Genomic DNA, 108,048 nt, shown 5'->3' on the forward strand with positions numbered 1-108,048 from the left:
TGCGCGACGAGTTCGAGAACGCCCGCCAGGCCGAGATCCGCGCCCACCATGTGGACCAGGAGCTGCAGACCGGCCACTGGGAGGTGGACGCCAGCGTCGTCGAGCGCCATGCGCGCATGGCCGCCCAGGTGCACGAGCAGGACAGCCAGCTCAGCGACCGCCGCGCCAGCAACGAGATGGCGCGCATCGCCGCCTTCAACGCCCGCGAGCGCTACATCGACGTGCTGCGCGCCACCGTGCGCCGCTACAAGAAGAACGTGGCCGAGCTGGGCGAGCTGGCGGGCACCACCGCCGAGGCCGTGCTGCCGCACCTGGACAACGACGACACCGTGCTGGCCCAGGCCGGCCTGCAGGTCAAGTTCAACTTCGACGGCAAGGGCGAGGTGGGCCTGAACGACGGCGAGGCCTCCGGCGGCCAGCAGGTGCTCAAGAGCCTGATCCTGCTCGTGGGCCTGATGAAGGACGACGAGACGCCCGGCGGCTTCGTCTTCATCGACGAGCCCTTTGCCCACCTGGACGTGCGCAACATCCAGCTGGTGGGCCACTTCCTGCGCAGCACCCGCGCGCAGTACCTGCTGACCACGCCGATCACGCACAACGTCGAGGTGTTCGAGCCCAGCGAGATCACGCTGGTGACCAGCAAGAAGCCGCGCGGCGAACGCTGGGCGCCGCCGATCGCCGTGCTGGCAAGGCGGCCGGAAGTCTCCGTGTATGAATGACTGGGACCACCCGTCGCCGTTCACGCTGGCGCTGACGCCGGCGGCCGAGCACATCGACGGGCTGGGCCACACCAACAACGCCGTCTATGTGCAGTGGTGCGAGCAGGCGGGCTGGGCGCACTCCGAAGCGCTGGGCCTCACGCTGGCCGACTACCGACGGCTGGACCGCGCGATGGCCATCCGCGAGGGGCACTACGACTACCTGCTGCCGTCGTTCGCGGGCGAGGCGCTGGTGCTGGGCACCTGGCTGACGGCCAGCGACGGCCGGCTGGCGATGGAGCGGCGCTTCCAGCTGCGCCGGGCCGGCGACGGCGCGACGCTGCTGCGCGGGCGCTGGGCGCTGGTCTGCATCGAGATCAGCAGTGGCCGCCCACGGCGCATGCCGGCGGAGTTCCTGTCCGCGTACGAGGCTGCGGTCATCGCTGACATCGATTGAAAATTTCACAGCGCGATCAGTTCTAGCAGTTCGGCGGTGCGCAGCGCCCGGCGGGCCCGCTGCACACTGGCGCGGTGACTGCCCTCCACCCCATCCCCCGGCACTGCCGCGCCTGGCGGGCCCGCTTCGCCGCAACCCTGGCCGCTTTGCTGGCCTGCGCCGCGGCGCAAGCCGGCCGGCCCCTGGTGACCGAGGACGCCGCCGTGCTGGGCGACGGGGAGTGCACGGTCGAGACCTACTGGGGGCGCTTTGCCGCCGACGCAGCAGCCACCACTCGCCTGCTGTCGTCGCAGTTCGCCTGCGACGTGGGCCACCGGACACAGCTGGCCATCGCCGCGGCCCGCGTGCGCGACAGTGACGGGCATGGCGACGCGCTCACCGCGGCGGGCAAGACCGTGTTCGCGGGCGGGCAGGGCGGCGCGGCCGAATGGAGCCTCGCCTACGGCGCCGTGGCCCGGCGCACGCGCGGGCTGCGCATGGAGATGGACCAGCTCTACGCGACGCTGGTCACCACGGTGGCGCTGGGCCGCGCCACGTCCGCCCACCTCAACCTCGGCTGGGCCGGCGGCCGCCACCCGCGGGACGACAGCACGCGCTGGGCGGTGGCCGTGGAGACGGCCGTCAGCGATGAGCTGCACCTGATGGCCGAGACGTTCGCCGACGACCGCAACCCGGCCCCCTGGCTGCAGGCCGGCTTCTGGGTCACGCTCAGCCCGCGGCTGTCGTTCAACGCCAGCTACGGTCGCAAGACCGGCAGCGGCGCAGCAAGTGGCGTGACGCTGGGCCTCACGGCCAGCTTCTGACCCGCCGCCGCCGGCTGGCCGGCCACCTGCCCGTGCTGCGGCCGGGTTTATATGGTTTGTATATGAATCGTATATAGTGCCGGCATGGGAATCGTCAAAATCTCCGATCCGCTGCATGAGAGCCTGCGCGTTGCCAGCCAGGCCTTGTCGCGCTCCATCAACGCCCAGGCCGAGCACTGGATGCGCATCGGCCTGCTGGCCGAGCTGCACCCGCAGCTCAACCACAGCGAGCTGTGCCAGTTGCTGATCCGCGCCGAGCAGGAAGGCGGGCTGGACCTGGCCCGCGTCGCCGGCTGGGTTCAGCCCGCCAAGGCCAAGGGAGCCCGCGCATGAAGAGCCTCAAGCTGCGCAGCCCCGAGGAAGTCGCCAAGGCCCGCACGGCCGGCCACCTCATCGCCGAGGTGCTGGCCATGCTCAAGCCCCACGTCGTGCCGGGCGTGACGACCGAGGAACTGGACGCCCTCTGCCACGACTACATCGTCGGCACGCTGAAATGCACGCCGTCCAACGTCGGCTACCACGGCTACCCCAAGACGGCCTGCATCTCGCCCAACCACGTCGTCTGCCACGGCATCCCGAGCAAGGACAAGAAGCTCAAGAAGGGTGACATCGTCAACGTGGACGTCACGCTGACCAAGGACGGCTGGTTCGGCGACAGCAGCCGCATGTTCATCGTCGGCGAGGCCAACGTGCTGGCGCGCCGGCTGGTGATGACCACGTACGAGGCACTGCGCGCCGGCATCCGCCAGGTGCGCCCCGGCGCGACGCTGGGCGATGTGGGCCACGCCATCCAGAAGGTGGCCCACGCGGCCGGCTTCAGCGTCGTGCGCGAGTACGGCGGGCATGGCATCGGCGACGTTTATCACGACGAGCCGCACGTCAACCACTTCGGCCGCCCGGGCGAAGGCCTGAAGCTGCAGGAAGGCATGATCTTCACGATCGAGCCCATGATCAACGCCGGCGGCGCCGCCATCCGCGAGCTGAACGACGGCTGGACGGTGGTGACGCGCGACCACTCGCTGTCGGCGCAATGGGAGCACATGGTGGCTGTCACCAAGGACGGCTTTGAGATCCTGACGCCGTGGCCGGATGGGTTGGGGGAGTATCCGGCGATTGATTGAGCGATCCGACTCGTGGAGAGGCGGCCTCAGCGTTCCCGGTAAGCGGACCGGCCAGCGTAGCTGGCCCAGGACCGCTTGACCAACCGGCTAGACATGCCTGTTCCGCGTCTGCGAGAGCCAATTGCCTGCAATCATGAGCACGCGCGCGAGGCTTTCCAGAAGCAGCCACGCCACAAGGAGCGGCCCCGCGGCATATCCAATGATCAGCAGAACTTGTGGCTGAGCCAGGCAGGCACTGAACGCCGCCACGCATAGCGCCGGAAAACCAATCCGTCCAACAATGGCTACAAACTTTCCGAATAAGAAGAGGGTTTGACCAACGCCCCCGCCGGTGTTCGACCAGTCGGTCACGAGGAAGAAAGTAGAAAGGCAGCGAGGCATTTGGCTGTCTTGACGGTGGAGTTCAGCCGACCAGCCAGCGCATCAGGCGCCGGTCGGCTGCAATGACAGGTGATGTCTCACGCCTTACGGAAGTGAGTCAACGAAATTGATGCCACGTTCCATCAACCTGCGCATCAGTCGAATTGTCACCTCTTCAGGTGGGCCGTCAAACTCACCCGGCCGCTCAACCAAATCCGTGCAATCACGCCCGGCATGAAGGTGCACCGCCCGTTCAATCTCATTTATTGAACGAACCTCGACGGCGCCCTGCTCATGAGGAAGCAGGACATAAATGCAATCGTGATAGAGCTCGTTCTGCAATCCCGCCGACTTTAAGGCTGCAGAGAGTTCATATAGGCCGTCATCGTGCGACATAACGTTTGACGTAACCGGCCGCAGCAGCGCGCAGCGATGCGGAGGTCCGGTTGACGGAATGGTTGGGCAATAGCGGCATCATTTTTGAATCGTCCAATCGTGAACACAGAATCCACAAACGAACTGTTCGGGATCATCTTCAAGTGAACAACTCGAAGACCCGGCGAATGCAATCCCAGGAACGCTGTTCTCTTCGTCGTCGGCGATGTAACACATTTCATCCCCATCATCGTATAGAAGTGGATGCAATCGCTGAACCGAAGACATAGGGCTTCCAATCGAAACCGCTTCCATGTAGCTGCCGCTATAACCTTCAAACAGGAATATACAAAAGAGCTTTCCGGCAGCATTGAAACTGAGTCGAACTTGATCGTCCCCGAAAAACACTGCCCGGATATGCCCGTCCAGGTCTCGTTTCGCGATAACGCCTCGGTTCTGCCGCAAGGCTGCGACAGGTACTTGCTGATCAAGAACGGTCGCGCCGCGAATGATTTCAGCAATTTCTGAGATATCCATGCCGATCTCGAATCCAGCAGCGGAATGCCTTGGAATAATTTCTGCTTGAAGATCTAGCGTTCTCATCGGTTTGGAGCCCAACGTGTTTTAGAGAGACAGCCGACGCCGCCAAAGCAGGCGCGCTGCGCCCTAAAACGGGCTGCGTCATCGTAGGCAAGTGCTTGAATTGACACAGAAAATCTCCCGTTCTGCTGCATTTCATACAGCATTAAATTTCCGGCAAAAGCGGCGCGCCGTTACAAGTTCTTGGTGGACTTCTTTTGGGAATGCCGGTCCGCGCAATGATGCCAGCCGGATCGCCTCCCACGCTTCAGGGAAAGCAACCGTCCAGCACCGCTCGTCTATCTCAGCTGGCTTGGAGCGCATCAGCCGACGCGCGCTTCCTCCCGCCGCAATTCCCTCGCCGCTGCCACCATCCTCGCGAGCGCCGCTTCAGTCTCCACCCACCCCCGCGTCTTCAGCCCGCAGTCCGGGTTGACCCACAGCAGCGCCGGCGGAATGACTTCGGCGGCCTTCTTCAGCAGCCGCAGCATCTCCGCCGTGTCCGGCACGCGGGGCGAGTGGATGTCGTAGACGCCGGGGCCGATCTCGTTGGGGTAGCGGAAGTCCCCGAAACCGCGCAGCAGTTCCATGTCCGACCGGCTCGTCTCGATGGTGATGACGTCGGCGTCCATCGCGGCGATGTCGGGGAGGATGTCGTTGAACTCCGAGTAGCACATGTGGGTGTGAATCTGCGTGTCGTCGCGCACCGGGCTGGCGGCCACGCGGAAGGCGCGGGTGGCCCAGGCGAGGTAGTCGCTCCACGCGGCACGGCGCAGCGGCAGGCCTTCGCGGATGGCGGGCTCGTCGATCTGGATGACGGCGATGCCGGCGGCTTCCAGGTCGGCCACCTCGTCGCGGATGGCCAGCGCGATCTGCAGCGCCGTGTCGGCGCGCGGCTGGTCGTCGCGGACGAAGGACCATTGCAGGATGGTGATGGGGCCGGTCAGCATGCCCTTCATGGGCTTGGGCGTGAGGCTCTGCGCGAAGACGGTCCAGTCCACCGTCATGGCCTTCGGGCGGGACACGTCGCCGAACAGCACCGGCGGCTTCACGCAGCGGGACCCGTAGCTCTGCACCCAGCCGTTGGCCGTGAAGGCGAAGCCGGCGAGCTGTTCGCCGAAGTACTCCACCATGTCGTTGCGCTCGGCCTCGCCGTGCACCAGCACGTCCAGGCCGAGGGCCTCCTGTTTGCGCACGGCGAGTTCGATCTCGCGGTGCATCGCGTCGCGGTAGACGACCTCGGACAGCTCGCCGCGCTTGAACGCGGCGCGGGCCGCGCGGATCTCGGGCGTCTGCGGGAAGGAGCCGATGGTGGTCGTCGGGAACGTGGGCAGGCGCAGCCGCTGGCGCTGCGCGGCCTGGCGGCTGGGGAAGGGCGAGCGGCGCTGGTCGGCGTCTGCGGGCAGTGCCCTCAACCGCGCGGCGACGGCCGCGTTGCGCACGCGGCGGCTGCTGATGCGCGTGGCGCGGGCGACGCGTGCTTCGGCCAGCTCGCGGCTGACGCCGGCTTCATCGCCCCACAGCGCGCGCTTGAGCACGCGCAGTTCGTCCAGTTTCTCGACGGCACCGGCCAGCCAGGACTGCAGCTCGGTGTCCACCGCCGCGTCGTGCCGCAGGCTGAACGGTACGTGCAGCAGCGAGCACGACGGCGCCACCCACAGCCGCCCGCCGCGCAGCTGCTGCACCTGGCGCAGCGTGGCCAGCGCGGCGTCCAGGTCGCTGCGCCAGATGTTGCGGCCGTCCAGGATGCCCACGGACAGCTCGCGGTCCCGCGGCAGGCGCTGCGCCACCGGCAGCAGCTCGGCCGGCGCGCGCACGGCGTCCACATGCAGGCCGGCCACGGGCAGCTCGCAGGCGAGGTCGAGGTTGTCGGCCAGCGGCGAGAAGTAGGTGGCCAGCAGCAGCGGCTGGCCGACGACGCCCAGCCGCGCGTAGGCCTGGCGCAGCGCGTCCTGCCACGGCGGGCTGAGGTCCAGCCCGAGGATGGGTTCGTCCAGCTGCACCCAGGTCACGCCGCGGGCGGCCAGGCGGGTCAGCAGCTGTTCGTAGGCGGGCAGCAGGCGCTTGAGCAACGCCAGGCGGTCGAAGCCGTCCTGCTTGCTCTTGCCGAGAAACAGGAAGCTCACCGGCCCCAGCAGCGCGACCTTGGGGCTGGCGGGCAGCGCGATGGCTTCGTCCACCTCGGCCAGCAGCCGGTCGGCGTGCAGGCTGAACTCGGTGGCGGCGTCGAACTCGGGCACGAGGTAGTGGTAGTTGGTGTCGAACCACTTGGTCATCTCCAGCGCGGGTACGCCGTCGCCGTGCGGGCTGCCGCAGCTGCACGGCGCGTCGTGGGCCGCCGCGCCGCGGGCCATCGTGAAGTAGCGCTGCAGCGCTGTCTCCTGGCCGGTGAAGCCGAAGCGGGCGGGCTCGCAGCCGAACAGCTGGATCAACTGGGCGACGTGGTCGTACAGCGCGAAGTCGCCCACGGTGACGTGGTCCAGCCCGGCGTCGCGCTGCAGCGCCCAGTGGCGGGCGCGCAGTGCGGCGGCCTGGGCTTCCAGCGCGGCGGCCGGCAGCTCGCCGCGCCAGTGGCGTTCCAGCGCCGTCTTCAGTTCGCGGTGCTGGCCCATGCGGGGGAAGCCGAGGATATGAGTCTTGATCATGTTGAATCGAGTGATGCTGAATTCGATTCGTGATGATCCGCAGTCGGGCACAATGAATCAAACGAAACGTTTTCGGGTTCATCAACAGTTCCGCTCATGCAAACACCGCTCGAACTGCGCCATCTGCGCACGCTGGCCGCGCTGCGCGAGGCCGGCAATCTGTCCCGCGCGGCGCAACTGCTGAACCTGACGCAGTCGGCGCTGTCCCACCAGCTCAAGGGCCTGGAGGAGCACTACGGCGCCGAGCTGTTCGCGCGCAAGAGCAACCCGCTGGTGTTCGGCGTCGTCGGCCAGCGGCTGCTGAAGCTGGCGGACGCCGTGCTGCCGCAGGTGGACGAGGCCGACCGCGACGTGCGCCGGCTGGTGGACGGCTCGGCTGGCCAGCTGCGCATCGCCGTGGAATGCCACACCTGCTTCGACTGGCTGATGCCGGCGATGGATGCCTTTCGCGAGCGTTGGCCGGAGGTGGAGCTGGACATCGTGTCCGGCTTCCAGGCCGACCCCGTGGGCCTGCTGCACCAGGACCGCGCCGAGCTGGCCATCGTGTCGGACGTGGATGCCGACGAGACCGGCGTCGTCGTGCACCCGCTGTTCAGCTTCGAGATCGTCGCGCTGCTGCCCAAGGGTCATGCGCTGCTCGGCAAGCCGTGGCTGGACGCGGCGGACTTCGCCGGCCAGACGCTGATCACCTACCCGGTGCCCGACGACATGCTGGACCTGGTGCGCCGCGTGCTGCAGCCCGCCGGCATCACGCCGCCGCGGCGCACCAGCGAGCTAACGGTGGCCATGCTGCAGCTGGTGGCCAGCGGCCGGGGCATCGCGGCGCTACCGCTGTGGGCGGTGGAGGGCTACCTGGCGCGCGGGTATGTCGCGCGGCAGCGCATCGGCGAGGGCGGGCTGACGGGGCGGCTGTACGCGGTCAGCACGCCGGGCCTGGCCGCCAAGCCCTTCCTGGCCGACTTCGTGCGGCTGATGCGCGAGACCTCGCTGCTGAACCTGGCCGGCGTGAGCCTGCTCTGAGGCCGTCTCAGTTGCGGGCGTGCGAGACGCGGTAGCCCGCCAGCCCGGGCAGCTCGGGCAGCCGGCTCGCGAAGCGCGACAGCGTGTCGCGGCCGTAGTTCTGCCGCGCCGTGCAGACGAAGCGCCATTCCTGCTGCCCGTCGTGGCATTCGATGCTGACCGAGCCCGGCGCGAAGTCGTAGCCCAGGCTGGCCGCAAAGGTCACGAGCTCGGCCTGCGCGAACGTGCGGCCGGGCTCGCCGCGCAGGTGCACGGCGATGGCGGGGTGCGAGGGCAGCGCCGCCTCCAGCCGGGCGCCCCACATCATCAGCGACGCGCACAGCAGCGTCAGCGTGATGGCGGCGAAGTAGAACCCCATGCCGACCACGATGCCGATGGCCGATGCGGCCCAGAGTGACGCGGCCGTCGTCAGGCCGGAGATGTTCATGCCCTCGCGCATGATGACGCCTGCGCACAGGAAGCCGATGCCGGTGACGACGCCCTGGATGACGCGGGTCGGGTCCATCAGCGCGGGGAGCGTGGCGCCCGCGCTGCCGCCGAACCACTGGTGGGGCAGCCCCAGCAGCACGATGACGGCGGTGGAGGCCATGCAGACCAGCGCGTAGGTGCGCATGCCGGCCGCGCGGCCGTGGAAGGCGCGCTCGTAGCCCAGCACCAGGCCCAGCAGGCCAGCGCCAGCGAGGTGCAGCAGCACGAGCAGGTTGGCCTGCCATTGGGACAGGGTCCAGTAACGCAGCAGCTGGTCGGTTTCGAGCATGAGGGCGGGCTTGAAGTGTCGGTGCCACCGTAGCCCAGTTTTGCGCGCCGCGCCACCTGGCCGAGCGCCGGGCGGGGCGCCGATCAGCCTCTCGCGTCGAAACGGGTCACCGCGTCGGCCATGCCGTCCAGCGGCAGCACCTCGTCGACCGCGCCCAGCTTGATGGCCTCCATGGGCATGCCGAACACCACGCAGCTGGCCTCGTCCTGCGCCAGCGTGCGCACGCCCAGGTCGTGCAGCTGCTTCATGCCGCGGGCGCCGTCGTCGCCCATGCCGGTGAGCATGATGGCCAGCGCGTCGCCGTTGGTGTGCTCGGCCAGGCTGCGGAACAGCACATCCACCGACGGCTTGTGGCGGTTCACCGGCGGGCCGTCCAGCACCACGGCGTAGTACTGACCGGCGTTCTTGCGCAGCTTCATGTGCTTGCCGCCCGGCGCGATGAGCACGACGCCGCGCTCCAGCCGGTCGCCGTCGCGGGCCTCCCGCACAGACATGTTGCACAGGCCGTCCAGCCGCTGTGCGTACATGGCGGTGAAGCGCTCGGGCATGTGCTGCACGATGGCGATCCCGGGGGCGTCCGCCGGCAGGGACCGCAGGATGTGTTCGATGGCCTGCGTGCCGCCGGTGGAGCTGCCGATGACGACGGGCTTGTTGACCGACAGTGCGTGCAGCCCCGGCGCGGCGGCGGGCAGGCGCGGCGCGGCGCTTCCCGCGGGGGCGGCCGGCAGGCGCACCATGCGCGGGCGCGAGCGCGCGGCTGCCTTGAGCGTGGCGATGAGCTCGCGGCGCGAGTCCTCCAGGAACTGGCGCAGCCCCAGGCGAGGCTTGGCCACCACGGCGACCGCGCCTGCCGCGAGTGCGTCCACCGCGATGCGGCTCCCTTCCGTGCTCAGCGAGGAGCAGATGACCGTCGGGATGGGCGCCTCGGCCATCTGCTGGCGCAGGAAGGTGAGGCCGTCCATGCCGGGCATCTCGATGTCCAGCAGCAGCACGTCGGGGCGCCGCTTGCGGATCAGTGGTGCGGCCAGGAGCGGGTTGGGCGCGCTGCCGCTGGCCTCGATGTCCGGGTCGCCCTGCAGCAGGGCCGCCATGGTCTGGCGCACGACGGCGGAATCGTCGATGACGAAAACTTTGATCATGGGGTGCTCGCTTTCGGGCCAGGGGGCAAAGCCATGTGCACGGCCTCCACCTCGGGCGCCTCGGGGCCGACGGTCCAGCGCAGCTTGCGGTAGGCGTGGCCGCCGACCGAGGCCCCCAGCACGTGCACGCCGGCACGCTGCAGGGCCTCCAGCGCCCAGGTCATGTTGGCGGCACCGACGTTGCCCTGGGCCGCCGTGTCGCCGACCTGGCCCGGGAACATGTTGCCGCCGCCGTAGACCCAGGCCTGGCATTGCCGGGCGTCGATGCCGCGGCTGCGCAGCTGGCGCGCCATCTCGGCCAGCGCGCCGTCGCCATAGGCGGTGTTGCAACCGCCGGTGGGAGCGCCGGCATGCACCACATGGCACATCGCACCGACGGTGCGGCGCGGGTCGGTCAGCACGATGGCCACGCACGACCCGAGCAGCGTCTCCAGCCGGCCGCCGCGGTCCACGCAGGCCACGTCGCCCGGGTGCAGCGTCACGTGCGCGGGCGTCATGGACGGGTCTCCTTGCGGAACGCGCCGGGGGCCAGCACCGTGAGCGGCGTCTTGCAGGGCACGCGGCCTTCGGCGGTGCCCAGGAAGAACAGCCCGCCCGGGCGCAGCTGCGCGAGCACGCGGTCGACGACGGCGCTCTTGGTCTTGGCGTCGAAGTACAGCAGCACGTTGCGCAGGAAGACGACGTCGAACGGCCCGAGCGGCTCGATGGCGGCGCACAGGTTGAGCTGGCCGAAGCGCACGCGCTCGCGCAGCGTCTCCCGCATCTGTACCAGGCCTTCGCTGTCCCCTTCACCGCGCAGGCAGTGGCGCTTGAGGCGCTGGGGCGTGACGTCGCGCAGCCGGTCGGCCGGATAGATGCCCTGCACGGCGCTCTGCAGCACGCGCTCGCTGATGTCGGTGCCCAGCACCGACCAGTCCGGGCCGATGCAGCCCATCATTTCCAGGTCGGCCAGCAGCATGGCGGTGCTGTAGGCCTCGTCGCCGAAGGAGGACGCCGCGCTCCAGACCGCGAGCTGCTGGGGCCGCGTGCGCTGGAGTTCGGCCTGCAGCAGCGCGAAGTGGGCAGGCTCGCGGAAGAAGTAGGTCTCGTTGGTGGTGAGCAGGTCCACGGCCATCTGGAACTCGCCGCCGTCGTCGGCGCTTTCCAGCAGGTCGACGTAGTCGTCGAAGCCGCGCAGCCCGAGTCGCTGCAGGCGTCCGGCCAGGCGCGAATGCATCAGCGACTTCTTGTTGGGCCCATAGGACAGCCCGACGCTGCCGTGCATCAGGCGGGCGATGCGGCTGAAGCTGCGGTCGGACAGGGGAATGGTGGCCATCGGCAACCTCAGGCAGCCAGTGCGAGCTGGCCGCTCTCGCACAGCGCGGCCATCTCGTCGATGTCCAGCGCGCGGTCGGGGTCCAGCAGCACGATGAAGCGGTCGCCGCGCTTGCCCATGCCGGCGATGAAGTCACGACGGGTGGTGCCGCCGAACGGCGGGGCGGGTTCGATCTGGGCGGGCTCCAGCGAGATGACCTCGCAGACCGCGTCCACCATCAGCCCCAGCTCGACCCGCTCGCCGTCGCGCAGCGCGTCGAAGATGACGATGCAGGTCTTCTTGCCCACGCTGGCGGCGCCGCGGCCGAAGCGGGCCTGCAGGTCGATGACGGGCACCACGGCGCCGCGCAGGTTGATGACGCCGCGCACGAACTCGGGCATCAGCGGTACCGGCGTCATGGCGCCGTGCTGGATGATTTCGCGCACGGTGCGGATGTCCAGGGCGAACAGCTCCGCGCCCAGCGTGAAGCTGAGGAACTGGCGCGCCTGGCTTGCGGCCTCGGCGGCTGCATCGACGGTGTGATTCATGCCGACCTCCGGATGTCAGAACGGGCGGAAGTTGCCGTGCGTGCCGGTGGCCTGCAGGCGTGTCGGGCCGGTGTTGCGCGGCGCGTTGCCCCGCATCGGCGAGTTGGGTGCGCGACGTTCGACGAAGGGCTGCGCGTCGTGGCGGCCGGGCGCCTGGCCGGCGCTGCCGTCGCCGCGGGTGCTGAAGAACGCCACCGTCTGCTGCAGCTGCTCGGCCTGGCCGGAGAGTTCTTCCGACGTGGCGGCCAGTTCCTCGGACGCGCTGGCGTTCTGCTGCGTGGCCTTGCTGAGCTGACCCATCGCGCCGCCGATCTGCGTGACGGACTGGCTCTGCTCCTGCGAGGCGGCGGCGATCTCCTGCACCAGCTCGCTGGTCTTCTGGATGCTGGGGACGATCTCGTCGAGCAGCTTGCCGGCGCGCTCCGCGGTGCTGACGCTGTTGCCGGCGAGGTCGCCGATCTCCTTGGCAGCCTCCTGGCTGCGCTCGGCGAGCTTGCGCACCTCGGCGGCCACCACGGCGAAGCCCTTGCCGTGCTCGCCGGCGCGGGCGGCCTCGATGGCGGCGTTCAGCGCCAGCAGGTTGGTCTGGTAGGCGATGTCGTCGACGATGCTGATCTTCTGCGCGATCTGCTTCATCGCGGTCACGGTCTGCGTGACGGCGACGCCGCCGTCGGCGGCCTCGCGGCTGGCCTTGGTGGCCATGCCGTCGGTCACGCGGGCGTTGTCGCTGTTCTGGCCGATGCTGGCCGACATCATGTCGATGGACGCGGTGGTCTGCTCCACCGACGAGGCCTGCTCGCTGGCCGACTGCGACAGGCTCTGCGCGGTAGCGCTGACCTGGCCGGCGGCGCCGGTGAGCGCGTCGGCGGCACTGCGCACTTCCTCGATGACGTTGGCGAGCTTCTCGCAGGTGCTGTTGGCGTCGTTCTTGACCTGCTCGTAGGCGCCGTCCACCTCGGCGGTGATGCGCTGCGTGAGGTCGCCGGCCGCCAGGCCGCCGAAGACGCGGCCCACGTCGGCGATGACGGCCGCGAGTTTCTCGGACGTGGCATTGGCGTCGTCCTTGAGGCTGCCGAAGACGCCGCTGTAGTCCGCCGTGATGCGCTGCGACAGGTCGCCGGTGGACAACGCGGCGAACACGCGGCCCACGTCGCCCAGGATCACCGCCGTGGTCTCGATCAGTGCGTTCATGCCCTCGCACAGCGAGGCGACCTGGCCGGTCTTGCCGTCCATCGGGATGCGCCGCGAGAGGTCGCCGCCGCGCGCGGCGCTGGTCACCTGCTGGGCCTGGGCCACGGCCTCGTCGAGCATGCGCGCGGCGCGCATCTGGGCGGTCACGTCGGTGGCGATCTTGACGACCTTCACGACGCGGCCCATCTCGTCCTTCACCGGCGCGTAGACCGCCTGGATCCACACGTCCTGGCCGGCCTTGTTGATGCGGTGGAACACGTCGTTCTGCGGCTTGCCGGCGTTCAGGTCGCGCCAGAACTGGGCGTACGCCGGGCTGGCGGCAAGCGCGCTGTCGCAGAACATGCGGTGGTGGCGGCCCTTGACCTCGTCCAGGCTGTAGCCCATGACGGCGAGCAGGTTTTCGTTGGCCGTCAGCACCTGGCCGTCGAGGTCGAACTCGATGTAGGCGTAGCTGCGGTCGATGGCAGCCAGGATGCCGCGCGAGTTCTGGCGCTCGATCTCCTGCTCGGTGATGTCATAGCGCACGCCGAGGTATTTCATCGGCTTGCCGTTGTCGCCCAGGATGGGGGCGATGACGGCGTCGACGTAGTACGGCGTGCCGTCCTTGGCGCGGTTTTTCACCATGCCGCGGAAGATCTCGCCGCGGCCGATCGTGGCCCACATCTGCTTGAACACCTCCTTGGGCATGTCCGGGTGGCGGGTGGTGTTGTGGCCGTGGCCGATCAGTTCCCCGCGGCCGTACTTGGAGACCTGCAGGAACTTGTCGTTGATGGACAGGATGTCGCCCTTCTTGTCGGCCTCCGAGACGATGCTGGTGACATTCATGATGTCGGTGCGCACCTTGAGCTCCGCCTCGGCGAGCTTCAGTCGCGCCTGCAGGTCGTCGCGCTCGGCCTGCAGGTCGTCGCGGCTGCGCTCGGCGGCGGCGCGGGCGATCTCGGCGGCGCTGCGGGCCTCGTCGGCGGCGGCACGGGCCTGCTCGGCCGCATCGATGCGATCGCCGGCCAGAACGCGGGTCAGCCAGGGGGTGGTAGCAGCAGTCATGGGTTGCCTCTTGGTGCAGTTCAGAACGGGCGGAAGTTGCCGTGGGTGCCAGTGGCCTGCACGGCGCTGATCGGGGGGCGCGGGCCGGCCTGGGCGCGCATGGGGGAGTTGGGAGCGCGGCGCTCGACGAAGGGCGCGGCACCCGGGCGGCTCGATGGCCTGGTGCTGCCCTGCGCCTGGGTGGTGAAGAAGGCGACGGACTGCTGCAGCTGCTCGGCCTGGCTGGACAGTTCCTCGGACGTGGCGGCCAGCTCTTCGGACGCGCTGGCGTTCTGCTGCGTGGCCTTGCTGAGCTGGCCCATCGCGTCGCCAATCTGCGAGACGGACTGGCTCTGCTCCTGCGAGGCGGCGGCGATCTCCTGCACCAGCTCGCTGGTCTTCTGGATGCTGGGGACGATCTCGTCGAGCAGCTTGCCGGCGCGCTCAGCGGTGCTGACGCTGTTGCCGGCGAGGTCGCCGATCTCCTTGGCGGCTTCCTGGCTGCGCTCGGCGAGCTTGCGCACCTCGGCGGCCACCACGGCGAAGCCCTTGCCGTGCTCGCCGGCGCGGGCGGCCTCGATGGCGGCGTTCAGCGCCAGCAGGTTGGTCTGGTAGGCGATGTCGTCGACGATGCTGATCTTCTGCGCGATCTGCTTCATCGCGGTCACGGTCTGCGTGACGGCGACGCCGCCGTCGGCGGCCTCGCGGCTGGCCTTGGTGGCCATGCCGTCGGTCACGCGGGCGTTGTCGCTGTTCTGGCTGATGCTGGCCGAGATCATCTCGACGGAGGCGGTCGTCTGCTCCGCGGACGCCGCCTGCTCGCTGGCCGACTGAGACAGGCTCTGCGCGGTGGCGCTGACCTGGCCGGCGGCGCCGGTGAGCGCGTCGGCGGCGCTGCGCACCTCGTCGATGACGGCGGCGAGCTTCTCGCCGGTGCCGTTGGCATCGTCCCGCACCTTGGCAAACACGCCGGCGTAGGCGCGGGTGATGCGCTGCGAGAGGTCGCCTTCGGCCAGCGCGCCGAAGACCCGGCCCACGTCGTCGAAGATGACCGCCGTGGTCTCCATCAGCGCGTTGACGCCCTCGCAGAGCGTCCGCACGGCGCCCGACTTGCCGTCCATCGGAATGCGTTGCGCCAGGTCGCCTTCACGGGCGGCGCTGGTCACCTGCTCCGCCTGGGCGACTGCCTCGTTGAGCATGCGGGTGGCGAGCATCTGCTCCGTCACGTCGGTGGCGATCTTGACGACCTTCACGACGCGGCCCATCTCGTCCTTCACCGGGGCGTAGACCGCCTGGATCCACACCTCCTGGCCCGACTTCGCGATGCGGCGGAAGACGTTGTTCTGCGGGCGCCCGGCATTGAGGTCCTGCCAGAACTGCGCGTACTCCGCGCTGGCGGCGAACGGCGCGTCGCAGAACATGCGGTGGTGCCGGCCCTTGACCTCGTCCAGGCTGTAGCCCAGGGTCTTCAGGAAGTTGTCGTTGGCGTGCAGGACGTGGCCCGTCAGGTCGAACTCGATGAAGGCGTAGCTCTGGTCGATGGCAGCCAGGATGCCGCGCGAGTTCTGGCGCTCGATCTCCTGCTCGGTGATGTCGTAGCGCACGCCGAGGTATTTCATCGGCTTGCCGTTGTCGCCCAGGATGGGGGCGATGACGGCGTCGACGTAGTACGGCGTGCCGTCCTTGGCGCGGTTCTTCACCATGCCGCGGAAGATCTCGCCGCGACCGATCGTGGACCACATCTGCTTGAACACCTCCTTGGGCATGTCCGGGTGGCGCGTCGTGTTGTGGCCGTGGCCGATCAGTTCGCTGCGGCTGTACTTCGAGATTTCGAGGAACTTCTCGTTGATGGACAGGATGTCGCCCTTCTTGTCCGCCTCCGACACGATGCTGGTGATGTTCATGATGTCGGTGCGTACCTGCAGCTCGCTTTGCGCGAGCCGGAGGCGGCTTTCGGCGTCGTCGCGCGCCGCCTCGGCGGCCAGTCGGGCGCTGTCGGCAGCGTCGAGTTCCTTGCCGGCCAGCAGTCGGGCGATCCAGGAGGGGGAGGTCATGTTGGTGTCCTTTCGTGCGGTGGCGGGTGCCGGATCAGGAAGAGGTGCGTTCGGCGACGGCGTCGCCAGCAAGCCTTTGGCAGCGGGGCTCGGCGGCCAGCTGCCCGAGCGACGGCACATCGAAGATCAGCGCGACTTCGCCGTTGCCCAGGATGGAGGAACCGGACACGCCGCGCAGGCTGCGGAACAGCCGGCCCAGCGGCTTGATGACCGTCTGGTGCTGGCCCAGCAGTGCATCCACGAGCACGCCGTAGCGGGCGTGGCCCGACTTCAGCACGACGATGCTGCCGCGTGCGGCAACAGGCCCGTCGATGGCGTACAGCGTGCGCAGGCTGACGACCGGCAGCACCTGCCCGCGCAGCTCGACGACGCCGCGCCCGCGGGCGTCGAGGGTGGCGTCGCCCGCCCGGCCCTCGATGACCTCCATGACGGCATCCAGCGGAAAGATGAAGCGCGCATCGCCGACGGAGATCAGGAAGCCGTCGATGATGGCCAGCGTCAGCGGCAGCCGGATCTCGATGGTGGACCCCCGGCCCTCCGTGCTGTCCAGCAGCACGCTGCCGCGCAGCGCTTCGATGTTGCTGCGCACGACGTCCATGCCCACGCCGCGGCCGCTGAGGTTGGTGACCTTCTCGGCCGTGGAGAAGCCCGGCTCGAAGATGAGACGCAGGATCGCCTCGTCGTCCGGCACGACACCGGCTTCCACCAGTCCGCGCGACCAGGCGCGCTCCAGCACCTTGCGACGCTGGATGCCGCGGCCGTCGTCGGTGATGCGGATGACGATGCTGCCGGCCTCGTGCCGGGCGGACAGCATCAGCCGGCCCTGCGCCGGTTTGCCGGTCGCCTCGCGCTGCTCGGGAGTCTCCAGCCCGTGGTCCAGTGCGTTGCGGACCAGGTGCATCAGCGGGTCGGCGATGCGTTCCACGACGCTCTTGTCCAGCTCGGTCTCGCCGCCCTGGATCTCCAGCTGCACGTCCTTGCCCAGCTCGGCGGCGGTGTCGCGCACCACGCGGCGAAAGCGCGCGAAGGTCTCGCCGATGGGCACCATGCGCAACTGCAGCGTGCCGTTGCGGATCTCCTCGATGAGCCGGCTGATCTGCTCGTTGGCTTCCATCAGCTGGCGCTGCTGCGTCTCGCGAGCCAGCAGCGCGGCACCGGCGCCGGCGATCACCAGCTCGCCCAGCAGGTTGATGACGGCGTCCAGCCGGTTGGCCTGCACGCGGATGAAGCGGTGGTCGTCGCCCGCGGCGGGGGCCGGCGTGTCGGTGCGCTGCCGGCGCTGCTTGCGCAGCGCGGCATCCACCACCTGCGTGGCCAGGCCGGTCTGTTCGGTCAGCAGCTGGCCCAGCAGCGCCGTTTCGCCCTGCGCGGCGGCCGCCTGCTGGCTGCGCAGGCCCTGCTGCAGCTGCGCCGGGCTGATGGCGCCGACCGCCACCAGGATCTCGCCCAGCCGCGGGTTGCCCGGCATCGCGTCGATCAGGTCGGCGAACTGGGCCGGCGTGGCGCCGGGGGTGATGACGTGCAGCTGGCAGTCCTCGCGCACGAAGCTGAAGGCGTCCTCGATCTGCTCGCGGCTGGCCTCCGTGGCCAGGCCGAACAGGAAGCCCAGGTGGCAGCTCTCGGGGTCCAGCGCGTCCAGCGGCGGCACCCCCCCGACGTCGCAAACGATGTGGGTGATCTCGCCCAGGCCGCGCACGTAGTTCAGCACGGCAAGCGGGTCCATGCCGTTGCGGAACACGTCGCTGCCAAACGCCACGGACACATGCCACGGCCGGCGGCTGAGCGCGGGTGCCGCGCCGGTGGGTTCGGCAGCCGCGGGCGGCGTCACGCCGGCGGCGGCCTGCAGCCGCGCCACCAGGGCCTCCCGCTGTGCGACGGCGTCGGCGTCCTGCGCCGCGCCGCCGGCCTCGGCCACCAGCGTGCGGATCTGGTCATTGCATCGCAGCAGCAGCGTGCTGAGCTCGGGGGTCAGCGCCACCTGGCCCTCGCGGACGCGCTGCAGCAGCGTCTCGACATGGTGGGTGAACCCCACCACGGCATCCAGCCCGAACAGGCCCGCCGACCCTTTGACGGTGTGGGCGCAGCGAAACAGCGCATTGAGCAGCTCGATGTCGCCGGGGCAGCTTTCCAGCTGCAACAGCAGCGCCTCCAGGCTCTGGACCTGCTCCTCGGCCTCGCTGAGGAAGGCGGGCAGCGCTTCGGCAACGAAGTCGGCGTCCTGGGTCATGCGGCCTCCGGGGTGGGTTGTGGCGCAGCGTGGGCCAGCCAGCCGGCCAGACCGAGGGCCGTGCAGGCCTCGCGCAGCGGCCGGCTCGGGTTGCGCAGCCGCAGCGCCACGCCGCGCGCAGCCAGGCCGCGCTCGAGCGCCACCAGCAGTTGCACGCCGGCGCCGTCCACCTGGTCGACGGCGGTGGCGTCTGCCGTCGCCTCGTGGCCGGTGTGCTGCGCCGCCCAGGCCAGCCACTGCGGGTGCAGCTCGGCGGCCGTGTAGATGCTCAGTTCGGCAGGGAGCAGCAGGTCCATGGGGCCTCCGGTGCTCACGGCAGCACCAGCTTGGACACGGCGTCCAGCAGCTGCGGCGGGTTGAAGGGCTTCACCATCCAGGCCTTGGCGCCGGCCTGGCGGCCCCGGTTCTTGGCGTCCTCCTCGCCCTCGGTGGTCAGCATGACCACCGGGATGAAGCGGTGGCGCGGGTGGGCCTTGAGCCGTGTGACGAACGTGATGCCGTCCATGTTGGGCATGTTCACGTCGCAGACGATGAGGTGCACCTTGGGCGCCTGGTTCAGCGCCTCCAGCCCGGCGATGCCGTCGCCGGCCTCCAGCACGTCGTAGCCGGCGCGCGTCATGGCCAGGCGCACGACGGTGCGCAGCGAACTGGAGTCGTCGACGATGAGAATGGTCTTGACCATGCGTGCTCCTCAGAAGAAGGTGGTTTCGATGTTTCGGGCCGGCGTCGCCTGCACGGGCTGGCCGTGCGAGACGGCGCGCTGCTCGGCCGTCGTGTAGCCGGCGGCCAGCAGCCGGCGCCAGTGATCGGCGTCGGGCGCCTGGTCGGCGGCGGCGGCGTCCTGCAGGGCGACGCTGGCCTGGGCCATGGAGTCGCGCAGCTGGTCCAGGATCTGGTGCACGCGGTCCTGGAACTGGAAGGCCGTCAGCAACTGCTCGACCTGCGCCCTGACCAGCTCGCCCTGCGCGCTCTGCTCGGCGCTGCGCTGCTGCAGGGCGGCCACCGTGGCGTTGACCTGGGCCACCACCTCGCCCACGGTTTGCTCCGACGCCTGGATGGCCTGCGTGTCCTGGGCGGCTTGGCTGGTGGCCTGCTGCAGTGCCTGTTGCATGCGATCGTTGAAGTCGGTGAGCTGGCCGCCGATGCGCCGTCCCGTGTCGCCCGACTCGGCGGACAACCGCCGCACCTCGCCGGCCACGACGGCGAAGCCGCGCCCGGAGGGGCCGGCGCGTGCCGCCTCGATGGCGGCGTTGATCGACAGCAGGTTGGTCTGGCGTGCCAGGCTGGACACGTCTTCGGCCAGCGTGTGCAGCCGGCCCGAGGCCTCGCCCAGCGTGCGCACGATGCCCAGCGTCTCATCGCGCGACCGCACAAAGCCGTCGAAGTTGCGCAGCAGGCCGCGCAGTTGATCGTCGCAATGCGCCAGCAGCGCCAGGCGGCCCTCGTCACCGGCATCCGCGGGGCTCGCGAGCCCGTCCAGTTGCTGGAGGATGTCGCCGAACGACGCCAGCATCTGCTCGATGGCATCGCGCAGCTGCGTCTGCGCCGTGCCGACGTGGGTGGCCCAGGTGCTGGCGGCTTCTTCCAGCCGGGCGCTCAGCTGGCGCTGCCGCTGGGCGTTGTCGCCGTCCGCCGCGCTGGCCCGTTGCGCCAGGTGGCCCTGGAGTGCCAGCAATGCCGCCGCGGCGCTCCACAGCACCCAGGGTGCCACGGCGACTCCGGTGGCCAGCGCAGCGCCGGTTGCCAGCCATGCCACGGTGATCCAGTGCAGCCGAGCGCGCCCGGTGCCCCGCTTCAGCAAGATGTCGGTCAGTCGCGAAAATGCTGTTTTGATCATTTTGCTGCGATGCCTGCTCGGCGTCGCTCCCGGGAAGTCGGCGCGTCCCACCCGCCAGGTGGGAATTGAATCAATCATTGATATCAATTTTGCCGAATTGACCGGACGAAAGCCAGCCACGCCACCGCCGCTGGAGCGCGAATCGGGCGTTTCCGGAACTATTTGGCGGTGCTGGCCCTGGGCCGCAGGCGTCGTCCCGACGCGAGCGAAACCGTGTCGCCGGACTTCTGCGGCGCTACACGGGGGCCGCCGACCTGCTGGCGGCGGGGGGGGCAGCCGCTGCGCGGTGCAGCGGGGTGGCGTCAGGCCAGCGCGGTCATCCGCTCCACGAGCACGCAGCGCACCCACTTGCGGGCGGTGATCTGTGCCGTCTGCGTGCGCAGGAACTCCTCGGCCTGCGAGTGCGCCGACTCGAACTCGAAGCCGCACAGCTGCACGATGCGGCTCAGCGGCCGGCTCCACACCCGGCGCACCGACGCGCTGAACAGCGGCACGCCGTCGTCCTCGCCCAGCAGCAGGCGCAGTTCATAGTGCTGGGCGTCCAGCACCGGCTCGGCAGCGGCCAGGATCTGCAGACCTTCCTCGCTGAGGTTGACGACCACGCCGCCGCGTGCTTCGGCCAGGCTCTGGGGCTTGATGACCCAGACCGGCAGCTGCTCGTGCTCCTCGGGGACGAGGAAGAACTCGACGCGCGGGGAACGGCGTTGGTCGGTCACGGACATGGCGGGGTGCTCCATTCAAGTGGCGGGCAGATGATGCAAACGACACGCAGAAGACCAGCCTCCCATGACATCGTGGTGAAGTCGCTCGTTACCATGCGGCGCAAGAGGGACAGCACGGCAGAAAGCGCATTCATGACGCGGGCTGAAGGGATTTGGGGGCGTTTGCGGCGAACTTTCGAGCTGTATGTTGACAGCGATGTGGAGTCCGCGCGCATCCGGGCAGAACATCTTGACCAGTTGGTGCGGCTGACGCCGGCCCTCATGGCGGCCAATCTGCTCGCCGGCGGCCTGGTGTGCCTGGCCGTGGGCCGCGCCGGTGGCGCCTGGCTGACGGGCTGGCTGGGCCTGTTGGTCCTGCTGCTGGGCGCCGGCCTGTACGGCTGGTGGACGCGGCGGGGCCGCGAACCCGGCACCGTGTCGGCCAAGGGCTACTACCGCGGCAGCTGGCACGCGGCGCTGCTGGGGCTGTGCTGGGGGCTGGCGGCGGCCTGGTGGTTCGCGCCGGCCGCACCGGCGGAGCGCGTGCTGATCGCCACGCTGGTGACCGGCATGCTGGGTGCCGGCGCCTTCGCGCTGGCCATGCTGCCGCTGGCCAGCCTGGCCTATACCTGGCTCATCGTGGCCGGCTCGCTGGTGGCGCTGTGGCGGGCCCAGGAGCCCATCTTCCTCGCCGTGGGGGCGTTGCTGCTGGCCTATGCCACCGTCGTATCGCTGGCCGCCATGGCGCTGGCGCGGCAGTCCACGGCGCTGTTGCGCGCGCGCTTCTCGCATGCGCGCCAGCAGCAGGTGGTGTCGTTGCTGTTGCGGGACTTCGAGGAGAACGCCAGCGACGCGCTATGGGAAACCGACGCCGCCGGGCGGCTGGTGCACCGCTCGGCGCGGCTGGCCACGCTGCTCGGGGTGCCGGAGGAGCGCCTGGGCGAGGTGCGGCTGCCGCAGTGGTTCGCCGCGCGCGCGCAGCAGTCCGGGCCGCTGCTGGCCGCCTGGGCGCTGGGCCGGCCGTTCCGCGACCTCAAGCTGCAACTGGGCCGCGGCGAGCAGGCGCGCTGGTGGGCGCTGAGTGCCAAGCCCATCGCGAGCGCCGACGGCGCGGCTGGCGGCGGCTGGCGCGGCGTCATCGCCGACATCACCGAGGCGCAGCGCTTCGAGAATCAGTTGCGGGTGCAGGCCGAGCAGGACGCGCTGACCGGGCTGGCCAACCGGCGCAACCTGATGAACGCCGCGCAGGCCGCCATGGAACTGGGCCAGCCGGGCTGGCTGCTGTCCATCGACCTGGATCATTTCAAGGTCATCAACGACAGCTCGGGGCACACCACCGGCGACGAGGTGCTGCGCGTCGTCGCGGGCCGGCTGCTGTCGCTGGTGGAGGAGGGCGACCTCGTCGGCCGGCTGGGGGGCGACGAGTTCGCGATGCTGCGCCTGGGGACGTCGCCGCGACGCGCGCCGCAGGCGATGGCGGCACTCATCATCGACAAGCTCAGCGAGCCCATCGAGGTGGGGCCTAAGCGCCTGCACGTGGGCGCCAGCGTGGGCCTGGCGCGGCTGGACCCGGGCATCGCCAACGTCGAAGACCTGATGGTCAATGCCGACCTCGCGCTGTACGACGCCAAGCGCTCCGGCCGGGGCCGCAGCGTTGTCTACGCCAGCGCACTGGGGGCCGCGAGCCGGCGCATGCACACCGTGGAGCAGGCCTTGCGCGAGGGCCTGGGGCAGGGGCAGTTCGAGCTGCACTTCCAGCCCAAGGTCGATTCGCAGACGCTGCAGGCGCTGGGTGTCGAGGCGCTGATGCGCTGGGAACACCCGACGCTCGGCTCCATCTCGCCGGGCGAGTTCATTCCCGCGGCCGAGCGTTGCGGCCTCATCCACGAGCTGGGTGCGCTGGCGCTGAAGCAGGCCTGCCTGGCCGCGCGCGACCTGCCGGGCCTGAACGTGGCCGTCAACGTGTCGCCACTGCAGCTGATGGAGCCGGGCTTCGTCGAGAGCGTCGAGCGCCTGCTGGTGCGTGCCGGCGTGGGGCCATCGACGCTGCACCTGGAGGTCACCGAGTCGCTGATGCTGGAGGACGCGCAGGCCGCGCTGCGCCGGCTGCATGCGCTGCGCGAGCTGGGCGTGCAGGTGGCGCTGGACGATTTCGGCACCGGCTTCTCGTCGCTGGCCTACCTGCGCGCGTTCCCGTTCCACACGCTGAAGATCGACCGCTCCTTCGTGCGCTCGCTGACCGAGCACGCCGATGCGCGCGCCATCGTCAACACCATCGTGCGCATGGCCGGCGTGCTGGGCATGCGCACGGTGGCCGAGGGCGTGGAAACCGATCGCGAGCTGGCCATCATCCGCACCATCCGCTGCGACGAGGTACAGGGTTATCTCGTCGCGCGCCCCATGCCACTGCCCAAGCTCCAGGACTGGCTGGCCGGCCGGCCGCTCACGGGCCCGGTCGACGAGGTGGACTCCCGCATCCTGCCGTGGCGGCTGACGCAGTACTCACCGCCGACGACGATGTTCAGCACCGAGCTGTAGCCGGCAGCCGAGCACTCCTCGGGCCGGGCGCCGGGCCTGCCTTGGGCCTCTGGCCCAAGGCGTTCCGTAGGCACAGGCAGTCCGCAGGGACTGCCTGTGTCCGACTCCACCCCCAAGCCGGCCCGTCTGGCGATGTGCGAGCGGGGTCACCCCCGCGAGCATCGCCGCCCCCCTCGGGGGGCCGGCCAAGGTAGTCCTTGGCCGGGGGGCTCTACTTACACCGACAGCAGATCCACCTCGAACAGCAGCGTCGCATTCGGCGGAATCACGCCACCGGCACCATAGGCGCCGTAGCCCAGCTCAGGCGGCAGCACCAGCATGCGCGTGCCGCCCACCTTCATGCCCTGCACGCCCTCGTCCCAGCCGGCGATGACCTCGCCGCCGCCCAGGCGGAACTTGAAGGGCTGGCCGCGGTCCTTGCTGGAATCGAACTTCTTGCCCTTCATGCCGTCCTTGTAGAGCCAGCCGGTGTAGTGCACCGACACGCGCTGGCCCTTGGCAGCCTCGGCCCCGTCGCCGACCGTGCGGTCCTCGTACTGCAGGCCGCTGGAGGTGGTGTGCAGGTTCAGCTCCACGGCCTCGGGGCCGCCGGCCACGCCCAGCAGCTCCACGTCGAAGCACAGCGTCGCGTTGGGCGGGATCACGCCGCCGGCGCCGCGCGCGCCGTAGCCCAGGTCCGCGGGGATGATCAGCGTGCGCTTGCCGCCGATCTTCATGCCCTGCACGCCTTCGTCCCAGCCACGGATGACCATGCCGGCGCCCAGCTCGAACTCGAACGGGTCGTTGCGGTCCTTGCTGGAGTCGAACTTGGCGGCCTTGGCGCCGTCGACCCACAGCCAGCCGGTGTAGTGGACGGTGACGTCCTGGCCGGCCACGGCCGTCTTGCCGTCACCCTCGACGGTGTCTTCGAACTGCAGGCCGCTGGGCGTGGTGTTCATGGGGAAATCCTTGCGTTGGGGAAACGGGCGATTGTCGCCTCATGCCTATAGAGTCCGGCCGTCGCGGCTTCAGGCAAGGACGGGTCATGTCGGGCGGGAACTGGAAGGAGATGTACCAGGCGGGTTGCGAGGGCGACCTGGCGCTGGTCGAGTACCACGTCAAGGCGGGCGTGGATGTCAACTACGCGCACCCGGAGTTCCTGTCCACGCCGCTGGTGGCCGCCATCCTCGCGGGCCAGGAGGCGGTGGCGCTGTACCTGCTGGAGAACGGCGCGATGCCGGACCTGGCTTCCGAGTTCGATGCAGCCACGCCCATGCAGGCGGCCCGACGCACCGGGCTGGCCGCGGTGGAGGAGCGGCTGCACGCGCTGGGCGTGCCCCGGCCGGCCCCCGCCGCTCGCCCGGGCTGGCTGGCGCGGCTGCTGGGCCGCAGCACTACATTGGCTTGAAGCGCGACTGAAAGCTCTGGCTGACCGGCAGCCGCGTGTCGCTGCCCTTGAGCAGCACCTCCATGCCGGTGAGCCGCCGCTCGACGCGGGCCACGTGCGCGAGGTTGATGACGACGGCCCGGTGGATCTGCCAGAACTGACCCGGGTCCAGCTGCGCCAGCAGCTCGCGCAGCGACAGCCGCAGCAGGAACTCGCCCTCCGCCGTCACGGCGCAGGTGTACTTGTTGTCGCTGCGGAAGTGGCTCACGTCGGCCACCATCACGAGGTGCAGCCGCTCGCCCTGCGAGGCCTGCAGCCAGCGCAGCGGGGCCGCGGCTGGCGCTGCAGCGGCCTCCAGCGCGGGCGGCGCCCACTGCTGCAGCCAGTGCGCCAGTTGCGCCGGCGGCCACTGCAGGCGCTGCTGCAGCCGCTGCACGGTCTCGCGCAGGCGGGCTTCGGCCAGCGGCTTGAGCAGGTAGTCGATGGCGCCGTGCTCGAAGGCCTGCACCGCGTGCGCGTCGTAGGCGGTCACGAACACGATGTGGGCCAGGCCCTTCAGGCGGCGGGCCAGCGACAGGCCGTCCAGCCCGGGCAGGCGGATGTCGACGAACACGATGTCGGGGCGCAGGTCCAGCGCCAGCGCCAGGCCCTGGTCGCCGTCCTCGGCCTCGGCCAACACCTGCAGCTGCGGCCACAGCTGGGCCAGCCCGTCGCGCAGCCGCTGGCGCGGCAGGGCTTCGTCTTCGATGATCAGCGCGGTGGGGGTGTTCATGCGGCGGCGGTCCAGGGCAGGGTGATGCGGGCCAGCACGCCGCCACCGTCGGCCTGCTGGATGCTCAAGTGTGCGGCGGGGCCGTAGAGGCTGGCGAGGCGGTCGCGCACATTGGCCAGCCCCAGGCCCTGCGACGCGCCGGGGGCGGGCGGGGCCGGTTGCAGGCCGGCGCCGGTGTCGGCCACCTCCACCACCAGCCGGTCGCCGTCACGGCGCGCGCCGACGCGGATGCGGCCGCCGGCCGCCAGCGGCTCGATGCCGTGGCGCACCGCGTTCTCCACCAGCGTCAGCAGCATCAGCGGCGGCATGGCGTGGGCGGCGCAGTCGGCGTCGGCCTGCACGTGGAAGTGCAGCCGCGCGCCCAGCCGCGTGGCCATCACCGTCAGGTAGGCGCGGGTCAGCTCGAACTCCTTGCCGACCGTGGACAGCGGCTCGCGCAGCGACGGCAGCGCCAGGCGCAGGTAGTCGTGCAGCTCGCCCAGGAAGCGCTCGGCCGTGGCAGGCTGCTGGCGGATCAGCTGCTGCAAACTGGCCAGCGCGTTGAACAGGAAATGCGGCTCAACCTGGGCCTGCAGCGCCTTCAGCTCGGCCACGCTGACCTGGCGGGCCAGGTCGGCCATCGCGGCCTGCTGCTCGGCCTGGGCCACGCGCAGCCGCACGGCCTGCTCCTCGCGCCAGCGCCACCAGCGCAGCGGCAGCTGCACCAGCACGGCAAAGCCCCAGGCCGGCAGGGCCAGCCGTGCCACCTCCCAGGACTGGCCCCAAGGTACGGCGCGCGGGCCTGGCACCAGCGCCAGGCCCAGCAGCGCGCCGGCCGCCGCGGCCACCGGCACACCCACGGGCCACCAGCGCCAGCGCAGCACCAGCGCCGCGGCGCTGTACGCCAGCCACAGCTGGGCCGACAGCACCACCCAGCGCGCGCCGGGCCATTGCAGCGCGGCCAGCGCCCAGGCGGCCCAGAAGATCAGGCCGGGCAGCAGCGTGGCCAGCAGCCGGGTGGGCGGGCGCTCAGTCAAGGCGGGCATTGGCGAGGGGTTGCGGCGGCAGCTGCGCCATCACGCGGCGGCTCTCGGCGAAGCTCTGGCGGGCGCGGGCCCAGTCGATGTTCAGCGTGGTGGCCGTCACGGGCACGTCGCGGCCCACGACGTCGAAGCGCAGCTGGCGCGCCCACAGCTGGCCTTCGCCCACCAGCGCCAGGCCGACGCTGATCAGCGGTGCATCGGCCGGCACGTCCATGACCACGCTGACCGGCTGCCAGTCGCCACCGGGCTGCACGGGGCTGCCGGGCGGCAGGCGGTGCTCCACGCCGAGGGCACCCTCGGCCATGCGGTTGAGCATGCCGCCGTCGCCGGGCGTGAGGTAGACGCCGGCCCACGGCGCGGTGCCCTCGGCTCTCATCTCGGCGCTGAAGCGCACGCGCTGGCCGGCGTAGCCGTAGGCCGGCTGCGTCAGCGCGCCGACGTTGGGGCCCAGCGGCAACTGGGGGCGCGTCGAGCGGATCGTCAGCGTGGGTGTGCCGGCGGCGTCGCCGACCGGGGTGAGTCCGATCTCGAAGCCGTTGCTGGTATCGGGCTTGTCGCTGTGCGAGATGGCGAAGACATGCCAGCCGTCCGGCACGCGCGGCGCGGCGGCGCTGACGCTGAGCACGAAGGCGGCCAGGGGAACGAGGGCCAGGGCGCGGTAGTCCATGAGGGTCTCCTGATTCGGGGTGTTGGGGGCTCAGCGCAGTGCCAGGTTGCCGGGCGGCGTGGGCTGGCCAGCCTGGGCGCGCTGGTTGCGCCCGATCAGCTCGCGCAGCGCGGCGGTCTGTGCGGCGGCGAAGCGGTGCGTCGTCAGCGGCGTGTCGGTGCCGACGACCTCCAGCCTGAAGCCGCGCGCCCACACCTGCCCGTTGCCCAACAGCGCCAGGCCCACGGTGGCGGCGCCCATGCCGTCGGCCGGGATGTCGGCGACGACGCTGACCTCGCACCAGTCCGCGCAGGCCGCGGCACCGGCCTGCGCGGCGGGCTCGGGTTCGTCGGCGCTCGTGGGCAGCAGGTACAGCGGCAGAAAGCCGTCGCGCACCACCAGCCCGGCCCAGCCGTCGGCGCCGGTGGCCTTGACCTCGGCCGTGAAGCGCACCCGCTTGCCGGTGTAGCCGACGACGCTCTGCCAGACCGCGCCCAGTTCGGTGGGCTGGCGCCGGCCCAGCGATTGCACGGTCAGCGCGCGCGAGGCCTGTTGCTCGGTGTCGGGCGCCACGCCGTAGGCATAGGTGGGGCCCGCCGGCCAGGTGAGGCTGGCGCCGCCCTGCCAGCCGGTCGGCAGGCGCAGGGGCTCGGCGCTGCTGGCGCTGAGCGCCAGCACGGCGATGGGAATGACGAGAAGGCTGCGGTAGTCCATGGGTTGTACCGGGGGAGTGGCTGACGGGGCGCAGTGTCTGCAGCGTCCGCCGGGGTGCCCAGCGCGCTGCGACGAGCGCCCGCCGCGGGCGACGAGGGCGAGCCGGTGGCGACGAGGGCCCGTCGGCGTTTCAGCGCGCCGGGCCGTACCGCGCCGCCCAGGCCTGCTGCGCGGCGGCCAGCGTGTCGGCCAGGCCCAGGTGCGCCGCCGGTGCCGGCAGCCCCAGCCGCTCGGCCGCCTCGCGCTGCCGCGCGGGCGGGTCGGCCAGGTCGATGGCCGCCGCGCCGTTCTGCTTGGACAGCTTGTGCCCGTCCGCGGCCAGCACCAGCGGCGTGTGCAGATAGCGCGGCATTGGCAGGCCCAGCGCGCGTTGCAGCGCGATCTGGCGGGGCGTGTTGTCGGCCAGGTCCTCGCCGCGGACGACGTCGGTGATGCCTTGCTCGGCGTCATCGACGACGACCGCCAGCTGGTAGGCCCACAGGCCGTCGGCGCGCTTCAGCACGAAGTCGCCCACCTCCGCGTCCAGGTCCTGCGACTGCGCGCCGAGCTGCCGGTCCTGCCAGTCGATGTGGCCCGCCACCCGGAAGCGCCAGGCGCGTGCCGGCCGGCCGCGGGTGCCGCCGCGCTCGGGCCGACAGGTGCCGGGGTAGATCAGCTCGCCGTGCTTGGCCCGCGGGCCCATCGCCGCGGCGATCTCGGCCCGCGTGCAGGCGCAGCCGTAGGCCTGGCCGGCAGCGATGAGCCGGTCCAGCGCCGCCTGGTACAGCTCGCCCCTGCGGGACTGCCAGGTGGGCGGCTCGTCCGGCACCAAGCCGAGCGCCGCGAGCTGGCCGAGGATGACCGCGTCCGTGCCCGGCGGGCAGCGCGGGCCGTCCACGTCCTCGATGCGCACCAGCCACTGTCCGCCGTGGGTGCGGGCGTCCAGCCAGCTGGCCAGCGCGGCCACCAGCGAGCCGGCGTGCAGCGGGCCGGTGGGCGAGGGGGCGAAGCGTCCCCGGTACATCAGAGGAGCAGGCCTTCGTGCTGTTCCAGCAGCGCCTTGCGCGTGGCGTCGCTGCGCAGCTTGTCCAGCCACCAGGCCAGCGCCTTGCCGGGCGCCTGGCCGGTGTCGCGCCAGGCGTAGTGCATGACGCCCGCACGGCGGCCTTCGTAGGTGGCCTTGCGCACGAGGCGGCCGGCCTCCAGGTGGCGGCGCACGATGCTGACCGGCAGCGAGCCGCAGCCCAGGCCGCGCAGCAGCGCCTCCAGCTTGGTGGCCATGGAGGGCATGGTCAGCACGTCCTGCCCCGGCAGCAGGCCCACGGTGATGGGCCGCAGCGTGCGGGCGCTGTCGGCCACGGCGATGATGCGGTGCTCGGCGATGGCGGCGGCCGTCAGCGGCTCCGGGAGCTGTGCCAGCGGGTGGTGCGGGGCGACGCAGAAAGCGAACTCCAGCTCGCCGGCCGGCTCGCAGTGGATGGTGCTGCTGGCCGACTGGGCCGGCACGCCCAGCGCGAGGTCGGCCTGGCCGTGCAGTAGCGCCTCCCAGGTGCCGGCCAGCACCTCCACGCGCAGCTTCAGCCGCGTGGGCGGCGGCGTGCCGTCGTCCAGCCGCTGCGCGTAGAAGGCCTCCATCAGGTCGAACACGGCGCGGCGGGCCACGGCGTCGTCCATCACCAGCGTCAGCTCGCTCTCCCAGCCGGTGGCGATGCGGCGCACGCGGTTGGCCACCGCGTCCAGCTCCTGCAGCAGCCGCCGGCCCTCCACCAGCAGCTCCTGGCCGGCCGAGGTCAGCACGGCCTGGCGCGAGCTGCGGTCGAACAGCAGCACGTCCAGCGCGTCCTCCAGCTGGCGCACGGAGTAGGTCAGCGCCGACGGCACCCGGCCCATCTCGCGGGCGGCGGCGGCAAAACTGCCGGTTCGGGCGATGGTGTCCATCATGGACAGGGCTTCGGGCGTCAGCGCGCGGCGCTTGTCGAGTGTGTGTGGCATGCGTTCAGTCTATTTGAACGGTGTCCTCAAGCCGCGCTGGTCGATGGGCGACAGACCGGCTCCTACATTGACTCCATCGCCAACAAGCAAGGAGCCTGAGATGACCACCCAACTGATCAAGTCCAGCGACCGCGGCTATGCCGATCATGGCTGGCTGAAGTCCTTCCACAGCTTCTCGTTCGCCGACTATTACGACCCGGCCCGCATGGGCTTCGGTGCGCTGCGCGTCATCAACGAGGACCGCGTCGCCCCGGGCCGCGGCTTCGGCACGCACGGCCACCGCGACATGGAGATCATCAGCTACGTGCTGTCGGGCGAGCTGGCGCACAAGGACAGCATGGGCAACGGCGAGAGCGGGGCGGCGCAGAACGGCAAGGAAGCGGGCGTCATCCGCCCCGGCGACGTGCAGCGCATGAGCGCCGGCACCGGCGTGATGCACAGCGAGTTCAACCACGCCAAGGACGAGACGACGCACTTCCTGCAGATCTGGATCATGCCGGACCGGCGCGGCATTGCCCCGAGCTACGAGCAGAAGCACTTCGACCCGGCCTCCAAGCGCGGCAAGCTGCGCCTGGTGGCGGCCAACGACGGCGCGGATGGCGCCGTGACCATCCATGCCGACGCGAAGCTGTACGCGGGCCTGTTCGACGGTGCCGAAGCCGCAGAGCTGACCCTTGCGCCCGGCCGCCTGGCCTACATCCACCTGGTTCGCGGATCGCTTAACGTCAACGGGCAAGACCTGACGGCGGGTGATGCCTTGCAAGTCCGTGAAGCATCTCGCCTCACGCTGTCCGCCGGCAAGGACGCCGAAGTCCTCGTCTTTGACCTCGCAGCCTGAATCTCGTCAACCGCAGGAGAAAGTCCACCATGAGCAAGATCGTCGTCCTCTACCACTCCGGCTACGGCCACACCAAGAAGGTCGCCGAGGCCGTGGCCGGCGCGGCCGGTGCGCAGCTGATCGCCATCGACGCCGAAGGCAACATCACCGAGGCCGACTGGGCCGCGCTGGCCGCGGCCGACGGCATCGTCTTCGGCACGCCCACCTACATGGGCGGCCCGAGCTGGCAGTTCAAGAAGTTCGCCGACGCCAGCAGCAAGCCCTGGTATGCCCAGGTCTGGAAGGACAAGATCGCCGCCGGCTTCACCAACAGCGCCACGCTGAACGGCGACAAGCAGGGCACCATCCAGTACCTGCACACGCTGAGCCAGCAGCACGGCATGATCTGGGTGGGCATGGGCCTGAAGGCGCCCAACCACAAGGCCGCCACGCGCGACGACATCAACAACCTGGGCGGCTACGCCGGCCTCATCACGCAGACGCCCAGCGACGCGTCGGCCGAGGAGATGGTGCCGGGCGACATCGCCACGGCCAAGGCCTTCGGCGAGCGCGTGAAGGCGGTCGTGGCGCGCTGGACTAAATAAGGCCCAGGTCGCGCGGGCTGGCGCCAGGGAAGACCTGCGCCAGCTGCGCGTCGTTCAGGCCGTACAGGCGCCTGAACAAGCCGCCCAGCGTCGCCCGGTACTCGTTGAGCACCGGGTAGTCACGCATCTGATGCAGCGTGGCGGCCTTGACCTCCACCTGTTCGCCGGCAACGCGCCCACCCTTGACGCCGCCGCCCAGCACCCACCAGGCGCTGCCGTGGCCATGGTCGGTGCCGCGGTTGCCGTTCTCGCGGAAGGTGCGGCCGAATTCGCTGACCACCACCACCACGGTGTTGCGCCACTGCGGGCCCATCTCGTCGGCAAACAGCGCCAGGCCGCGGCCCAGCTCACCCAGCCGCGTGGCAAGCTGGCCGGTCGCGCCGCCTTCGGCGACGTGGGTGTCCCAGCCGCCCACGTCGATGAAGCCCAGCGTGACGCGCTCGCGCATCAGCCGCGCGACGCGCCGGGCCTCCAGCGCGAAGCCCTTGGCAGCGATGGCCCCGCGGCTGGCGGCCTCCATCTCGCCGGCCATCTCGCGCGACACCTCCTCCCGCACCTCGAAGCCGCCGCTGACCGCGCCGTGCAGCCGCGTGCCGGCGTACATGCCGGCAATCACCTGCGCCTGGCTCGCGTTGATGGCCGGCTTGCCCAGCTCGCGCAGCGCCTGGTTGGCCACGGGGCGGTCGCCGCGCAGGATCAGCGGCACCTGGTCGGTGAAGGCCATGGCCTCCAGGCGTGAGCTGGCCGGCGCGCCCGCGCCCAGCACGCCGGCCAGCCGGTTCATGAAGCCGCTGCGGAAGTCGCGCGCTCCGCCATCGGCCTGGCCCAGCTCGATGTGGTCCTGCGTCTCGAAGTGGCTGCGCGACGTGTCGTGCGTGCCGGCGAACGGCACGAAGGCGGCTTGGCCGTTGGCCCACAGCGGGTGGAGGCTGTCGGCCATGGCGGGGGCGAGGCCCCAATCGGCGTCGAGTGGCAGCGCAGCCGTCCTCGCGATGGCGATGTTGGGGCGGGCCTCGTAGTAGAAGCTGGACGATGTGGGCACCAGCAGGTTGGCCGCGTCGTAGGCGCCGCGCAGGAACACGACGAGCAGGCGCGGCGGGGGGGCCGAAGCCCCGGGCGGGGCGGCCCACAGGCGCGTGGGCAGCGCCGCGCCAAGGCCGAACTGCAGCAGTGAGCGTCGGTCCATCGTCATCACCTGTGCATGAAGTCGGGGGAGGCCAGCAGGTAGGTGTTCCATTCCTGCGGCGATGTGGCTTGCGCGAGCGCCTGCTGCGTGGCCGCGGCAAGGCGTGGCGCGATGCCGTCGTAGTACAGCGGGTTCGCGAGCTGCGGGAAGGCCGGCCGTTCCCTGGCCTCGCCGTCCACCCTGAACAGGCCCGCGCTGCCGCTGCCGATGGCGCGGGCGATCTCGAAGCGCGTGGTCATCTGCCCGGGGCCCGCCCAGGCGTTCTCATCCAGCGGGTAGCCGTCGGGCGTCTGGCGGTTGTAGGGTGCCTGGCCCAGCCGGTACAGCCAGCCGATCATGGGGCCGGTGTTCAGTACCACCTTGTCGGCGTAGGCCAGCCGCACGGCGGAGACGACGTAATGCGTCGGGTCCTTGAACTTGCGGCCCAGCGAGGCCTCGAACTCGGGCGAGGCCACCATCGTGCGCAGCACGTCGGCGATGCGGCCGTCGCCCTGCAGCCAGCGCTGCGCCATGCGCTCCACCAGCGCGGGCGGCGGCTCGTCGGCAACGAAGTACCGGGCCAGCTTGGCGCTCACGAAGCGGGCCGTGCTCGGATGCCGGGCCAGCAAGTCCAGCACCTGTTCCAGCTCGGCCTCGCCGCTGCCCTTGACGGTGATGCCCAGCAGCTGCTTGTCGCCGAAGTCGTGCCGTGCCGGGTTGAACTCCATCAGCCCGTCGCGCCGGTACTGCGCTTCCTGCGCGGGCTTCAGTTTGGGCTTCGTGTCCGTCAGGTTCACGCCCAGGCCCGTCAGCACGCGGGCCAGCTCCTGAACATCGCGCTGAGAGTAGCCGCCGCCCACGCCCAGCGTGTGCAGCTCCAGCAGCTCGCGCGCGTAGTTCTCGTTGATGCGGTTGGCGGCGTTCTGCTCGTTGTCGAGGTAGCGCAGCATGGCCGGGTGGTGGGCCGTGTAGCCCAGCAGGTCGCGAAAGCGGCCCAGCGCCCGCTCGCGCAGGCCCTGCTCGTAGTCGCCCACCATGACGCGCAGGTTGCTCTTGAACTGGTGCACGTTGAAGTGGTTGAACCAGAACCACGCCAACTGCTCCTGCAACTGCCGGGGCGAGTACAGCGCGTTCAGCAGTTGCCGGGCCGAGGCCTCGCGCGCCAGCTGGGTCATTGCCTGCTGGTAGGCCTTCTGCGCGTCGGCCTTGGCGGCGTCGTCGGTCAGCGCATCGGCCGCCTTGCGCTGCGCCTCCAGGCGCTGCACCAGCGGCAGCAGCTCGGTCTGCGTGATGGACAGCGCCTGGATCTGCGCCTGCGCGGCGCCGGGCAGCGGAGCCGGCGCGAGGGGTTCGAGCTGGGCCTCCAGCCAGGCGCTGCGGCCCTGGCTGCGCACGGTGGCCAGGTCGGCGCTAGTGGCGCCCCAGCTCAGGCGGTCCAGCCACAGCGCATCGCTGGCGGTGGACCTCGCGGCGGGTGCCGGAGGCTGCGCCGCGCAGCCGGCCAGCAGGGCGGCTGCGCTCAGCACAAGACGGGTCAGGTGTTTCATCGGGCCGGGCCTTGGAGCGGGAGCCCGGGCCCAACGGCGGCCCAGGTCCGGAGGTTGACGGTGTCAGGCTAGCAGAGACCCTGAACGCGCCCGTGTCCGGAGGTTGCTGCGGGGGGCGTCTTTGTGTCGGGCTGGAAACATGCCGCAGACATGCGCGAAACCCGGTCCCGCGACAGTGAGGGCCGACAGCGATGAGCGCCGAGCACCTTTCCCATGACAAACCAATTCGCTTTACCGGCACAAGCCGGCCCCGAGATCCCTTCCCGCCGTGGCGTGCTGGGAGCCGCGCTGGGTGGCGCGGCACTGGCGGGTTGTGCCGCCACCGGCCGCCCCGCTGTGCCAGATGCCGCCGCCGAGGCCGGCCTCGCCCGGCTCGTGGCCGGCGCTCCCCGCTGCAGCCTGGCGCCCACGGAGACCGAAGGCCCGTTCCCGCTGCGCGCGATGCTGGCTGGCGACGCGCTGCTGCGCGCCGACATCACCGAGGGCCGCCCCGGCGTGCCGCTGGCGCTGCGCATCAAGCTGGTGGACGTCACCCGCGGCTGCCGGGCGCTTGCCGGTGCCTGGGTCTATGTGTGGCACTGCGACCGCGACGGCAAGTACTCGGGCTACGACGACATGGCCGGCGCTAGCCCGTCGCCGACGACGTTCCTGCGCGGCATCCAGAAGACCGACGCCGACGGCTGCGTGACGTTCAGCACCGTCTACCCCGGCTGGTACGAGGGGCGCATCACGCACATCCACTGCATGGTGTTCCTGGCCGGCGCATCTCTGACCAGCGCCAGCCCGTCGCAGGCGACGACGCAGTTCGCCTTCCCGGCGGACGCGACGGCCGCCGTCTACGCCAGCCGGCTGTACGGCAAGGGGCCCAACATGTCGGTGCTGCGGCTGGAGGACGACAACGTGTTCGGCGACGGCGCCGTCAGCGAGATGCTGACGCTGACCGGCAGCGTGGATGCAGGCTTCGCCGCGGGCATCGTCGTGGGGGTGGACCCGAGCGTGTCCAACCCCGTCATGGCCGACGGCCCATCCGGTGGCATGCCGCCCCCTGGCGGACTGCCGCGCCCGCCGCGCATGGGCTTTGGTGCGCCACCGCGCGGCGCGCTGCCGCGTGGCCGGGGTGGGCCGCCGTGAAGAAGAGGCGGCAACTGGCGGTCATGGTCGCGGCCGTGCTGCTGGCCTGGGGCGGGCGGCTGGCCGCGACCGCGGAGGGCTCCCGTGTTGCGCTGTATCTGGCCGACGCCGCCGCAGCGCGGCCGTGAATGAGAGAAGGCCAGCGCCCTTGCGGACGTTGGCCTTCAGAGGGTCATCAATGCGGGGTCTTACTTGCCGGGGGCGTAGATCCTGTCGAACGTGCCGCCGTCGTCGAAGTGGGTCTTCTGCACCTGGCGCCAGTTGCCGAACAGCTCGTCGATGGTGAACAGCTCGACCGGGCCGAAGGTCTTCGCGTACTTGGCCGCGACCTTGGCGTCGCGCGGGCGGTAGTAGTTCTGCGCCGCGATCTCCTGGCCTTCCGGGCTGTAAAGATAGTTCAGGTAGGCCTCGGCCTGCTTGCGCGTGCCGCGCTTGTCAACGACCTTGTCGACAATGGCCACGGGCGGCTCGGCCAGGATGGAGATGCTGGGCGTGACGATCTCGAACTTCTCCGGCCCCAGTTCCTTGACGGCCAGGTAGGCCTCGTTCTCCCAGGCAATCAGCACGTCGCCGATGCCGCGTTCAACGAAGGTCGTCGTGGAGCCGCGGGCGCCTGAGTCCAGCACCTTGGTGTTGGCATAGATCTTCTTGACGAAGTCCTGCGCCTGGGCCGGCGTGCCGCCGCTCTTCAACGAGTACCCCCAGGCGGCCAGGTAGTTCCAGCGCGCGCCGCCGCTGGTCTTGGGGTTGGGCGTGATGACCGCGACGCCGTTGCGCACGAGGTCCGGCCAGTCCTTGATCGCCTTGGGGTTGCCCTTTCGCACCAGGAACACGATGGTGGACGTGTAGGGTGTGGCGTTCTGCGGCAGCTTCTTCTGCCAGTCCAGCGCCAGCAGCTTGTGGTCGGCCAGCGCGTCGATGTCATAGGCCAGTGCCAGCGTCACGACGTCGGCCTCCAGTCCGTCGATGACCGAGCGGGCCTGCTTGCCCGAGCCGCCGTGCGAGGCCTTGATGCTGACGGCCTCGCCGGTCTTGGCTTTCCACTGGGCGGCGAAGGCCTTGTTGAAGTCCTGGTACAGCTCGCGCGTCGGGTCGTAGGACACGTTCAGCAGCGAGGCTTGGGCGAGGGCGCCGGTGGCGGCGACGGCGAGGGAGAGTGCGGTGAGGATGCGGCGCATGGTGTTGGCGTTAGGAGGCAGGGCCTCACTCTAGGCAGGCACTGGTACGCCGTGAACGACGAAGAACGCGCTAGCTCATGCGGCTTTCGACCAAGCCAGCACCGGCTCGGCGGCAGGTGCGTCATGGCGGGCGGCGTCGACGACGTCGCGCGTCAGCGGCGACGCGAAGGTCCGGATGAACTCGTAGGCGTAGTCGCGCAGGTAGGCGCTGCGGCGCACGGCCAGGCGCGTCATGTTGTCGGCGAACAGGTGGCGGGCATCGAGGGCGCGCAGGTGGCGGTCGCGCTCCTCGTCGAACGCGATGGCCGCGACGATGCCCACGCCCAGGCCCAGCTCGACGTAGGTCTTGATGACGTCGGCGTCCATCGCGGACAGCACGATGTGCGGCGTGAGCTGCGCGGCGGCAAACGCGTCGTCGATGTGGGAGCGGCCGGTGTAGCCGGGCTCGTAGGTGACGATGGGGAACTGCGCCAGGCGCGCCAGCGTCAACGGGCCGTCCAGCAGCGGGTGTTCGGGCGGCACGACGACCGAGTGCGTCCAGCGGTAGCAGGGCAGCGCCATCAGCTCGGGGTACTGCGCCAGCGCCTCGGTGGCGATGCCCACGTCGGCCTCGCCATCGAGCAGCAGCCGCGCGATCTGCTGCGGAGAGCCTTGCTGCAGGTGCAGGCTGACGTCGGGGTGGTGGGCGCGAAAGTCGCGCACGGCCGGCGGCAGCGCGTAGCGTGCCTGGCTGTGCGTGGCAGCGATGCGCAGGCGGCCGCTGCCGGCCTGCGCGAAGTCGTCGGCAGCGCGCTTGAGGTTCTCGGCCTCCTGCAGCAGGCGCTCGATGACGGGCAGCACCTGCTCGCCCGGTTCGGTCAGGCCGGTGAGCCGCTTGCCCACGCGCACGAACAGCTCGATGCCCAGTTCCTCTTCCAGCTCGCGGATCTGCCGGCTGACGCCGGGCTGCGAGGTGTGCAGCGCCTGCGCGACCTCGGTCAGATTGAAGCCGCGGCGCTGGGCCTCGCGGACGGAGCGGAGTTGCTGGAAGTTCATGCGGCGGGATTCTGGAGAGGGCCGCTCATGCTGTCGCCGACGTTTTTTCAATATCGTTATTCACATCTGCGCTGATGCATCATGCGGCGCGATGAATGCGTTCACCCAGGCTTACCGCTATCCGCGCGAATCCTTCCTCAGCGACGAGGCCCAGCCCCGGCTGACCCTGGCCACGGCACTGGCGCAAGAAGGCGGCGCGGCACCGCATTTCTTCGAAGGCCGCTTGCTGCAGCCGCGCCGCACGACCGAGCTGCTGACGGCCCTGCACCTCGTCGTCGGCGCACGCTTCTTCACGCCGGCCAACAGCGTTGCCCGCGCCATCGCCCTGGCCGACCCGGTTGTCACCTCGGGTGGCGGCCTGCTGCGCTTCGAGGGTTTCTCGTCCTGCTGCAGCACTTATGCCCGGGTGGACCTGCTGCCTGCGGCCTACGACGGCAGCGTAGTGGGCAAGGGCACGACCAACGTCGACTTCAACGCCGGCATGCGCGCGGCCCTGGCCCTCGTACGCGACGACGCCGGCCTGGCCCTGTCCGTCGGTGCCGATGCGCTGACCCTGCGTTCGGGCGGCGCCGAGGTCGTCGAGCGCAAGGTGGATCTGCCCACGCGCTGGCTGCGCGGCATGGTGGAGGTGCAGTCCTGCCAGGCCGCCATGCAGCGGCGCTTCGAAGTTTCCGGCCTGGAGGCTCTGCGCTTCCTGCGCACGCTGCCCAAGGCCTCGACCAGCCGCACGCCGCTGTGGGTGGGGCCGGGGCCGCGCGGGCTGTTCACGTCGACGCGGCCCGGGCCGGGCGCGGTGCGCGTCACCGACGTGCGGCGCCTGGCGACGCTGAACGGGCTGCTGCCAACCGCGCGGTCCCTCGCCGTCTACGCCGACGACGGCCACCAGGCTAGTGCCTGGGTCGTGAACCTGGGCAGCGCCCGCTTCACGCTGGCCCTGAGCGCGGAGCCCTGGCGTGGCTTCTCCGGTGAAGGCCAGGCGCTGCGGGCGCTGCTGCAGGCCGGCCTGCGCGGCGCGCCAATGCTGGCCTGCGTGCGTGCGGCGCTGAACTGGCAGGCCAACCTGGACGCGGCCCAGCTGGCCGCCGAACTGTCGCTTTCGGTCGACGAGGTGGCCGATGCGCTGCGCGCACTCGGCGCCAGCGGCCTGGTCGGCTACGACGTCGCCGAAGGCCGCTACTTCCACCGCGTGCTGCCGCTGGACCTGTCCGGCATCGAGGACATGCATCCCCGCCTGGCCGATGCCCAGCGCCTGCTGGAGGCCGATGCCGTCGCCGTGCTGAAACGCCAGCCCTTCGAGGCCACCGTGCGCAGCGGCGAGCTCGACCACCGCGTGCGTGAGGTGGACGAAGAGCTGCGCTGCACCTGCCCGTGGTTTGCCGCGCATCAGGGCCGGCGCGGGCCCTGCAAGCATGTGCTGGCGGCCGAAACCCAACGAACCCCGACGACATGATCCTTTCCGCGCTGAAATCCGCTCTCCAGGCCGGTGACGCGGCCGCGACCCTGGGGGTGCTACGCGCGATGCCGGCCGCCGACCGCGAGAGGCAGCGCGACGCCGTCATGGCATTCGCGAAGCACCCACCGGCGCAGCGCCAGGCGCTGGACACGGCCATCATCCTCTGTGGCACCGCGCGTGACGTCGTGAATGCCGGCGTCGTCGACAAGGTATTGCTGATCGCACTGTGCCGTGAGTTTCGGCCCCGCAGCGCCGACTGGACGGCCCTCGTCGAGGCTATGCGCGAGCATGAAACCTGGGCTCGGGAGATGTGGCTGCTGGTGCGCACCGGCCTGCTGCTGCCCACCGACGATGAAGGCCATGTGCTGCGCCTCATCGGGCTGCCCCATGCTGTCTTGCGGCGCGACAAGCTGGACGAGCTGTTCGCCGCCGACCCCGGTCTGCGGCCGTCGCTGCTGCGCGTGTTCGAGATCGAGGGCACGGCGGAGACGTCGCTGGCGTCCAGCGACAAATACTGCAAGGACCCGAAGCTCGCTTGGGGGCCGCTGCTGCTGTCGCTGGTGGATGACGGCATCGCCACGCGCGCCCAGCTGCTGGACCTCACCCTCGGCGCGCTGGAGAAGGACTGGCCGCAGTACCGCGCCAGCTGGTTCTCGCGCTTCCACGGCGATCTTGCGCCCACGTCGGGCGAGATGCAGCCGCACCTGTCGCGCTACCTGGCCTTGTGCGCCAGCCGCATCCCGCCGACGGTGACGATGGCGCTGGAAGCCCTGAAGGTGCTGGACGGGGCCGTGCCGCTTGCCGGCGACAGCCTGCTGGCCGCGCTGGCGCCGGTGATGATGGCCACGGTCAAGGCGCAGGTTGACGCCGCGCTGAAGTTGCTCGATGGCGTCGTGAAGCGCGAGCCCGCACTCGCACGTCGCGCCGCGGAGACCCTCGTCCCCGCCCTGCTGCACGAAGCAACCCCCGTCCAGGCCGGTGTGCTCAAGCGCCTGGAGGCCTGGGGGCTGACGCCGCAGGCGCGCGAACGGCTCCCCGCCTTCGTCGCCACGGTGGCCGCCATCCACCAGCCGCGGCTGCAGAAGCTGCTGGGTGAGATGGCTGTGGCTGCGTCGGAGCCTGCTCCCGCGCCGGCCGCCGCAGCGGCGCGGCAAGCCCGGCCGCTGGACGAGGACCGCCGCCTGCCCGCCTTGGCCGATGCGCAGGAACTGGTCGAATGCATCGCTCACGTCTTCGAGCACGCCGACGACGTCGACACCTTCGAGCGCGCCGTCCTGGGGCTGGCCCTGGCCGCACCGCTGACGGGCGAGGACCGCAAGCGCTTTGCGCCGGTGGCCAAGCGGGCCTTGAAGATGCGCAAGCCGCTGCCGGCGGAGCTGGCACGGCTGCTGTGTTTTGCGGTCGACGGCACCCGGCTGCCGCGACACACCGATCCTGAGCTTGGCAACCCGCTGGCGCTGGCTGCGCTGGGCGAGCGCATCGACGCGGTGGCGGCGCTGATCGCCGCCGGCCAGGGCTTGGCACCGCTGTCCTGTGCCACGCACCGTGGCGGCTTCATCGCGCCGCAGGCGCTGGCCGAGCGCATCGCCGCCCACGCCGCAGCCGGTGTGAAGGTCGCCGAGATCGAGCAGGTGCAGGCCCTGCTGCGCCTTGCACCCGGCACCACGTCACCGTCCATCGCGGCGGCCTTGCCGGACACGCCCCTGGTCCGCGCCTTCCGCTACGCGCTGGGTGACGACATCGAGCCCGGTCCGGAGGTCACGCTGTTCGCCGCCGCCGCGCGCATCCGTCACCCGCGCGCCGATGACCCGGCGCTGGACCGCCGCCACCCCGGCCTCGGCCCTGACGGCGCCCGGGTGGCGACCTATGCCTGGCACACCAGCCCCAGGACCTGGGAGGTGGACGGCAAGACCTACACGCACCATGACTTCCATATCAGCTCGCCGCCCGCGCCGCGTGACACGCCGTTGACGCACCTCGCTGTTGCGCGGCATGTGCCGGAAGGCTGGCCCGAGGACAGCTGGCGCGGCTGGGCCTTCGGAGGGCGGGAGGCGGGGTTGTTGCGCTATGCCGCGTCGACGCTGCCGTCCGACCTCGAAGCCTGGTGCGCCCAGGGCGCCTGGGCCTTCGGCAACAACCTCGACTGGTGGGAGGCGGAGTGGCACAACCGCGCCTACCTCGATGTGCTGCTCGACGCGGCCATGCCGCTGACGCCCATGCCCCGGCTGCTGCTGATGCTGGCCTTGTGCGGCAAGGAAGCCGGCCAGGTCGCTACCGCCGTGGACCTGCTGGTGCAGGCTCACGCCCAGGGGCGGCTGGCCGGAGGGCCCGAACTCGACGGCCTTACCCGCGCGCTGTTCGTCACACCCCTGCCCAAGGCGGCGCGCCTGCACAAGAGCCTGCAGGCGGCGCTGCGCATCGATCCGCAGGTGCACGGCCTGGCCTTCGCCTTGCTGTGCGCCGTGGTGCAGGCCCGGCCGGATGATCCGCCACGCGATATCGGCCTCGTGCTGGATCTGCTGCTGGAGCTCAAGACCCGCCACGGGCTTGCGCTGCCGTCGGACGCCCGCAGCGCTTTGTCCGACATGAAGACGAGCGGCAACACGCGCAAACTCCAGGCCTCCCTGCTCGCCTGATTTTCGAAGGAGTTCGCATGACCCGCGATGACATCCCGCCCCAGGCCTGGCCGCTGTTCGACCGCTACGTGCACGGCGAGCTGAGCCGCCGCGGCTTTCTGGACCAGGCGGCGCGCTTTGCCGGCGGCCCGGCCGGTGCCGCCGCGCTGCTGGCGGCGCTGAGCCCCAACTTCGCCGCTGCGCAACAGGTCAGACCCGATGACGCGCGCCTTGTCACGCGCCGCCAGGCCTTTGCGTCACCGGACGGCAATGGCGAAGTGAAGGGCTATCTGGCCAAGCCGGCGGGGGCGACGGGCAAGCTGCCGGCCGTGCTGGTGATCCACGAGAACCGCGGCCTGAACCCGCACATCGAGGACATCACGCGCCGCGTGGCATTGGCGGGTTATGTGGCCTATGCGCCCGACGCGTTGACGCCGCTGGGCGGCTACCCGGGCAACGAGGACGACGCCCGCGCGCTGTTCCAGAAACTGGACCCGGCCAAAGCCCGCGCCGACGTCGTGGCCGGCGGGCGTGGGCTGCTGACGCTGGCAGACGCCAACGGCAAGGTCGGCGTCGTGGGCTTCTGCTACGGCGGCACGCTGGCCAACCACATCGCCACGCAGTTGCCCGAGGTCGCCGTGGCGGTGCCGTTCTACGGCGGCGCCCCGGCGCTGGAGGACGTGCCGCGCATCAAGGCGCGGCTGCTGATCCACCACGCGGCCAGCGACGAGCGCATCAACGCCGCGTGGCCGGCCTACGAGGCGGCGCTGAAGGCGGCTGGCGTGCGCTACGAGCAGCACAGCTATGCCGGCACGCAGCACGGCTTCCACAACGACACGACGCCGCGCTACGACGCAGCGGCGGCGGCGCTGGCGTGGGAGCGGACGCTGGCGGTGTTCAAGTCAGCGCTGGGCTGACGAAAAAGAGCCGCTTCAAGCGGCTCCCGGGCCCTTGTTCTGCGTCAGATCGCGAACGCCCACTCGCGGAATTCGGCGTGCCGGGGCCGCTGCTCTGCCGCATGGCGTGCCCGCGCTGCGTCGACCCAGCTCTTGGCCACCGGCAAGGGCCCGAAGCCGGCCTCCGCGTTGATGTGGCCCACAGGGCCGAGGTTGCTGTAGCTGGCGCCCCAGCGGTACGCCCATCGGGCCGCGCTGGCGGCGCTCATCCACGGGTCGTTGCTGCTGGCCAGCAGTCGCGAGCGGCGCGGCAGGCGGTGGTGGGGCAGGGCTTCGGCGAGGCCGAACTTGTCCGGCTCGGCCGGCGCGACGAACAGCGCTTCGCGGATGGGCGAGCCGGGGTGGTCGGCCAAGTGCTTGGCCAGCGCCAGCGAGCCGAAGCTGTGCGCCACGGCCAGCCATTCGCCCGGGCCCGCGACCTCCAGCGTGCGCTGGATGCGCTCCGCCCAGCGCTCCAGTTCGGGGCGGCTGGGATCGCGCTGCGTGACGCGGCGGGCGTCGCGGTACTGGCCCTGCAGCCAGGTCTGCCAGTGCGCTGGGCCGCTGTCGTGCAGGCCCGGGATGATGAGGACGCGAGGGGCGCTGTAGGGCATGGCCGTCTCCGGTTCAGAGCGTGGCGATGGACACCTCGGTGGACTTGACCAGGGCGACGACCTCGCGGCCCACCTCCAGGCCCAGGTCCTTCACCGAGCGCGTCGTGATGACGGAGGTGACGACATCGCCGCCGCGGGTCAGCACGTCGACTTCGGAGACCACCGGGCCCTCGATGATCTCCTTGATGGTGCCGCGGAACTGGTTGCGGACGTTGATGGCGGTGATGGTCATGCTCAGACTCCTGGATAGGGAGTCTTCAGTGTGCGCAGCGCCGTCAGGTCAGGGAACGAATCAATTCGCAGCGTGCATGCGGGGAGCGACTAAGCGCGTTGGAACGCGTCGCCGTAAAAAAGAAAGGCAGCCCGCCCGGGCTGCCTGTCGTGGCGCAGCAAGGTGCGCTTCAGATGCCGGCGCCCGCCTCGAACAGGCTCAGCCTGGCCGCGCTGAGCTTCACGCGCTGGCCGCCCTGCAGGCGCAGTGCCTCCGCCTCGTCGCGCGTCAGCTCCGCTTCCAGCGGCTGCCCGTCCGGCCCGATCAGCTCGACGCGCGCGCTGGCGCCGAACGACAGCACGCGCTCGACCGTCGCAGACAACCCGTGCGCCGACTCGTCCGTCAGGATCTGCAGCTCATGCGGCCGCGCATAGGCCTGCACCTCGCCCTCGCCATGCGCGCCGGCATGCGGCAGCTGGTGCTCGCCGATGTGCAGCACGCCGCCGCGCGAGTGGCCGACGAAGCGGTTCACCGCGCCGAGGAAGCCGTAGACGAAGGGCGTGGCCGGGCGCTCGTAGACCTCCTGCGGCGTGCCGACCTGCTCCACGCGGCCGTGGTCCATCAGCACGATGCGGTCGGCCACTTCCAGGGCCTCGTCCTGGTCGTGCGTGACGAAGATGCTGGTGATGTGCAGCTCGTCATGCAGCCGGCGCAGCCAGCGGCGCAGCTCCTTGCGGACCTTGGCGTCCAGCGCACCGAAGGGTTCGTCCAGCAGCAGCACGCGCGGCTCCACGGCCAGCGCGCGGGCCAGGGCGATGCGCTGACGCTGGCCGCCGGAGAGTTGCGGTGGGAAGCGGTCGCCCAGCCAGTCCAGCTGCACGAGCTTGAGCAGTTCGGTCACGCGCTTCTTGATCTCTGCTTCGGGCAGGCGCTGCTTGCGGGGCTTCACGCGCAGGCCGAACGCGACGTTGTCGAACACCGTCATGTGGCGGAACAGCGCGTAGTGCTGGAACACGAAGCCGACCTGGCGCTCGCGCACGTGGGTGTCGGAGGCATCCTGGCCGTCCAGCAGCACGCGGCCCGTGTCGGCCTGCTCCAGGCCGGCAATGATGCGCAGCAGCGTCGTCTTGCCGCAGCCCGACGGGCCCAGCAGCGCGACCAGTTCGCCGCGCGGGAAGTCCAGGCTGACGTCACCGAGGGCGGTGAAGTTGCCGAAGCGCTTGTGGATGTTTTGAACCTGGATGCCCATCACTCTTCCTTGGCCGACTGGCTCGCGCGCCACTCGACGAATTGCTTGATCACCAGCGTCACCAGCGCGAGCAGCGCCAGCAGCGAGGCCACGGCGAAGGCGGCGGCGAACTGGTATTCGTTGTAGAGGATCTCGACGTGCAGCGGCAGCGTGTTGGTCAGGCCGCGGATGTGGCCCGACACCACCGACACCGCGCCGAACTCGCCCATGGCGCGCGCGTTGCACAGGATCACGCCGTACAGCAGGCCCCACTTGATGTTGGGCAGCGTGACGCGGCGGAAGGTCTGCCAGCCGCTGGCGCCCAGCACCGTGGCGGCTTCCTCCTCGTCCTTGCCCTGGGCCTGCATCAGAGGAATGAGCTCGCGGGCGACGAAGGGGAAGGTCACGAACACGGTGGCCAGCACGATGCCGGGCACGGCGAAGATGATCTTCACGTCGTGTTCCTGCAGCCAGGGGCCGAACCAGCCGTTGGCGCCGAACACCAGCACGTACATCAGGCCCGCCACGACGGGCGACACCGAGAACGGCAGGTCGATCAGCGTGATCAGGAACTGCTTGCCCGGGAACTCATGCTTGGCGATCAGCCATGCCGCGCTGACGCCGAACGCGAGGTTCAGCGGCACGGCGATGGCCGCCGCCGTCAGCGTGAGCTTGATGGCCGACAGCGTTTCGGCGTCGGCCAGCGACGAGAAGTAGAGCTCCCAGCCCTTGCGCAGCGCCTCGGTGAACACGGCCACCAGCGGCAGCAGCAGGAAGATGGCGAAGAAGCCCAATGCCAGCGTCAGCAGCGTGAACCGCACCAGCGGCGATTCGCGCGTGGCGGGGTTGTCCTGATACTTGGCGCGGGCACGGGCCGGCGCGAGATGGAGGGTCGTGGTCATCGGGCCTCCCGCCGGGCCGCCCCAAGGGAGGCCAGCCCCCTCGGGGGGCAGTGAACGAAGTGAACGTGGGGGCTCATCGGGCACCTCGCTTCGATGTCCAGGCCTGCAGCCCGTTGATGATGAGCAGCAGCACGAAGCTGACGATCAGCATGACGGCCGCAATGGCGGTGGCGCCGACGTAGTCGTACTGCTCCAGCTTGGAGATGATCATCAGCGGCGTGATCTCGCTGACCATGGGGATGTTGCCGGCGATGAAGATCACCGAGCCGTACTCGCCGACGGCGCGCGCGAAGGCCAGCGCGAAGCCGGTCAGCAGCGCCGGCAGCAGCGTGGGCAGCACGACAAAGCGGAAGGTCGTCCAGCGCTGCGCGCCCAGCGATGCGGCGGCTTCTTCCAGCTCGGTCTCCATGTCCTCCAGCACCGGCTGCACGGTGCGCACGATGAAGGGCAGGCCGATGAAGATCAGCGCCAGCAGCACACCCAGCGGCGTGAAGGCGATCTTGAGGCCCTCGGGGCCGAACAGAAAGGCCAGCGCACCGCCCGGGGCGAACAGCGAGCCGACCCAGCCGTTGGGCGCGTACAGCGCCGTAAGCGCGATGCCGGCGACGGCAGTGGGCAGCGCGAAGGGCAGGTCGATGAGGGCATCGACCAGCTTCTTGCCCGGGAACTCGTAGCGCACGATGCACCAGGCCAGCATCAGCCCGAACACGAGGTTGATGAGCGCGGCGATCAGCGACGCGCCGAAGCTGAGCTTGTACGACGCGACGACACGCGGCGACGTGGCCGCGGCCCAGAAGGCGTCGAAACCGTGGCCCGACGACTTCAGGAACACCGCGGCCAGCGGGATCAGCACGATCAGCGACAGGTAGAACAGCGTGAAGCCCAGCGTCGGCGCAAAGCCGGGGAGCACGCGGCGTCTACCCAGGGAGAAGGAAGCCATGTTGTTGTGTTTGGTTTTGCATTTGCGGGCCGAGCGCCGGGCCGCCCCAAGCCGGCCCGCGTGGGCGATGTGCGAGCGGCTTAACGCCGCGAGCATCGCCATCCCCTCGGGGGCTGAGGCTGGACACATGGAGCCCAGTGGGCTCGATGTGCCTGCGGAAGCGCTGCGGCGCAAGCCGCGGCGTGGTCCCAGACCGGCTTGCCCGCGTTCAGCGCGGCAAGCTGGGCGAGGGGCCAACAGTCTCTACCGTTTGATGCCCGCCATCACCTGGTCAAACGAGCCGCCGTCCGCAAAGTGCTGCTTGCTGACCTTGGCCCAGCCGCCCAGCGTCTGGTCCACCGTGAACAGTTTGATGTTGGCGAAGCGCTGCGCATGCTTCTTGAAGATGGCCGGGTCGCGCGGGCGGAAGTTGTTCCTGGCGATGATTTCCTGCGCTTCCGGGCTCCAGTGGAAGTCCAGGTAGGCCTTGGCCAGCGCGGCCGTGCCCTTCTTGGCGGCGACCTTGTCGACGATGGCCACGGGCGCATCGGTCTCGATGGAGATGCTGGGGTTGACCTGCTCGAACTGGCCCTTGCCGAATTCGTTCTCGATCAGTTCCACCTCGGCCTCGAAGGTGACGAGCACGTCGCCGATGCCGCGCTGCGTGAAGGTGGTCGTCGCGCCGCGGCCGCCGCCGTCCAGCACGGGCACGTTGGTCAGCACCTTGGTGACCAGCTCGCGCGCCTGGGCCTCGGTGCCGCCATTGGCGATGACGCTGCCCCAGATGGCCAGGTAGCTGTAGCGGCCGTTGCCCGTCACCTTGGGGTTGGGCAGGATGACCTGCACGCCGGGGCGGGCCAGGTCGGCCCAGTCCTTGATGCCCTTGGGGTTGCCCTTGCGCACCAGGAAGGTCATGGTCGACGAGTAGGGCGCAGCGGCGTTGGGGAAGCGGCTGCGCCAGTCGGCGGGCGTGAGGCCGCTGGTGGCGAGCTGGTCCACGTCGGTGGCCTGGTTCATCGTCACCACGTCGGCTTCCAGGCCGCCGATGACGGCGCCGATCTGCTTGCTGGAGCCGCCGTGGCTCTGGTTCACGGCGACGGTCACGCCCTTGGCCTTCTGGGCGGCGATGAAGGCCGGATTGATCTGCTTGTACAGCTCGCGGGCCACGTCGTAGGAGACGTTCAGCAGCGTCGGGTCGGCGGCCAGCGCTGGCAGCGAGGCGGAGGCCGTCAGCAGGGCCAAGGCGGTGCGGCGGGTCAGCAGGGAGAGGGACATGTCGTGACCATCGGTGGAAGCAAAGCCGAGAGGGTGCCCCAAGTCCCTTATTCGCCAAACGACAGTTTGCTTATTTCCTTATTCGGAATGCACCAATCGGTGGCACGCCGCTTGCTGGCTGCATGACCATGCCTTCGCCCGTGCTGCCCACGCTGACCGACCCGCCGCTGGCGGCTGAAGCGGCCCATCGCCGCCTGACGCTGCTGCTGGAAAGCACCGGCGAGGGCATCTTTGGCATCGACATGGCCGGCCGTTGCACCTTCGTGAACCGCGCCGCCTGCGATCAGCTGGGCTGGCGCACCGACGAGGTGCTGGGGCGCAACATGCACCAGCTCATCCACCACTCGCGCGAAAGCGGCGCGCACTACCCCGAGTGCGCCTGCCCCATCTTCAACGCCTTCCGCCGCGGCGAGCCCTGCCGCATCGCCGACGAGGTGCTGTGGCGGGCCGACGGCAGCGCCTTCCCGGCGGAGTATTCGAGCTACCCGGTCATCGAGCATGGCCAGGTGCAGGGCGCCGTCGTCACCTTCGTCGACATCTCCGCCCGCCGCCAGGCCGAGGCCGCGCTGCGCGCCAGTCATGACGAGCTGGAGCAGCGCGTGGCACAGCGCACCGCCCAGCTGCGCGAGCTGGCCCACCACCTGGAGGCCGCCCGCGAGGCCGAGCGCAAGCGCATCGCCCGCGAGGTGCACGACGAACTGGGCTCGCTGCTCGTGGCGCTGAAGATGGACGTGGACTGGCTGGCCCGCCGCGTCGGTGACCCCGGCCAGCGCGAGCCCATGGTGGCCAAGTGCCAGCGCATGGGCGACCTGGTGGACACGGCGGTCGATTCGGTGGGCCGCATCATCACGGACCTGCGCCCGAGCATCCTCGACCACCAGGGCCTGTGGGCCGCGCTGGAGTGGCAGGCACAGGAGTTCCAGCAAGCCGGCAGCGACGAGCGCGAGGTCGACTTCAAGATGCATGTTGCCGCCGGCGTCGCGCCGCCCGAAGGGGGCCTGGCCATTGCCGTGTTCCGCATCTTCCAGGAGGTGCTGTCCAACGTGGCCCGGCATGCGCGGGCGCGCCGGGTCGCCATCCGCATCGACGTGGACGCGCCGCCCGCGCCGGTGCTGTACCTGCAGGTGCGTGACGACGGCGTGGGCGCGGTGCCCGAGGCGCTGGACGATCCGCGCAGCTACGGCGTGCTGGGCATGCGCGAGCGGGCCGCGCACTTCGGCGGGCGCCTCGGCATCGAGAGCTATCCGGGGTGCGGAACCACCGTGCGACTGGTCATGCCCTTGGAGACGGCACCGTGATTCGAGTTCTGATCTGCGACGACCACCTCATCGTGCGCCAGGGCATCAAGCAGGTGCTGGCCGAGGCCGCGGACATCCGCGTGGTCGGCGAGGCGGCCAACGGGCCCGAGGCCATCCAGCAGGTGAGGGCTGCGCCGCCGGACGTCGTGCTGCTGGACATCGCCATGCCGCAGCGCGACGGGCTGGACGTCCTGAAGGCGCTGAAGTCCGAGTTCCCCCGGCTGCCGGTGCTGATGCTGTCCACCTACCCCGACCGCCAGTACGCCGTGCGCAGCTTGAAGCTGGGCGCCGCCGGCTACCTGAACAAGAGCGCCGACAGCGAGCAGATGATCGACGCCGTGCGCAGCGTGGCGCGCGGCAAGCTGTTCATCACGCCCAGCGTGGCCGAGCAGCTGGCCGGCGCCATCGGCGCGGGCGGGCGCACGCCGCAGCACGAGCAGCCGCTGCACGAGACGCTGTCGCACCGCGAGCATCAGGTCTTCCAGCTGCTGGCCGCCGGCCGCAGCGTCGGCGAGATCGCCGGGCAGCTGGTGCTGTCGCCCAACACGGTGTCCACCTACCGGGCCCGCGTGCTGGAGAAGCTCGGCGTGCGCAACGACGTGGAGCTGGCACTGTTCGCCGTGCGCCGGGAGCAGGCGGGATAGGCCTGCTTTCAAAAAAGTAAAACCGCGTTCCGTTTTTGCGCGTTACATTGCCGGCCGCATGCAACACCGCGCCGGCTGGCGCACAGAAAGAGTTCCATGAGCGCCACCCAAGCCATCGCCGAAGCCTTCACCACCGCCCGCGCCGCCGGCCGTTCCCTTGACGCCTACCCCGGCACGCCGCCCGCCACGCTGGCCGAGGCCTACGCCATTCAGGCCGCCGCCATCGCCCGCTGGCCCGACGCCGTCAAGGGCTGGAAGGTGGCCCGCGTGAACCCGGCGTTCGCCACGCAGTTCCCCGAGGAACGCCTAATCGGCCCGGCCTTCGCGCCCAACGTCCACCATGTCGAGGCCGGCGGCACGGCCGCCTGCCCGGTGTTCGAGGGCGGCTTCGCGGCCGTCGAGGCCGAGGTGGTCATCGTCGTTGCGCAGGACGGTCCGGCCGGCAAGGCCGACTGGACGGCCGACACCGTCGCGCCCTTCGTCAAGTCCATGCACATCGGCGTGGAAGTGGCCAGCAGCCCGCTGGCCACGCTGAACGACGTCGGCCCCGGCGCGGTGATCTCCGACTTCGGCAACAACTGGGGCGTCGTCGTCGGCGCCGAGATTGCCAACTGGCGCGAGCTGGAAACGATCGACGTCGAGACTTTCATCGATGGCGCCTCGGTCGGCACCGGCAAGGTCAACATCAAGGCCGGCCCGCTGGGCGCGCTCGCCTTCACGCTGAACAAGCGGGCGCAGCAGGGCACGGTGCTGAAGGCGGGCGACGTGATCTCCACCGGCATGATCACCGGCGTGCACGACATCCGCATCGGCCAGCAGTCGCGCCATGTGTTTGCCGGCGCGGGCGAGGTCAGCGTGCGCATCACGAAGGCCGTGGGCCGATGAGCCGCTGAGCGGCCGAGCCGAGGGGCTCAGGCCTCCTGCGGCGGGAACCGGTCGGTGCGGCCGTCCGCGTGCCGCGCGAAGCGGTCGGCGCTGTCGCCGTGCACCGGCGCCGGGTCGGGCCAGGGCCAGCCGCCGAACTGCGTGCGGCGGTAGTCCTCGAAGGCCTGGCGCAGCTCCTGCTCCGTGTTCATGACGAACGGGCCGTATTGCGCGACCGGCTCGCCGATGGGTCGGCCCTGCAGCATCAGCAGCTCCGCGGCGTCGGCGCCTTCGTTGACGAGCGTGACCGCGGCACCGGCCCGCAATTCCATCGAATGCCGCACGGCCACGGGCTGGCCGTCCACGGCGAGGCGCGAGCCGGCGAAGAAATAGAGCTTGCGGCGCGTGCCGTCGCCCATCGCGGCGGGCAGCACCCAGCGTGCGCCGGGAGCCAGGCGCAGCGTCCAGATGGCCAGGTCCGCGTGCAGCCGCGAGGCCCACGAATCCGGCGGCGGCGACAGCGGGGACAGGACGCCGTCGGGGACGGGCAGGGCGCCCGCGATGCAGACCACGTCCGTCGCGCGCCCGGCCTCATCGACGAAGCGGTGCCGCGGGATGTCCTGCGACCAGAACATCGTGAAGTGCGGCGCCACCATCTTGCTGTCCGCCGGCAGGTTCAGCCAGATCTGGAACAGCTCCAGCGGGTTGGGCTGGTCGGTGCGCAGCAGCGGGAACATCTCCGCATGCACGATGCCCCGGCCGGCCGTCAGCCACTGCACGTCGCCCCCGCCGAAGCGCGCGGCGGCGCCCAGCGAGTCGGCATGGTCGATGCGACCCTGCCGCACGATGGTCACCGTCTCGAAGCCGCGGTGCGGATGGGCCGGAAAGCCCGGCACCTGCTGGCCGTGGTACATGCTCCAGCCCGCTTTGCCCGAGAAATCCGAGCCGATCTGGCGGCCCTTCAACAACGCGGCATCCGGCCCGTAGCGGCCGTTGCCGGGCGGGTAGGCGTCGTCGTGATGCACGCAGAACAGGAAGGGATCGAGCGTGTCCCAGGGCATGCCCAGCGGGGCGACGGAGAGCAGGGTGTCGGGGTAGGGCATGTGATGTGACGGGCGCTTGCGCCGCCGAGTGCGGTGTGCCGAAGTCCGGGGGAAGCCGGCCATGATGCCAGTGCCGGGCTGGCGCTTCACGGGGCGGGTGCGGGCGGTGCGTCCGCGGGATGCAGCCCGCCTGGATGGCCAGACCTGACCATTCCACCGTTGCCAGCGCTGGTGTGCAGGCAGCCCCTTGTAGTGCGCCCCCTACAAAAACTCGCTCACTTCCACGATTCCGCGGCCGCGCGTCGGTTCCTACAGTCGCTGCCAACCCCACGAGCACGTCGCGCGCCCGATTTGCGCCCGGATGTCCTCCGCGGCCTGCCCGAAGCGGCCGAAGCCCCCTCTCGACACCCCGCCTCCACAGGAGCACCGCATGAGCCGCCTCGCAGTCACCGAAAAAATCATCGCCACCAAGGTCGCCAGAGGCATCAAGTGGGCCGACGTGGCCGCCGACATCGGCCTCAGCAAGGAGTGGGTCACCGCCGGCTGCCTGGGCCAGATGACCTTCAACGACGAGCAGGCCGCCAAGCTGGCCAAGACCTTTGACCTCACCGAGGCCGAGACGCAGTGGCTCAAGGTCGTGCCCTACAAGGGCAGCCTGCCGACGAGCGTGCCGACCGACCCGCTGATCTACCGCTTCTACGAACTCATCAGCGTTTACGGCACGACGTTCAAGGAACTGATCCACGAGGAATTCGGCGACGGCATCATGAGCGCCATCGACTTCAAGATGGACCTGCAGCGCGAGCCCAACGCGATGGGCGACCGCGTCAGCATCGTCATGAGCGGCAAGTTCCTGCCGTACAAGACTTACTGATTGGCCCGGCTGATTGGCCCGGCCCTCGCCGGCTTCGCCGTGCCAGGGCCGGAGGCCTTGGCGTCCGGCCTTGCCCCACTCGACAGGCGCCGCTGGTGGCCTGGCACAGCTCGCGGCGGTGGCATGCTGCGCTCCATGGGCATCGCCGGCACGCTGAAGACCTGGGCCGCGCGCATCAAGCGCGACGGCCTGACGCTGTGGTTCGCGGCCCGGCACCCCGGGACGCCCTGGCATGCCCGGGCGTTGGGCGTCATCGTCGTGGCCTACGCGCTCAGCCCCATCGACCTGATCCCGGATTTCATCCCCGTGCTGGGCTATGTCGACGACGTGCTGCTGCTGCCGGCGCTGATCTGGCTGTGCATCCGGCTGCTGCCGGCCCAGGTGCTGGCCGACTGCCGCGCGCAGGCCGATGGCTGGATGGCGGCCCATGGCCGCAAGCCCCGCAGCCGGGCCGGCGCCGTCGTTGTCGTGCTGTTGTGGCTGGCCGCGGGCTACGCCTGCTGGCATCTGCTGGGCCTGGCGCCGCGCGGCGCCTCCTGACCCAGCGCGGGCGTCAGTCGCGCACCGCGAGCATCACGGCATAGGCCTTGAACACGGCGGTGGCCGGCTGGCCCGCGGCCAGCCCCAGGCCGTCCGCCGCGTCGTTGGTGACGCTGGCCGTGACGACCGTGCCGCCCGGCAGCGTCAGGCCGATCAGCGACGACACCGCGCCGCGCTCCACGCGCGACACGGTGCCGGCCAGCTGGTTGCGCGCCGACAGCCGGTAGCCGCCGAAGTCGGTCACCAGCACCACCTCGCTGCTCTTCACCAGCGCCAGCGCCTCCTGGCCGGTGCGCACCTGCAGCTCCTGCGCGGCCTGCGTGGTCAGCGAGGCGGTCACTTCCTGCCCGCTGTCCAGCGCGATGCGCACGGTGGTCGTCGCGGGCCCCGGGTTCACGCCGGCGATGCGACCGAAGAACTGGTTGCGGGCGGTGGTCTTCATGCTCATCCTCTTCAGCAGCGCATCCAGCGCCGGTTGCGTGGCCAGCCAGGCCGCCTGCTCGTGCAGGAAGGCGGCGTGGCGGGCCTGCAGCTCGCGCCAGGCGGCCAGCAAGGCCTGGCCCCCGGCCGTCAGCCGCGTCCCGCCGCCGCCCGCGCCGCCGGTGGCCTTGTCCACCAGCGGCGCGTGAGTCAGCGCATCGGCGGCGTCCAGCACCAGCCAGGCGCCCTTGTAGCTGTAGCCGGCCGCCTTGGCGGCCTTCTGCAGCGAGCCGGTCAGCGACAGCGCGGCCAGCAGGTCGAAGAAGCGGCCATCGAGCCGCCCGGCCAGGCGCAGCTCGCCCTGCAGCAGCGGGTGGTCTTGGGCCGTCATCCCAGCCGTTCCCGCAGGTCGTGCGCGTCGGCGCGCAGGTGCTCGGTGATGCGGCCGCCGTCGAACACCAGCGCCTCATCGGCCAGCTCGATCACGTCGTCCACGTCATGGCTCACCATCACGGCCGGTATGCCCCGTTCCGTGCACGCGCGCTTCAGCTCCGCGCGCAACTCGCGCCGCAGCGCGCTGTGCAGCGCGGCAAACGGCTCGTCCAGCAGCAGCACCTGCGGTTGGCAGGCCAGCGCGCGCGCCAGCGCCACGCGCTGCTGCTGGCCGCCGGACAGCGTGGCCGGCTTGCTGGCCGCCATCGCCGCCAGGCCGAAGGACGCGATCAGCTCATCCACGCGTGCCGCGTCGTCGGCCTTCAGGCGCCGCCGCCAGCTCGTCAGGCCGAAGGCGATGTTGTCGCGCACGCTGAGGTGCGGGAACAGCGCGTAGTGCTGGAACAGATAGCCCACGCCGCGCGCCTCGGGCGGCAGGTTGATGCCGGCGGCGCTGTCCAGCAGCGCGCGGCCGTTCAGCCGCACATGGCCGGCCTGCACCGGCAGCAGCCCGGCCATGGCCTGCAGCGTCAGCGACTTGCCGGCGCCCGACGGGCCGTACAGCGCCACGACGGGCGCGTCGGTCGCGAAGGCGATGTCCAGGTCGAAGCGGCGGCGCGCGTCGCTGACCGAGAGCTGGAGGCGGACGTCGATCAAGGCTTGACGAACCCGTGGCGCGCCAGGATGGCCTGTGCCTCGGCGCTGCCAAGGAAGGCGACGAACTCGCGCGCCAGCGCCGGCTGCCGGCTGTCCGCGACGACCGCCGCCGGGTAGGTGATGGGTGTGTGACCGCCCACCGTGGCCGCGACGCGCAGCTTGTCCTTCGCGATCCCGGCATCGGTGCGGTAGACGAAGCCGGCCTCCACTTCGCCGCGGGCCACGTAGTCCAGCACCTGGCGCACGTTGTCGGCGAAGACGAGTTTGGGGCTGAGCGCCGACCACAGCTGCGCGCTGCCCAGCGCCTGCTGCGTGTAGCGGCCCACCGGCACGGAAGCCACCTTGCCGACGGCGATGCGCTTCACGGCGGGCCCGCTCAGGTCTGCCACGCGCTGCACGGCGCTGTCGGCCGGCACCACCAGCACCAGCGCGTTGGCGGCGACATCGCGCCGCGTGTCGGCCGCGATGAGCTTCTGCGCCGCGGCGCGGTCCATGGTGTCCTGGTCGGCGCTGGCGAACACGTCCACCGGCGCGCCCTGGGCGATCTGCTGCACCAGCACGCCCGACGCGGCAAAGTTGAAGCGCACCGTCACGCCGGGCTTGGCCGCCTCGAAGCGCGCGCCGATGGCCTTGAACGCGTCCGTCAGGCTGGCGGCGGCGGAGACGGTCAGCTGCTGCGCGGCGGCCAGCAGCGGCAGCGAGCAGGCGAGGGCGGCCATCAGGCGTTTCATCATGGCGGGGGCGGGCGTTGCAGGAAGCGGTTGGACAGCACGAGGATGGCCACCGACACGGCCGACACGATCAGGGCCAGCAGCAGCGCGACGTCGTCGCGGCCGGCCTGCACGGCGTCGTAGATGGCCATGGAGGCGGTCTGCGTCTGGCCGGGGATGGAGCCGGCCACCATCAGCGACGCGCCGAACTCGCCCATCGCGCGGGCGAACGCCAGCAGCGTGCCGGCCAGGATGCCGGGCCAGGCCAGCGGCAGCGTCACGCGCACGAAGGTGCTCCAGGCGCACTGGCGCAGCGTGCGCGAGGCGGCCTCCAGGTGGCGGTCCACCTGCGCGAAGGCGCTGCTGGCGCCCTTGAGCACCAGCGGCAGCGCCACCAGCGTGGACGCGATGACGGCGCCGTGCCAGTGGAAGATGACCGTGTAGTCGAAGTGCTCGCGCAGCCAGGCGCCCAGGGCGCTGCGCCGGCCCGTCAGCACCAGGATGCCGTAGCCCAGCACCGTGGGCGGCAGCACCAGCGGCAGCATGCACACGGCCTCCAGCACGCCGCGGCCCGGCAGCCGGGTGCGCGCGAACACCCAGCCCAGCGCCACGCCCAGCGCCAGCGCCAGCAGCGTGGCCACGCCGGCCACGCGCAGCGTCAGCGCCAGCGGCGCGGCGTCGAACTGGGTCCAGAGGTCGGTGGGCATTCTCGCAATGTAGTTGATTACATCGCGTTGGCTGGGGCGAGTCGGCGCTGATGCCGCTCAGCGCCACTCATCACGATTGACGATGCCCCCGGGTTGATCCCTCGTTACAACCCGTGTCAGGTCTGAACAGCTGTCACGCTTGGGGAAAGAGTTATGGGTTCGCATCGCACGAAACTGGCCATGGTTCTGGCGGCGGGTGGCTTGTCCGCCTGCGTGAATCTGCCCTACATCGAGCCGACCCGGCACTCGCCGCCCAACCATGTCTCCGGGGGCTCGCTGGAAGACGCCATCGGCTACGCGGACCGCAGCTACGACGCCTACGAGGGCAAGATCACCGAGGAGTTGCGCCGGCAGCAGGGCCTGTCCACCGCGTTGATCGGCGTGAGCGCCCTGGCCATAGGAGCAGGTCTTGCCGACGCGCACCGCGACGTGTTCCGGGTGCTGGGGCTGGGCAGCGCCACGGCCTATCAGCTGGGCAGCTGGAACAGCAATCCCAAGCGGCTCAGCATCTACGTGGACGGCATGAAGGCGCTGGTCTGCGCCAAGGCGGCGGTGCAGCCGCTGCGCATGAGCAAGGAGGCAAGAGGCCTGGTGCGCAACGCACGAGGCCAGCTGAACGCTGCAGTAAAGGTGGCAGCCGAAGCCATGAAGTTGGCGGGGCCGGCGCGGGTGGCGCCGGGCGAGGGCAGCGGCCCGCAGGCGCTGCAGGCCGAGTTGCTGGGGCTGCAGGGCGATCTTGAGGAAGCCCGCAAGCAGCAGCAGCGCGCCGCCAGCGTGGAGCAACGCGCCGATAGCGCCGGCGCCATGCTGCAGCAGAAGGTCGACGACATCCGCACCATCCTCGACGAGGCCTTGCTGGCCACGCAGGCCGACCCGGCCAACCTGCGCGCGGCCATCCAGGGCCTTGCGGCCTATGCGACGCAGTTCAACACCGACGCGATGGCGGGAAGCCTGGCGATTGCCGAGTTGGTGGTGGGGCCCGGGAAGAGCTCGATCCCCGGGCTGGGCACGAAGCAAAGCCTGGCGCGCACGTCGGACGCTGCGTCTCAGCCCGACGCCAGCCTGGGCGCTGCGCTGGGCGCCGTCAGCGGCGCGCGCATCGAGGTGCAGGGCGCCGTCGCCGAGGTCAAGGGCACGATAGACCGTCAGTTCGAGGGCGTGGCCGCGGGCCTGGGTGGCTGCGGCATCGACATCAGCAAGTTCGCGACCGGGCTGGCGCTGGAGGAGAGCACGCTGAAGATCAAGGCGGGCCAGACCGCCCCCGCCGAGATCCTCATCAAGAGCGGCACCAGGCCTTTCAGGGTGGACGTGTCGACGGTGCCGGGATTGACGGTGAAGCTGTCCGCTGAAGGTGGGGCGGTGCTGGTGTCGGCGGAGACCAAGACGGAAGCCGGCAGTTACGGCTTCAAGGTCCGCGATGCAGCCAGCCAGAGCGCCACGCTGACGGTGACCGTGACGGTAGAGGCCGCCAAGGCCGGCGTTGATGCGGCGCCACTCAGCGGCGACAAGGAGAGCAGGAGCCTGGCTCGCCCCAACCTCTGCAACGGCCTGGAGCAACTTGGCCACGCGCGGACCTGCTACCTGCAGCAGCAGCTGGAAATCGACGTTGACGGCCAGGTCGGGCCACAGACCTGCAAGGCCTTCAGCAGGGCGCTCAGCGGCAAGGTCAGCTCGGCTGAAGACGGGTTCGCGATCGTCGCCCGGGCGGGCAATCTGCGGGTTGGCTCACCCGACGAGGACTACATGAACAGCCTCGGGGCGTCGGAGCTGCAAAGCTGTCGCGCAGGGCTGAAAAAGAAGGCGGCGCGTGATGACGGCCAGGCTGACATTGCCGTCAACGGCAAGGACGCGGACCTCAGCGCCGCGCAGGTCCGCGAGTTGGCCGGGCTGCTGGGCCAGGAGCCCGTTACCGATCTCAATCAGCTCCGCGCGGCGCTGGGGGACAACCAGCGGGCCAGCAAATGCCCCGACACCAAGGGCGTGTTCACGGCGGCCGAGGTCAAGCGGCTGCAAGACAAACGCAAGTGCGGTTGAGCCATGCAGATCGGCCCCGGCACCCGCATCCGCCACGCCGATCTTCAGGAGATCGGCACGCTGGGCTGCGTGCTGCGGCAGCGTGACCTGGCCGACCCCAGGCGCTACCTGCTCAGCGCCGCCCATGTGCTCAACCCCGGCGGCTTCGGCAGGCGGGGCGACCTGATCGAGGCCGAGGACGAGGGCGGCGGCTGGAAGCCGGTCGCCGAACTGGTCGACTGGACTGCCATCAACGGCCTGGTGCCCGACGGCCTGCTCATCGACGCCGCCATCGCCGAAATGAGGCCCGAGTTCGCCACCGGCTGGCAGCCCGTGGCTCAGGCGCTCCGGCCCGTCGCCATGGCGCCGTCCGCGTTCCCCGGCATGGATTTGCGCGTCTACGGCGCGGTGAGCCAGCAGTTGGTCGAGGCCGAGGTGCAGTCCAGCGACGGCAGCATCCTGCTGGACTACCGGCTGGAGCAGTCGGGTTTGCCGCTGTTCGCGATGAAGGTGCGGGGTCAGATTTTTTATGGCCGCAACCTGGGCGGCTGGCAAGCGGTCACCCAAGGTGGCGACAGCGGCGCGCTGGTGGTGGACGCCCAGGGGCGGGCCGTGGGCCTGCACATCGGCAGCACGAGTGCCACGGCCGAGCTCAACGTCAGCGTCTGCACGCCGATGCAGCGCATCCTGGACAAGTTCGGCCTGGTGCTGGATGTCGGCCAGGGCGCGCCCGCTCCAGCCGGTAGCGGCGGCTTTGCGGCGCCGCTGCCGGCAGCGTCGGCGCCTGCGGTGGCGACGACCGACTCGCTGTCCGAGGCCGCCCGGGTGGCGATGGGTGTGCGCATCCTGCCGCTGCTGGAGCCGCACAACTACAACGGCGGTGCGAGCTGGCAGCTGACGCCCCGGGGCGTCATGCTCGGCGCAGAGCTGCCGCGCACGGGGGGCCAGCCGCAGACCGTCGCACGCGTCTGGACGCAGTTCGGCCGCGCCATCTGCCAGTCGGCCCGCAGCAACAAGGTGCCGGTGGAGCTGATCGTCGCCACCATCTGTACCGAGAGCCTCGGCGACCCCGAGGCCAGCCGGGTCGAGCCCGACGGGCGCAGGTCGGTGGGGCTGATGCAGACGCTGATCGACACGGCACGCGTGGTGATGCGCGACCCCACGATAGACGCGACCTGGCTGGTCAGACCCGAGAACTCCATCGACGCCGGCACCGCCTACATCGCCAACGAAAGGCGCCACTCCGCCTTCGATCCGCCCCAGGTGGCGGCCATCTACAACGCGGGCAGCCTGCGCCCGGCCCATGACAACCGCTGGCGGTTTGCGCAGTACGTCGGTTCGCGCACGCATGTGGACAGCTTCGTCGAGTGGTTCAACGATTGCTTCGCCTATTTCGACAGCACCCCGCCCGACCTCGTGGGCGGGGCTCCCAGCTTCTGGAAGCTCTTGAAGGGCTGAACACCATGCCATGCCGCCGCTCCATCCTGGCCTTGCTGGGCCTGCTGCTGGGCACCAGCCTCGCGCCTGCCGCCGCCGATCGTTGCAATCCGCAGGCTGCGGCCCGTGCGAATGCCCTGCTCGAGATCAGCGTGGCGGACGCCCCGGCCGATCTCGTGCTGCAGGCCACGACGGCGCGGCCCGTGCTGCTCGGCAGCGTCAAGCCGCGTATGGATGGCAACACGCTGGCCGAAGACCTGGCCGTGGCCGCGCCGGATCTCCGCTTCGGCGACCTGATGGACAACCAGGCAAGCCTGCAGTCTGCCGAACCCCAGGCCGCCATCGTGGCCACCTCAAACAACCGGCGCTACCGGCTGCAGTTGGTGAACGGCAAGCTCGGCGTGAGCCTGCGCCCCATGCTGGAGCCCGCCGGGCCCATGGTCGTCAAGCGGGGTGCCGTGATGGAGGCGAAAGACGGCAACTGGACCCTTGGCGCCAATGCGCGGCTGGAGTGGGTTGCCACGGCGGCGCAGCCGCTGCGCGTGGTGTTGAACGACTCGGCCCTGCTGCCGCAGGCGGCGCCCGACATCCCGGCTGCGTCGATCGAACTGGCCAGTGCCCGCGTGTCGCCCGGCGCCACCGTGCCTCTGCTGGTGCGCGGCACCGGCCCGGCCCTGGGCAACGCGAATTTCCGGCTGTGCCTGCTCAACGGCAGCAGCGTGGTCGACCTGCCCACCAAGCGCGCAGGCGAGGTGAACGACGGTATCCCGCTGTCCGCCACGCTGCCCGGCGATCTGCGCAAGCGCCTGAGTGACTCACCCGGCTGGTGGCAGACGGTCTGGGGCGAGCCGGTGCGGCTGAAGCTGATGGCCTGGAGCGATGGCCAGCCGGTGCTCGAGCTGCGGCAGGAGGTGCTGATGACCCAGCGCTGGGTGGGGGCCGTGTTCGGCATCCTGGTGCTGGGGGTGATCTACCTCGTCGCCGGGTGGTCGCGCGGGACGCTGCGGCCGCTGACGCTGTTCGACCAGCTCGTCAAGCATGGCAAGACCGGGCGCCTCAGCCTGACCAGCTTCCAGACCCTGTGCTGGACGCTGGTGGTGGTGTTCGCGCTGTGCTTCTCTTGGTATTGCAGCGGCGTGATGCTGGAGCTGCGGCCCGACGTGCTGCAGTTGCTGGGCATCGTGGGTGGCTCGCATGTGCTGACGCGGGCCGTCGAAGCTGCCAAGCCCGCGTCTGCGGATGCCGCAGCGGCCCCGAAGGGCAAGGACCTGGTCACCGATGCAGAGACCGGGGAGTTCGACATCCTGCGCTTCCAGATGCTGGCCTTCACGCTGTTTTCGCTGGTCTATGTGCTGTTCAACGTGTGGATCAGCCACGGTCTGCCCGAGCTGCCGCAAAGCCTCTACTGGCTGATGGGGCTGGGCAACATCGTCCATGTGGGCGCCAAGCTGCCCGAGGCGATGGGCTCCGGCACGCCTGCCGCCAGCGCAACGCTGAACAGCCTCGAGGCCCAGCTCGGTGCCGAGCGCATCCGGGCCATGCAGGCGGCGTTGAGCACACCGCAGACCGGCGTGCTCGACGCCGCGACGCGTGAGGCCCTGGTCAGGCATATGTCGGCCAACGGCCTCTATCCCGTGGGGCAGGTGAGCGAACTGCTGCTGAAGAATCTCGGCGTGTAGGCGATTCGCCGGACACGCCGCCGTGCTGCGATCGGCGGCGTAACGATGGGCCGCTGCCAGCGTGGACAAGGGCACACGGCTATCCTGGCGACCTGCTGCCATGGACCTGCTCACCGACCTCTTCTCCCACCACGGCCTCGTCGCCGTGGCCGCCGCGGTGCTGCTGCACCAGCTCGGCGCGCCGCTGCCGTCCACGCCGCTGCTGCTGCTGCTGCTGGGCGCGGAGTCGGCCACGCGCGACGGCTTCGCGTTCCGCGCGTTCGTCGCCATCACGGCCGCGGCCATGGTGGCCAACGCGCTGTGGTTCTGGGCCGGGCGGCGGGTGCTGAGCGCGCTGTGCGTCGTCTCCATCTCGCCGGACACCTGCGTGCGCCAGAACGAGCTCAGCTTCGCCCGCCGTGGCGTGCTGACGCTGCTGATCGCCAAGTTCGTGCCGGGCCTGTCCATGCTGGCGCCGCCGCTGGCCGGCGCGTTGGGCATGCCCGCCGGGCGCTTCCTGAGCTGGAACCTGCTGGGCTCGGCCGCCTGGGCGGGTGCGGGCCTGCTGGCCGGCCGGGTGTTCCACGCGCAGATCGACGCGCTGCTGCGCGGGCTGAGCCAGCTGGGCGGTGCCGCGCTGGCGCTGGGCGTGGCCGTCGTGGCGGGCTACCTGGCCTGGCGGCTGTGGCACCGCGCGCGGGTGCGCCGCGAGCTGAACCGCTTCGAGCGCCTGGAGCCGGCCGATGTGGCGGCGCTGCAGCGGCAGGGCTGCCAGGTCGTGTTCGTCGACGTGCGCGGCGGCCCGCCGGCCAGCCGCATCCCCGGCGCGCGCCACCTCGACCTCGGCGCGCTGGGTGACGCCGCGCTGGCGGGCTGGCCCGTGGAGGCGGAGTTCGTCACCTACTGCGCCTGCCCCAATGACGTGTCGGCGGCGCGGGCCGCGCAGTGGCTCAAGGCGCGGGGCTACCAGGCGCGCGTGCTGCGCGGCGGTGTCGACGCCTGGGTGCAGGCGGGGCTGGCGCTGGAGCCGGCGTAGTCGGCGCCGTCCGACAGCGCGCCGCGAACGCTGCCGATGCCGCCGCTGGCACGCCGCGGCGAGAGTTGTTCCCAGGCCCGGCGACCGCCGGGCGCGCACAAGGAACATTCCCATGGCAGAAAAGCACACCCCCCTCCGCCTGGACGAGGCCGCGCTGAAGGCCGCCCGCAGCGACCTGGACGACGGCGCCGTGACGCCCGCCTACGGCCCCTGGCGCGACGACATCGTGAAGCTGCTCAACGGCGCGCTGGCCACCGAGCTGACCTGCGTGCTGCGCTACCGCCGGCATCACTTCATGGCCAGCGGGCTGGAGTCGCCCAGCATTGCCGACGAGTTCATGGTGCATGCGAATGCCGAGCTGAGCCACGCCGACCGCCTGGCCGAGCGCATCGTGCAGCTGGGCGGCGAACCCGACTTCAACCCCGACGGACTGCTGCGGCGCAGCCATGCGGACTACGACGCGGTGAACGACCTCAAGGGCATGATCCGCGCCAACCTCATCGCCGAGCGCGTGGCCGTCGAGAGCTACCGCCAGATGATCCACCTCATCGCCGATAAGGACTCGACGACGCGCCGGCTGCTGGAAGACATCCTGGCCGACGAGGAAGAGCACGCCGATGAGCTGAGCGACTGGATGACGCGCGCGTAGCCAGGGCGGCCGGCTCGGGGCCGCGCAGCGCGTGGCCCGCTGATGCACATCGATGGAGACCGACATGCGATTCACCCATCCCTTCTCCCGCAGAGACCGCGAGCCCCGTGCGCTGCTCGCGCCGGACGGCGCCGTGCGCGTGGCAGACCCCGCGCCTCGCCCGCGCACGGTGGTGGTGACGGAGCCCAGGCGCCGCAGCCACGTGCTGCCATGGCTGTTGGCGCTGGGCGCCGGTGCCGCCATCGCGCTGGTGGCCGTCGTCGCGATGCAGGACCCGCGCTCCGTCGGCACGCAGCTGGACGACGCTGTCGCCAGCGTGAGGGACGCTGGCAGCCAGGCCGGGCAGGCCGTGATCGACACGCAGGCCGTGGCCGTCGACGCGTCGCGCAATGCCGTCACCGGCGTCGGCGCGGCCATCGACGATGCCGGCATCACCGCCAAGGTCAAGGCCGCGCTGGCGGTGGACCCGGGCTTGAGCGCCTCGCGCATCGAGGTCAGCACCGCCAACGGCATCGTGCGGCTGGACGGCCCGGCGCCCGACGCCGCCGCCAAGGCCCGTGCGACCGTGCTGGCCGCTGCCCCGCAGGGCGTGCATGGCGTGGACAACCGGCTGACGCTGCCGCCGCCGGGCGCGGTCGTTGCCACGGCCCCGGCCGAGGCGCCTGCCCCCCGCTGACGCCCTCGCGCTTGCGCGCCGCCCGGTGGGGGGCACGGCGATTCGGGGCTTCCGCGGGGCGTGACATGCGTTGCACGCTGACCGAGCAGTCGCCCGGCCAGAAAGCCGTCATCGCGGCGGCGCCGACGCGGGTGCTGTCGGGGGACTCGCCCACAGCAGCGGCGAGACTTTCCCGGCGTTGAGACGGTAGACCTGCTCGGCGTCCAGCGGCAGCAGCAGCCGTTGCCGCACCAGCGCCTGCGTGGCGGCATTGAACCGGCCGAGATAGTCGGCCCGGCCTGCGTAGCGCTCGGACAGCGGCGGGCGCGGGTCGCCGGGCAGCCTGGACGTGGCGTCGATGGCGAACGGGATCGCGCTGCCGGCGGCACTGCAGCCTTCGCCCTCGGCATGGCCCGGGCCGCGCAGGTTCCAGCCCAGGTAGGTGGCCAGCGGCACGGTGACTTCCGGTGTGGCGATGCCGGCGGTCTCGTTGCCGTCGGCATCCACGGCCGGCACCCGCTGCTGATAGGGCCGCGTGAGGTCCGCACGCGGAATGCCGTCCCCGTGCTCGGTGACGAACAGCGTGCTGACCCGGCCCGTGCCGGCCAGCGGCACGGACATGGGCGGCACCGCGCCGCCATCGGCCACGCGCGGATGGGCCGAGGCGGGCGGCTGCCTGCCATGCACCACCCAGTCCTCCAGCGCGACCAGCAGCGCGCGCTCGATGGGCGTCATCGTGACCGGGCTGTTGGCGAAGCGACAGGCGCTGCCGGGATCGGGCGGCCTGACGAGGCCGGTCGTCACGCCGCCGCCGCCGCCGTGCTGCGTGCCGGGCACGAAGTAGTAGCGCACGTTGGCGGGCAGCGGCACGTCGCGGCCGGCGCCGTCGGTGACGTTCAGCGAGCCGCGGCCACCCCACCACTCGAAGCTGCCGTCGATCTGCATGAGCTTGGGGCAGGTGTTGTCGGCCTGGCAGCGCTTGAGCAGGCCGTCGTGGCGGCCGCTGACGGGGTCGGTGAAGGTCGCGTAGCTGAACGGGAACTGGTCGCCCGGCATGAAGTGGTCTTCATGCTGGCGCGACCAGCGTCCTTGCTGCGCGAAGCGCTCGGCCGTCCACGTGCGGCGGCCGCCGGGGATGACGGCCAGCAGGCCGTCGAAGACGGGCTGGCCGTCGGCGGCCTTGTTGAAGCCGCGGTACAAAAAGTCGCGCAGGAAGCGGCCGGACTGCGATGTGCCTTCGCCCAGCACCACGTCGAAGTTGGTGGCCGGCTCGGCCGGGCAGTCGCCGCCGGCAGCGCAGGGCGCGGCCTTCATGTCGTTCAGAGGGTTGGGCTGGCCTTGCGCGTCGCTGCTCGCAGACTTCAGGAAGTGCAGCAGGTCGCGCACTGCGGCGAAGCCGATGGCCGCGACGCGCGGCTCGGCGGCGCGGTAGACGAAGCTGTAGATCGTGCCCTTGTCCGGTGCCACGGTGCCGCCACCGGCCACGGGCAGCGTGGTGGGCGGCGTGAAGCGCACGGCAACCCGGCCGTCGTGCTGCTGCACGTAGGCCCAGTCGGTGACAGGCGCGGCGGGCGTGCTGGCGTAGTCGGCCAGGCCGTCGGCGTTGCGCCAGGCGCGCCGGGCGGTGAACTGCACCTCGCGGCGGTCCTCCAGCGATGCCGGCCGGTAGCTCAGCGGGAACGCGGTGCCGCCGCCGGCCTGGTCGGGGATGAACTCCTCGCGGCTCATGCCGGTCAGCGGTGATCCGTCGGCGGCGGTGGCGACGGGAAAGCGTGTGCCCAGGGCCGCGGTGGCACCGCGGCCGGTCTGCGCGATGTCGCCCTGCCAGCCGCTCCACACCACGGTGTAGCCGCGGCGCAGCAGCGACGGGAAGTCAGGCCCCGGCGCGGCGCCGTCGGCCAGCGCGCCGCCGCCGATGAACACGCCCTGGCCCAGCCGGCCGCCGCGGTTGACGACGTCGTAGAACAGGATGCGGCGCGCGTCGCGGGCGTGCTTGGGGCGCAGCACGGTGGCGTCGGTCGAGTAGCGCACCCAGCCGTCGGCGTCGCGCGGCGCCAGCGGCAGGTCGACGACATCGGCGTTGTCGGGGTGGGTCGGGTCCAGCCGGCCGTGCACGATGGTCGTGATGACGACATACGGGCCGGCGGCGCCAGCCGGCGTGGCGCCGTTGTAGGCGTCCTGGGTGGAGACGATCTCCAAGCGGTCGACGACGCCGGCCGGCGCGGCGAGCGCACCGGTGGCGGCCAGCACGGCGGCCAGCAACATTGTCAGGAAACGCATGCGCAACAGTCCTCCCAGGTCAGCGGTCGGCAGCTTACTGTCGGGCGAGCTGGGCGCTCACCCAGCGGACGACGCCGTCGGGGCCGCCGAACTCGTCCACCGAGCGCACCGGGATGCCGGGGTGTCGCTCCCGCCACATCGCGGCCAGCGTCGAGCCGGGGCCCACCTCCAGCACGCAGCGCGGCTGGCGCTCGGCGAGGGTGTCCATGCATTCGTCCCAGCGCACCGTGCTGGCGATCTGGCCGGCCAGTGCCGTGGCCAGCTGTGCCGGCTGGCGCAGCGCACGCGCGCCGAAGTTGCAGACGACCGGTGCGCGCGCGGGCTGAAGATCGGCAGCCGCCAGGTGCTGCGCGAAAGCCGCGACGGCAGCTGCCATGGCCGGCGTGTGCGATGCCACGGCGATGGGCAGCCGCGTGCAGCGCAGGCCGGCGGCGGCCCAGCGCGCGGCGTGGGCGTCCAGCGCCACGGCGGGGCCGCCGACGATGACGCGCTCGGGGCTGATGCGGATGGCGATGGACAGCGTGCCGGCCGCCTCGGCGAGTGCCAGTGCGCCCGGGCCTTGCACGGCCAGCAGCCCGGTGTGCTGCCCCGTGACGCTGGCGTCCATCGCCTGCGCCCGGCGGGCGGCGAGGGCCAGCGCCGTGGGCGTATCGAACACGCCGGCTGCCGAGCACGCGGCCAGCTCGCCGACGCTGTAGCCGGCCACGGCGATGGGCGAGGGCAGATGCGCGGCCAGCGCCCGCCACGCGGCCAGACACACCCCTGTCAGCAGCGGCTGGGCGACGGCGTTGGTGTTCATCCAGGCCGTATCGGCCAGGCCGGTGCGCCAGTCGCGGCCCAGTTGGTGGCTCAGTGCCTGCAGCACGGGCGCGGCCTCGGGGCGGGTGTCCAGCCACGGCAGCATGCCGGCGTGCTGGGCGCCCTGCCCGGGGAACAGCAGGGCCAGTGCCATTCAGCCCAGCCGCTGCAGCCAGCAGGCGGCCGCCAGCGTGTCCGCCGAGCCGCCCGGGGACAGGTTGCGGCGCACGAACGCGGCCCCGATGGCCTCGGCCGCGGGCCGCCCCTGCGCAGCTCCGCCGGCGGCGAGGAAGCCCCGCGCCGCGGCCTGCGCGAAACGCAGCCCCGCCAGCCCGCCGCGGTGGGCGAGGTTGCTGTCGTCCAGCGCGGCGATGACGGCGAACAAGGTGTCCAGCTGCGCCGCCTGCCGGGGCAGGCCGCGGGCCGTGGCAGCACGCAGCGCAGGGACCGCGGTATTGAACAGCGTCGGGAAACCCTGGGCCGCCTCGGCGGAGGCGCCGCGCAGCCCCAACCGGCGTGCAGCGATGCCGCCCGGCAGCGTGGACGCGCGCGTGGCGCGCCGGGCCAGCGCGTCGCCCCAGTGCCGGTGAAGCGCGGCGCGCACGCCCTCGGGGGTGGGCCGCTCGCCTTGCGCGGCTAGCGCACCGGCCGAGGCGCACAGCAGCCCCAGCATGAAGATGGCCCCCCGGTGCGTGTTGATGCCACCGGTGGCCGCCAGCATGCGGGCCTCGGCGGCGATGCCGGCCTGCTCCAGCGCCTCGAACGGCGCGCCGGCGGCGCCCAGTTCGGCAATGCGCACGAAGTAGCCGCGCAGCGCGAACAGGCTGCGCATGAAGGTGTGCGCGTCCATGTCGGTGTGGCTGCCGCGGTCGGTCAGGGTGACGAGGCCGGGCTTGGGCGACAGCGCCAGTTCGTCGTACAGCGCCAGCGTGGCGGCGCGGCCGATCTGCTGCGCGGTGGGCGCGGCGGCGTGGCGCGCGAGTGGCGCGCTCATGCCAGCGCCTCGCTCGGTTCCCACGCCTGCATGGCCGCGCCTTGCAGGCGCTTCACCAGCAGCGACGTGGCGCGGCCGGCGCGCCAGGCCAGCCATTCGCGCCAGGCCACGGCGCTGTCACCGGGGAAGATGAGCTCGCCGTCCAGCCGGCAGTGGGCGGCCGAGAAGGCGTTCAGCGCCGCCGCCGCCGCGTCGGCCTGCTCGGTGTCGGCGACGCCCACCCACAGGTCGATGTCCGAGCCGTCGCGCACATGCGCCAGCCCCGTGAGGTGCTGCCAGCCGTGGCTGCCGTAGACACGCGCCGCCGTGCGGCTGCCTTGCAGCGCCGCGGCGAGTTCGCGGGCGGGCGCGCGGGCGGCGGGCGGCAGTTGCGCGACGACCTTCTCCAGCCGCGGGAACTCGTCGAAATACAGCACGTCGGCCCGCGCCACGCGCAGCGCCAGCCGGCGGCGGCTCCACCGCGCCGGGGCGCACAGGCCCAGCGCGATGGCGTCGTCGTCCGGGGCCTGGCGCGTGACGACGACCGGCAGCCTGTGCTCCGCCCAGTGGCGCAGGCAGGCATGGGCTTCGTCGTCCCAGTCACCGTCCAGCAGCCGTTGCCAGCCGGGGTGCGACAGCCAGGCGATCTGGTGGCGGTGCAACGGCGTCATGGTGCGTCCAGCACCTGCTGCATGACGCGGGCCGCGAGCCGCCGGCCACCGCGTTCGGCGCCGTCCTTGGCACGGCGGTCGTGCGTCGGCGCCTCCGCCAGCGCCTCGCGCAGAGCGGCGGCCAGGTCACCTTGCCACAGCTTGCGCACGCCGCCCATGGCGACGTAGTTGTCCACGCCAGGTGCGAACACCGGGTTGGACTCCGACAGCGCCGCCAGCATCGCCTCGGGCAGCTTGGTGACGCGGGCCATCGCCGGCAGCCGCATGACGCGGATCTCCGCCTCGGGCAGCGCGTCGCAGGCGTCGGCAATCAGGCCGGAGGTGATGAAGCCGCCGGACAGTGCCTGGTCGTACACCAGCCCCAGCACGCGGTGGCCGCGGCGGCGCGCCAGGTCCAGCGTCATGCCCAGGTGGGCCATGGCACGGTTGATGCCTAGCAGTTCGTCGCGGCGGCGCAGTTGCTGGCCTTGGGTGTCGATGAGCAGCAGGAGGGGGCGGCCGGGGTGCTGGGCCATGGTGTCCAGCACCTGGCGGGCCTGCTGCAGCGCGAGTTGCACGCCGATGGGGGCGTGGTCCGTGGTGCCGATGACGGTCAGGGGCTCGCCGTCGAACGTGACCTCGCCGTGCAGAAAGTCGCCGGTGCGGGTGATGCCGTGATCGGCGCCGAACAGGCGCGTGGCCAGGAGTTGCCAGTCCATCAGTGCGCTCCCAGGGCCAGCACGCCGGCCACGTCCAAATCCGGCACGCGCCGCGGTTCGGCCACGCCCAGCGCGGCCCACAGGGTGGTGGCCTCGGCGCCTTCGAAGGTGAGCCGGGCGGCCAAGCGCGCGTGCTCCGCTTCCAGGCTCGCCAGCGTGACGGGGCGGCTGGCGTCCAGGGCCGCGATGGCGGCTTCACGGAAGGCGGCCACGTCGTCTTCCACCAGCGCGTCGCAGTCGCCGGTGAGCCAGCGGTGCTTGCCGCCGGTGGTGCGCCACACCAGCGCGCGGTCGCGCGAGTCGTATTCCTCCACGCCGTGCGAGGCCTCGATCACCTCGGGGCCGGACATGGCCAGGCGCCCGATGTCGCTCATGACGATGTGGTCGGCACAGCGCGCCACGATGCCCATGCCGCCAAAGCAGCCGCCCGAGCCACCGATCAGCACCACCACCGGAATGCCAGCGGCGCGCACGTCCAGCAGCGCGCGCATCACCTCGGACACGGCGATCAGCCCGGCGTTGGCTTCGTGCAGGCGCACGCCGCCGGATTCGGCCAGCAGCAGCACCGCGTCGGGCTGGTCGCGCAGCGCGCGCTGCAGCAGGCCGACGAGCTTGGCGCCGTGCACCTCGCCCACGCCGCCGCCCATGAACTGGCCTTCCTGCGCGGCGACGAACACCGGGCGGCCCGCCAGCGTGGCGCGGCCGATGGCCACGCCGTCGTCAAACGACGATGGCACGCCCAGTTGGGCCAGGTGCGGGCTGGTGAGCTTCATCGCGGGCGGCAGCCACTCGTGGAAGCTGCCTTCGTCCAGCAGCAGCGCCAGCCGCTCGCGCGCGGAGCATTCGGCAAAAGAGATCATGGCTGCAGCTCCTGCGCGGCCTGGTCCAGCCGCAGGCTGACGACGGCGGGCGTGGCGCCCATGTCGTGGATGGAGACCTGCACGCCGGCCAGCGCATGGCGGGCGTGAAAGTCCTGCACCACCGCGGCCCAGATGGCGCTGAAGCCGCGGGCGGAGGTTTCGATGTGCACGCGGCAGTCGCTGCCGGCCGCCGGCTCCAGCAGCACTTCCAGGTTGCCCGAGCCCACCACGCCCACCAGCACGGGCGTGAAGGCACCGGCTGGGCGGGTGCCGGGGAAGGTGTAGTCCAGGGTTTCGAGTCCGGGTTGCATGGTTGAACTCACCAGTTGCGGAAGCGCTTCGGGGGCGCGTACAGGCCGCCGGAGGCGCGCACGAGGTCGCGCATGCTGCGGGCGGCCAGCAGGTTGCGGGTGGCGTCGCGCGGGTCGATGCCGAGGTCGGCCGGGCGCTGGATGACGCCGCGGTCGCGCAGGTTCTCCACCATGGCCTTGTCGCGCGCCAGCCCCACCGCGGTGTAGCCGGCCACGCCGCGGATGGCCTGCTCACGCTCGTCGTCGGTGCGGCACAGCAGCAGGTTGGCGATGCCTTCCTCGGTGAGCACGTGGGTCACGTCCTCGCCGTAGATCATGATCGGCGGCAGGTCCATGCCGGCCTGTTGCTGCAGCGTCCATGCGTCCAGCCGCTCGACGAAGGCGGGCTGCATGTGCTCGCGGAAGGTCTCCACCATCTGCACGACGAGCTTCTGCCCCCGCGGCGTGCCGGCGGCCCCGGCGCGGCCCTGCCGGGCCTCGGCGCCGGCCTTGAGCCAGGCGGGGCTGGCGTGGCGGCGGCCGCGGGCGTCGGCGCCCATGTTGGGCGCGCCGCCAAAGCCGGTGATGCGGCCCAGCGTGGCGGTGGAGCTGTTGCCTTGCAGGTCCATCTGCAGCGTGGAGCCGATGAACAGGTCGCAGGCGTAGTGGCCGGCCGCCTGGCAGAACGCGCGGTTGCTGCGCAGGCTGCCGTCAGCCCCGGTGAAGAACACGTCCGACCGGGCACGGATGTAGTCCTCCATGCCCAGCTCGGAGCCGAAGGAGTGCACCGACTGCACCCAGCCCGCCTCGATGGCCGGGATGAGCGCGGGGTGCGGGTTCAGCGCCCAGTGCTGGCAGATCTTGCCCTTCAGTCCCAACTGCTCGCCGTAGGTGGGCAGCAGCAGTTCGATGGCCGCGGTGTCGAAGCCGATGCCGTGGTTGAGCCGCTGCACGCCGTACTCGGCGTAGATGCCCTTGATGGCCATCATGGCCATCAGCACCTGGATCTCGCTGATCTGCGCCGGGTCGCGCGTGAACAGCGGCTCGATCAGGTTGGGCTTGGGCGCCTGAACGACGAAGTCCACCCAGTCGGCCGGGATGTCGATGCGGGGCAGGGCGGTGCCGTCGGGCACGATCTCGTTGACCTGCGCGATGACGAGTCCGCCCGAGAACGCCGTGGCCTCGACGATGGCTGGCGTGTCTTCGGTGTTGGGGCCGGTGTAGAGGTTGCCGTGGCGGTCGGCCGCGTGGGCGGCCACCAGCGCGACCTTGGGCGTCAGGTCCACGAAGTAGCGTGCGAAGAGCTCCAGGTAGGTGTGGATGGCGCCGATCTCGATGCCGCCGCTGCTCACCAGCTTGGCCAGGCGCGCGCCTTGCGGGCCACTGAACGAGAAGTCCAGCCGGCGGGCGATGCCGCTCTCGAACACGTCCAGGTGCTCGGGCAGCGCCAGCACCGACTGCACCATGTGCAGGTCGTGCACGCGGGCCACGTCCACCTGCGTCAGTGCCTGGGCCAAAAAGTCGGCCTGCTTCTGGTTGTTGCCTTCCAGGCAGACGCGGTCGCCCGGCTGCAGCACGGCTTCCAGCAGCGGCACGGCCGCGTCGGTGGCCACGACACGGCCCTGCAGCCGGTGGCCCAGGGCAGCGGCGGCGCGGGCTAGACGGTCACGGCGCTGGCGGTCGCGCAGGTTCCAGGCGGGGGCGTTCATCGACGTCTCCTCAGCGGGGGGCGTTGACGGCGCCCATCACCAGGTCCGGCAGGCCGGTGGCAATGGCGGGAACCAGGCAGATCAGCAGCACCGCCAGCAGCATCAACACCACGAACGGCAGCACGCCCCAGATGATGTCGCGCAGCTCGATGTCGGGCGCGATGTTCTTGATGACGAAGATGTTCAGGCCCACCGGCGGGTGGATGAGGCCGGTTTCCATCACGATGGTCATCAGGATGCCGAACCAGATCAGGTCGAAGCCGGCAGCCTTGAGCGGCGGCAGGATGATGGGGGCGGTCATCAGGATGATGCTGACGGGCGGCAGGAAGAAGCCGAGCAGGATCACCATCAGCAGCACCGAGGCCAGCAGCACCCACTTGGAGAGCTGCATGCCGACGATCCACTCCGCGGCGGCCTGGCTGATGTGCAGGTAGCTCATCACATAGCTGAACAGCAGCGACATGCCGATGATGAACATCAGCATGGTCGACTCCTTCAGCGTCGACGTGAGGATGGGCGCCACATCCGTGGGGCGCCACACGCCGTAGATGGTGGCGATCAGCAACAGGGCCAGCAGGGCGCCCAGGCCGGCGGTTTCCGACGGCGTGGCAAAGCCGCCGTACAGGGCCACCATCACGCCGATCAACAGCAGCACGAACGGCACCACGCGCGGCAGCATCTCGAACTTCTGGCGGGTGGTGAAGCTCTCCTGCTCCAGCAGCGCCGAGGCGGCACCGGTGCGCTTGAACTCGGCCTCGGCCAGCGCGTGCTCCTTGCGGTAGCGCAGGCCGGCGTAGATGGCGAACAGCACCACCAGCAGCACGCCGGGGAAGATGCCGGCGAGGAACAGCCGGCCCAGCGACTGCTCGGCCGCCACGGCGTACAGGATCATCGTGATGGACGGCGGCAGCAGGATGCCCAGCGTGCCCCCGGCCGCGATGATGCCGGCCGCAAAGCCCGGCGAGTAGCCGCGCTTGCGCATCTCCGGGATGCCGGCGCTGCCGATGGCCGAGCAGGTGGCCGGGCTGGAGCCCGCCATGGCGGCGAACAGTGCGCAGGCGAACACGTTGGCAATGCCCAAGCCGCCGGGGATGCGGCCCATCCACACGTGCATGGCCGCATACAGGTCTTGACCCGCGCGGGACTTGCCGATGGCTGCGCCCTTCAGGATGAACAGCGGAATGGACAGCAGCGTGATGCTGGCCATCTCCTCGTAGACGTTCTGCGTGACCGTGTCCAGCGCCGAGGCGGGCATGAAGAAGGCCATGAACAGCGTGGCGACGCTGCCCAGCGCAAAGGCAATGGGCGCGCCCGAGAACATGAACAGCAGCGTGACGATGCCGAACAGGGCGCCGAGAGCGAGCATGCTCATGCGGTGGCTCCTTGGTGGGGTTTGAACAGGCCGTTGATGCGAGCCACGAGTTGGATCAGCAGTTGCAGGCTCAGCAGGGTCATGCCCGCGGCCATCAGGCCGTAGGGAATCCACAGCGGGGGCGCCCAGGAGGACGACGTGGTTTGCCCCTCGGCCCAGGCCTCGTGGAACAGCGTCCACGACTTCCAGGCGAAGAAGCTGCAGAAGGCGGTGCACAGCAGGTCCACCAGCATCAGCCGCAGGCGGTTCACCGCGCGGGGCAGCAGGCCGGCCACCGCCTCGATGCCCACGTGGCCGCGCAGTTGCTGCACGAAGGCGCCGCACATGAAGGTGGCGCCCACCAGCAGGAAGACGGCGGCCTCGTCTTGCCAGTCGGTGGAGGCTTTCATCAGGTAGCGCGACACGATGCTGTACGTCAGCACGCACGACGCCACCAGCAGCGCCAGCATGCCCAGCACCACCATCGCGTGGTTGATGAGGTGCAGCAGGCGCGCGACCGGCTGCAGCAGCGCGGGCGTGTCGGGGTCAATGCCGGCCGTGGCCGGCTTCAGCTCGAAACCGTGGCTCATGGCGCGGCCTCAGAGCAGCTTCTGGGCGGCCTTGAGGATGGCGGCGCAGGACTCGTTCTTCTCCCCGAAGTCCTTCCACGCGGTGTCGCGCGCGATGGCCTGCCACTTCTTGAGCGTGGGCTCGTCCATGTCGTACACCTTGGCGCCGGCCTTGGCGTAGATCTCGGCGGCAGCCTTGTCGTCCGCCTTGGCGGCGTCCATGGCAAAGGCTTCCATCTCGGCGCCCACGGCCATGATGATGTCTTGCTGGGCCTTGGGCAGCTTGCTGAAAACCTCCTTGGAGATCATCAGCGGCTCCAGCATGAACCAGTAGGTGCGCTGGCGGCCGGAGGTCAGGTGCTTGGCGATTTCTTCCAGCTTGAACGAGATGAAGCTGGTGGACGACGTCATCGCCGCATCCATCGCCCCGGTCTGCATGGCGGCGTAGATTTCGTTGGAGGGCAGGGTGATGACGGACGCGCCGGCGTTCTTCAGCATCATGTCCATCTCGCGGCTGCCGCCGCGCACCTTCAGGCCCTTGGCGTCGTCCGGCGTGACGAGCGGCCGCGCGCGGCTGGCCACGCCGCCGGCCTGCCAGACCCAGCTGACGATCATCACGCCCTTGTCGTCCAGCACCTTGGACAACAGCTTGCCCACCTCGGCCGTTTTCCAGGCCGCACCCTGCTCGTAGCTGGGCACGAGGGCCGGCATCAGGCCGGCGTTGGTTTCTGCCACTTCACCGCCGGCGTAGCTCAGCGGCACCAGGCTCATGTCCAGCGCGCCCTTGCGCAGGGCCGAGAACTGGGCGTTGGTCTTCATCAGCGACGAGCCCGGGTAGACCGAGGCCTTCAACGCGCCGCTGGTGCGCTTCTCGACCTCGGTCGCGAACTTGCGGCAGAGGCGGTCGCGGAAGTCGCCTTCGGCCAGCGTGCCGCTGGGGAACTGGTGCGAGATCTTCAGGCCGCCAGTCTGGGCGAAGGCGGTGGGCCAGGCGGCTGCAGCGGCGGTTGCGGCCAGCCAGTCGCGTCGGGTCAGGGTCATCGATGTCTCCAGAGTCCGCCATGGGTGGCGGTATGCGGCCGCAGTGTGTTGGCGGCCCTCTGGGCGATCAATCAACCTCGCGCGGCGACGTTTACGCCGCGCGCAACGGTCGTGGGTTAACCCTGCAATTCCGTGGCATGTGCCCGGCACGCCGCCAGCAGCGACAGCAGGTTGGGATCGCGCTCGCGCGTACGCAGGAAGCACACGCTGATCTTCTGCCGCATCTGGTAGCGCGGCAGCAGCGGCACGAGCGCCACGTTGCGCGGCAGGACGCCACGGATGCGCCCGGGCAGCAGCGTGCAGCCGATGCCGCCGCCCACCAGGTTCATCAGCGAGAAGATGTCATTGGTCGTCATGACGACGTTGGGCTCGAAACCGGCCACGCGGAAAGCGTCGAGAAAGCGGTCGTGCGTCACATAGCCTTCGTTCAGCGACACGAAGCGCTCGTCGGCGCAGGTGCTGAGGTCGATCTCCGCCCGCTGCGCGTAGGGCGACCCTGCGGGCGCTGCGAAGAAGATGTCGTCCTCGAACAGCAACTGCGTCTCGACGTCGCCGGCGCCCTCCGGAATGCCCATCACCGTCGCGTCAACGGCGCCTTCGCGCAGCTTGCGCAGCAGCTCCTGGTTGGAGCCCAGTACCAGCTCGGTCTGGATGTCGGGCCTGCGCAGGCGCAGGCCCATGATGAGGGCGGGCACGGTGACGCTGGTCAGCGAGTACAGCGAGCCGATGCGGATGCGGTCGGCCGCGTAGCCGGCGATCTCGCGCGTGGCGCGGATGCCGTTGGACATCGTCTGCAGCACCTCGCGCGCCACATCGGCCAGCGCATGCGCCGCGTCAGTGGGCTGCAGGTTGCGGCCCTCCAGCCGGAACAGGCTGCAGCGCGTGCCCGTCTCCAGCGAATGCAACGCGCGGTGCACGCTGACGGCGCTGATGCCCAGCCTCTCGGCGGCGCGCGCGAGATTGCCGCTCTCCATGAAGGCCAGCAGGATCTCCAGCTTGCGAAAGGTGATCTCTTCGTCGATGCGGTTGAGCATGGGCGCGCATCGTAGCGATGGGCCGCCGCTGGCTGATGGCTGTATAAAAATACAGTATCATGCAACCTCTGCAGTTGCCCGGTGTGAGGTGCACACCAAGGCATTCAAGCCCGGCGGCCTCCAGGTCGCCGGGCCTTTTTTATGCCCGCTGCGCGCGCAGCGCGGCCAGCTCCTGGCGCAGCGAGGCGTTCTCGGCTTCCAGCTCGGCGACGCGCTGCTGCAGGCCGGCGAGCGTCGGTGGCGGTGCTGGCGGCGTGTCGGCATCGGGCGCTTCGTCAACCGGTTCGGCGACGGGGGCGGATGCGCGTCGCTTGGCCTCGCGCACACGCTTGGCGGCCTGCTTGAGTTCATCGGCACCGGCGGCCGCAGCGGCGGCCTGTTCCTCGGCTGGCAGGCTGGCCACGGCGGCGGCGGCGTTGATGGACACGACGCCAGCCTTCACCGCAGCCACCAGCTCCGGCGCGCCCTGTTTCTGGATCTTCTCGATCAGCACGACCTGGTTGCTGGACAGCCGCGCTGCCTTGGCCAACGCCTCGCGGGTGGCCAGCGCGTCCTGCTCGCTCACTGGCGCCGGCGCCGGTGACGGTGCAGGCGCTGCAGGGGCGTCCATGGGGGCGTCGATGCCGGGCGGCGGAGGCGGTGTGCTGCGGGCGCGACGCTCGGCGACGATCTCGCGCTTGCGCAGCGCGAGCACGCCGCGCTGGAAGTCCGAGATGCTGCGCCGGCCCAGGTGCTGGTCGATCATCCACAGGTGCACGTCTTCCATGGAGGTGAAGCGCGTGTTCTGCACCGTCTGGAACGGCAGGCCGTGCTTGGTGCAGATGCCGTAGCGGTTGTGCCCGTCCACCAGCACGTTGCCCCACAGCACCAGCGCATCGCGGCACCCCTCGGCCAGGATGCTGCGCTCCAGCGCGTCGTGTTCCTCCGGCGTCAACGGATCGATGTAAGCCTTGAGTTCTTCGTTGACGACGATGTCCATGGAGCCAAACCCACAACCGCAAAAGAAAAAGCCGTTGAAGGTTCAACGGCTTTTTGGATCGGTGGTGGAGAGGAGGAGGATCGAACTCCCGACCTCCGCATTGCGAACGCGGCGCTCTCCCAGCTGAGCTACCCCCCCCACGCGAGCGACGCAGTATAGCCTCGTCGCGAGGCTGCTATCGTGCGCGGCCATGACGCCCCGCAAAACAGAGGCCTGGTTCGAAGCCCAGTACAACAACCGGCAACGGGTGGCCGACAGCGCCGACGTGCTGGCGCGCTGGGCAGAGGCCTCGGCACTGGTGCGCAGCCGGGCGAACTGCCAACTGGACGTGCGCTACGGCGCAGACCCGAGGCAGACGCTGGATGTCTTCAAGCCCGACCCGGCCTTTGCGGGCGGCTTCGCGCCGGTGCTGGTGATCGTGCACGGCGGCTGGTGGCGCTCGCTGGACAAGTCGGACTACAGCTTCCTGGCCGCCAGCTTCACGGACGAGGGCGCACTGGTGGTGGTGCCCAACTACGACCTGTGCCCGGCGGTGAGCATCGAACACATCGCGATGCAGCTGACCGAGGCCGTGGCCTGGGCCTGGCGGCATGCCGCCGAGCATGGCGGTGACCCCAGCCGCATCGTGTTGCTGGGGCATTCGGCCGGTGGCCACCTGGCCGCCATGTTGAGCTGCTGCGACTGGAAGCGCGTGGCCCGCGACCTGCCGCGGCGGCTGGTGCAGTCGGCGATGTCGGTCTCGGGGGTGCATGACCTGGCACCGCTGCTGCACGTGCCCTTCCTGCAAGACGACCTGCGGCTGGATGCGGCGGCCGTGCGGCGGCTGAGCCCCGTGCGCTTTCCGCCGCCGGCGGCGCCGCAGACGCTGGTGGCGCTGGCGGGGGCGCAAGATAGCGAGGAGTTCCGCCGCCAGAACCGCCTCATCCGCGAGGCCTGGGGCGCCCGCGCGGTGCCGGTATGCGACGAGCTGCCGGGCTGCAACCACTTCACGGTGCTGCACGACCTGGCCGACCCGCAGGGGCGCTCCCACCAACTGCTGCGGCAGCTGCTGGGGCTGCGCTGGTACAGCGGGCTGCTCTGAGCCGCTCCTACGCGGGCAGTGACACCGCGTCCAGCAGCTCGCTCTCGATCTGCAGCTGGGCCTTGTTGTGCTGCAGCGCGGGGCCGTCGACGAGGAAGGTGTCTTCCACGCGCTCGCCCAGCGTCGAGATCTTGGCCAGCTGCAGGTTGATGCCGTGGCGCGCCAGTACCCGCGCGATGGCGTAGAGCAGGCCGGCGCGGTCGCTGGTGCTGATGGTCAGCAGCCAGGCCGTGGCGCGCTCGTCGGGCCGCAGCGAGATGCGCGGCGAGTACGGGAAGCTCTTCACGCGGCGTGACAGCCGGCCACGCCTCGGCTCGGGCAGCGGGCCGCCGGCCTGCAGCACGGCGGCGAGCTTCTGCTCGACCATGGGCACGAGGTCGCGGTGGTGTACGTCGGCCTCCGGGCGGATGGCCTGAAAGGTGTCCAGCGCGTAGCCCTTGCGCGTCGTGTGCACCTTGGCGTCCAGGATGCTGAAGCCGGCGGTGTCGAAGTAGCCGCAGATGCGGGCGAACAGATCGGGCTGGTCGGGTGCGTAGACCAGCACCTGCAGCCCTTCGCCAATGGGCGAGGGGCGGGCGCGCACGACCGGCACGATGGTCTCGACGTGGCGCCATAGCGAGCGCGCATGCCAGGCCAGCTCGGCGCCGTCGTGCCGAGCGAAGTAGCTGACGGCCAGCGTCTTCCACAGCGGCTCCTCGGTGCCGGGCAGCTGGGAGTGCAGCGCCAGGTCCTGCCGCGCTTCCTGCTTGCGCGTCTCGATCTCCGCGTCCAGGTTCAGCGGCGCGCCGCCCAGCGCGCGCAGCGTGATGCGGTACAGGTCCTCCAGCAGCTTGCCCTTCCACGCGTTCCAGACCTTGGGGCTGGTACCGCGGATGTCGGCCACGGTCAGCAGGTACAGCGCCGTAAGGCGGCGCGTGTCGCCCACCTTGGCAGCGAAGGCGGCGATGACGTCGGGGTCGGCCAGGTCTTCCTTCTGTGCGACGCGCGACATCGTCAGGTGGTGCTCGACGAGGAACACGCACAGGGCCGTGTCCTGGGGGCTCAGGCCGTGCTGGCGGCAGAAGCGCTTCACCTCGACGGCACCCAGCTCGGAGTGGTCGCCGCCGCGGCCCTTGGCCACGTCGTGGAAGAGGGCGGCGATGTACAGCAGCTCGGGAGCGTCGAACTGGGCGGCAAGCTGCGAGCAGAACGGGTACTCGTGGACGTGCTCCGGGATGAAGAAGCGGCGCACGTTGCGCAGCACCATCAGGATGTGCTGGTCCACCGTGTAGACGTGGAACAGGTCATGCTGCATCTGCCCGACGATGGCGCGGAACACCCACAGGTAGCGGCCCAGCACGGAGGTCTGGTTCATGAGCCGGAAGGCGTGCGTCTGGCCTTCGTGGTGGCGCAGCATGGCCATGAAGGTGGCGCGGTTGACCGGGTCGCGGCGCCAGGCGGCATCCATCAGGCCGCGGGCGTTGTACAGCGCACGCAAGGTGCTGGCCGACAGGCCCTTGATGCCGGGCGTCTGCTGGTAGACGAGGAAGGTGCGCAGGATGGCGTGCGGGTCCTGCAGGTAGAGGTCGTCCGTGGCGACCTCCAGCATGCGGCCGCGGTCCAGGAAGTCGATCTGGCCCTCGATGGGGCGCAGCACGCCGGGCTCCGACTCGTTGATCTGCTCCTCCAGGTTGAGCAGCAGGATCTGGTGCAGCTGCGTGACGGCCTTGGCCGCCCAGTAGTAGCGCCGCATCAGCACTTCGGAGGCGCGCTGCGATGGCGTGCTCTCGAAGCCGAAGCTCTGCGCCACGGCCGTCTGCAGGTCGAACACGAGGCGGTCCTCGCGCCGGCCGGCCACCGCGTGCAGCCGTGCGCGGATCAGGCGCAGCTGGTTCTCGTTGCGCTGCAGCTGGCGGCTCTCGAACGGCGTGATGAGGCCGCGCTGGGCCAGTGCCTTCCACGTAGTGCCGAAGCCCGCGGCACGCGCCACCCAGATCAGCATCTGCAGGTCACGCAGGCCGCCGGGGCTTTCCTTGCAGTTGGGCTCCAGCGCGTAGGGCGTGTCGTCGAACTTGGTGTGGCGCTGCAGGCTCTCCAGCGTCTTGGCGCGGAAGAAGGCCTTGGGGTCCATCGCCTGCATGAAGCGCGCGGACATGGCCCGGAACAGACCGGCGTCGCCCGCCAGCGGCCGGGCTTCCAGCAGTGCGGTCTGGATGGTCACGTCGCCGGCCGACTCCGACAGGCATTCGGCCAGCGTGCGCACCGAGGAGCCGATCTCCAGCCCCACGTCCCAGCACGACGTGATGAAGCTCTCGATGGCGGTCTTGGCCGCGCCAGGCTGGTAGGCCTCGACGCCGTCGGGCAGCAGCACCAGCACGTCGACGTCGGAGTAGGGGAACAGCTCGCCGCGCCCGTACCCACCGACGGCCGCGAGGCTGGCGCCGTCGGGCATGCCGGCCTGCGCCCAGAGCGCGCGCAGCGTGTCGTCCACGTGGCGGGCCAGGCGGCGCAGCAGCCGCTCGGCACCGGCCTGGCTGGGGCGCTCGGCGAGGAAGCCGTCGATCAGCGCCTGCTTGCCAGACTTGAACTGCTGGCGGCGTTCAGCGAGCGTTGTCACCGGTCAGGCCGTGGCGGCGGCGGCCTGCGTGATGAAGGCCGGCGGCGGCGGGCTGCCGGCCGACAGCGTCATCACCTCGTAGCCGGTCTCGGTGACCAGCAGCGTGTGTTCCCACTGCGCGGACAGGGAGCGGTCCTTGGTGACGATGGTCCAGCCGTCGCCCAGTTCCTTGATCTCGCGGCGCCCCGCGTTGATCATGGGCTCGATGGTGAACATCATGCCCGGCACCAGCTCGTCCAGCGTGCCGGGGCGGCCGTAGTGCAGCACCTGCGGTTCCTCGTGGAAGACGCGGCCGATGCCGTGGCCACAGAACTCGCGCACGATGGAGAAGCCGGCGTTTTCGGCAAAGGTCTGGATGGCGTGGCCGATGTCGCCCAGGCGCGCGCCGGGTTTGACCTTGGCGATGCCCTTCCACATGGCCTCGTAGGTGAAGGCGCACAGGCGCTTGGCGGCGATGGAGCCGTCGCCGACGACGAACATGCGGCTGGTATCGCCATGCCAGCCGTCCTTGATGACGGTGACGTCGATGTTGACGATGTCACCGTTCTTCAGCGGCTTGTCGTTCGGGATGCCGTGGCAGACCTGATGGTTGACCGACGTGCAGATCGACTTGGGGTAGGGGATGTAGCCGGGCGGGCAGTAGTTCAGCGGCGCCGGGATGCCCTGCTGCACGTTGACGATGTAGTCGTGCGCGAGCTTGTCCAACTCGTTCGTCGTGACGCCGGGCTGGACATGCACCGTGAGCATGTCCAGGACTTCGGACGCCAGGCGCCCGGCGATGCGCATGCCTTCGACATCGGCAGCGGTCTTGATCGTGATGGCCATGGGCGAATTATCAATCCGCCCAGACCACGCTGCCGGTCTGCCACGTGGCCAGCACGACGATGCCGAACGCGATGCGGTACCAGGCGAACACGGCGAAGCTGTGGCTGGACACGTAGCGGATCAGCCAGCGGATGCACAGCAGCGCGCTGATGAACGCGAACATCAGGCCCACGGCGAACATCGGCAGGTCGGCCCAGGCCAGCGCGTCGCGCTGCTTGAGCACCGAGTAGGCGCCGGCCCCCATCAGCGTCGGAATGCCCAGGTAGAAGCTGAACTCCGTGGCCGCCTTGCGCGACAGGCCCAGCACCAGGCCGCCGATGATGGTGGCGCCCGAGCGGCTGGTGCCGGGGATCATGGCCAGGCACTGCAGCAGGCCCACCTTCAGTGCGTCCAGCGGCCGCATGTCGTCCACCGTCTCGACGCGGGCGCGGCGGCTGCCTTGCAGGTCCATGTCGCCGTACAGCCGTTTGTGGCGGCCTTCCACCCACAGGATGATGAGGCCGCCGACGATGAAGGCCAGCGCCACGGGCACCGGGTGGAACAGATGGGCCTTGATGACCTTGCCGAACGCCAGCCCCAGCACGACGGCGGGCAGGAAGGCGATCAGCACATTGAGCGCAAAGCGTTGCGCCTGCGGTTCGCCGGTGATGCCGCGCACGGTACGAGCCAGCCTCTCGCGGTATTCCCACACGACGGCGAACATCGCGCCCGTCTGCACGGCGATCTCGAACACCTTGGCCTTCTCGCCGACGAAGTTCAGCAGCGAGCCGGCGAGGATGAGGTGCCCCGTGGACGAGATTGGCAGGAACTCGGTCAGCCCTTCGACGATGCCCATGACGGCGGCTTTGATCAGCAGGATGACGTCCACGTACGGCTCCGGAAATACAAGGTTAGAAAAAGGCGGCGCAGTGTAGCCAGCCGCTTTTGCAGAACTCGTGCCCGGAACTTGCCGCATGCTGACCCCAGGGCTACATTACTGACCGTTCGGTCATTAACTCAGCTCTCTTGGCCACCGTCACCCCCCGCCAACGCCGCAAGGACGCCCGCCCGCAGGAACTGCTGGACGCGGCCCTGGCCCTGTTCGTCGAGAAGGGCTTCGCGGCCACGCGCAGCGAGGAGATTGCCGCGCGCGCCGGCGTCGCCAAGGGCACGCTGTACCGCTACTACCCGAGCAAGGACGAGCTGTTCAAGGCGATGGTGCGCGAGAACCTGTCCGTGCACATCACCGAGTCGGCCGCGCAGGCGGCGCTGCACACCGGCTCCATCGCCGACCTGCTGCACCAGATGATGCGCGCCTGGTGGGCCAAGGTGGGGCATGGCAATGCCGGCGTGGTGTGCAAGGTCATGATGGTGGAAGCCCGCCATTTCCCCGAGCTGGCGCGCTTTTACGTGGACGAGGTCATCAAGCCCTCGCAGAACCTCATCGGCGGCCTCATCGAGCGCGGCATCCGCAGCGGCGAGTTCCGCGCCGTGCCCGTGGAGGCGACGGTGCACCTCCTGATCGCGCCCATGCTGCACATGCTGCTGCACGAGCACTCGTTCGGCGAGCACGACATCTGCCACCAGACCATGAGCGCCGAGGATTTGCTGGACGCCCAGATGGCGCTGCTGCTGCATGGTCTGCTCGCCGCGCCGCCGCGCACCTAGAATTTTGGTTTTTGTCCCGCCGACCCGCGCGCCCCGGAGAACCAGATGAACGTCGAACAAGCCCGCTTCAACATGATCGAGCAGCAGATCCGCCCCTGGGACGTGCTCGACCCCAGCGTGCTGGAGCTGCTGCACGTCGTGCACCGCGAGGATTTCGTGCCCGAGGCGCACAAGTCGCAGGCCTTTGTCGACGTCGAGCTGCCGCTGACCGCCACGCGCCGCATGCTGGCGCCCAAGGTCGAAGCCCGCCTGCTGCAGGAGCTGAAGGTGCAGCGCCACGAGAAGGTGCTGGAGATCGGCGCCGCCACGGGCCACCTGGCCGCGCTGCTGGGCCACAGGGCGCAGCGCGTCGTCGCCGTCGAGGCCGACGCCGGCCTGGCTGCGCAGGCCGCCGCCAACCTCAAGCGCACCGGCGTGCTGAACGTCAGCGTGTTGAACCAGGATGGCGTCGCCGGCGTGGCCGCCGAGGAGCCCTTCGATGTCATCCTGCTGTCCGGCTCCGTCGCCGCGGTGCCGCAGGCGCTGCTGAACCAGCTCAAGGTGGGTGGCCGCCTGGCGGCCATCGTTGGCGGCGAGCCCGTCATGCGCGCCGTGCTCGTCACGCGCAAGGGCGCCAGCGAATTCAGCTCCGTGGAGATGTTCGACACGGTCGCCGGCCGCCTGCCCGGCTTCGCCGAAGCCCCGGCGTTCAGCTTCTGAAGCACTGACCTTGGACGCCGCCCGTCGCTGCCAGACGCCGCCTGACGCCTTTTCGGGGCAACTCGTCACATGGCTTCAGTCATCGGCGGGCTTTGCGTCTATAACCCGGGCCGCTGTTTAAATCACTGCTCCAGCCAAGGAATCCCATGCCCTTCGTTCCCGCCCAACGTCCGATCCTGCAACCGCTGGCCCTTGCCGTCGGCCTTCTGCTCGCGGGCGCGGCCCAGGCCCAGAGCCTGCAGGAGCTTTACGACGCGGCCCGGGGCTACGACGCGACCTACCTCGCCAGCAAGGCGACCGCGGATGCCGCGGCCGCCCGCGCCGCGCAGGCCGAGGCGCTGACCCGCCCGACGCTGGGGCTGTCGGCCTCGGGCACCGAGGCGCGCACCGAGCCGCCCAGCGGCAACGGCGTCACGGCCCGCACGCTGACGGCCGGTCTGCAGGGCAAGTATTCGGTCTACAACGCCGCCAACGCGCCCACCATCGACAAGGCTCGCCGCGGCTACGCGGTGGCGCAGGCCGACCTGGAGTCCGCCGAGCAGGATCTCATCGTGCGCCTGGCCACGGCTTATTTCGACGTGCTGGCCGCGAAGGACGCGCTGTCCACCACACAAGCCAACAAGGCGGCCATCTCGGAGCAGCTGGCGTCGGCCAAGCGCAACTTCGAGGTGGGCACGGCCACCATCACCGACACCCGCGAAGCGCAGGCCAAGTACGACCTGGCCGTTGCGCAGGAGCTGGCGGCGGACAACGACCTGCGCGTCAAGCGCGTCACGCTGGACCAGTTCGTCGGTCGCGTCGGTGTGGAGCCCAAGGGGCTGGCCCAGCCGGTGGCGCTGCCGGCGCTGCCCAGCAACGTCGTGGACACCTGGGTGGCCACGGCCGATGACCAGCACCCGGCGGTGCGCAAGGCACGCCTGGGCCTGGAGGTGGCACAGCTGGACACCCAGATCGCCCGCGCCGGCGAGCGGCCCACGCTGGACGCCAGCGCCACGCTGGGCGGCCAGAACCTGCACAACAGCCTGAGCGGCCTGGCGGCGCAGTCGTCGGGGGTGGGCACCACGAAAAACGCCAGCATCGGCCTGACGCTGACCTACCCGCTCTACACCGGCGGCCTGACGCAGAACCGCATCAAGGAAACGCTGGTGCTGGAAGACAAGGCCCGCAACGACCTGGACTTCGCGCGTCGCAGCGTTGCCGAAGCCACGCGCCGCGCCTTCTTCGGCGTGCAGTCGCTGAAGGCCCAGGTCGCCGCCTACGAGGCCGCCGAGTCGTCCACCAAGCTCGCGCTGGAAGCCACGCAGCTGGGCTACAAGGTGGGCGTGCGCGTGAACCTGGACGTGCTGAACGCCCAGACGCAGCTCTACTCCACGCAGCGTGACCTGGCCAAGGCGCGCTACGACGTGGTCGTCAACAGCCTCAAGCTGCGCCAGGCCTCCGGCCAGCTGCGCGCCGAGGACCTGAGCGCCGTCAACACGCTGCTGGCCAAGTAAGCCGCCTTGGCGGTTGCCAGCCACCCCGCTGCGGCGGGGTTTTTCACGCCCGACCGGCGCCGATGACGTTGAGCGGAATCTTCAGGTAGCTGACGCCGTCGTCCTCGGGCGGGGGCACCTGGCCGGCGCGGATGTTGACCTGGATGGACGGCAGGATCAGCGTGGGCACGTCCAGCGTCGCGTCGCGTGCCTGGCGCATCTGTACGAACTGCGCCTCGCTGATGCCGTTGCGCACGTGGATGTTGGCTGCGCGCTGCTGCGCCACGGTGCTTTCCCAGGCCGGCGCGCGGCCGGCGGGCGGGTAGTCGTGGCAGACGAACACGCGCGTCTCGGGCGGCAGCGCGAGGATGCGCTGCACGGACGCGTACAGCGCGCGTGCATCGCCGCCGGGAAAGTCGGCGCGGGCTGTGCCGACGTCCGGCATGAACAGCGTGTCGCCGACGAACACCGCGCCGTCCACGACATAGGCCATGTCGGCCGGCGTGTGACCCGGCACCAGCAGCGCCTGCGCCGGTGTCTCGCCGATGTGGAACACCTCGCCGTCCTGGAACAGGTGGTCGAACTGCGTGCCGTCGGGCAGGAAGCCGCGCTCCAGGTTGAAGAGCTTCTTGAACGTCGCCTGCACCTGCGTGATGTGCTCGCCGATGGCGATGCGGCCGCCGAGCTGCTGCTGCAGGTAGCGGGCGCTGGACAGGTGGTCGGCGTGCGCGTGGGTTTCCAGGATCCACTGCACGGTGAGGCCCTGCTCGCGCACATGGGCGATGAGCCGGTCGGCCTGCTGCGTGGCGGTGCGGCCCGACTTGAAGTCGAAGTCCAGCACGGGGTCCACGATGGCGGCGCAGCGGCTGGCGGTGTCGGCAATGACGTAGGAGACGGTCCAGGTCTTGTCGTCGAAGAAGGCCTGGACGGTGGTGCTGGTGGCCATGCGGGCTCCCGGTTGGTTCAATCTGTTGACGAATAATATATTTGTTTGCATAATGAAGTCAACGTCACGGAGCCCGCCATGTCCGATCCCGTCATCGACACCCCCACGTTGCGCCGCGCCGCCGGCCAGGCCGTCAGCGCCCTGAAGCTGCTGGCCAACGAAGACCGCCTGCTGCTGCTGTGCCAGCTGTCGCAGGGGGAAATGTCCGTCAGCGAGCTGGAGGAGGTGCTGGGCATCCGCCAGCCGACGCTGTCGCAGCAGCTGGGTGTGCTGCGCGGGGAGGGCGTGGTGGACACGCGCCGCGACGGCAAGCGCATCTTCTACAGCGTGGCCGACCCGCGCCTGCTGCAGGTGCTGGCCGTGCTGTACGACCTCTATTGCCCCAAGGAGTGAGCGATGAACATCGCCTGGCATGACTTCACGCCCGTGGCCTCGCTGGCCGGCGGGGCGCTCATCGGCCTCGCGGCCGCGCTGTTCGTGCTGCTGAACGGCCGCATCGCCGGCATCAGCGGCGTGCTGGGCGGGCTGTTGCGGCCCGTGCGCGGCGATGTGGGCTGGCGGCTCGCGTTCGTGCTGGGGCTGGTGGGCGCGCCGCTCGCGTATGCGCTGTTCACCGCGGTGCCGCTGCCGCGCATAGACGCCGGCTGGCCCACGCTGGTGCTGGCCGGGCTGCTGGTGGGCGTGGGCACGCGCTACGGCGCCGGCTGCACCAGCGGGCACGGGGTCTGCGGCCTGTCCCGGCTGTCGCCCCGCTCGCTGGCGGCCACGCTGGCCTTCATGGGAGCCGGTTTTGCCACCGTGTTCCTGCTGCGTCACGTTGTTGGTTTCTGAGGAGCTGCCATGTCCATCTTCACGTCGTTGCTGGCGGGTCTCGTGTTCGGCCTGGGCCTGATCCTGTCGGGCATGGCCAGCCCGGCCAAGGTGCTGGGCTTTCTGGACCTGGCCGGCGCCTGGGATCCGTCGCTGGCGCTGGTCATGGTGGGCGCCATCGCGGTGGGGCTGCTGGCCTTCACGATCGCGCGGCGGCGCGAGGCCACGCTGCTGGGCCTGCCTCTGCGGCTGCCGACGGCCCGTGTCATCGACCGCCGCCTGCTTGTCGGCAGCCTGATGTTTGGCGCCGGCTGGGGGCTGGCGGGCTTCTGCCCGGGGCCGGCGCTGGTGGCGCTGGGCATGGGCGAGCTGAAGGCGGTGGTGTTCGTCGCCGCAATGCTGGCCGGCATGGGCCTGTTCGAGCTGCTTGAGCAGCGCGGGAAGGCCTGAGCCATGGGCATGGACGGCGGCTGGGCCGGCGTGGCGCTGACGCTGGCGGTGCTGGGCCTGTACGAGGCGGTGCTGGTGCTGCCGCGGCAGCGTCTCGCGCCGGCCCCGGCGCGTCACGCCGGGCTGCGGGAGGACTGGCTGGGCGTCGTCTCGGCGCAGCCGGGCTCGGAGCTGCTGGCTGTGCAGACGCTGCGCAATTCGCTGATGTCGGCGACGCTGCTGGCGTCCACCGCCGCGCTGGCGCTGATGGGTACGGCCACGCTGACGGCGCCGTCGCTGCACGACGGCCTGGCCAGCCCGGGGCCTCGGCTGGTGCTGGAGCTGGTGCTGCTGGCGCTGCTGTCGGCGTCGCTGGTGGCCACGCTGATGGCGGTGCGCTTCTACAACCATGCCGGCTTCGTCGTCGGCATGCCGGTGGCCTCGCCGGCGCGGGTGCGCTGGGCGGACGTCGGCGTGCGCTACGTGCGCCGTGCCGGGGTGCTGTACGGCGTGGGGCTGCGCCAGCTGGTGCTGGTGGTGCCGGTCATTGCGGCGTTGCTGGCACCCGCCGCCGGGCCGGTGGCGGCGGCGCTGGTGGTGGCGGTGCTGGTTGCGCTGGACCGCTTCGGCGACGACGCCGCGCCGGGCTGACCGGCGGGCGCCAAACAGGCGCCAAAATCCGCGCCCATGCTGTTCCTGCTTTCGCCCGCCAAATCCCTTGACTACGACACGCCGACGCCGCCCGAACTGGCCGACGCGTTGACCCGCCCGCAGTTCCTGGACGACACCGCGGCACTCATCGACGTGCTGCGCACCAAGTCCGTGGCCGAGGTGCGCGAGCTGATGGACCTGTCCGAGCCGCTGGCGCAGCTCAACGTCGATCGCTACGCCGCCTGGCGTCTGCGCTTCACCGACAGGAACAGCAAGCCGGCCGTGTTGGCGTTCAACGGCGACGTCTACGACGGGCTGGACGCGAAGACGCTGTCCGCCGACGACATCGCGTGGGCTCAAGCGCATGTGCGCATGCTGTCGGGCCTGTACGGCATCCTGCGGCCGCTGGACCGCATGCAGCCCTACCGGCTGGAGATGGGCACGCGGCTGGCCACGCCGGCAGGCGCCAGCCTGTACGACTGGTGGGGCGACCGTCTGGCGCTGCACCTGAACAAGCTGGTGGCGGGCGAGAAGGCGCCGGTCATCGTGAACCTCGCGTCGCAGGAATACTTCCGCGCCGCCGATCGCAAGGTGCTCAAGCCCAGGGTGGTCGACTGCCAGTTCGAGGACTGGAAGAACGGCGACTACAAGATCATCAGCTTCTTCGCCAAGCGCGCCCGGGGTCTGATGGCACGGTTTGCGATTCAGCAGCGCCTGGAGACGCCCGACGGTCTCAAGGATTTCAATCTGGACGGCTATCGTTGGGCCCCCGAAGCGTCCACCCCCGAAAGCCTGGTCTTCCGCCGCAAGTCATGAGCCAACAAGTCATCACCCCCGAACTGTGCGAATGGATCGCCGAGCAGTCGCGCGCCGGCCATGCGTCCGAGAACATCCTCGCGGCCATGTTGGGCAGCGGCTGGGACGAGCCCGTCGCCCGCGACGCGCTGGCGCGTACGCTGGGCCAGGCCGGCGCGGCGGCGCCGGTCGATGGCGCCACGCCCGGCATGCCCGAGCCGGACCTGACGCGCTTCGCGCCGGTCGTGGATGCTGGCGACCGCGCCGTCAAGGTCTTGATGGCGCTGCGCCAGCCGCGCGTCGTCGTGTTCGGCGACCTGCTGTCGGAGGCCGAGTGCGACGGCGTCATCGAGCTGGCGACAAAGCGCCTGGCGCGCTCCGAGACGGTGGCCACCGCGTCGGACGGCAGCGAGGTGAACGCTGCCCGCACCAGCGACGGGATGTTCTTCGAGCGCTGCGAGAACGAGCTGATCCGCCGCGTCGAGTCGCGCATCGCGACGCTGCTGCGCTGGCCGCTGGACCATGGCGAAGGCCTGCAGGTGCTGCGCTACCGCCCCGGCGCCGAGTACCAGCCGCACTACGACTACTTCGACCCTGGCCACGTCAGCACGCCCAACATCCTCAAGCGCGGCGGGCAGCGCGTGGGCACGCTGGTCATCTACCTGAACACGCCGGTGGCCGGTGGCTCGACGGTCTTCCCGGACATCGGCCTGGACGTGGCACCTGTGAAGGGCAACGCGGTGTTCTTCAGCTACGACCGGCCGCATCCGTCCACGCAGACGCTGCATGGCGGCTCGCCCGTCATCGAGGGCGAGAAGTGGGTGGCGACCAAATGGCTGCGCCAGGGCGTCTTCAACTGACGCCCGGGCGGCCCAGGGCTCAGGCGGTGGCCGCGATCAGCGCCACCAGCCCCGTGGCCAGAGCGCCCAGCCCGATGAAGTAGAAGCCGCTGAGCGCCAGGCCGCGCAGCAGCGCGCCCCACCAGCCCAGCCCGTAGACGCGACGCATGGCCGCCAGGCCATGGCCGAACACGGCGAACACCATCACGCCCTCCAGCCCGGTGCCCACGGCCAGCAGCAGGGCCAGGAACCACAGGCTGTGGGTGTGCAGCGAGAACACGAAATGCTCGGCGTAGCGCCGGCCGCTGCCGATGAAGGCCAGCAGCAGCAGGGCGGCGAAGACGGGCTGCATCGCCAGCATCGCGTAGGGTGCCAGCGCGCGCGTGCGGGCCTTCCACTGCTCCAGCGTCATGGACTGCGCCTTCTTCGCGAGCCGCGTGAACCAGCCGGACGCGCCCGTGCAGTCGCCCGCCGCGGCCATGTCGCAGTCGGCCAGCTTGGTCGTCATCTTCCAGCGCTCGGCGGCGCTCGCGCCCTTGGCGATGGCCTCCGCCGCGGCGGCCGTTTCCGCCGGCGTGGCGCCGGGCTTCACGCGCAGCGTGACCGGCTTGCCGGCCTCGGCGCTGCCGACGATGGCCGGGTCGACCTCGACGACCTGCGTTGGCCCCTGCGGCAGCAGCGCCCAGCCGACGAAGAAGATGAAGCTGGCGCTGAGGTACACCCGCAGCGGCAGCACGTAGCGCCGGCGGGCACCATGGAAGTAGGCATTGGTCAGGTGGCCGGGCAGCGCGATCAGCGCCCACAGCGTGCGCCACAGCGGGCCGTCGAACGCGACGTAGTGGCCCAGGTACTCGGTGAACATCTCGCGCACCGACGGCGGGTGCAGGTCGGTCTCCTGCCCGCAGTGGCCGCAGTAGACGGGCCGCGGCCTGGCCAGCGTGTAGTGGCAGTTGCGGCAGTAGGGCAGCTCGGGGGCGTGGGCGTGTTTGCTCATGCGGACAGCAGTTTGTGGATCAGGTCGGGCGTGCTGGCGGCCTGGTATTTCTTCATCAGGCGCGCACGGTACACGTCCACCGTGCGGTGGCTGATGCCCAGCCGGCGGCCGATGAGCTTGCTGGTCAGCCCGTCGATGAGCAGCGCGGCGATCTCGCGCTCGCGCGGCGTCAGCTCGGCGGTCAGGCCGCGGCGGGCGGACAGGTCCTCGAAGCTCCAGATGCCGCGCGCGTGCGGATCGCGCGGGTCCAGCGCCCGGCCGATGACGTGGCACCAGAACAGGCTGCCGTCGAAGCGCTTCATGACGCGGTCGTCGCCGTAGCGGCCCTGCCGGTCCAGGCTGGCGACGATGCGCTCGCCGGTGCGCTGGTACTCGTCGGGCGAGGGGTAGAGCTGCTCGAAGCTGTGGCCCACGAGCTGCTCGCGGCGGGCGCCGAAGATGGCCAGCACATGCTGGTTGCAGTCGCGCACGATGCGCTGCTCGGAGAGGATGAGGCCGATGGGCGCCAGCTCGAAGGCCAGGCGGTAGTCGGGCAGGGCGGCGGCGGGCGGCAAGGGCGTGTCGGGCAGGCTCGGCCGGGAGGGCAGCCCGTGCGTGGGCCGGAAGGATTAGGCGATTCTACGTAACGCCATACGTAGCTCTGCCCGGCTACGCTGTGCGCCTTCTGTGACCCCCCAGATGGAGACAGCGGCATGAACAAGGTGTACCCGAGCGCTGACGAAGCGCTTCGCGGCGTCGTGAAGGACGGGCAGTTGCTGGCCGTCGGCGGCTTCGGGCTGTGCGGCATTCCCGAGGCGCTGATCGCGGCGCTGCGCGACAGCGGCGTGAAGGGCCTGACGGTCATCTCCAACAACGCCGGCGTGGACGGCTTTGGCCTGGGCCAGCTGCTGGAGACGCGCCAGATCACCAAGATGATCTCCAGCTACGTCGGCGAGAACAAGGAGTTCGAGCGCCAGTACCTGGCGGGCGAGCTGGCGCTGGAGTTCACGCCGCAGGGCACGCTGGCCGAGAAGCTGCGCGCCGGTGGCGCGGGCATCCCGGCCTTCTTCACGAAGACCGGCGTGGGCACGGTCGTCGCCGAAGGCAAGGAGCTGCGCGAGTTTGACGGCGAGACCTACGTCATGGAGCGGGCGCTGGTGCCGGAGGTGTCGCTGGTGAAGGCCTACAAGGCCGACAAGAGCGGCAACCTCGTGTTCCGCCGCACCGCGCGCAACTTCAACCCGGCCGTCGCGATGGCGGGCAAGCTGACCATCGTCGAGGTGGAACAGCTCGTCGAGACCGGCGAGCTGGACCCGGACGCGGTCCATCTGCCGGGCATCTACGTGCACCGCATCGTCGTGAACGCCAATCCGGAAAAGCGGATTGAAAAGGTGACGCTGTCGCCATCTAAGGACAAGGGGACAGACCGCCCGAGCGAAGCGAGTAGCTCTGTCTCCCTCACTTCGAAAAAGGACTGAGCCATGGCCTGGACGCAAGATCAGATGGCCGCCCGCGCGGCCCAGGAGCTGGAGGACGGCTTCTACGTGAACCTCGGCATCGGCATCCCGACGCTGGTGGCCAACCATGTGCCGGCGCACAAGGAAGTCTGGCTGCAGAGCGAGAACGGCATGCTGGGCATCGGCCCGTTCCCGACCGAGGACCAGGTCGACGCCGACCTCATCAACGCCGGCAAGCAGACCGTCACGACGCTGCCCGGCAGCAGCATCTTCGGCAGCCACGACAGCTTCGCGATGATCCGCGGCGGCAAGATCAACCTGAGCATCCTGGGCGCCATGCAGGTCAGCGGCAAGGGTGACCTGGCCAACTGGATGATCCCGGGCAAGATGGTCAAGGGCATGGGCGGCGCCATGGACCTGGTGGCCGGCGTGAAGCGCGTCATCGTGCTGATGGAGCATGTGGCGCGCAAGAAGGACGGCACCGAGGATCTGAAGATCATCCCCGAATGCACGCTGCCGCTGACCGGGGTGGGCGTGGTGGACCGCATCATCACGGACCTGGGCGTGTTCGACGTCGTTCCCGAGGGGCTCAAGCTCGTCGAGCTGGCCGAAGGCGTGACACGCGAGTTCGCACAAAGCAAGACGGGCGTACCCCTGATTTGAATTGCGTGAAGTGTTTCGGCAGGTAAGTCTGACAACCATTGTCACGTTCGGGCCGTGATGGGCGCGCAGGAGGGGCCGGGTTTGGAGATCATCCGGCCCGCCCATCTTTCGCCACCTCATGCCTGATTTGTCTGACCTGCCCGCGCTCGCCGAGCCGCCATCGCCCGACGACGCCTCGTCGCCCCTGACCCCGGCAGCCGCCGCGCTGGCCGCAGCGTCGTTGTTGAGTGCCTGCGGCGGCGGTGGTGGCGGCACGGCCCCCAGCAGCGGGGGCGCGCCCGGCGCCGGCGCCACCGCTGCGCCGCCTCCGCCGCCACCCAACGACGCCGAGGCCGCCCGCTTCCTCGCGCAGGCCGGCTTCGCCGCGACGTCGGCCGACATTGCCACCGTCAAGGCCAACGGCTATGCCGCCTGGCTGGACGCGCAGTTCGCCATGCCGGTGAGCGCGGGTCATTTCGACTGGATGGTGGAGAAGGGCTATGCGGTCGAGGCCAACCGCAACAGCTTCGCGGGGCTGGACAACACGCTGTGGCGCAAGCTGATGTCGGCGCCCGACACGCTGCGCCAGCGCGTGGTGCTGGCGCTTTCGGAGATCTTCGTCGTCTCCATGAACGGCCTGCCGGTGCAGTGGCGTGGACTGATGGGCGCGGCCTACCTGGACCTGCTGGAGCAGCATGCGTTCGGCAACTACCGCGCGCTGCTGGAGGCGGTGACGCTGTCGCCGGCCATGGGCGTCTACCTGAACCTGCGCGGCAACCAGAAGGAAGATCCCAAGACCGGCCGCGTGCCCGACGAGAACTACGCCCGCGAGGTGATGCAGCTGTTCAGCATCGGCCTCGTGCAGCTCAGCGCCGACGGCACGCCCAAGGCGGGCGGCGACGGCAAGCCACTGGAGACCTACTCCCAGGCCCAGATCACCGAGCTGGCCCGCGTCTTCACCGGCTGGGACTACGACGGCGCCAGCGCCACCGACCCGGCCTATGTGAGGAAGCCGCTGATCAACGTGCCGGCGCGCTTCGCCACCGGCGCAAAGAAGGTGCTCGGGGTGGACATCCCGTCCACCGCCGACGGCCCCACCGCCATGAAGACCGCCCTGGACACGCTGGCCAACCACGCCAACGTGGGGCCGTTCATCGGCCGCCAGCTCATCCAGCGGCTGGTGGCCTCGCATCCCAGCCCGGCCTACGTCGGCCGCGTGGCGGCCGTGTGGGCCAACAACGGCGCCGGCGTGCGCGGTGACCTGAAGGCCGTGGTGCGTGCCATCCTGCTCGACACCGAGGCCCGCAGCGTGCCCACCGGCAACGCCGGCGGCAAGCTGCGCGAGCCGGTGCTGCGGCTGCTGCACTGGGGGCGCAGCTTCGGCGCCACGTCACCCACCGGCGTCTGGAACATCGGCGATACCACCAACCCCGCCACGCGGCTGGGCCAGAGCCCGCTGCGCAGCGGCTCGGTGTTCAACTTCTTCCGCCCCGGCTACGTGCCGCCGGGCTCCACGCTGGGGATCAACGGCGTCCCGGCGCCCGAGTTCCAGCTCTGCAACGAGAGCACGGCCGCGGGTTATCTCAACTTCCTGCAGACGGCCATCGCCAGCGGCGTGGGCGAGGTCAAGGCCAGCTACACCGCCGAGGTGGCGCTGGCCGCCGACGCGCCCGCGCTGGTCGCGAGCCTCGCGCTGCGGCTGGGCGGCGGCGGCATCTCGGCGGCCACGGAGTCGGCCGTCGCGACCGCCATCGCCACCATCGCCGCCACCACCGACGCCGGCAAGCTCAACCGCGTGTACGCAGCCATCCTGATGCTGATGGCCTGCCCCGAGTACCTGGTGCAGAAATGAAACTCAACCGTCTCCCCGAACTGCAGCGCCGCGAGTTCCTGCGCCGCGCCTCCGCCGTCGGCATTGCCGGCACCGCCGCGCCGTGGGCGCTGTCGCTGGCCGGCATCGGCGAGGCCGCCGCGGCCACCGTGCCGGGCGACTACAAGGCGCTGGTGTGCCTGTTCCTGTACGGCGGCAACGACTACGGCAACACGCTGGTGCCCTACGACCAGCCCAGCTACGACGCCTACGCGGCCATCCGCCAGACGCTGGCCACACCGCGCGACACGCTGGCCGCCACCGCGCTGCCCGCCGTGGGGGGGCGCCAGATGGCGCTGGCGCCGCAGCTGGGCAGGCTCAAGGGCCTGTGGGATGCCGGCAAGCTGGCCGTGCAGCTCAACGTCGGCACGCTGGTGCAGCCCACCACGCTGGCGCAGTACAAGGCCAAGAGCGTGCCGCTGCCGCCCAAGCTGTTCTCGCACAACGACCAGCAGTCCGTCTGGCAGGCCAGCTCCCCCGAGGGCGCCACGTCCGGCTGGGGCGGCCGGCTGGGCGACCTGTTCATGAACGGCAACGGCACGTCCACGTTCACCTGCATGAACGTGTCCGGCAACGCCGTCTTCATGGCCGGCAAGCAGGCGGTGCAGTACCAGGTCTCCACGTCGGGCGCGGTGCCCATCAACGGCGTCACGAAATCGCTGTTCGGCTCGGCGGCCTGCTCCACGGCGCTGCGCGCGCTGATCACGGCAGACCGCACGCACTGGATGGAGGCCGAGCTCAACCGCGTCGTCAAGCGCTCGGTGGACGCGCAGGCCACGCTGTCCACCGCGCTGGCCGGCGCGCCGGCGTTCACGACGCCGTTCGACACGAGCAGCCTGTCCACGCAGCTGCAGATGGTGGCCAAGCTCATCGCCGCGCGGCAGGCGCTGGGTGCGACGCGGCAGGTGTACTTCGTGTCCATCGGCGGCTTCGACCTGCACGACCTGCTCGTCGCGCAGCACCCGGGGCTGCTGACGCAGATCAGCGACGCGATGGCCAGCTTCTACGCCGCCACCGCCGAGCTGGGCGTGGCCGACAAGGTCACCACCTTCACCGCCAGCGACTTCGGCCGCACGCTGACCAGCAACGGCGACGGCAGCGACCACGGCTGGGGCAGCCACCACTTCGTCATGGGCGGCGCCGTCAAGGGCGGGCGCTTCTACGGCACGCTGCCGTCGGTCAGCGTCAACGGGCCGGACGACGTGGGCCAGGGCCGGCTGCTGCCCACCACGTCGGTGGACCAGCTCGCCGCGACGCTGGCGACGTGGATGGGCGTGTCGGCCACCGACCTGCCGCTGGTGCTGCCGCAGATCGGCAACTACAGCCAGCGCGACCTGGGCTACTTCTGACACGGCGCGGGCCGGCTGCCTAAGATGGCCGCATGCCCCCCTTGAAGACCCTCTGCATCGCCGCGCTGCTGGCCGCGGCCGGCGCGACGGCGCAGCCCGTCGAGCAGCCCGAGGCTGCCACCACGCGCACGGCCCCGCCGGCCGGGATGACCGCGCCGGCCCAGCGCTTCGCCGTCACGGCCGCCAACCCGCTGGCCGCGCAGGCGGGCCTGCAGATGCTGCGCGCCGGCGGCTCGGCCGTCGATGCGGCGATTGCCGTGCAGGCCGTGCTGGGGCTGGTGGAGCCGCAGTCCAGCGGCATCGCCGGCGGCGCCTTCCTGCTGCACTGGGACGGCCGCCAGGTGCAGACCTTCGACGGCCGCGAGACGGCGCCGGCCGCTGCCACGCCCGAGCTGTTCCTCAAAGCGGACGGCAAGCCGCTGGCGATGCGCGACGCGATCATGAGCGGCCTGTCCACCGGCGTGCCGGGTGTGCTGGCCATGTTGGCCGATGCGCACAAGTTGCACGGCAAGCTGCCCTGGGCGCGGTTGTTCGAGCCCGCCATCGCGCTGGCCGAGCAGGGTTTTGCGATCAGCCCGCGGCTGTTCGAGTTGGCGTCCAGCGAGGCCGCGCTGCGGCAGGACCCGCAGGCCGGGCCGTATCTGTTCGACACCGCCGGCAACGCCAAACCCGTTGGCACGCTGCTGAAGAACCCGGCCTACGCGGCCGTGCTGCGCGGCGTGGCGAAGCAGGGCGCCCGCGGCTTCTACGAGGGCGCCGTGGCCGAGGACATCGTGCGCCGCGTGAAGCACCATGCGCGGCCGGGCCTGCTGAGCGCGGCCGATCTGGCCGGCTACCGGCCGCTGCAGCGCCCGCCGCTGTGCAATGACTGGCGGGGTTATAGCGTCTGCGGCTTCGGGCCGCCGACGTCGGGCCACCTGACGCTGATGCAGATCCTGGGCCTGCTCGACACCCAGCCGCTGGCGCGGGCCGCCAGGGGTGTGACGGCCGACTGGATGCACGCCTACGCCGAGTCCGCCAAGCTCGCGTTCGCCGACCGCGCGCAGTTCATCGGCGACCCGGCCTTCGTGCCCGCGCCCGGCGGCGACTGGCAGAACCTGCTCGCGCCGGCCTATCTGAAGGAGCGCGGCGCGTTGATCGGCGAGCGCGCGATGCCGCCGGCCGTGGCCGGGCAGCCCGGCGTCAGGCTGGCGTTCGCGCCGCAGGCCGAGCAGCTGGAGGCCGGCACCAGCCACATCAGCGTCGTCGACGCGCAAGGCCATGCGGTGGCGATGACCACCAGCGTCGAGTCTGCGTTCGGCAACCGCGTCATGAGCGATGGCGGCACGGGGCTGGCCGGCGGCTTCATGCTGAACAACCAGCTGACCGACTTCTCGCTGAACCCGGCGGGCGCCGATGGCAAGCCGGTCGCCAACCGCGTGGAGGCCGGCAAGCGCCCGCGCTCCAGCATGGCGCCCACGCTGGTGTTCGACCGCACGGGCCGGCTCGTCATGGTGGCCGGCTCGCCGGGCGGGCCGGTCATCATCCACTACGTCGCCAAGGTGCTGACCGGCGCGCTGGCCTGGGGGCTGCCGGCGCAGCGGGCGGTGGACCTGCCCAACTTCGGCCACTTCAACGGCGGCTCGCTGATCGTGGAGCGCGGTGCGCTGACGGCCGCGCAGCTGGCCGAACTGCGTGGCCGCGGCCATGCCGTCATCGAGACCGACCTGACCAGTGGCCTGCAGGTGCTGTTGCGCACGCCGGACGGCTGGGTGGGCGGCGCGGACCCGCGCCGTGAGGGCGTGGTGCTGGGCGAGTAGCCAGCCGCCCGGCCGTCCTGCACCGGGACGGCGCCTTGTCCCACACCGCGCGGGGGGCTGCGACACCTAGTCTGCGGCGCTAGCCAGCTGTGTGGAGCAAGCCATGAACGATGCCGGGGCGTGTGTGTCACGCCGTGAAGTGCTGATCGCGACCGCCGCCTCGGCCGCGCTGACGACGGCCGAGGCCGCCGACGCGCAGGCGGCCTTGACGCCCGCCGCCGCGCTGCCAGCCACGCAGGCGCGCGTGACGCTGGAGGTCAACGGCCAGCTGCGCACCGTGGACGTGGACACGCGCACGACGCTGCTGGACCTGCTGCGCGAACAGCTCCAGCTCACCGGCACGAAGAAGGGCTGCGACCACGGCCAGTGCGGCGCCTGCACGGTGCTGCTGGACGGGCGGCGCATCAACAGCTGCCTGATGCTGGCCGTCATGGCGCCGGGCGCCCGGGTCACCACCATCGAGGGGCTCGGCGAGCCCGGCCGGCTGCACCCGCTGCAGGCCGCGTTCATCGCCAAGGACGGCTACCAGTGCGGCTACTGCACGCCGGGCCAGATCTGCTCGGCCGTCGGCATGCTGGACGAGCTGCAACGCGGCATGCCCAGCCATGCGACGCCCGACCTTGCCGCGCGGCCGCTGCTGTCGGCCGACGAACTGCGCGAACGCATGAGCGGCAACCTGTGCCGCTGCGGCGCTTACGCCAACATCGCCGAGGCCATCACTTCGGTGGCCGGAGGTGCCGCATGAAGGCCTTCAGCTTCGAACGCGCCCGCACGCCGGCCGAGGCGGCCGCGGCCGTGGCGGGCCGCCCCGACGCCCGCTTCATCGCCGGCGGCACCAACCTGCTGGACCTGATGAAGCTGCAGATCGAGGCGCCGGCCCACCTCGTCGACGTCAACGCGCTGGGCCTGGATCGCATCACCGCGGCGCCGGGCGGCGGCCTGCGCATCGGCGCGCTGGTGCGCAACAGCGACCTCGCCGCCGACGCGGCCGTGAAGCGCGACTACCCGGTGCTCAGCCGCGCGCTGCTGTCCGGCGCCTCGGGCCAGCTGCGCAACCGGGCGACGACGGCCGGCAATCTGCTGCAACGCACCCGCTGCCCCTACTTCTACGACACCGCACAGCCCTGCAACAAGCGCCAGCCCGGCAGCGGCTGCAGCGCCGTGGGCGGGGTGTCGCGGTCGCTGGCGGTCATCGGCGGCAGCGCGGCCTGCATCGCCACCCACCCCAGCGACATGGCGGTGGCGATGCGCGTGCTGGACGCGCAGGTCGAGACCGTGCGGCCCGACGGCCAGTCGCGCCGCATCCCCATCGCCGACTTCCATGCGCTGCCGGGCGACACGCCGCAGGTGGAGCACGCGCTGGCGCATGGCGAGCTGATCACCGCCGTGCTGCTGCCGGCGCCCGTCGAGGGCGTGCATGTCTACCGCAAGGTGCGCGACCGGGCGTCGTACGCCTTCGCCCTCGTGTCGGTGGCGGCCATCCTGCAGCGCGACGGCAGCGGCCGCGTGGCCTTCGGCGGCGTGGCGCCCAAGCCCTGGCGCGTGGAGGCGGCCGAGCCGCTGCTGGCCCAGGGCGCGCGCGCGTTTGCGGCGCAGGCCTTTGCCGGTGCGAGGCCGGCCGACGACAACGCCTTCAAGCTGCCGCTGGCCGAGCGGACGCTGGCCGGCATCCTCCACGCTGCAAAGGCGACGTCATGAGATTCGACCAACCCGCCACCACCAACCCGATCGACCAGGGCCGCGTCGTCGGCCGGCCCACGCCGCGCATCGACGGGCCGCTCAAGACCACCGGCACGGCGCCGTACGCGTACGAGCACCACGGCGCGACGGCCGAGCCGGCGATCGGCTTCGTCGTCGGGGCCGGCATCGCGAAAGGCCGCATCCGGTCCATGGACCTGACGGCCGCACGCAAGGCGCCGGGCGTGCTGGCCATCGTCACCGCCCGCAACGCGGGCAAGCTGGGCCAGGCCGGCAAGAACACCGCGAAGCTGCTCGGCGGGCCGGAGGTCAGCCACTACCACCAGGCGGTCGCCGTCGTCGTCGCGACGACGTTCGAGCAGGCGCGCGCCGCCGCGGCGCTGATCGACATCCGCTACGAAACCCGGCCCGGCCGGTTCGACCTCGCCGCGCAGCGGCCGCACGCGCCGCTGGCCAGGAGCGACGGCATGGGCGGCAAGGGGCAGACGCAGGTGGGTGATTTCGCCACGGCCTTCGCCGAGGCCCCGGTGCAGCTGGACGCGACGTACACAACCCCCGACCAGGGGCACGCGATGATGGAGCCGCACGCGACGCTGGCCGCCTGGGAGGGGCGCAAGCTGACCGTGTGGACCAGCAACCAGATGGTGGGCTGGGCCGTGGAGGACCTGGCCAAGACGCTGGGCATCCCGAAGGCGGACGTGCGCGTCCGGTCGCCCTACATCGGCGGCGGCTTCGGCGGCAAGCTGTTCCTGCGCGCCGACGTGCTGCTGGCCGCGCTGGCGGCCCGGGCCGTGAACCGGCCGGTGAAGATCGCGCTGACGCGCCCGCTGATCTTCAACAACACCACGCACCGGCCCGCCACCATCCAGCGCCTGCGCATCGGCGCCGGGCGGGACGGGCGCATCACCGCCATCGCGCACGAGAGCTGGTCGGGCAACCTGCCTGGCGGCAGCCCCGAGACGGCGCCCGTGCAGACGCGGCTGCTGTACGCCGGCGAGCACCGCCTGACCGCGATGCGGCTGGCCGTGCTGGACCTGCCCGAGGGCAACGCGATGCGCGCGCCGGGCGAAGCGCCGGGCATGATGGCGCTGGAGATCGCGATGGACGAGATGGCCGAGAAGCTGGGGCTGGACCCGGTGGAACTCCGGCTGCGCAACGACACGCAGGTCGACCCCGAGAAGCCGCAGCGGCCGTTCTCGCAGCGCCGGCTGGCGGAGTGCTTGCGGCTCGGCGCCGAGCGCTTCGGCTGGAACCAGCGTTCGCCCCGGCCGGCGCAGCGGCGCGAGGGGCGCTGGCTGGTGGGCACCGGCGTGGCGGCGGCGTTTCGCAACAACATCGCGATGAAGTCCCGTGCGCGGGCGCGGCTGGACGGCGAGGGGCGCGTCGTCGTCGAGACCGACATGACGGACATCGGCACCGGCAGCTACACCATCCTCGCGCAGACCGCCGCCGAGACGCTGGGCGTGCCGCTGGAGCGGGTGCGCGTGGCGCTGGGTGATTCGGCCTTCCCCGTCTCCTGCGGCTCCGGCGGCCAGTGGGGTGCCAACAACGCCTGCTCCGGCGTCTACGCGGCCTGCATGAAGCTGCGCGGCCTGGTGGCTGCCCAGGCGGGCCTGGGCAGCGACGCGAGCTTCGTCGACGGCGAGGTGCGCGGCGGCGGCCGTGCGCTGCCGCTGGACGCGTTCGCCGGTCTGGCGGCCGAGGACGGCATCGAGTACGGCGACCTCGACAAGCGCTACCAGCAGTCCACCTTCGGCGCGCATTTTGTCGAGGTGGCGGTGGATGCCTTCACGGGCGAGGTGCGCGTGCGGCGCATGCTGGCGGTGTGCGCGGCGGGGCGCATCATCAACCCGACATCGGCGCGCAGCCAGGTCATCGGCGCCATGACCATGGGCGTCGGCGCGGCGCTGATGGAGGCGCTGCACGTGGACACCCGCCGCGGCTTCTTCGTGAACCACGACCTGGCCGGCTACGAGGTGCCGGTGCATGCCGACATCCCGCACCAGGACGTGATCTTCCTGGACGAGGTCGACCCGATCTCTTCGCCGATGAAGGCCAAGGGCGTGGGTGAGCTGGGCATCTGCGGCGTTGGCGCGGCGGTGGCCAACGCCGTCTACCACGCGACCGGCGTGCGCGTGCGCGACTACCCGATCACGCTCGACAAGCTGCTGCCGGGCCTGCCCGACGTGGCGTAGCCCGTCAGCGGCGGCCCATCACCACCACGCCCAGCGCCGCCAGGCCGGCGAACAGCAGCCCGCTCCACACCTCGTAGGGCAGGCCCAGCAGCCGATAGGCGGCCGCCTCGGCGCAGTTGGCCGTGATCATGAACACCGAGGGCCACAGCTCCTCGAGGTTGAGCGCGGTGACGATCCTGTCCGCCAGCCCCAGCGCGCAGCTGGCGTTCTGCGACGCCACCTCGTGCTGGAACACCGCGGCCGTCAGGCCGGCCGCGCACAACACCAGCACGACCACCAGCGCCGCCTGGCGCAGCCCGCGCCGGGCCTGCACCAGCCAGCCCAGCAGCGAGAACGTGCCGATCAGCAGGAAGATGCCGCGCTGCAGCACGCACCACGGGCAGGGCTTGACGCCGAACTGATGCTGCGCGACGAGTGCCACGCCCACGGCGGCAAAGCTCGCCACCGCCATGCCCAGCAGCGCGCGGGCCGGCAGCTTGGAAGGCTGGATGAACATCAGTCGGCGATCTCGGCGATCAGCTCGATCTCGACGCAGGCGCCCATCGGGATCTGCGCCACGCCGAATGCGCTGCGCGCATGCTTGCCGGCGTCGCCCATCACGGCCGCCAGCAGCTCCGAGCAGCCGTTGGTGACGAGGTGCTGCTCGGTGAAATCGGGCGTGCTGTTCACGAGGCTCATGACCTTGACGATGCGCACCACCTTGCCCAGGTCGCCGGTGGCGGCCTGCAGCGTGCCCAGCAGGTCGATGGCGACGGCGCGGGCGGCCTGCTGGCCGGTGGCGGTGTCGACATCCTTGCCCAGCTGGCCCACCCAGGGCTTGCCGTCCTTCTTGGCAATGTGGCCGGACAGGAAGACGAGGTTGCCGGTGCGGACGAACGGAACGTAGGCAGCGGCCGGCACGGCCACGGGTGGCAGCGTGATGCCCAGCTCGGCGAGCTTGGCCTGGATGGCGGCGGAAGAAGTCATGCGGGGAAGCGCGGTGGCGCGGCTGAAAAACGGCGGCATGCTACACCCCGCCTCCCATCCGCAGGGGGGTGAGGGCGGGCTTTGGCAGCGCAGCGGTGGGGTGTTCGGCAGCTCCTGGTGACGGGCCTGGCCTGGCTGGCCGGGCTGGCGCTGCTGCATCGCTGCGAGCAGTTGCCCACCGGCATGTCGCTCGCCGGGCTGGGCGCGGTGGGTGCGCTGCTGCTGGCGCTGCACCGGCGGCACTGGCTGCTGCTGGCGGCCGGTGTGGCCGTGCTGGCGTTCGCGCAGGCCGCGTGGCGTGCCGACGCGCGCATGACGCCCGAGCTGCACCCGGCCTGGGAGGGGCGCGACCTGGTGCTGACCGGCCGCGTCGACTCGCTGCCGGTGGCCGTCACGGGCCAGGGCGGCGTGCCGGGCTGGCGCTTCGAGTTCGCCGTCGAGTCGGTCGGGCCGACCGGGACGGCACTGCCGCCCGAGGTGCCGCGGCGGCTCATGCTGCTGGCCTATGACGGCCCGGCGATCACCGCCGGCGAGCGCTGGCGCTTCACGGCGCGGCTCAAGCGCGCGCACGGGCTGGCCAACCCGGGCGGGTTTGACGCCGAGCTGTGGCTGTTCGAGCAGGGGCTGCGCGCCAGCGGCGTGGTGCGCAGCGCCGAGCGGCTGCAGGCCGCGCCGTGGTGGGAAATCGACGCGGCTCGGCAGCGCCTGCGCACCGCCATCCATGCCCATGTGACGGACCGCGGCCTGGCCGGCGTGCTGGCCGCGCTGAGCCTGGGCGACCAGAACGCCATTGCCCACGCCGACTGGGCGCTGCTGCGCGACACCGGCGTGGCGCACGCGTTCAGCATCAGCGGCCTGCATGTGACGATGTTCGCGTGGCTGGCCGCCGCCGTGGCGGGCGTGCTGTGGCGGCGCAGCGGCCGGCTGTGCCTGCGCGTGGCCGCGCCCACGGCCGCCCGCTGGGCCGGCGTGGCGGCGGCGCTGGGCTATGCGCTGTTCTCCGGCTGGGGCGTGCCGGCGCAGCGCACGGTGCTGATGCTGGCCGCAGTGGCCGCGCTGCAGACGCTGGGGCTGCGCTGGCCCTGGCCGGTGGTGCTGCTGGGCGCGGCCGTCGTCGTCACGGCAGTGGACCCGTGGGCACTGCTGCAGCCCGGCTTCTGGCTGTCCTTCGGCGCGGTGGGCCTGCTGATGGCGGCGGGCGGCGAGCCGGCCGAGGGCTGGCGAGCGCGGTTGAAGGCTGCGCTGCACACACAGGCGGTCGCAACCGCCGGGCTGGCGCCGCTGAGCCTGATCTGCTTTGCGCAGCTGTCCGTCGTCGGGCTGCTGGCCAACCTGCTGGCCATTCCGGTCATCAGCTTCCTCATCGCGCCGCTGGCGCTGCTGGGCGGGCTGGCGCCGCCGCTGTGGGCCGTGGCCGCGGCGCTGACGCAGGTGCTGATGGCCTGGCTGCGGTGGCTGACGGCGTGGCCGGGCGCCGTGTGGTGGCTGCCGGCCGCGCCGGTGTTGGCGCAAGGGCTGGCGCTGCTGGGCGCGGCGCTCATCGTCATGCGGCTGCCGTGGCGGCTGCGGCTGACGGGGCTCGTGATGATGCTGCCGCTGCTGTGGCCCGCCGTGCCGCGGCCGGCGGCGGGCGAGTTCGAGCTGCTGGCGCCGGACATCGGCCAGGGCAATGCGGTGCTGGTGCGCACCCGCAGCCACGCGCTGCTGTTCGACGCCGGCCCGGTCTACGCGCCCGGCGCCGACGCCGGCGAGCGCGTGCTGCTGCCGCTGCTGCGCCGCCTGGGCCTGCGCGAGCTGGACGTGCTGATGCTCAGCCACCGCGACATCGACCATGTGGGCGGCGCCGCCGCGCTGCTGCGGGCGCTGCCGGTGCGCGAGCTGCGCAGCTCGCTGGAGGCTGGCCATGCGCTGCTTCGCGCCGGTGCCACCGATGTGCGCTGCGAGGCCGGCCAGGGCTGGGTGTGGGACGGCGTGCGCTTCGACGTGCTGCACCCGCCGCCGGCGCACTACGACGCCGGGCTCAAGCCCAACGACCTGTCCTGCGTGCTGCGCATCACGTCGGCCGCGGGCCGGCGCGTGCTGCTGCTGGGCGACCTGGAGGCCGACCAGGAGCGCGCGCTGGTGCGCCGAGAGCCGGACCTGCGCGCCGACGTGCTGCTGGTGCCGCACCATGGCAGCAAGACCTCGTCCAGCGCCGAGCTGCTGGCCGCCGTGCGGCCGCAGGTGGCGCTGGTGCAGGCCGGCTACCGCAGCCGCTTCGGCCACCCGGCGCCGCCGGTGCTGGCGCGCTACCAGGCGGCGGGCGTCGCGGTGGTCGACACCCCGTCGTGCGGCGCCTGGCAGTGGTTCAGCGACGGCGCCGCCGCGCGCTGCGAGCGGGCGCAGGCACGGCGCTACTGGCAGGACCGCGTGGCGCCGGCCGTGGCCCCGGAGGTGCCGACGGGGCCGGAGCCGCCCGCGCCGCCGCCGGGCGATGGCGAGTGGAGCCTGCCGCCGGGCTGACGTTGCACGGCGGCGCGCAGTCTCAGGGCGCCGTCGGCCGCGCCACCTTCACGGCCTGGCCCAGCTCGATGACGGCCAGCGCGTAGTAGGCCGACCAGTTGTAGCGCGTGACCACCCAGAAGTTCTCCGTGCCGAGCACGAGCGTCGGCGCGCCGCCGCCGTTGTGCAGCTCGATGACGGCCAGTGGGCCGGCGTGGCTGCGGGCTGTGTCCGGCAGCGTGGCGCCGGCCGCGAGCAGCTCGGCGGCCGTGAACGTGGGCTTGATGTCCGGCGCCAGCAGGCGGGCGCGGTCCGCCGGGTCGGCGGGCAGCGTGACGTCGGCGTAGTGCGTGGGCTGGCCCGGCTTCCAGCCGAACTCGGCCAGGTAGTGCGCCACGCTGCCGATGGCGTCCACCGGGCTGGCCATCAGGTTGATGTGGCCGTCGCCGTCGAAGTCCACCGCGTACTTGCGCCAGCTGCCGGGCATGAACTGCGGCCAGCCCAAAGCGCCGGCGTAGCTGCCGCGCACGTCCTCGGGGGCCAGGCCTTGCTCGCGCGTGAGCCGCAGGAACTCGGCCAGCTCGCTGCGGAAGAAGGCCTGGCGCTCGGCCGCGCGCGGGTGGGCGGCGGGGAAGTCGAAGGCCAGCGTGGCCAGCGCGTCCAGCACCTTGAAGCCGCCCATGATGCGGCCGTAGTAGGTCTCCACGCCGAGGATGCCCATGACGACCTCGGCCGGCACGCCGTAGGTGGCTTCGGCGCGGGCCAGCGCGGCCTCGTGCTGGGCCCAGAACGCGAGGCCTGCGTCGATGCGCCGGGGCTCGACGAAACGGTCGCGGTAGGCCGCCCAGTTCTTGGCCGTCGGCGCCGCGGCGGGCAGGATGAGCTGGCGCACCTTGGGCAGGTTGCTGGCGGCGGCCAGCTGGCGGCGCAGCGCGGCGGCATCCCAGCCCTCGGCGGCGGCGAGTTCGTTGGCGAAGGCGACGAGCGCCGGCCGCGTGCCCAGCGGCTTCGGCGGTGGCTCGCGGCGCGGTTTGGCGGTGGCGGCGGTGGCCAGCAGCAGCGCGGCGGCCAGGCAGGTCAGGGAGCGGAGGCGGTTCACGCGTGCAGCATACGGGGCGGCGCGGTGGCCGGAGGTCAGCTGACCTCGAAATGGAACTCCTGCTCGAAGATCACGTTGCCTTCGCACTCATAGCCTGCCAGCGCCTGCAGCACCAGGCCGCGGAAGAACTCGCCGGCGGCTTCGGGCTTGTCGCCCTTGATGGAGATCACGTCGATATCGGCCACTTCCACGATGCCGGCATTCGCCGACGCGGTGGCACGCAGTCGGATCTCACCCGTCCAGGCGATGCGCGGAATCTCCGCCTTGCGCATGTGACTGCAGATTGTCTGGTGGGTGCCCAGCAGCGCGCGAGCCGGCCGGGCACCGTGCTCACGTTCGGCCGAGATGAACCGCATGTCCTTGGGCGGTCGCATGGGCAGCCTGCGCACGGACTGCTGGGCGGTCTTGTTGAACTCGGACTGCTTGGCAATCGCATGGGCCACCAGCGTCTGCATCAGCGGGCCGGCCTCCAGTTCGGCGCGCAACTCCGGCGCCGTGTTGGGGCATCGGGCCAGCCAGGCGCGCTTCGCCGCCTCCGGCTGGGGCTGCGCGCCGGCGGCTTCCAGCGACTGCACGATGGCGCCAAGCCCGGCGGCCCGCGTCTTCAGCAGGTGGGCCATGCGCAGCAGATAGGGCGGCAGCAGGATGTAGCGCTCGCGGGTCAGCGCGCCGGGCTGGCAGGCGGCCAGGGTCAGCGTCGGCGCGAAGTTGGCAATCATCCAGGCGGTATGGCCGTCCTTGTCGGCGGCATTGACCGCCAGTTTGACGCTGGCGTCGGCCAGCAGCGCGTCGACAACCAGCGGGTAGCCGCCGTTGGCCGCCAGCATCAGCGCGGTCTGGCCGCGCGCATCGGGTTCGGTCAGCGAAAGATGGCCGGGTTCGCGCTGGATCAGCGCCGTGATCTGCGCGGCGGCGGCGCGCTCGGCGTCTTCGGGCGTCCTGTCCGGCGTGGCGGTGGCCAGGATCTGGCGGATCTCGACGCCCAGCCGTTCGACGATGTGCCGGGGCGCGCGCGGCACGTCGTCGGCTCGGGCCGCGGGCGCGAAGGTGGCGAACGCGGCCAGGGCGGTGAGGGCGCCGCGGCGCAGGGCGGCGCGTGCGTGGGTTGGCGAGGCAGGCATGGTGATGGCGGTGTCAGCGGACGGCGAAATGAAACTCCTGCTCGAAAACGAAGTCGCCTTCGCACTCGTAGCCGGCCAGCGCGTTCAGCACGACATGGCGGAAGTAGTGGGTCACGGCTTCTTGCCGATCACCGGTGATGGACAGCCGCTCGACATCGACCGCCTCCACCACGCCGCCGCGCGTGGAGACGATGGCGCGCAGCAGGATCTGCCCTTCCCAGGCCAGCTCGTCCTGGAGCTGCGGCTTGGGCAACACCCGGCACAACCCCGGCTCGCGGGCCAGTTGCGACACCAGCTGGAATGTGTCGCGGGTCTGCCCCTCCGGAATGAAGCGCATGTCCTTCGGCGGGCGTTGAGCCACCTTCGGCCGCGCCGCGCGGGTGGCCCGGGCGTACTCGTTCTGCCGCGTCACGGCGGCCTTGATGAGCGCCGGGGTCAGCTCGCCCTCGGCGAGCGCGCCGCGAAGGTCGGTGTCGGTGTTGGGGCAGCTCGTCAGCCAGGCCCGCTTGGCTTCATCCGGCCGACGCTGGGCGCCGGCCGCTTCCAGCGCGGCAACGGTGGCGTAGACGGCGGTGAACCCGGTCCTCGCGACGTGGGTCATGCGGCGCAGGTAGGGGGCCATCAGGTTCTGGCGTTCCACCGTCAGGTTGCCGGGCTGGCAGGCGGGCAGCGTGATCGGCAGTGCGAAGCTGGCCCGCATCCACGCGGTCTCACCGTCGGCGTCGGCGACGTCCACCGTCAGCCTGACGCTGGGGTCGGACAGCAAGGCCTCGACGATGAGGGCGTAGCCGTGGCCGGCCGCCAGCATCAGCGGCGTGCGCCCGCGCGAGTCGATGGCGGTGAGGGACGGATGGCCCGGGGTGGTGCGGATGAGCGCCTTGATCTGCTCCGCCACGTCGCGTTCCGCGGCTTCCGGCGTGCGCTTGAGGTCGGGCGTCTGCAGCAGGTGCCGCACGTCCAGTCCGAGGTTGTCGATGAGTTGACGCGGCGTGGCGGCGGGCTGGGCCTGGGCGACGCCCAGCATCAGCGCCAGGCACAGCAGCGCGGTGGTTTGAAGGCGGGGATGAAAGCGCATGGGGAAGATTGGGGACATGGAACGCATCAACGGATCTCGAACTGGAATTCCTGCTCGAACACGAAATCGCCTTCGCACTCGTAGCCGGCCAGCGCCCTCAGGGTGACGTCCCGGAAGAAGTTGGTGATGTCGTCGTCCTGCCGCCCATTGATGGC

General features: G+C 70.9%; 107 protein-coding genes, 1 tRNA gene and 1 pseudogene (2 of these 109 cut by a window edge). 45 read left to right on the forward strand and 64 right to left on the reverse strand.

All coding sequences use genetic code 11. From position 1 onward, the window contains the following. The 5 genes from ACG04Q_RS20075 to map (ACG04Q_RS20095) all read left to right on the forward strand — a co-directional run. Nucleotides 1–719, forward strand: the 3' portion of a protein-coding gene (locus ACG04Q_RS20075; protein WP_394513090.1) for an ATP-binding protein. The gene continues 2,098 nt to the left of window position 1, outside the view; only the last 719 of its 2,817 coding nucleotides appear in the window; the start codon falls outside the window, past its left edge; its stop codon occupies nucleotides 717–719. Then, the gene (locus ACG04Q_RS20080; protein ID WP_394513092.1) at nucleotides 712–1,155 is read left to right on the forward strand and encodes an acyl-CoA thioesterase; all 444 of its coding nucleotides are present in this window, start codon (nucleotides 712–714) and stop codon (nucleotides 1,153–1,155) included. The genes ACG04Q_RS20075 and ACG04Q_RS20080 overlap by 8 nt, the downstream gene beginning before the upstream one ends. A 74-nt stretch (nucleotides 1,156–1,229) precedes the next feature. Next, nucleotides 1,230–1,958 (forward strand): hypothetical protein, encoded by a 729-nt coding sequence (locus ACG04Q_RS20085; RefSeq protein WP_394513094.1) that lies wholly within the window; start codon nucleotides 1,230–1,232, stop codon nucleotides 1,956–1,958. Between the two features lie 84 nt (nucleotides 1,959–2,042). Continuing rightward, complete coding sequence (locus ACG04Q_RS20090; RefSeq protein ID WP_394513096.1) at nucleotides 2,043–2,291, forward strand: ParD-like family protein; 249 nt, start codon at nucleotides 2,043–2,045, stop codon at nucleotides 2,289–2,291. After that, complete coding sequence (map, locus tag ACG04Q_RS20095) at nucleotides 2,288–3,079, forward strand: type I methionyl aminopeptidase (RefSeq protein ID WP_394513098.1); 792 nt, start codon at nucleotides 2,288–2,290, stop codon at nucleotides 3,077–3,079. Before ACG04Q_RS20090 ends, map (ACG04Q_RS20095) begins: the two co-directional genes overlap by 4 nt. A gap of 87 nt (nucleotides 3,080–3,166) precedes the next feature. Here the strand turns inward: map (ACG04Q_RS20095) and ACG04Q_RS20100 are convergent, their stop codons facing one another. From ACG04Q_RS20100 to metE, 3 genes are all read right to left on the reverse strand, one after another. Next, nucleotides 3,167–3,460, reverse strand: coding sequence for a hypothetical protein (locus ACG04Q_RS20100; protein ID WP_394513100.1), 294 nt, complete (start codon nucleotides 3,458–3,460; stop codon nucleotides 3,167–3,169). A gap of 453 nt (nucleotides 3,461–3,913) precedes the next feature. Next, complete coding sequence (locus ACG04Q_RS20105; RefSeq protein ID WP_394513102.1) at nucleotides 3,914–4,417, reverse strand: hypothetical protein; 504 nt, start codon at nucleotides 4,415–4,417, stop codon at nucleotides 3,914–3,916. A 299-nt stretch (nucleotides 4,418–4,716) separates the two neighbouring features. After that, on the reverse strand, nucleotides 4,717–7,038 hold the full coding sequence (gene metE / locus ACG04Q_RS20110) for a 5-methyltetrahydropteroyltriglutamate--homocysteine S-methyltransferase (RefSeq protein WP_394513104.1): 2,322 nt from the start codon (nucleotides 7,036–7,038) through the stop codon (nucleotides 4,717–4,719). A gap of 96 nt (nucleotides 7,039–7,134) precedes the next feature. Here metE and ACG04Q_RS20115 point away from each other — a divergent pair, with 96 nt between their 5' ends. After that, nucleotides 7,135–8,058, forward strand: a complete 924-nt coding sequence (locus ACG04Q_RS20115) for a LysR family transcriptional regulator (protein ID WP_394513106.1) — start codon at nucleotides 7,135–7,137, stop codon at nucleotides 8,056–8,058. Between the two features lie 7 nt (nucleotides 8,059–8,065). Here the strand turns inward: ACG04Q_RS20115 and ACG04Q_RS20120 are convergent, their stop codons facing one another. The 12 genes from ACG04Q_RS20120 to ACG04Q_RS20175 form a co-directional block, all read right to left on the reverse strand. After that, nucleotides 8,066–8,815 carry an MgtC/SapB family protein gene (locus ACG04Q_RS20120; protein ID WP_394513108.1) on the reverse strand — a complete coding sequence of 250 codons (750 nt, stop codon included), beginning with the start codon at nucleotides 8,813–8,815 and terminating at the stop codon, nucleotides 8,066–8,068. A gap of 83 nt (nucleotides 8,816–8,898) precedes the next feature. Next, entirely contained in the window at nucleotides 8,899–9,954 is a 1,056-nt protein-coding gene (locus ACG04Q_RS20125; protein WP_394513110.1) for a protein-glutamate methylesterase/protein-glutamine glutaminase, read from the reverse strand. After that, on the reverse strand, nucleotides 9,951–10,451 hold the full coding sequence (locus ACG04Q_RS20130) for a chemotaxis protein CheD (RefSeq protein WP_394513112.1): 501 nt from the start codon (nucleotides 10,449–10,451) through the stop codon (nucleotides 9,951–9,953). The genes ACG04Q_RS20125 and ACG04Q_RS20130 overlap by 4 nt, the downstream gene beginning before the upstream one ends. After that, entirely contained in the window at nucleotides 10,448–11,269 is an 822-nt protein-coding gene (locus ACG04Q_RS20135; protein WP_394513114.1) for a CheR family methyltransferase, read from the reverse strand. The genes ACG04Q_RS20130 and ACG04Q_RS20135 overlap by 4 nt, the downstream gene beginning before the upstream one ends. Before the next feature lie 8 nt (nucleotides 11,270–11,277). Continuing rightward, the gene (locus ACG04Q_RS20140; RefSeq protein ID WP_394513116.1) at nucleotides 11,278–11,796 is read right to left on the reverse strand and encodes a chemotaxis protein CheW; all 519 of its coding nucleotides are present in this window, start codon (nucleotides 11,794–11,796) and stop codon (nucleotides 11,278–11,280) included. 15 nt (nucleotides 11,797–11,811) lie between these two features. Further along, nucleotides 11,812–14,031, reverse strand: a complete 2,220-nt coding sequence (locus ACG04Q_RS20145; RefSeq protein ID WP_394513117.1) for a methyl-accepting chemotaxis protein — start codon at nucleotides 14,029–14,031, stop codon at nucleotides 11,812–11,814. A 20-nt stretch (nucleotides 14,032–14,051) separates the two neighbouring features. Then, nucleotides 14,052–16,064, reverse strand: coding sequence for a methyl-accepting chemotaxis protein (locus ACG04Q_RS20150; RefSeq protein ID WP_394513118.1), 2,013 nt, complete (start codon nucleotides 16,062–16,064; stop codon nucleotides 14,052–14,054). Nucleotides 16,065–16,098: 34 nt separating this feature from the next. Next, a complete protein-coding gene (locus ACG04Q_RS20155; RefSeq protein WP_394513119.1) occupies nucleotides 16,099–18,291 on the reverse strand; it encodes a chemotaxis protein CheA in 2,193 nt (730 codons plus the stop codon). After that, nucleotides 18,288–18,587, reverse strand: a complete 300-nt coding sequence (locus ACG04Q_RS20160) for an STAS domain-containing protein (RefSeq protein ID WP_394513120.1) — start codon at nucleotides 18,585–18,587, stop codon at nucleotides 18,288–18,290. Before ACG04Q_RS20160 ends, ACG04Q_RS20155 begins: the two co-directional genes overlap by 4 nt. 14 nt (nucleotides 18,588–18,601) lie before the next feature. Continuing rightward, on the reverse strand, nucleotides 18,602–18,973 hold the full coding sequence (locus tag ACG04Q_RS20165) for a response regulator (protein WP_394513121.1): 372 nt from the start codon (nucleotides 18,971–18,973) through the stop codon (nucleotides 18,602–18,604). Between the two features lie 9 nt (nucleotides 18,974–18,982). After that, the gene (locus tag ACG04Q_RS20170; protein WP_394513123.1) at nucleotides 18,983–20,047 is read right to left on the reverse strand and encodes a methyl-accepting chemotaxis protein; all 1,065 of its coding nucleotides are present in this window, start codon (nucleotides 20,045–20,047) and stop codon (nucleotides 18,983–18,985) included. Between the two features lie 383 nt (nucleotides 20,048–20,430). Continuing rightward, entirely contained in the window at nucleotides 20,431–20,850 is a 420-nt protein-coding gene (locus ACG04Q_RS20175) for a PilZ domain-containing protein (RefSeq protein ID WP_394513124.1), read from the reverse strand. Nucleotides 20,851–21,111: 261 nt separating this feature from the next. Here ACG04Q_RS20175 and ACG04Q_RS20180 point away from each other — a divergent pair, with 261 nt between their 5' ends. Then, the gene (locus ACG04Q_RS20180) at nucleotides 21,112–23,367 is read left to right on the forward strand and encodes a putative bifunctional diguanylate cyclase/phosphodiesterase (RefSeq protein WP_394513126.1); all 2,256 of its coding nucleotides are present in this window, start codon (nucleotides 21,112–21,114) and stop codon (nucleotides 23,365–23,367) included. A gap of 215 nt (nucleotides 23,368–23,582) precedes the next feature. Here the strand turns inward: ACG04Q_RS20180 and ACG04Q_RS20185 are convergent, their stop codons facing one another. Continuing rightward, on the reverse strand, nucleotides 23,583–23,930 hold the full coding sequence (locus tag ACG04Q_RS20185) for an FKBP-type peptidyl-prolyl cis-trans isomerase (RefSeq protein ID WP_394513351.1): 348 nt from the start codon (nucleotides 23,928–23,930) through the stop codon (nucleotides 23,583–23,585). A gap of 30 nt (nucleotides 23,931–23,960) precedes the next feature. Further along, nucleotides 23,961–24,305: pseudogene (locus ACG04Q_RS20190) on the reverse strand (FKBP-type peptidyl-prolyl cis-trans isomerase); the annotation flags it as partial. Between the two features lie 86 nt (nucleotides 24,306–24,391). On the opposite strand from ACG04Q_RS20190, the gene ACG04Q_RS20195 reads away from it, so the two are divergent. Further along, entirely contained in the window at nucleotides 24,392–24,754 is a 363-nt protein-coding gene (locus ACG04Q_RS20195) for an ankyrin repeat domain-containing protein (protein ID WP_394513127.1), read from the forward strand. Here ACG04Q_RS20195 and ACG04Q_RS20200 read toward each other — a convergent pair. The 6 genes from ACG04Q_RS20200 to ACG04Q_RS20225 all read right to left on the reverse strand — a co-directional run bounded on the left by ACG04Q_RS20200 (nucleotide 24,741) and on the right by ACG04Q_RS20225 (nucleotide 29,858). After that, entirely contained in the window at nucleotides 24,741–25,505 is a 765-nt protein-coding gene (locus ACG04Q_RS20200) for a LytR/AlgR family response regulator transcription factor (protein ID WP_394513128.1), read from the reverse strand. The genes ACG04Q_RS20195 and ACG04Q_RS20200 overlap by 14 nt on opposite strands. Next, nucleotides 25,502–26,521, reverse strand: coding sequence for a sensor histidine kinase (locus ACG04Q_RS20205; RefSeq protein WP_394513129.1), 1,020 nt, complete (start codon nucleotides 26,519–26,521; stop codon nucleotides 25,502–25,504). The genes ACG04Q_RS20200 and ACG04Q_RS20205 overlap by 4 nt, the downstream gene beginning before the upstream one ends. After that, nucleotides 26,514–27,194, reverse strand: a complete 681-nt coding sequence (locus ACG04Q_RS20210; protein ID WP_394513130.1) for a hypothetical protein — start codon at nucleotides 27,192–27,194, stop codon at nucleotides 26,514–26,516. Before ACG04Q_RS20210 ends, ACG04Q_RS20205 begins: the two co-directional genes overlap by 8 nt. A 30-nt stretch (nucleotides 27,195–27,224) precedes the next feature. Then, entirely contained in the window at nucleotides 27,225–27,887 is a 663-nt protein-coding gene (locus tag ACG04Q_RS20215) for a hypothetical protein (protein WP_394513131.1), read from the reverse strand. Between the two features lie 130 nt (nucleotides 27,888–28,017). Beyond that, nucleotides 28,018–28,890, reverse strand: coding sequence for a tRNA glutamyl-Q(34) synthetase GluQRS (gene gluQRS / locus ACG04Q_RS20220; RefSeq protein ID WP_394513132.1), 873 nt, complete (start codon nucleotides 28,888–28,890; stop codon nucleotides 28,018–28,020). Beyond that, on the reverse strand, nucleotides 28,890–29,858 hold the full coding sequence (locus ACG04Q_RS20225) for a LysR family transcriptional regulator (RefSeq protein ID WP_394513134.1): 969 nt from the start codon (nucleotides 29,856–29,858) through the stop codon (nucleotides 28,890–28,892). Before ACG04Q_RS20225 ends, gluQRS begins: the two co-directional genes overlap by 1 nt. A 100-nt stretch (nucleotides 29,859–29,958) precedes the next feature. Here ACG04Q_RS20225 and ACG04Q_RS20230 point away from each other — a divergent pair, with 100 nt between their 5' ends. After that, nucleotides 29,959–30,696 carry a pirin family protein gene (locus ACG04Q_RS20230; RefSeq protein WP_394513136.1) on the forward strand — a complete coding sequence of 246 codons (738 nt, stop codon included), beginning with the start codon at nucleotides 29,959–29,961 and terminating at the stop codon, nucleotides 30,694–30,696. Nucleotides 30,697–30,725: 29 nt separating this feature from the next. Continuing rightward, on the forward strand, nucleotides 30,726–31,280 hold the full coding sequence (locus ACG04Q_RS20235) for a flavodoxin family protein (RefSeq protein ID WP_394513137.1): 555 nt from the start codon (nucleotides 30,726–30,728) through the stop codon (nucleotides 31,278–31,280). On the opposite strand, the gene ACG04Q_RS20240 is transcribed toward ACG04Q_RS20235, so the two are convergent. Both ACG04Q_RS20240 and ACG04Q_RS20245 read right to left on the reverse strand, forming a co-directional pair. Next, a complete protein-coding gene (locus ACG04Q_RS20240) occupies nucleotides 31,273–32,466 on the reverse strand; it encodes a DUF1501 domain-containing protein (RefSeq protein WP_394513138.1) in 1,194 nt (397 codons plus the stop codon). The two genes, ACG04Q_RS20235 and ACG04Q_RS20240, sit on opposite strands and share 8 nt — an antisense overlap. Before the next feature lie 5 nt (nucleotides 32,467–32,471). After that, nucleotides 32,472–33,992 carry a DUF1800 domain-containing protein gene (locus tag ACG04Q_RS20245; RefSeq protein ID WP_394513139.1) on the reverse strand — a complete coding sequence of 507 codons (1,521 nt, stop codon included), beginning with the start codon at nucleotides 33,990–33,992 and terminating at the stop codon, nucleotides 32,472–32,474. A gap of 213 nt (nucleotides 33,993–34,205) precedes the next feature. Between ACG04Q_RS20245 and ACG04Q_RS20250 the strand changes: the two genes are divergently transcribed. Next, a complete protein-coding gene (locus ACG04Q_RS20250; protein ID WP_394513140.1) occupies nucleotides 34,206–35,123 on the forward strand; it encodes an intradiol ring-cleavage dioxygenase in 918 nt (305 codons plus the stop codon). After that, nucleotides 35,120–35,251 (forward strand): hypothetical protein, encoded by a 132-nt coding sequence (locus ACG04Q_RS20255; protein WP_394513141.1) that lies wholly within the window; start codon nucleotides 35,120–35,122, stop codon nucleotides 35,249–35,251. The genes ACG04Q_RS20250 and ACG04Q_RS20255 overlap by 4 nt, the downstream gene beginning before the upstream one ends. Nucleotides 35,252–35,311: 60 nt before the next feature. On the opposite strand, the gene ACG04Q_RS20260 is transcribed toward ACG04Q_RS20255, so the two are convergent. Next, nucleotides 35,312–36,301 carry a sulfate ABC transporter substrate-binding protein gene (locus ACG04Q_RS20260; protein WP_394513142.1) on the reverse strand — a complete coding sequence of 330 codons (990 nt, stop codon included), beginning with the start codon at nucleotides 36,299–36,301 and terminating at the stop codon, nucleotides 35,312–35,314. Nucleotides 36,302–36,376: 75 nt separating this feature from the next. Further along, a complete protein-coding gene (locus tag ACG04Q_RS20265; protein WP_394513143.1) occupies nucleotides 36,377–37,336 on the reverse strand; it encodes a CysB family HTH-type transcriptional regulator in 960 nt (319 codons plus the stop codon). 91 nt (nucleotides 37,337–37,427) lie between these two features. Between ACG04Q_RS20265 and ACG04Q_RS20270 the strand changes: the two genes are divergently transcribed. Genes ACG04Q_RS20270 through ACG04Q_RS20280 form a run of 3 tightly spaced genes read left to right on the forward strand, consistent with a single transcriptional unit; the run spans nucleotide 37,428 to nucleotide 42,321 of the window. Beyond that, nucleotides 37,428–38,786 carry an SWIM zinc finger family protein gene (locus ACG04Q_RS20270; RefSeq protein ID WP_394513144.1) on the forward strand — a complete coding sequence of 453 codons (1,359 nt, stop codon included), beginning with the start codon at nucleotides 37,428–37,430 and terminating at the stop codon, nucleotides 38,784–38,786. Next, entirely contained in the window at nucleotides 38,783–41,425 is a 2,643-nt protein-coding gene (locus ACG04Q_RS20275; RefSeq protein ID WP_394513145.1) for a DUF6493 family protein, read from the forward strand. Before ACG04Q_RS20270 ends, ACG04Q_RS20275 begins: the two co-directional genes overlap by 4 nt. Nucleotides 41,426–41,442: 17 nt before the next feature. Next, a complete protein-coding gene (locus tag ACG04Q_RS20280; RefSeq protein WP_394513146.1) occupies nucleotides 41,443–42,321 on the forward strand; it encodes a dienelactone hydrolase family protein in 879 nt (292 codons plus the stop codon). A gap of 44 nt (nucleotides 42,322–42,365) precedes the next feature. Here ACG04Q_RS20280 and ACG04Q_RS20285 read toward each other — a convergent pair whose 3' ends face one another. The 6 genes from ACG04Q_RS20285 to ACG04Q_RS20310 all read right to left on the reverse strand — a co-directional run bounded on the left by ACG04Q_RS20285 (nucleotide 42,366) and on the right by ACG04Q_RS20310 (nucleotide 47,488). After that, nucleotides 42,366–42,953, reverse strand: coding sequence for an RBBP9/YdeN family alpha/beta hydrolase (locus ACG04Q_RS20285; protein WP_394513148.1), 588 nt, complete (start codon nucleotides 42,951–42,953; stop codon nucleotides 42,366–42,368). Nucleotides 42,954–42,966: 13 nt separating this feature from the next. Next, nucleotides 42,967–43,185 carry a TOBE domain-containing protein gene (locus ACG04Q_RS20290; RefSeq protein ID WP_394513150.1) on the reverse strand — a complete coding sequence of 73 codons (219 nt, stop codon included), beginning with the start codon at nucleotides 43,183–43,185 and terminating at the stop codon, nucleotides 42,967–42,969. A 169-nt stretch (nucleotides 43,186–43,354) separates the two neighbouring features. Then, on the reverse strand, nucleotides 43,355–44,413 hold the full coding sequence (locus ACG04Q_RS20295) for a sulfate/molybdate ABC transporter ATP-binding protein (protein ID WP_394513152.1): 1,059 nt from the start codon (nucleotides 44,411–44,413) through the stop codon (nucleotides 43,355–43,357). Beyond that, nucleotides 44,413–45,294 (reverse strand): sulfate ABC transporter permease subunit CysW, encoded by an 882-nt coding sequence (gene cysW, locus ACG04Q_RS20300; protein ID WP_394513154.1) that lies wholly within the window; start codon nucleotides 45,292–45,294, stop codon nucleotides 44,413–44,415. Before cysW ends, ACG04Q_RS20295 begins: the two co-directional genes overlap by 1 nt. Nucleotides 45,295–45,367: 73 nt before the next feature. Next, complete coding sequence (cysT, locus tag ACG04Q_RS20305) at nucleotides 45,368–46,234, reverse strand: sulfate ABC transporter permease subunit CysT (protein WP_394513156.1); 867 nt, start codon at nucleotides 46,232–46,234, stop codon at nucleotides 45,368–45,370. Between the two features lie 243 nt (nucleotides 46,235–46,477). Beyond that, on the reverse strand, nucleotides 46,478–47,488 hold the full coding sequence (locus ACG04Q_RS20310; protein ID WP_394513157.1) for a sulfate ABC transporter substrate-binding protein: 1,011 nt from the start codon (nucleotides 47,486–47,488) through the stop codon (nucleotides 46,478–46,480). A 128-nt stretch (nucleotides 47,489–47,616) separates the two neighbouring features. On the opposite strand from ACG04Q_RS20310, the gene ACG04Q_RS20315 reads away from it, so the two are divergent. From ACG04Q_RS20315 to ACG04Q_RS20325, 3 genes are all read left to right on the forward strand, one after another. Next, the gene (locus ACG04Q_RS20315; RefSeq protein ID WP_394513352.1) at nucleotides 47,617–48,786 is read left to right on the forward strand and encodes a PAS domain-containing sensor histidine kinase; all 1,170 of its coding nucleotides are present in this window, start codon (nucleotides 47,617–47,619) and stop codon (nucleotides 48,784–48,786) included. Next, entirely contained in the window at nucleotides 48,783–49,430 is a 648-nt protein-coding gene (locus tag ACG04Q_RS20320; protein WP_394513158.1) for a response regulator, read from the forward strand. Before ACG04Q_RS20315 ends, ACG04Q_RS20320 begins: the two co-directional genes overlap by 4 nt. Nucleotides 49,431–49,526: 96 nt before the next feature. Continuing rightward, the gene (locus ACG04Q_RS20325) at nucleotides 49,527–50,315 is read left to right on the forward strand and encodes a hypothetical protein (RefSeq protein WP_394513159.1); all 789 of its coding nucleotides are present in this window, start codon (nucleotides 49,527–49,529) and stop codon (nucleotides 50,313–50,315) included. Nucleotides 50,316–50,341: 26 nt separating this feature from the next. Here the strand turns inward: ACG04Q_RS20325 and ACG04Q_RS20330 are convergent, their stop codons facing one another. Beyond that, the gene (locus ACG04Q_RS20330) at nucleotides 50,342–51,397 is read right to left on the reverse strand and encodes a pirin family protein (protein ID WP_394513161.1); all 1,056 of its coding nucleotides are present in this window, start codon (nucleotides 51,395–51,397) and stop codon (nucleotides 50,342–50,344) included. Nucleotides 51,398–51,767: 370 nt separating this feature from the next. Between ACG04Q_RS20330 and cynS the strand changes: the two genes are divergently transcribed. Both cynS and ACG04Q_RS20340 read left to right on the forward strand, forming a co-directional pair. After that, complete coding sequence (cynS, locus tag ACG04Q_RS20335; RefSeq protein WP_394513163.1) at nucleotides 51,768–52,211, forward strand: cyanase; 444 nt, start codon at nucleotides 51,768–51,770, stop codon at nucleotides 52,209–52,211. A gap of 135 nt (nucleotides 52,212–52,346) precedes the next feature. Next, nucleotides 52,347–52,751: a YkvA family protein gene (locus tag ACG04Q_RS20340; protein ID WP_394513353.1), complete on the forward strand. Its 405-nt coding sequence runs from the start codon at nucleotides 52,347–52,349 to the stop codon at nucleotides 52,749–52,751. A 13-nt stretch (nucleotides 52,752–52,764) separates the two neighbouring features. Here ACG04Q_RS20340 and ACG04Q_RS20345 read toward each other — a convergent pair whose 3' ends face one another. From ACG04Q_RS20345 to modB, 4 genes are read right to left on the reverse strand one after another with little or no spacing between them, the layout of a single operon-like run. Beyond that, complete coding sequence (locus ACG04Q_RS20345) at nucleotides 52,765–53,562, reverse strand: TOBE domain-containing protein (protein ID WP_394513164.1); 798 nt, start codon at nucleotides 53,560–53,562, stop codon at nucleotides 52,765–52,767. Further along, nucleotides 53,559–54,260: a sulfate/molybdate ABC transporter ATP-binding protein gene (locus tag ACG04Q_RS20350; protein WP_394513166.1), complete on the reverse strand. Its 702-nt coding sequence runs from the start codon at nucleotides 54,258–54,260 to the stop codon at nucleotides 53,559–53,561. Before ACG04Q_RS20350 ends, ACG04Q_RS20345 begins: the two co-directional genes overlap by 4 nt. After that, nucleotides 54,257–54,979 (reverse strand): molybdate ABC transporter substrate-binding protein, encoded by a 723-nt coding sequence (gene modA, locus ACG04Q_RS20355; RefSeq protein ID WP_394513167.1) that lies wholly within the window; start codon nucleotides 54,977–54,979, stop codon nucleotides 54,257–54,259. Before modA ends, ACG04Q_RS20350 begins: the two co-directional genes overlap by 4 nt. Nucleotides 54,980–54,990: 11 nt before the next feature. Beyond that, nucleotides 54,991–55,677: a molybdate ABC transporter permease subunit gene (gene modB / locus ACG04Q_RS20360; protein ID WP_394513168.1), complete on the reverse strand. Its 687-nt coding sequence runs from the start codon at nucleotides 55,675–55,677 to the stop codon at nucleotides 54,991–54,993. A gap of 213 nt (nucleotides 55,678–55,890) precedes the next feature. On the opposite strand from modB, the gene ACG04Q_RS20365 reads away from it, so the two are divergent. From ACG04Q_RS20365 to ACG04Q_RS20390, 6 genes are all read left to right on the forward strand, one after another. Next, nucleotides 55,891–57,711 carry a hypothetical protein gene (locus tag ACG04Q_RS20365; protein ID WP_394513170.1) on the forward strand — a complete coding sequence of 607 codons (1,821 nt, stop codon included), beginning with the start codon at nucleotides 55,891–55,893 and terminating at the stop codon, nucleotides 57,709–57,711. A gap of 3 nt (nucleotides 57,712–57,714) precedes the next feature. After that, nucleotides 57,715–59,148, forward strand: coding sequence for a transglycosylase SLT domain-containing protein (locus ACG04Q_RS20370; RefSeq protein WP_394513172.1), 1,434 nt, complete (start codon nucleotides 57,715–57,717; stop codon nucleotides 59,146–59,148). A gap of 5 nt (nucleotides 59,149–59,153) precedes the next feature. Beyond that, nucleotides 59,154–60,806: a hypothetical protein gene (locus tag ACG04Q_RS20375; protein ID WP_394513173.1), complete on the forward strand. Its 1,653-nt coding sequence runs from the start codon at nucleotides 59,154–59,156 to the stop codon at nucleotides 60,804–60,806. A 100-nt stretch (nucleotides 60,807–60,906) separates the two neighbouring features. Further along, nucleotides 60,907–61,821, forward strand: a complete 915-nt coding sequence (locus ACG04Q_RS20380) for a VTT domain-containing protein (protein WP_394513175.1) — start codon at nucleotides 60,907–60,909, stop codon at nucleotides 61,819–61,821. 112 nt (nucleotides 61,822–61,933) lie between these two features. Then, nucleotides 61,934–62,470 (forward strand): ferritin-like domain-containing protein, encoded by a 537-nt coding sequence (locus ACG04Q_RS20385; protein ID WP_394513176.1) that lies wholly within the window; start codon nucleotides 61,934–61,936, stop codon nucleotides 62,468–62,470. Nucleotides 62,471–62,534: 64 nt separating this feature from the next. Then, nucleotides 62,535–63,146, forward strand: a complete 612-nt coding sequence (locus ACG04Q_RS20390) for a BON domain-containing protein (protein ID WP_394513177.1) — start codon at nucleotides 62,535–62,537, stop codon at nucleotides 63,144–63,146. A 108-nt stretch (nucleotides 63,147–63,254) separates the two neighbouring features. On the opposite strand, the gene ACG04Q_RS20395 is transcribed toward ACG04Q_RS20390, so the two are convergent. The 14 genes from ACG04Q_RS20395 to ACG04Q_RS20460 form a co-directional block, all read right to left on the reverse strand. Then, entirely contained in the window at nucleotides 63,255–65,405 is a 2,151-nt protein-coding gene (locus tag ACG04Q_RS20395) for an alpha/beta hydrolase domain-containing protein (RefSeq protein WP_394513178.1), read from the reverse strand. Nucleotides 65,406–65,439: 34 nt separating this feature from the next. Next, nucleotides 65,440–66,357, reverse strand: coding sequence for an acyltransferase domain-containing protein (locus ACG04Q_RS20400; RefSeq protein WP_394513180.1), 918 nt, complete (start codon nucleotides 66,355–66,357; stop codon nucleotides 65,440–65,442). Further along, nucleotides 66,358–67,197: a triphosphoribosyl-dephospho-CoA synthase MdcB gene (gene mdcB / locus ACG04Q_RS20405; protein ID WP_394513182.1), complete on the reverse strand. Its 840-nt coding sequence runs from the start codon at nucleotides 67,195–67,197 to the stop codon at nucleotides 66,358–66,360. Continuing rightward, nucleotides 67,194–67,847 carry a malonate decarboxylase holo-[acyl-carrier-protein] synthase gene (gene mdcG, locus ACG04Q_RS20410; RefSeq protein ID WP_394513184.1) on the reverse strand — a complete coding sequence of 218 codons (654 nt, stop codon included), beginning with the start codon at nucleotides 67,845–67,847 and terminating at the stop codon, nucleotides 67,194–67,196. Before mdcG ends, mdcB begins: the two co-directional genes overlap by 4 nt. Then, complete coding sequence (locus tag ACG04Q_RS20415) at nucleotides 67,844–68,545, reverse strand: biotin-independent malonate decarboxylase subunit gamma (protein WP_394513185.1); 702 nt, start codon at nucleotides 68,543–68,545, stop codon at nucleotides 67,844–67,846. Before ACG04Q_RS20415 ends, mdcG begins: the two co-directional genes overlap by 4 nt. Then, a complete protein-coding gene (locus ACG04Q_RS20420; RefSeq protein ID WP_394513187.1) occupies nucleotides 68,545–69,405 on the reverse strand; it encodes a biotin-independent malonate decarboxylase subunit beta in 861 nt (286 codons plus the stop codon). The genes ACG04Q_RS20415 and ACG04Q_RS20420 overlap by 1 nt, the downstream gene beginning before the upstream one ends. Then, the gene (gene mdcC, locus ACG04Q_RS20425; protein WP_394513189.1) at nucleotides 69,402–69,716 is read right to left on the reverse strand and encodes a malonate decarboxylase acyl carrier protein; all 315 of its coding nucleotides are present in this window, start codon (nucleotides 69,714–69,716) and stop codon (nucleotides 69,402–69,404) included. The genes ACG04Q_RS20420 and mdcC overlap by 4 nt, the downstream gene beginning before the upstream one ends. An 8-nt stretch (nucleotides 69,717–69,724) precedes the next feature. Next, the gene (gene mdcA / locus ACG04Q_RS20430) at nucleotides 69,725–71,404 is read right to left on the reverse strand and encodes a malonate decarboxylase subunit alpha (RefSeq protein ID WP_394513191.1); all 1,680 of its coding nucleotides are present in this window, start codon (nucleotides 71,402–71,404) and stop codon (nucleotides 69,725–69,727) included. A 10-nt stretch (nucleotides 71,405–71,414) separates the two neighbouring features. Next, a complete protein-coding gene (locus ACG04Q_RS20435; protein ID WP_394513193.1) occupies nucleotides 71,415–72,776 on the reverse strand; it encodes a TRAP transporter large permease in 1,362 nt (453 codons plus the stop codon). Continuing rightward, entirely contained in the window at nucleotides 72,773–73,345 is a 573-nt protein-coding gene (locus ACG04Q_RS20440; protein WP_394513195.1) for a TRAP transporter small permease, read from the reverse strand. The genes ACG04Q_RS20435 and ACG04Q_RS20440 overlap by 4 nt, the downstream gene beginning before the upstream one ends. Before the next feature lie 9 nt (nucleotides 73,346–73,354). Then, entirely contained in the window at nucleotides 73,355–74,365 is a 1,011-nt protein-coding gene (dctP, locus tag ACG04Q_RS20445) for a TRAP transporter substrate-binding protein DctP (RefSeq protein WP_394513196.1), read from the reverse strand. Nucleotides 74,366–74,481: 116 nt separating this feature from the next. Then, on the reverse strand, nucleotides 74,482–75,399 hold the full coding sequence (locus tag ACG04Q_RS20450; protein WP_394513197.1) for a LysR substrate-binding domain-containing protein: 918 nt from the start codon (nucleotides 75,397–75,399) through the stop codon (nucleotides 74,482–74,484). Nucleotides 75,400–75,538: 139 nt separating this feature from the next. Continuing rightward, nucleotides 75,539–76,378, reverse strand: a complete 840-nt coding sequence (locus ACG04Q_RS20455) for a ParB N-terminal domain-containing protein (protein ID WP_394513198.1) — start codon at nucleotides 76,376–76,378, stop codon at nucleotides 75,539–75,541. Nucleotides 76,379–76,440: 62 nt separating this feature from the next. Then, nucleotides 76,441–76,516, reverse strand: a tRNA-Ala gene (locus ACG04Q_RS20460). Between the two features lie 52 nt (nucleotides 76,517–76,568). Between ACG04Q_RS20460 and ACG04Q_RS20465 the strand changes: the two genes are divergently transcribed. Beyond that, nucleotides 76,569–77,459, forward strand: a complete 891-nt coding sequence (locus ACG04Q_RS20465; RefSeq protein ID WP_394513199.1) for an alpha/beta hydrolase — start codon at nucleotides 76,569–76,571, stop codon at nucleotides 77,457–77,459. A gap of 7 nt (nucleotides 77,460–77,466) precedes the next feature. On the opposite strand, the gene ACG04Q_RS20470 is transcribed toward ACG04Q_RS20465, so the two are convergent. From ACG04Q_RS20470 to ACG04Q_RS20480, 3 genes are read right to left on the reverse strand one after another with little or no spacing between them, the layout of a single operon-like run. Further along, nucleotides 77,467–80,055, reverse strand: coding sequence for a [protein-PII] uridylyltransferase (locus tag ACG04Q_RS20470; protein ID WP_394513200.1), 2,589 nt, complete (start codon nucleotides 80,053–80,055; stop codon nucleotides 77,467–77,469). A 3-nt stretch (nucleotides 80,056–80,058) separates the two neighbouring features. Next, entirely contained in the window at nucleotides 80,059–80,880 is an 822-nt protein-coding gene (map, locus tag ACG04Q_RS20475; protein ID WP_394513201.1) for a type I methionyl aminopeptidase, read from the reverse strand. Between the two features lie 10 nt (nucleotides 80,881–80,890). Continuing rightward, nucleotides 80,891–81,748 carry an undecaprenyl-diphosphate phosphatase gene (locus ACG04Q_RS20480; RefSeq protein WP_394513202.1) on the reverse strand — a complete coding sequence of 286 codons (858 nt, stop codon included), beginning with the start codon at nucleotides 81,746–81,748 and terminating at the stop codon, nucleotides 80,891–80,893. Between the two features lie 137 nt (nucleotides 81,749–81,885). On the opposite strand from ACG04Q_RS20480, the gene ACG04Q_RS20485 reads away from it, so the two are divergent. The 3 genes from ACG04Q_RS20485 to ACG04Q_RS20495 all read left to right on the forward strand — a co-directional run bounded on the left by ACG04Q_RS20485 (nucleotide 81,886) and on the right by ACG04Q_RS20495 (nucleotide 84,719). Continuing rightward, the gene (locus tag ACG04Q_RS20485) at nucleotides 81,886–82,527 is read left to right on the forward strand and encodes a TetR/AcrR family transcriptional regulator (RefSeq protein WP_394513203.1); all 642 of its coding nucleotides are present in this window, start codon (nucleotides 81,886–81,888) and stop codon (nucleotides 82,525–82,527) included. A 45-nt stretch (nucleotides 82,528–82,572) separates the two neighbouring features. Continuing rightward, nucleotides 82,573–83,226, forward strand: coding sequence for a protein-L-isoaspartate O-methyltransferase family protein (locus ACG04Q_RS20490; RefSeq protein WP_394513205.1), 654 nt, complete (start codon nucleotides 82,573–82,575; stop codon nucleotides 83,224–83,226). A 146-nt stretch (nucleotides 83,227–83,372) separates the two neighbouring features. After that, a complete protein-coding gene (locus ACG04Q_RS20495) occupies nucleotides 83,373–84,719 on the forward strand; it encodes a TolC family outer membrane protein (protein ID WP_394513206.1) in 1,347 nt (448 codons plus the stop codon). A gap of 43 nt (nucleotides 84,720–84,762) precedes the next feature. On the opposite strand, the gene ACG04Q_RS20500 is transcribed toward ACG04Q_RS20495, so the two are convergent. Next, a complete protein-coding gene (locus ACG04Q_RS20500) occupies nucleotides 84,763–85,644 on the reverse strand; it encodes an MBL fold metallo-hydrolase (protein ID WP_394513207.1) in 882 nt (293 codons plus the stop codon). A 78-nt stretch (nucleotides 85,645–85,722) separates the two neighbouring features. Here ACG04Q_RS20500 and ACG04Q_RS20505 point away from each other — a divergent pair, with 78 nt between their 5' ends. Genes ACG04Q_RS20505 through ACG04Q_RS20530 form a run of 6 tightly spaced genes read left to right on the forward strand, consistent with a single transcriptional unit; the run spans nucleotide 85,723 to nucleotide 89,189 of the window. Then, on the forward strand, nucleotides 85,723–86,037 hold the full coding sequence (locus ACG04Q_RS20505) for a metalloregulator ArsR/SmtB family transcription factor (RefSeq protein WP_394513209.1): 315 nt from the start codon (nucleotides 85,723–85,725) through the stop codon (nucleotides 86,035–86,037). A gap of 3 nt (nucleotides 86,038–86,040) precedes the next feature. Beyond that, complete coding sequence (locus ACG04Q_RS20510; protein ID WP_394513210.1) at nucleotides 86,041–86,475, forward strand: YeeE/YedE family protein; 435 nt, start codon at nucleotides 86,041–86,043, stop codon at nucleotides 86,473–86,475. A gap of 9 nt (nucleotides 86,476–86,484) precedes the next feature. Beyond that, nucleotides 86,485–86,904: a DUF6691 family protein gene (locus ACG04Q_RS20515; RefSeq protein ID WP_394513212.1), complete on the forward strand. Its 420-nt coding sequence runs from the start codon at nucleotides 86,485–86,487 to the stop codon at nucleotides 86,902–86,904. 9 nt (nucleotides 86,905–86,913) lie between these two features. After that, the gene (locus tag ACG04Q_RS20520; RefSeq protein ID WP_394513213.1) at nucleotides 86,914–87,534 is read left to right on the forward strand and encodes a DUF599 family protein; all 621 of its coding nucleotides are present in this window, start codon (nucleotides 86,914–86,916) and stop codon (nucleotides 87,532–87,534) included. A gap of 36 nt (nucleotides 87,535–87,570) precedes the next feature. Next, the gene (yaaA, locus tag ACG04Q_RS20525) at nucleotides 87,571–88,350 is read left to right on the forward strand and encodes a peroxide stress protein YaaA (protein WP_394513214.1); all 780 of its coding nucleotides are present in this window, start codon (nucleotides 87,571–87,573) and stop codon (nucleotides 88,348–88,350) included. Next, a complete protein-coding gene (locus ACG04Q_RS20530; RefSeq protein ID WP_394513215.1) occupies nucleotides 88,347–89,189 on the forward strand; it encodes a 2OG-Fe(II) oxygenase in 843 nt (280 codons plus the stop codon). The genes yaaA and ACG04Q_RS20530 overlap by 4 nt, the downstream gene beginning before the upstream one ends. Before the next feature lie 19 nt (nucleotides 89,190–89,208). Here ACG04Q_RS20530 and ACG04Q_RS20535 read toward each other — a convergent pair whose 3' ends face one another. Together ACG04Q_RS20535 and ACG04Q_RS20540 are read right to left on the reverse strand one after the other, a co-directional pair. Further along, nucleotides 89,209–90,162 (reverse strand): DUF3667 domain-containing protein, encoded by a 954-nt coding sequence (locus tag ACG04Q_RS20535; RefSeq protein ID WP_394513216.1) that lies wholly within the window; start codon nucleotides 90,160–90,162, stop codon nucleotides 89,209–89,211. Then, nucleotides 90,159–90,716 carry a LuxR C-terminal-related transcriptional regulator gene (locus ACG04Q_RS20540; protein WP_394513218.1) on the reverse strand — a complete coding sequence of 186 codons (558 nt, stop codon included), beginning with the start codon at nucleotides 90,714–90,716 and terminating at the stop codon, nucleotides 90,159–90,161. Before ACG04Q_RS20540 ends, ACG04Q_RS20535 begins: the two co-directional genes overlap by 4 nt. Before the next feature lie 138 nt (nucleotides 90,717–90,854). On the opposite strand from ACG04Q_RS20540, the gene ACG04Q_RS20545 reads away from it, so the two are divergent. The 8 genes from ACG04Q_RS20545 (at nucleotide 90,855) to paoC (ending at nucleotide 101,151) form a co-directional block, all read left to right on the forward strand. Next, entirely contained in the window at nucleotides 90,855–91,619 is a 765-nt protein-coding gene (locus ACG04Q_RS20545; protein ID WP_394513220.1) for a CoA transferase subunit A, read from the forward strand. A gap of 3 nt (nucleotides 91,620–91,622) precedes the next feature. After that, nucleotides 91,623–92,261: a 3-oxoacid CoA-transferase subunit B gene (locus ACG04Q_RS20550; RefSeq protein ID WP_394513222.1), complete on the forward strand. Its 639-nt coding sequence runs from the start codon at nucleotides 91,623–91,625 to the stop codon at nucleotides 92,259–92,261. A gap of 118 nt (nucleotides 92,262–92,379) precedes the next feature. Beyond that, on the forward strand, nucleotides 92,380–94,092 hold the full coding sequence (locus tag ACG04Q_RS20555; protein ID WP_394513224.1) for a DUF1800 domain-containing protein: 1,713 nt from the start codon (nucleotides 92,380–92,382) through the stop codon (nucleotides 94,090–94,092). Then, nucleotides 94,089–95,459, forward strand: coding sequence for a DUF1501 domain-containing protein (locus ACG04Q_RS20560; protein ID WP_394513226.1), 1,371 nt, complete (start codon nucleotides 94,089–94,091; stop codon nucleotides 95,457–95,459). Before ACG04Q_RS20555 ends, ACG04Q_RS20560 begins: the two co-directional genes overlap by 4 nt. 32 nt (nucleotides 95,460–95,491) lie before the next feature. Beyond that, the gene (locus tag ACG04Q_RS20565; RefSeq protein ID WP_394513227.1) at nucleotides 95,492–97,258 is read left to right on the forward strand and encodes a gamma-glutamyltransferase family protein; all 1,767 of its coding nucleotides are present in this window, start codon (nucleotides 95,492–95,494) and stop codon (nucleotides 97,256–97,258) included. Nucleotides 97,259–97,361: 103 nt separating this feature from the next. Beyond that, the gene (gene paoA / locus ACG04Q_RS20570; RefSeq protein WP_394513228.1) at nucleotides 97,362–98,003 is read left to right on the forward strand and encodes an aldehyde dehydrogenase iron-sulfur subunit PaoA; all 642 of its coding nucleotides are present in this window, start codon (nucleotides 97,362–97,364) and stop codon (nucleotides 98,001–98,003) included. After that, nucleotides 98,000–98,956, forward strand: a complete 957-nt coding sequence (locus ACG04Q_RS20575) for an FAD binding domain-containing protein (protein ID WP_394513229.1) — start codon at nucleotides 98,000–98,002, stop codon at nucleotides 98,954–98,956. The genes paoA and ACG04Q_RS20575 overlap by 4 nt, the downstream gene beginning before the upstream one ends. Beyond that, entirely contained in the window at nucleotides 98,953–101,151 is a 2,199-nt protein-coding gene (gene paoC, locus ACG04Q_RS20580; protein ID WP_394513230.1) for an aldehyde oxidoreductase molybdenum-binding subunit PaoC, read from the forward strand. The genes ACG04Q_RS20575 and paoC overlap by 4 nt, the downstream gene beginning before the upstream one ends. A gap of 4 nt (nucleotides 101,152–101,155) precedes the next feature. Here paoC and ACG04Q_RS20585 read toward each other — a convergent pair whose 3' ends face one another. Both ACG04Q_RS20585 and ACG04Q_RS20590 read right to left on the reverse strand, forming a co-directional pair. Next, on the reverse strand, nucleotides 101,156–101,647 hold the full coding sequence (locus tag ACG04Q_RS20585; RefSeq protein WP_394513232.1) for a disulfide bond formation protein B: 492 nt from the start codon (nucleotides 101,645–101,647) through the stop codon (nucleotides 101,156–101,158). Next, nucleotides 101,647–102,117 carry a RidA family protein gene (locus tag ACG04Q_RS20590; RefSeq protein ID WP_394513233.1) on the reverse strand — a complete coding sequence of 157 codons (471 nt, stop codon included), beginning with the start codon at nucleotides 102,115–102,117 and terminating at the stop codon, nucleotides 101,647–101,649. The genes ACG04Q_RS20585 and ACG04Q_RS20590 overlap by 1 nt, the downstream gene beginning before the upstream one ends. Nucleotides 102,118–102,234: 117 nt before the next feature. Here ACG04Q_RS20590 and ACG04Q_RS20595 point away from each other — a divergent pair, with 117 nt between their 5' ends. After that, nucleotides 102,235–104,619 carry a DNA internalization-related competence protein ComEC/Rec2 gene (locus tag ACG04Q_RS20595; protein WP_394513234.1) on the forward strand — a complete coding sequence of 795 codons (2,385 nt, stop codon included), beginning with the start codon at nucleotides 102,235–102,237 and terminating at the stop codon, nucleotides 104,617–104,619. Nucleotides 104,620–104,641: 22 nt separating this feature from the next. On the opposite strand, the gene mltB is transcribed toward ACG04Q_RS20595, so the two are convergent. The 4 genes in view from mltB to ACG04Q_RS20615 are tightly spaced (at most 35 nt apart) and all read right to left on the reverse strand, a layout consistent with a single transcriptional unit that may run on beyond the window. Further along, nucleotides 104,642–105,697: a lytic murein transglycosylase B gene (gene mltB / locus ACG04Q_RS20600; RefSeq protein WP_394513235.1), complete on the reverse strand. Its 1,056-nt coding sequence runs from the start codon at nucleotides 105,695–105,697 to the stop codon at nucleotides 104,642–104,644. A gap of 35 nt (nucleotides 105,698–105,732) precedes the next feature. Further along, nucleotides 105,733–106,818, reverse strand: coding sequence for a hypothetical protein (locus ACG04Q_RS20605; protein ID WP_394513236.1), 1,086 nt, complete (start codon nucleotides 106,816–106,818; stop codon nucleotides 105,733–105,735). Nucleotides 106,819–106,831: 13 nt separating this feature from the next. After that, a complete protein-coding gene (locus ACG04Q_RS20610; RefSeq protein ID WP_394513237.1) occupies nucleotides 106,832–107,893 on the reverse strand; it encodes a hypothetical protein in 1,062 nt (353 codons plus the stop codon). 26 nt (nucleotides 107,894–107,919) lie between these two features. Beyond that, a protein-coding gene (locus ACG04Q_RS20615; protein ID WP_394513239.1) for a hypothetical protein crosses the window boundary here: on the reverse strand, nucleotides 107,920–108,048 show its end. Its footprint extends 939 nt past the window's final position; 129 of the gene's 1,068 nt are visible here — the last part of the coding sequence; the start codon falls outside the window, past its right edge; it ends in the stop codon at nucleotides 107,920–107,922.

Origin of the sequence: Pelomonas lactea (assembly GCF_043555885.1) — a bacterium.
GTDB lineage: Bacteria > Pseudomonadota > Gammaproteobacteria > Burkholderiales > Burkholderiaceae_C > Pelomonas > Pelomonas lactea.

What these genes read in the sequence shown, in the direction of transcription:
- ACG04Q_RS20080 (WP_394513092.1), top strand. Translation starts at nt 712, where the DNA reads ATGAATGACTGGGACCACCCGTCGCCGTTCACGCTGGCGCTGACGCCG.
- ACG04Q_RS20090 (WP_394513096.1), top strand. Translation starts at nt 2,043, where the DNA reads ATGGGAATCGTCAAAATCTCCGATCCGCTGCATGAGAGCCTGCGCGTT.
- map (WP_394513098.1), top strand. Translation starts at nt 2,288, where the DNA reads ATGAAGAGCCTCAAGCTGCGCAGCCCCGAGGAAGTCGCCAAGGCCCGC.
- ACG04Q_RS20100 (WP_394513100.1), bottom strand. Translation starts at nt 3,460, where the DNA reads ATGCCTCGCTGCCTTTCTACTTTCTTCCTCGTGACCGACTGGTCGAAC.
- ACG04Q_RS20105 (WP_394513102.1), bottom strand. Translation starts at nt 4,417, where the DNA reads ATGAGAACGCTAGATCTTCAAGCAGAAATTATTCCAAGGCATTCCGCT.
- metE (WP_394513104.1), bottom strand. Translation starts at nt 7,038, where the DNA reads ATGATCAAGACTCATATCCTCGGCTTCCCCCGCATGGGCCAGCACCGC.
- ACG04Q_RS20115 (WP_394513106.1), top strand. Translation starts at nt 7,135, where the DNA reads ATGCAAACACCGCTCGAACTGCGCCATCTGCGCACGCTGGCCGCGCTG.
- ACG04Q_RS20120 (WP_394513108.1), bottom strand. Translation starts at nt 8,815, where the DNA reads ATGCTCGAAACCGACCAGCTGCTGCGTTACTGGACCCTGTCCCAATGG.
- ACG04Q_RS20125 (WP_394513110.1), bottom strand. Translation starts at nt 9,954, where the DNA reads ATGATCAAAGTTTTCGTCATCGACGATTCCGCCGTCGTGCGCCAGACC.
- ACG04Q_RS20130 (WP_394513112.1), bottom strand. Translation starts at nt 10,451, where the DNA reads ATGACGCCCGCGCACGTGACGCTGCACCCGGGCGACGTGGCCTGCGTG.
- ACG04Q_RS20135 (WP_394513114.1), bottom strand. Translation starts at nt 11,269, where the DNA reads ATGGCCACCATTCCCCTGTCCGACCGCAGCTTCAGCCGCATCGCCCGC.
- ACG04Q_RS20140 (WP_394513116.1), bottom strand. Translation starts at nt 11,796, where the DNA reads ATGAATCACACCGTCGATGCAGCCGCCGAGGCCGCAAGCCAGGCGCGC.
- ACG04Q_RS20145 (WP_394513117.1), bottom strand. Translation starts at nt 14,031, where the DNA reads ATGACTGCTGCTACCACCCCCTGGCTGACCCGCGTTCTGGCCGGCGAT.
- ACG04Q_RS20150 (WP_394513118.1), bottom strand. Translation starts at nt 16,064, where the DNA reads ATGACCTCCCCCTCCTGGATCGCCCGACTGCTGGCCGGCAAGGAACTC.
- ACG04Q_RS20155 (WP_394513119.1), bottom strand. Translation starts at nt 18,291, where the DNA reads ATGACCCAGGACGCCGACTTCGTTGCCGAAGCGCTGCCCGCCTTCCTC.
- ACG04Q_RS20160 (WP_394513120.1), bottom strand. Translation starts at nt 18,587, where the DNA reads ATGGACCTGCTGCTCCCTGCCGAACTGAGCATCTACACGGCCGCCGAG.
- ACG04Q_RS20165 (WP_394513121.1), bottom strand. Translation starts at nt 18,973, where the DNA reads ATGGTCAAGACCATTCTCATCGTCGACGACTCCAGTTCGCTGCGCACC.
- ACG04Q_RS20175 (WP_394513124.1), bottom strand. Translation starts at nt 20,850, where the DNA reads ATGTCCGTGACCGACCAACGCCGTTCCCCGCGCGTCGAGTTCTTCCTC.
- ACG04Q_RS20180 (WP_394513126.1), top strand. Translation starts at nt 21,112, where the DNA reads ATGGCGGCCAATCTGCTCGCCGGCGGCCTGGTGTGCCTGGCCGTGGGC.
- ACG04Q_RS20195 (WP_394513127.1), top strand. Translation starts at nt 24,392, where the DNA reads ATGTCGGGCGGGAACTGGAAGGAGATGTACCAGGCGGGTTGCGAGGGC.
- ACG04Q_RS20200 (WP_394513128.1), bottom strand. Translation starts at nt 25,505, where the DNA reads ATGAACACCCCCACCGCGCTGATCATCGAAGACGAAGCCCTGCCGCGC.
- ACG04Q_RS20210 (WP_394513130.1), bottom strand. Translation starts at nt 27,194, where the DNA reads ATGGACTACCGCGCCCTGGCCCTCGTTCCCCTGGCCGCCTTCGTGCTC.
- ACG04Q_RS20215 (WP_394513131.1), bottom strand. Translation starts at nt 27,887, where the DNA reads ATGGACTACCGCAGCCTTCTCGTCATTCCCATCGCCGTGCTGGCGCTC.
- gluQRS (WP_394513132.1), bottom strand. Translation starts at nt 28,890, where the DNA reads ATGTACCGGGGACGCTTCGCCCCCTCGCCCACCGGCCCGCTGCACGCC.
- ACG04Q_RS20225 (WP_394513134.1), bottom strand. Translation starts at nt 29,858, where the DNA reads ATGCCACACACACTCGACAAGCGCCGCGCGCTGACGCCCGAAGCCCTG.
- ACG04Q_RS20230 (WP_394513136.1), top strand. Translation starts at nt 29,959, where the DNA reads ATGACCACCCAACTGATCAAGTCCAGCGACCGCGGCTATGCCGATCAT.
- ACG04Q_RS20235 (WP_394513137.1), top strand. Translation starts at nt 30,726, where the DNA reads ATGAGCAAGATCGTCGTCCTCTACCACTCCGGCTACGGCCACACCAAG.
- ACG04Q_RS20240 (WP_394513138.1), bottom strand. Translation starts at nt 32,466, where the DNA reads ATGGACCGACGCTCACTGCTGCAGTTCGGCCTTGGCGCGGCGCTGCCC.
- ACG04Q_RS20245 (WP_394513139.1), bottom strand. Translation starts at nt 33,992, where the DNA reads ATGAAACACCTGACCCGTCTTGTGCTGAGCGCAGCCGCCCTGCTGGCC.
- ACG04Q_RS20250 (WP_394513140.1), top strand. Translation starts at nt 34,206, where the DNA reads ATGACAAACCAATTCGCTTTACCGGCACAAGCCGGCCCCGAGATCCCT.
- ACG04Q_RS20260 (WP_394513142.1), bottom strand. Translation starts at nt 36,301, where the DNA reads ATGCGCCGCATCCTCACCGCACTCTCCCTCGCCGTCGCCGCCACCGGC.
- ACG04Q_RS20265 (WP_394513143.1), bottom strand. Translation starts at nt 37,336, where the DNA reads ATGAACTTCCAGCAACTCCGCTCCGTCCGCGAGGCCCAGCGCCGCGGC.
- ACG04Q_RS20270 (WP_394513144.1), top strand. Translation starts at nt 37,428, where the DNA reads ATGAATGCGTTCACCCAGGCTTACCGCTATCCGCGCGAATCCTTCCTC.
- ACG04Q_RS20275 (WP_394513145.1), top strand. Translation starts at nt 38,783, where the DNA reads ATGATCCTTTCCGCGCTGAAATCCGCTCTCCAGGCCGGTGACGCGGCC.
- ACG04Q_RS20280 (WP_394513146.1), top strand. Translation starts at nt 41,443, where the DNA reads ATGACCCGCGATGACATCCCGCCCCAGGCCTGGCCGCTGTTCGACCGC.
- ACG04Q_RS20285 (WP_394513148.1), bottom strand. Translation starts at nt 42,953, where the DNA reads ATGCCCTACAGCGCCCCTCGCGTCCTCATCATCCCGGGCCTGCACGAC.
- ACG04Q_RS20290 (WP_394513150.1), bottom strand. Translation starts at nt 43,185, where the DNA reads ATGACCATCACCGCCATCAACGTCCGCAACCAGTTCCGCGGCACCATC.
- ACG04Q_RS20295 (WP_394513152.1), bottom strand. Translation starts at nt 44,413, where the DNA reads ATGGGCATCCAGGTTCAAAACATCCACAAGCGCTTCGGCAACTTCACC.
- cysW (WP_394513154.1), bottom strand. Translation starts at nt 45,294, where the DNA reads ATGACCACGACCCTCCATCTCGCGCCGGCCCGTGCCCGCGCCAAGTAT.
- cysT (WP_394513156.1), bottom strand. Translation starts at nt 46,234, where the DNA reads ATGGCTTCCTTCTCCCTGGGTAGACGCCGCGTGCTCCCCGGCTTTGCG.
- ACG04Q_RS20310 (WP_394513157.1), bottom strand. Translation starts at nt 47,488, where the DNA reads ATGTCCCTCTCCCTGCTGACCCGCCGCACCGCCTTGGCCCTGCTGACG.
- ACG04Q_RS20315 (WP_394513352.1), top strand. Translation starts at nt 47,617, where the DNA reads ATGCCTTCGCCCGTGCTGCCCACGCTGACCGACCCGCCGCTGGCGGCT.
- ACG04Q_RS20325 (WP_394513159.1), top strand. Translation starts at nt 49,527, where the DNA reads ATGAGCGCCACCCAAGCCATCGCCGAAGCCTTCACCACCGCCCGCGCC.
- ACG04Q_RS20330 (WP_394513161.1), bottom strand. Translation starts at nt 51,397, where the DNA reads ATGCCCTACCCCGACACCCTGCTCTCCGTCGCCCCGCTGGGCATGCCC.
- cynS (WP_394513163.1), top strand. Translation starts at nt 51,768, where the DNA reads ATGAGCCGCCTCGCAGTCACCGAAAAAATCATCGCCACCAAGGTCGCC.
- ACG04Q_RS20340 (WP_394513353.1), top strand. Translation starts at nt 52,347, where the DNA reads ATGGGCATCGCCGGCACGCTGAAGACCTGGGCCGCGCGCATCAAGCGC.
- ACG04Q_RS20345 (WP_394513164.1), bottom strand. Translation starts at nt 53,562, where the DNA reads ATGACGGCCCAAGACCACCCGCTGCTGCAGGGCGAGCTGCGCCTGGCC.
- modA (WP_394513167.1), bottom strand. Translation starts at nt 54,979, where the DNA reads ATGGCCGCCCTCGCCTGCTCGCTGCCGCTGCTGGCCGCCGCGCAGCAG.
- modB (WP_394513168.1), bottom strand. Translation starts at nt 55,677, where the DNA reads ATGCCCACCGACCTCTGGACCCAGTTCGACGCCGCGCCGCTGGCGCTG.
- ACG04Q_RS20370 (WP_394513172.1), top strand. Translation starts at nt 57,715, where the DNA reads ATGCAGATCGGCCCCGGCACCCGCATCCGCCACGCCGATCTTCAGGAG.
- ACG04Q_RS20375 (WP_394513173.1), top strand. Translation starts at nt 59,154, where the DNA reads ATGCCATGCCGCCGCTCCATCCTGGCCTTGCTGGGCCTGCTGCTGGGC.
- ACG04Q_RS20380 (WP_394513175.1), top strand. Translation starts at nt 60,907, where the DNA reads ATGGACCTGCTCACCGACCTCTTCTCCCACCACGGCCTCGTCGCCGTG.
- ACG04Q_RS20385 (WP_394513176.1), top strand. Translation starts at nt 61,934, where the DNA reads ATGGCAGAAAAGCACACCCCCCTCCGCCTGGACGAGGCCGCGCTGAAG.
- ACG04Q_RS20390 (WP_394513177.1), top strand. Translation starts at nt 62,535, where the DNA reads ATGCGATTCACCCATCCCTTCTCCCGCAGAGACCGCGAGCCCCGTGCG.
- ACG04Q_RS20395 (WP_394513178.1), bottom strand. Translation starts at nt 65,405, where the DNA reads ATGCGTTTCCTGACAATGTTGCTGGCCGCCGTGCTGGCCGCCACCGGT.
- ACG04Q_RS20400 (WP_394513180.1), bottom strand. Translation starts at nt 66,357, where the DNA reads ATGGCACTGGCCCTGCTGTTCCCCGGGCAGGGCGCCCAGCACGCCGGC.
- mdcB (WP_394513182.1), bottom strand. Translation starts at nt 67,197, where the DNA reads ATGAGCGCGCCACTCGCGCGCCACGCCGCCGCGCCCACCGCGCAGCAG.
- mdcG (WP_394513184.1), bottom strand. Translation starts at nt 67,847, where the DNA reads ATGACGCCGTTGCACCGCCACCAGATCGCCTGGCTGTCGCACCCCGGC.
- ACG04Q_RS20415 (WP_394513185.1), bottom strand. Translation starts at nt 68,545, where the DNA reads ATGGACTGGCAACTCCTGGCCACGCGCCTGTTCGGCGCCGATCACGGC.
- ACG04Q_RS20420 (WP_394513187.1), bottom strand. Translation starts at nt 69,405, where the DNA reads ATGATCTCTTTTGCCGAATGCTCCGCGCGCGAGCGGCTGGCGCTGCTG.
- mdcC (WP_394513189.1), bottom strand. Translation starts at nt 69,716, where the DNA reads ATGCAACCCGGACTCGAAACCCTGGACTACACCTTCCCCGGCACCCGC.
- mdcA (WP_394513191.1), bottom strand. Translation starts at nt 71,404, where the DNA reads ATGAACGCCCCCGCCTGGAACCTGCGCGACCGCCAGCGCCGTGACCGT.
- ACG04Q_RS20435 (WP_394513193.1), bottom strand. Translation starts at nt 72,776, where the DNA reads ATGAGCATGCTCGCTCTCGGCGCCCTGTTCGGCATCGTCACGCTGCTG.
- ACG04Q_RS20440 (WP_394513195.1), bottom strand. Translation starts at nt 73,345, where the DNA reads ATGAGCCACGGTTTCGAGCTGAAGCCGGCCACGGCCGGCATTGACCCC.
- dctP (WP_394513196.1), bottom strand. Translation starts at nt 74,365, where the DNA reads ATGACCCTGACCCGACGCGACTGGCTGGCCGCAACCGCCGCTGCAGCC.
- ACG04Q_RS20450 (WP_394513197.1), bottom strand. Translation starts at nt 75,399, where the DNA reads ATGCTCAACCGCATCGACGAAGAGATCACCTTTCGCAAGCTGGAGATC.
- ACG04Q_RS20455 (WP_394513198.1), bottom strand. Translation starts at nt 76,378, where the DNA reads ATGGACATCGTCGTCAACGAAGAACTCAAGGCTTACATCGATCCGTTG.
- ACG04Q_RS20465 (WP_394513199.1), top strand. Translation starts at nt 76,569, where the DNA reads ATGACGCCCCGCAAAACAGAGGCCTGGTTCGAAGCCCAGTACAACAAC.
- map (WP_394513201.1), bottom strand. Translation starts at nt 80,880, where the DNA reads ATGGCCATCACGATCAAGACCGCTGCCGATGTCGAAGGCATGCGCATC.
- ACG04Q_RS20490 (WP_394513205.1), top strand. Translation starts at nt 82,573, where the DNA reads ATGAACGTCGAACAAGCCCGCTTCAACATGATCGAGCAGCAGATCCGC.
- ACG04Q_RS20495 (WP_394513206.1), top strand. Translation starts at nt 83,373, where the DNA reads ATGCCCTTCGTTCCCGCCCAACGTCCGATCCTGCAACCGCTGGCCCTT.
- ACG04Q_RS20500 (WP_394513207.1), bottom strand. Translation starts at nt 85,644, where the DNA reads ATGGCCACCAGCACCACCGTCCAGGCCTTCTTCGACGACAAGACCTGG.
- ACG04Q_RS20505 (WP_394513209.1), top strand. Translation starts at nt 85,723, where the DNA reads ATGTCCGATCCCGTCATCGACACCCCCACGTTGCGCCGCGCCGCCGGC.
- ACG04Q_RS20510 (WP_394513210.1), top strand. Translation starts at nt 86,041, where the DNA reads ATGAACATCGCCTGGCATGACTTCACGCCCGTGGCCTCGCTGGCCGGC.
- ACG04Q_RS20515 (WP_394513212.1), top strand. Translation starts at nt 86,485, where the DNA reads ATGTCCATCTTCACGTCGTTGCTGGCGGGTCTCGTGTTCGGCCTGGGC.
- ACG04Q_RS20520 (WP_394513213.1), top strand. Translation starts at nt 86,914, where the DNA reads ATGGACGGCGGCTGGGCCGGCGTGGCGCTGACGCTGGCGGTGCTGGGC.
- yaaA (WP_394513214.1), top strand. Translation starts at nt 87,571, where the DNA reads ATGCTGTTCCTGCTTTCGCCCGCCAAATCCCTTGACTACGACACGCCG.
- ACG04Q_RS20530 (WP_394513215.1), top strand. Translation starts at nt 88,347, where the DNA reads ATGAGCCAACAAGTCATCACCCCCGAACTGTGCGAATGGATCGCCGAG.
- ACG04Q_RS20535 (WP_394513216.1), bottom strand. Translation starts at nt 90,162, where the DNA reads ATGAGCAAACACGCCCACGCCCCCGAGCTGCCCTACTGCCGCAACTGC.
- ACG04Q_RS20545 (WP_394513220.1), top strand. Translation starts at nt 90,855, where the DNA reads ATGAACAAGGTGTACCCGAGCGCTGACGAAGCGCTTCGCGGCGTCGTG.
- ACG04Q_RS20550 (WP_394513222.1), top strand. Translation starts at nt 91,623, where the DNA reads ATGGCCTGGACGCAAGATCAGATGGCCGCCCGCGCGGCCCAGGAGCTG.
- ACG04Q_RS20555 (WP_394513224.1), top strand. Translation starts at nt 92,380, where the DNA reads ATGCCTGATTTGTCTGACCTGCCCGCGCTCGCCGAGCCGCCATCGCCC.
- ACG04Q_RS20560 (WP_394513226.1), top strand. Translation starts at nt 94,089, where the DNA reads ATGAAACTCAACCGTCTCCCCGAACTGCAGCGCCGCGAGTTCCTGCGC.
- ACG04Q_RS20565 (WP_394513227.1), top strand. Translation starts at nt 95,492, where the DNA reads ATGCCCCCCTTGAAGACCCTCTGCATCGCCGCGCTGCTGGCCGCGGCC.
- paoA (WP_394513228.1), top strand. Translation starts at nt 97,362, where the DNA reads ATGAACGATGCCGGGGCGTGTGTGTCACGCCGTGAAGTGCTGATCGCG.
- ACG04Q_RS20575 (WP_394513229.1), top strand. Translation starts at nt 98,000, where the DNA reads ATGAAGGCCTTCAGCTTCGAACGCGCCCGCACGCCGGCCGAGGCGGCC.
- paoC (WP_394513230.1), top strand. Translation starts at nt 98,953, where the DNA reads ATGAGATTCGACCAACCCGCCACCACCAACCCGATCGACCAGGGCCGC.
- ACG04Q_RS20585 (WP_394513232.1), bottom strand. Translation starts at nt 101,647, where the DNA reads ATGTTCATCCAGCCTTCCAAGCTGCCGGCCCGCGCGCTGCTGGGCATG.
- ACG04Q_RS20590 (WP_394513233.1), bottom strand. Translation starts at nt 102,117, where the DNA reads ATGACTTCTTCCGCCGCCATCCAGGCCAAGCTCGCCGAGCTGGGCATC.
- ACG04Q_RS20605 (WP_394513236.1), bottom strand. Translation starts at nt 106,818, where the DNA reads ATGCCTGCCTCGCCAACCCACGCACGCGCCGCCCTGCGCCGCGGCGCC.
- ACG04Q_RS20610 (WP_394513237.1), bottom strand. Translation starts at nt 107,893, where the DNA reads ATGCGCTTTCATCCCCGCCTTCAAACCACCGCGCTGCTGTGCCTGGCG.